Annotated in this window: 109 protein-coding genes and 1 pseudogene (1 of these 110 running past the window's edge); 26 read left to right on the top strand and 84 right to left on the bottom strand. The window is 48.6% G+C overall.

The window, feature by feature from the left end:
• Positions 1-538: the beginning of an Ig-like domain-containing protein gene (locus ACTRXF_RS07420; RefSeq protein ID WP_474278488.1), read on the bottom strand. Its footprint begins 3035 nt before the window's first position; only the first 538 of its 3573 coding nucleotides appear in the window; its start codon is at positions 536-538; its stop codon lies off the left edge, out of view.
• A 222-nt stretch (positions 539-760) separates the two neighbouring features.
• Between ACTRXF_RS07420 and ACTRXF_RS07415 the strand changes: the two genes are divergently transcribed.
• Positions 761-1051 carry a DUF3892 domain-containing protein gene (locus ACTRXF_RS07415; RefSeq protein ID WP_474261547.1) on the top strand — a complete coding sequence of 97 codons (291 nt, stop codon included), beginning with the start codon at positions 761-763 and terminating at the stop codon, positions 1049-1051.
• Between the two features lie 40 nt (positions 1052-1091).
• On the opposite strand, the gene ACTRXF_RS07410 is transcribed toward ACTRXF_RS07415, so the two are convergent.
• The 7 genes from ACTRXF_RS07410 to ACTRXF_RS07380 form a co-directional block, all read right to left on the bottom strand.
• On the bottom strand, positions 1092-1520 hold the full coding sequence (locus ACTRXF_RS07410; RefSeq protein ID WP_474261548.1) for a hypothetical protein: 429 nt from the start codon (positions 1518-1520) through the stop codon (positions 1092-1094).
• A gap of 82 nt (positions 1521-1602) precedes the next feature.
• Complete coding sequence (locus tag ACTRXF_RS07405) at positions 1603-3078, bottom strand: HAMP domain-containing sensor histidine kinase (protein ID WP_474261549.1); 1476 nt, start codon at positions 3076-3078, stop codon at positions 1603-1605.
• Positions 3062-3760, bottom strand: coding sequence for a response regulator transcription factor (locus ACTRXF_RS07400; RefSeq protein WP_474261550.1), 699 nt, complete (start codon positions 3758-3760; stop codon positions 3062-3064). Before ACTRXF_RS07400 ends, ACTRXF_RS07405 begins: the two co-directional genes overlap by 17 nt.
• A 639-nt stretch (positions 3761-4399) precedes the next feature.
• Positions 4400-5389, bottom strand: a complete 990-nt coding sequence (locus ACTRXF_RS07395; RefSeq protein ID WP_474261551.1) for an NAD(P)-dependent alcohol dehydrogenase — start codon at positions 5387-5389, stop codon at positions 4400-4402.
• Between the two features lie 69 nt (positions 5390-5458).
• Positions 5459-6289, bottom strand: coding sequence for an ABC transporter permease (locus ACTRXF_RS07390; RefSeq protein WP_474261552.1), 831 nt, complete (start codon positions 6287-6289; stop codon positions 5459-5461).
• Complete coding sequence (locus ACTRXF_RS07385) at positions 6286-7269, bottom strand: ATP-binding cassette domain-containing protein (RefSeq protein ID WP_474261553.1); 984 nt, start codon at positions 7267-7269, stop codon at positions 6286-6288. Before ACTRXF_RS07385 ends, ACTRXF_RS07390 begins: the two co-directional genes overlap by 4 nt.
• Positions 7270-7383: 114 nt before the next feature.
• Complete coding sequence (locus ACTRXF_RS07380) at positions 7384-8244, bottom strand: alpha/beta fold hydrolase (protein ID WP_474261554.1); 861 nt, start codon at positions 8242-8244, stop codon at positions 7384-7386.
• Positions 8245-8431: 187 nt separating this feature from the next.
• Between ACTRXF_RS07380 and manA the strand changes: the two genes are divergently transcribed.
• Positions 8432-9400, top strand: coding sequence for a mannose-6-phosphate isomerase, class I (gene manA / locus ACTRXF_RS07375; protein ID WP_474261555.1), 969 nt, complete (start codon positions 8432-8434; stop codon positions 9398-9400).
• A 37-nt stretch (positions 9401-9437) separates the two neighbouring features.
• Positions 9438-10079 carry a class I SAM-dependent methyltransferase gene (locus ACTRXF_RS07370; protein ID WP_474261557.1) on the top strand — a complete coding sequence of 214 codons (642 nt, stop codon included), beginning with the start codon at positions 9438-9440 and terminating at the stop codon, positions 10077-10079.
• Here ACTRXF_RS07370 and ACTRXF_RS07365 read toward each other — a convergent pair.
• Genes ACTRXF_RS07365 through ACTRXF_RS07345 form a run of 5 tightly spaced genes read right to left on the bottom strand, consistent with a single transcriptional unit; the run spans position 10071 to position 14658 of the window.
• Positions 10071-10601, bottom strand: coding sequence for a chromate transporter (locus ACTRXF_RS07365; protein WP_474261558.1), 531 nt, complete (start codon positions 10599-10601; stop codon positions 10071-10073). The two genes, ACTRXF_RS07370 and ACTRXF_RS07365, sit on opposite strands and share 9 nt — an antisense overlap.
• Complete coding sequence (locus tag ACTRXF_RS07360; protein WP_474261559.1) at positions 10598-11155, bottom strand: chromate transporter; 558 nt, start codon at positions 11153-11155, stop codon at positions 10598-10600. The genes ACTRXF_RS07365 and ACTRXF_RS07360 overlap by 4 nt, the downstream gene beginning before the upstream one ends.
• 23 nt (positions 11156-11178) lie before the next feature.
• Positions 11179-12792, bottom strand: a complete 1614-nt coding sequence (gene ggt, locus ACTRXF_RS07355) for a gamma-glutamyltransferase (protein ID WP_474261560.1) — start codon at positions 12790-12792, stop codon at positions 11179-11181.
• Between the two features lie 14 nt (positions 12793-12806).
• The gene (locus tag ACTRXF_RS07350) at positions 12807-13991 is read right to left on the bottom strand and encodes an amidase (RefSeq protein ID WP_474261561.1); all 1185 of its coding nucleotides are present in this window, start codon (positions 13989-13991) and stop codon (positions 12807-12809) included.
• Positions 13984-14658: a GntR family transcriptional regulator gene (locus tag ACTRXF_RS07345; RefSeq protein WP_474261562.1), complete on the bottom strand. Its 675-nt coding sequence runs from the start codon at positions 14656-14658 to the stop codon at positions 13984-13986. The genes ACTRXF_RS07350 and ACTRXF_RS07345 overlap by 8 nt, the downstream gene beginning before the upstream one ends.
• A 146-nt stretch (positions 14659-14804) precedes the next feature.
• Here ACTRXF_RS07345 and ACTRXF_RS07340 point away from each other — a divergent pair, with 146 nt between their 5' ends.
• The 3 genes from ACTRXF_RS07340 (at position 14805) to ACTRXF_RS07330 (ending at position 18289) form a co-directional block, all read left to right on the top strand.
• Positions 14805-15539, top strand: a complete 735-nt coding sequence (locus ACTRXF_RS07340; RefSeq protein WP_474261563.1) for an SDR family oxidoreductase — start codon at positions 14805-14807, stop codon at positions 15537-15539.
• A gap of 334 nt (positions 15540-15873) precedes the next feature.
• On the top strand, positions 15874-17007 hold the full coding sequence (locus ACTRXF_RS07335) for an ABC transporter ATP-binding protein (RefSeq protein WP_474261564.1): 1134 nt from the start codon (positions 15874-15876) through the stop codon (positions 17005-17007).
• A gap of 175 nt (positions 17008-17182) precedes the next feature.
• Positions 17183-18289 (top strand): AI-2E family transporter, encoded by a 1107-nt coding sequence (locus ACTRXF_RS07330; RefSeq protein WP_474261565.1) that lies wholly within the window; start codon positions 17183-17185, stop codon positions 18287-18289.
• 62 nt (positions 18290-18351) lie between these two features.
• On the opposite strand, the gene ACTRXF_RS07325 is transcribed toward ACTRXF_RS07330, so the two are convergent.
• Positions 18352-18780 carry a small multi-drug export protein gene (locus tag ACTRXF_RS07325; protein WP_474261566.1) on the bottom strand — a complete coding sequence of 143 codons (429 nt, stop codon included), beginning with the start codon at positions 18778-18780 and terminating at the stop codon, positions 18352-18354.
• Positions 18781-19558: 778 nt separating this feature from the next.
• On the opposite strand from ACTRXF_RS07325, the gene ACTRXF_RS07320 reads away from it, so the two are divergent.
• Positions 19559-19765 (top strand): hypothetical protein, encoded by a 207-nt coding sequence (locus ACTRXF_RS07320; RefSeq protein WP_474261567.1) that lies wholly within the window; start codon positions 19559-19561, stop codon positions 19763-19765.
• 100 nt (positions 19766-19865) lie between these two features.
• On the opposite strand, the gene ACTRXF_RS07315 is transcribed toward ACTRXF_RS07320, so the two are convergent.
• The 6 genes from ACTRXF_RS07315 to ACTRXF_RS07290 all read right to left on the bottom strand — a co-directional run bounded on the left by ACTRXF_RS07315 (position 19866) and on the right by ACTRXF_RS07290 (position 25634).
• On the bottom strand, positions 19866-20348 hold the full coding sequence (locus ACTRXF_RS07315; protein ID WP_474261671.1) for a (2Fe-2S)-binding protein: 483 nt from the start codon (positions 20346-20348) through the stop codon (positions 19866-19868).
• Positions 20345-22621, bottom strand: coding sequence for a xanthine dehydrogenase subunit D (gene pucD / locus ACTRXF_RS07310; RefSeq protein WP_474261568.1), 2277 nt, complete (start codon positions 22619-22621; stop codon positions 20345-20347). The genes ACTRXF_RS07315 and pucD overlap by 4 nt, the downstream gene beginning before the upstream one ends.
• A complete protein-coding gene (locus tag ACTRXF_RS07305; protein WP_474261569.1) occupies positions 22618-23484 on the bottom strand; it encodes an FAD binding domain-containing protein in 867 nt (288 codons plus the stop codon). The genes pucD and ACTRXF_RS07305 overlap by 4 nt, the downstream gene beginning before the upstream one ends.
• Positions 23460-24062, bottom strand: coding sequence for a nucleotidyltransferase family protein (locus tag ACTRXF_RS07300; protein ID WP_474261570.1), 603 nt, complete (start codon positions 24060-24062; stop codon positions 23460-23462). Before ACTRXF_RS07300 ends, ACTRXF_RS07305 begins: the two co-directional genes overlap by 25 nt.
• A complete protein-coding gene (locus ACTRXF_RS07295; protein ID WP_474261571.1) occupies positions 24059-25060 on the bottom strand; it encodes an XdhC family protein in 1002 nt (333 codons plus the stop codon). Before ACTRXF_RS07295 ends, ACTRXF_RS07300 begins: the two co-directional genes overlap by 4 nt.
• A gap of 211 nt (positions 25061-25271) precedes the next feature.
• Complete coding sequence (locus ACTRXF_RS07290; protein WP_474261572.1) at positions 25272-25634, bottom strand: Na-translocating system protein MpsC family protein; 363 nt, start codon at positions 25632-25634, stop codon at positions 25272-25274.
• A gap of 285 nt (positions 25635-25919) precedes the next feature.
• On the opposite strand from ACTRXF_RS07290, the gene ACTRXF_RS07285 reads away from it, so the two are divergent.
• Both ACTRXF_RS07285 and ACTRXF_RS07280 read left to right on the top strand, forming a co-directional pair.
• Entirely contained in the window at positions 25920-26288 is a 369-nt protein-coding gene (locus ACTRXF_RS07285; RefSeq protein WP_474261573.1) for a DUF485 domain-containing protein, read from the top strand.
• Positions 26285-27847: a solute symporter family protein gene (locus ACTRXF_RS07280; RefSeq protein WP_474261574.1), complete on the top strand. Its 1563-nt coding sequence runs from the start codon at positions 26285-26287 to the stop codon at positions 27845-27847. Before ACTRXF_RS07285 ends, ACTRXF_RS07280 begins: the two co-directional genes overlap by 4 nt.
• A 170-nt stretch (positions 27848-28017) precedes the next feature.
• Here ACTRXF_RS07280 and ACTRXF_RS07275 read toward each other — a convergent pair whose 3' ends face one another.
• Both ACTRXF_RS07275 and ACTRXF_RS07270 read right to left on the bottom strand, forming a co-directional pair.
• Positions 28018-28971, bottom strand: coding sequence for an AEC family transporter (locus ACTRXF_RS07275; protein WP_474261575.1), 954 nt, complete (start codon positions 28969-28971; stop codon positions 28018-28020).
• A gap of 169 nt (positions 28972-29140) precedes the next feature.
• Positions 29141-30634 carry a potassium/proton antiporter gene (locus ACTRXF_RS07270; protein ID WP_474261576.1) on the bottom strand — a complete coding sequence of 498 codons (1494 nt, stop codon included), beginning with the start codon at positions 30632-30634 and terminating at the stop codon, positions 29141-29143.
• A 272-nt stretch (positions 30635-30906) separates the two neighbouring features.
• Here ACTRXF_RS07270 and ACTRXF_RS07265 point away from each other — a divergent pair, with 272 nt between their 5' ends.
• On the top strand, positions 30907-31209 hold the full coding sequence (locus tag ACTRXF_RS07265) for a hypothetical protein (protein WP_474261577.1): 303 nt from the start codon (positions 30907-30909) through the stop codon (positions 31207-31209).
• Positions 31210-31304: 95 nt separating this feature from the next.
• On the top strand, positions 31305-32195 hold the full coding sequence (locus ACTRXF_RS07260) for an alpha/beta hydrolase (protein WP_474261578.1): 891 nt from the start codon (positions 31305-31307) through the stop codon (positions 32193-32195).
• A 29-nt stretch (positions 32196-32224) separates the two neighbouring features.
• On the opposite strand, the gene ACTRXF_RS07255 is transcribed toward ACTRXF_RS07260, so the two are convergent.
• The gene (locus tag ACTRXF_RS07255) at positions 32225-33127 is read right to left on the bottom strand and encodes a cation diffusion facilitator family transporter (RefSeq protein ID WP_474261579.1); all 903 of its coding nucleotides are present in this window, start codon (positions 33125-33127) and stop codon (positions 32225-32227) included.
• Positions 33128-33312: 185 nt separating this feature from the next.
• Here ACTRXF_RS07255 and ACTRXF_RS07250 point away from each other — a divergent pair, with 185 nt between their 5' ends.
• A complete protein-coding gene (locus ACTRXF_RS07250) occupies positions 33313-34305 on the top strand; it encodes an alpha/beta hydrolase (protein ID WP_474261580.1) in 993 nt (330 codons plus the stop codon).
• 59 nt (positions 34306-34364) lie between these two features.
• On the opposite strand, the gene ACTRXF_RS07245 is transcribed toward ACTRXF_RS07250, so the two are convergent.
• On the bottom strand, positions 34365-35456 hold the full coding sequence (locus ACTRXF_RS07245; RefSeq protein ID WP_474261581.1) for a M24 family metallopeptidase: 1092 nt from the start codon (positions 35454-35456) through the stop codon (positions 34365-34367).
• 211 nt (positions 35457-35667) lie between these two features.
• On the opposite strand from ACTRXF_RS07245, the gene ACTRXF_RS07240 reads away from it, so the two are divergent.
• Positions 35668-36228 carry a hypothetical protein gene (locus ACTRXF_RS07240; protein WP_474261582.1) on the top strand — a complete coding sequence of 187 codons (561 nt, stop codon included), beginning with the start codon at positions 35668-35670 and terminating at the stop codon, positions 36226-36228.
• A gap of 166 nt (positions 36229-36394) precedes the next feature.
• On the opposite strand, the gene ACTRXF_RS07235 is transcribed toward ACTRXF_RS07240, so the two are convergent.
• Positions 36395-37096, bottom strand: coding sequence for a peptidoglycan-binding protein (locus tag ACTRXF_RS07235; RefSeq protein WP_474261583.1), 702 nt, complete (start codon positions 37094-37096; stop codon positions 36395-36397).
• Positions 37097-37444: 348 nt separating this feature from the next.
• Between ACTRXF_RS07235 and ACTRXF_RS07230 the strand changes: the two genes are divergently transcribed.
• Positions 37445-38131: a DUF2306 domain-containing protein gene (locus ACTRXF_RS07230; RefSeq protein ID WP_474261584.1), complete on the top strand. Its 687-nt coding sequence runs from the start codon at positions 37445-37447 to the stop codon at positions 38129-38131.
• A gap of 74 nt (positions 38132-38205) precedes the next feature.
• Here ACTRXF_RS07230 and ACTRXF_RS07225 read toward each other — a convergent pair whose 3' ends face one another.
• From ACTRXF_RS07225 to ACTRXF_RS07205, 5 genes are all read right to left on the bottom strand, one after another.
• A complete protein-coding gene (locus tag ACTRXF_RS07225) occupies positions 38206-39243 on the bottom strand; it encodes an HD-GYP domain-containing protein (RefSeq protein WP_474261585.1) in 1038 nt (345 codons plus the stop codon).
• Positions 39244-39397: 154 nt separating this feature from the next.
• Positions 39398-39853 carry a universal stress protein gene (locus ACTRXF_RS07220; protein WP_474261586.1) on the bottom strand — a complete coding sequence of 152 codons (456 nt, stop codon included), beginning with the start codon at positions 39851-39853 and terminating at the stop codon, positions 39398-39400.
• A 72-nt stretch (positions 39854-39925) separates the two neighbouring features.
• Positions 39926-41482 (bottom strand): CocE/NonD family hydrolase, encoded by a 1557-nt coding sequence (locus ACTRXF_RS07215; protein WP_474261587.1) that lies wholly within the window; start codon positions 41480-41482, stop codon positions 39926-39928.
• A 1-nt stretch (position 41483) separates the two neighbouring features.
• A complete protein-coding gene (locus ACTRXF_RS07210; RefSeq protein ID WP_474261588.1) occupies positions 41484-42323 on the bottom strand; it encodes a YitT family protein in 840 nt (279 codons plus the stop codon).
• 87 nt (positions 42324-42410) lie between these two features.
• Positions 42411-43892 (bottom strand): BCCT family transporter, encoded by a 1482-nt coding sequence (locus ACTRXF_RS07205; protein ID WP_474261589.1) that lies wholly within the window; start codon positions 43890-43892, stop codon positions 42411-42413.
• Positions 43893-44165: 273 nt separating this feature from the next.
• Here ACTRXF_RS07205 and ACTRXF_RS07200 point away from each other — a divergent pair, with 273 nt between their 5' ends.
• The 5 genes from ACTRXF_RS07200 (at position 44166) to ACTRXF_RS07180 (ending at position 48083) form a co-directional block, all read left to right on the top strand.
• Positions 44166-44741 carry a GbsR/MarR family transcriptional regulator gene (locus ACTRXF_RS07200; protein WP_474261590.1) on the top strand — a complete coding sequence of 192 codons (576 nt, stop codon included), beginning with the start codon at positions 44166-44168 and terminating at the stop codon, positions 44739-44741.
• The gene (locus ACTRXF_RS07195) at positions 44741-45622 is read left to right on the top strand and encodes a beta-keto acid cleavage family enzyme (RefSeq protein WP_474261591.1); all 882 of its coding nucleotides are present in this window, start codon (positions 44741-44743) and stop codon (positions 45620-45622) included. Before ACTRXF_RS07200 ends, ACTRXF_RS07195 begins: the two co-directional genes overlap by 1 nt.
• Before the next feature lie 17 nt (positions 45623-45639).
• Positions 45640-46611, top strand: a complete 972-nt coding sequence (locus ACTRXF_RS07190) for a 3-hydroxyacyl-CoA dehydrogenase NAD-binding domain-containing protein (protein WP_474261592.1) — start codon at positions 45640-45642, stop codon at positions 46609-46611.
• Entirely contained in the window at positions 46601-47071 is a 471-nt protein-coding gene (locus ACTRXF_RS07185) for a thioesterase family protein (protein WP_474261593.1), read from the top strand. Before ACTRXF_RS07190 ends, ACTRXF_RS07185 begins: the two co-directional genes overlap by 11 nt.
• 121 nt (positions 47072-47192) lie before the next feature.
• Complete coding sequence (locus ACTRXF_RS07180) at positions 47193-48083, top strand: alpha/beta hydrolase (protein WP_474261594.1); 891 nt, start codon at positions 47193-47195, stop codon at positions 48081-48083.
• Positions 48084-48096: 13 nt separating this feature from the next.
• On the opposite strand, the gene ACTRXF_RS07175 is transcribed toward ACTRXF_RS07180, so the two are convergent.
• Together ACTRXF_RS07175 and ACTRXF_RS07170 are read right to left on the bottom strand one after the other, a co-directional pair.
• Entirely contained in the window at positions 48097-48477 is a 381-nt protein-coding gene (locus ACTRXF_RS07175) for a DUF488 domain-containing protein (RefSeq protein WP_474261595.1), read from the bottom strand.
• 287 nt (positions 48478-48764) lie between these two features.
• Entirely contained in the window at positions 48765-49553 is a 789-nt protein-coding gene (locus ACTRXF_RS07170) for a carbon-nitrogen family hydrolase (RefSeq protein WP_474261596.1), read from the bottom strand.
• A 168-nt stretch (positions 49554-49721) separates the two neighbouring features.
• Here ACTRXF_RS07170 and ACTRXF_RS07165 point away from each other — a divergent pair, with 168 nt between their 5' ends.
• Both ACTRXF_RS07165 and ACTRXF_RS07160 read left to right on the top strand, forming a co-directional pair.
• On the top strand, positions 49722-51158 hold the full coding sequence (locus ACTRXF_RS07165; protein ID WP_474261597.1) for a DUF2254 domain-containing protein: 1437 nt from the start codon (positions 49722-49724) through the stop codon (positions 51156-51158).
• An 18-nt stretch (positions 51159-51176) separates the two neighbouring features.
• Positions 51177-51662: a cupin domain-containing protein gene (locus ACTRXF_RS07160; RefSeq protein ID WP_474261598.1), complete on the top strand. Its 486-nt coding sequence runs from the start codon at positions 51177-51179 to the stop codon at positions 51660-51662.
• A gap of 50 nt (positions 51663-51712) precedes the next feature.
• Here ACTRXF_RS07160 and ACTRXF_RS07155 read toward each other — a convergent pair whose 3' ends face one another.
• Positions 51713-54175 carry a bifunctional diguanylate cyclase/phosphodiesterase gene (locus ACTRXF_RS07155; protein ID WP_474261599.1) on the bottom strand — a complete coding sequence of 821 codons (2463 nt, stop codon included), beginning with the start codon at positions 54173-54175 and terminating at the stop codon, positions 51713-51715.
• 243 nt (positions 54176-54418) lie between these two features.
• On the opposite strand from ACTRXF_RS07155, the gene ACTRXF_RS07150 reads away from it, so the two are divergent.
• Positions 54419-55504: a GGDEF domain-containing protein gene (locus tag ACTRXF_RS07150; RefSeq protein WP_474261600.1), complete on the top strand. Its 1086-nt coding sequence runs from the start codon at positions 54419-54421 to the stop codon at positions 55502-55504.
• Between the two features lie 139 nt (positions 55505-55643).
• Positions 55644-57044 (top strand): cell wall-binding repeat-containing protein, encoded by a 1401-nt coding sequence (locus ACTRXF_RS07145; RefSeq protein ID WP_474261601.1) that lies wholly within the window; start codon positions 55644-55646, stop codon positions 57042-57044.
• Between the two features lie 47 nt (positions 57045-57091).
• Here ACTRXF_RS07145 and ACTRXF_RS07140 read toward each other — a convergent pair whose 3' ends face one another.
• From ACTRXF_RS07140 to ACTRXF_RS07000, 29 genes and pseudogenes are all read right to left on the bottom strand, one after another.
• On the bottom strand, positions 57092-59452 hold the full coding sequence (locus ACTRXF_RS07140) for an FdhF/YdeP family oxidoreductase (protein WP_474261602.1): 2361 nt from the start codon (positions 59450-59452) through the stop codon (positions 57092-57094).
• A 123-nt stretch (positions 59453-59575) separates the two neighbouring features.
• A complete protein-coding gene (locus ACTRXF_RS07135) occupies positions 59576-59932 on the bottom strand; it encodes a Na-translocating system protein MpsC family protein (RefSeq protein ID WP_474261603.1) in 357 nt (118 codons plus the stop codon).
• A gap of 56 nt (positions 59933-59988) precedes the next feature.
• Positions 59989-61242 (bottom strand): L-lactate MFS transporter, encoded by a 1254-nt coding sequence (locus ACTRXF_RS07130; RefSeq protein WP_474261604.1) that lies wholly within the window; start codon positions 61240-61242, stop codon positions 59989-59991.
• A 5-nt stretch (positions 61243-61247) separates the two neighbouring features.
• Positions 61248-61388, bottom strand: a complete 141-nt coding sequence (locus ACTRXF_RS07125; protein ID WP_474261605.1) for a hypothetical protein — start codon at positions 61386-61388, stop codon at positions 61248-61250.
• Positions 61389-61495: 107 nt separating this feature from the next.
• Complete coding sequence (locus ACTRXF_RS07120; protein ID WP_474278486.1) at positions 61496-62659, bottom strand: MFS transporter; 1164 nt, start codon at positions 62657-62659, stop codon at positions 61496-61498.
• A 148-nt stretch (positions 62660-62807) separates the two neighbouring features.
• Complete coding sequence (locus tag ACTRXF_RS07115; protein ID WP_474278484.1) at positions 62808-63161, bottom strand: hypothetical protein; 354 nt, start codon at positions 63159-63161, stop codon at positions 62808-62810.
• A gap of 87 nt (positions 63162-63248) precedes the next feature.
• The gene (locus tag ACTRXF_RS07110; protein ID WP_474278482.1) at positions 63249-64448 is read right to left on the bottom strand and encodes an ROK family transcriptional regulator; all 1200 of its coding nucleotides are present in this window, start codon (positions 64446-64448) and stop codon (positions 63249-63251) included.
• A gap of 84 nt (positions 64449-64532) precedes the next feature.
• The gene (locus ACTRXF_RS07105) at positions 64533-67577 is read right to left on the bottom strand and encodes a glycoside hydrolase family 2 TIM barrel-domain containing protein (protein WP_474278480.1); all 3045 of its coding nucleotides are present in this window, start codon (positions 67575-67577) and stop codon (positions 64533-64535) included.
• Between the two features lie 11 nt (positions 67578-67588).
• A pseudogene (locus ACTRXF_RS07100) lies at positions 67589-69648 on the bottom strand (beta-galactosidase).
• A gap of 40 nt (positions 69649-69688) precedes the next feature.
• Positions 69689-70537, bottom strand: coding sequence for a carbohydrate ABC transporter permease (locus ACTRXF_RS07095; RefSeq protein ID WP_474278478.1), 849 nt, complete (start codon positions 70535-70537; stop codon positions 69689-69691).
• Entirely contained in the window at positions 70534-71454 is a 921-nt protein-coding gene (locus ACTRXF_RS07090; RefSeq protein ID WP_474278476.1) for a carbohydrate ABC transporter permease, read from the bottom strand. Before ACTRXF_RS07090 ends, ACTRXF_RS07095 begins: the two co-directional genes overlap by 4 nt.
• 50 nt (positions 71455-71504) lie before the next feature.
• Positions 71505-72839, bottom strand: a complete 1335-nt coding sequence (locus ACTRXF_RS07085) for an ABC transporter substrate-binding protein (protein ID WP_474278474.1) — start codon at positions 72837-72839, stop codon at positions 71505-71507.
• 520 nt (positions 72840-73359) lie between these two features.
• Positions 73360-74598, bottom strand: a complete 1239-nt coding sequence (locus ACTRXF_RS07080; RefSeq protein WP_474278472.1) for a lipopolysaccharide biosynthesis protein — start codon at positions 74596-74598, stop codon at positions 73360-73362.
• A 29-nt stretch (positions 74599-74627) separates the two neighbouring features.
• Entirely contained in the window at positions 74628-75323 is a 696-nt protein-coding gene (locus ACTRXF_RS07075) for an acylneuraminate cytidylyltransferase family protein (protein WP_474278470.1), read from the bottom strand.
• Positions 75316-76494: a UDP-N-acetylglucosamine 2-epimerase gene (gene neuC, locus ACTRXF_RS07070; protein ID WP_474278468.1), complete on the bottom strand. Its 1179-nt coding sequence runs from the start codon at positions 76492-76494 to the stop codon at positions 75316-75318. The genes ACTRXF_RS07075 and neuC overlap by 8 nt, the downstream gene beginning before the upstream one ends.
• Positions 76491-77483: an N-acetylneuraminate synthase gene (gene neuB / locus ACTRXF_RS07065; protein ID WP_474278466.1), complete on the bottom strand. Its 993-nt coding sequence runs from the start codon at positions 77481-77483 to the stop codon at positions 76491-76493. Before neuB ends, neuC begins: the two co-directional genes overlap by 4 nt.
• A 4-nt stretch (positions 77484-77487) precedes the next feature.
• Positions 77488-78123 carry an acetyltransferase gene (locus ACTRXF_RS07060; RefSeq protein WP_474278464.1) on the bottom strand — a complete coding sequence of 212 codons (636 nt, stop codon included), beginning with the start codon at positions 78121-78123 and terminating at the stop codon, positions 77488-77490.
• Positions 78113-79168: a sugar phosphate nucleotidyltransferase gene (locus tag ACTRXF_RS07055; RefSeq protein WP_474278462.1), complete on the bottom strand. Its 1056-nt coding sequence runs from the start codon at positions 79166-79168 to the stop codon at positions 78113-78115. The genes ACTRXF_RS07060 and ACTRXF_RS07055 overlap by 11 nt, the downstream gene beginning before the upstream one ends.
• Positions 79161-80351, bottom strand: coding sequence for a LegC family aminotransferase (locus tag ACTRXF_RS07050; protein WP_474278460.1), 1191 nt, complete (start codon positions 80349-80351; stop codon positions 79161-79163). The genes ACTRXF_RS07055 and ACTRXF_RS07050 overlap by 8 nt, the downstream gene beginning before the upstream one ends.
• Positions 80352-80361: 10 nt before the next feature.
• Entirely contained in the window at positions 80362-81342 is a 981-nt protein-coding gene (locus ACTRXF_RS07045; protein ID WP_474278458.1) for an NAD-dependent 4,6-dehydratase LegB, read from the bottom strand.
• A gap of 185 nt (positions 81343-81527) precedes the next feature.
• Positions 81528-82286 carry a YveK family protein gene (locus tag ACTRXF_RS07040; RefSeq protein ID WP_474278456.1) on the bottom strand — a complete coding sequence of 253 codons (759 nt, stop codon included), beginning with the start codon at positions 82284-82286 and terminating at the stop codon, positions 81528-81530.
• A 42-nt stretch (positions 82287-82328) separates the two neighbouring features.
• Positions 82329-83435, bottom strand: a complete 1107-nt coding sequence (locus ACTRXF_RS07035; RefSeq protein ID WP_474278454.1) for a polysialyltransferase family glycosyltransferase — start codon at positions 83433-83435, stop codon at positions 82329-82331.
• 62 nt (positions 83436-83497) lie between these two features.
• Positions 83498-84604, bottom strand: a complete 1107-nt coding sequence (locus ACTRXF_RS07030; protein WP_474278452.1) for a hypothetical protein — start codon at positions 84602-84604, stop codon at positions 83498-83500.
• Positions 84605-84608: 4 nt separating this feature from the next.
• Positions 84609-85679: a glycosyltransferase family protein gene (locus ACTRXF_RS07025; protein ID WP_474278450.1), complete on the bottom strand. Its 1071-nt coding sequence runs from the start codon at positions 85677-85679 to the stop codon at positions 84609-84611.
• Between the two features lie 70 nt (positions 85680-85749).
• Positions 85750-86661 (bottom strand): glycosyltransferase family 2 protein, encoded by a 912-nt coding sequence (locus ACTRXF_RS07020; protein ID WP_474278448.1) that lies wholly within the window; start codon positions 86659-86661, stop codon positions 85750-85752.
• Positions 86662-86738: 77 nt separating this feature from the next.
• Positions 86739-87575: a glycosyltransferase gene (locus ACTRXF_RS07015; protein WP_474278446.1), complete on the bottom strand. Its 837-nt coding sequence runs from the start codon at positions 87573-87575 to the stop codon at positions 86739-86741.
• The gene (locus tag ACTRXF_RS07010; protein WP_474278444.1) at positions 87568-88437 is read right to left on the bottom strand and encodes an NAD-dependent epimerase/dehydratase family protein; all 870 of its coding nucleotides are present in this window, start codon (positions 88435-88437) and stop codon (positions 87568-87570) included. Before ACTRXF_RS07010 ends, ACTRXF_RS07015 begins: the two co-directional genes overlap by 8 nt.
• 15 nt (positions 88438-88452) lie before the next feature.
• Positions 88453-89049: a sugar transferase gene (locus tag ACTRXF_RS07005; protein WP_474278442.1), complete on the bottom strand. Its 597-nt coding sequence runs from the start codon at positions 89047-89049 to the stop codon at positions 88453-88455.
• A gap of 42 nt (positions 89050-89091) precedes the next feature.
• A complete protein-coding gene (locus ACTRXF_RS07000; RefSeq protein WP_474278440.1) occupies positions 89092-90933 on the bottom strand; it encodes a polysaccharide biosynthesis protein in 1842 nt (613 codons plus the stop codon).
• Positions 90934-91410: 477 nt separating this feature from the next.
• Here ACTRXF_RS07000 and ACTRXF_RS06995 point away from each other — a divergent pair, with 477 nt between their 5' ends.
• Positions 91411-92457 carry an NAD-dependent epimerase gene (locus tag ACTRXF_RS06995; protein ID WP_474278438.1) on the top strand — a complete coding sequence of 349 codons (1047 nt, stop codon included), beginning with the start codon at positions 91411-91413 and terminating at the stop codon, positions 92455-92457.
• A gap of 76 nt (positions 92458-92533) precedes the next feature.
• On the opposite strand, the gene ACTRXF_RS06990 is transcribed toward ACTRXF_RS06995, so the two are convergent.
• The 16 genes from ACTRXF_RS06990 to ACTRXF_RS06915 form a co-directional block, all read right to left on the bottom strand.
• Positions 92534-92974 carry a hypothetical protein gene (locus tag ACTRXF_RS06990; RefSeq protein WP_474278436.1) on the bottom strand — a complete coding sequence of 147 codons (441 nt, stop codon included), beginning with the start codon at positions 92972-92974 and terminating at the stop codon, positions 92534-92536.
• Positions 92975-93284: 310 nt separating this feature from the next.
• Positions 93285-94052 carry a YveK family protein gene (locus ACTRXF_RS06985; RefSeq protein ID WP_474278434.1) on the bottom strand — a complete coding sequence of 256 codons (768 nt, stop codon included), beginning with the start codon at positions 94050-94052 and terminating at the stop codon, positions 93285-93287.
• Positions 94037-95203, bottom strand: coding sequence for a glycosyltransferase family 4 protein (locus ACTRXF_RS06980; protein WP_474278432.1), 1167 nt, complete (start codon positions 95201-95203; stop codon positions 94037-94039). The genes ACTRXF_RS06985 and ACTRXF_RS06980 overlap by 16 nt, the downstream gene beginning before the upstream one ends.
• Positions 95204-95233: 30 nt before the next feature.
• On the bottom strand, positions 95234-95911 hold the full coding sequence (locus ACTRXF_RS06975) for a sugar transferase (protein WP_474278430.1): 678 nt from the start codon (positions 95909-95911) through the stop codon (positions 95234-95236).
• Between the two features lie 27 nt (positions 95912-95938).
• Positions 95939-97216 carry a glycosyltransferase family 4 protein gene (locus tag ACTRXF_RS06970; protein WP_474278428.1) on the bottom strand — a complete coding sequence of 426 codons (1278 nt, stop codon included), beginning with the start codon at positions 97214-97216 and terminating at the stop codon, positions 95939-95941.
• On the bottom strand, positions 97213-98319 hold the full coding sequence (locus tag ACTRXF_RS06965) for a glycosyltransferase family 4 protein (protein WP_474278426.1): 1107 nt from the start codon (positions 98317-98319) through the stop codon (positions 97213-97215). Before ACTRXF_RS06965 ends, ACTRXF_RS06970 begins: the two co-directional genes overlap by 4 nt.
• Positions 98219-99634 (bottom strand): hypothetical protein, encoded by a 1416-nt coding sequence (locus ACTRXF_RS06960; RefSeq protein WP_474278424.1) that lies wholly within the window; start codon positions 99632-99634, stop codon positions 98219-98221. Before ACTRXF_RS06960 ends, ACTRXF_RS06965 begins: the two co-directional genes overlap by 101 nt.
• A gap of 13 nt (positions 99635-99647) precedes the next feature.
• Positions 99648-100553 carry a glycosyltransferase family 2 protein gene (locus ACTRXF_RS06955; protein ID WP_474278422.1) on the bottom strand — a complete coding sequence of 302 codons (906 nt, stop codon included), beginning with the start codon at positions 100551-100553 and terminating at the stop codon, positions 99648-99650.
• Positions 100554-101855 (bottom strand): lipopolysaccharide biosynthesis protein, encoded by a 1302-nt coding sequence (locus ACTRXF_RS06950; RefSeq protein ID WP_474278419.1) that lies wholly within the window; start codon positions 101853-101855, stop codon positions 100554-100556. It lies immediately after the preceding gene.
• Entirely contained in the window at positions 101809-102807 is a 999-nt protein-coding gene (gene gmd, locus ACTRXF_RS06945; protein ID WP_474278417.1) for a GDP-mannose 4,6-dehydratase, read from the bottom strand. The genes ACTRXF_RS06950 and gmd overlap by 47 nt, the downstream gene beginning before the upstream one ends.
• Positions 102804-103760: a GDP-L-fucose synthase family protein gene (locus ACTRXF_RS06940; RefSeq protein WP_474278415.1), complete on the bottom strand. Its 957-nt coding sequence runs from the start codon at positions 103758-103760 to the stop codon at positions 102804-102806. Before ACTRXF_RS06940 ends, gmd begins: the two co-directional genes overlap by 4 nt.
• 273 nt (positions 103761-104033) lie before the next feature.
• Positions 104034-105422 carry a sugar phosphate nucleotidyltransferase gene (locus tag ACTRXF_RS06935; RefSeq protein ID WP_474278413.1) on the bottom strand — a complete coding sequence of 463 codons (1389 nt, stop codon included), beginning with the start codon at positions 105420-105422 and terminating at the stop codon, positions 104034-104036.
• A gap of 42 nt (positions 105423-105464) precedes the next feature.
• Positions 105465-106223: a tyrosine-protein phosphatase gene (locus tag ACTRXF_RS06930; protein WP_474278411.1), complete on the bottom strand. Its 759-nt coding sequence runs from the start codon at positions 106221-106223 to the stop codon at positions 105465-105467.
• A gap of 51 nt (positions 106224-106274) precedes the next feature.
• A complete protein-coding gene (locus tag ACTRXF_RS06925; protein WP_474278409.1) occupies positions 106275-107198 on the bottom strand; it encodes an NAD-dependent epimerase/dehydratase family protein in 924 nt (307 codons plus the stop codon).
• A 15-nt stretch (positions 107199-107213) separates the two neighbouring features.
• Positions 107214-107708 (bottom strand): winged helix-turn-helix domain-containing protein, encoded by a 495-nt coding sequence (locus ACTRXF_RS06920; RefSeq protein WP_474278407.1) that lies wholly within the window; start codon positions 107706-107708, stop codon positions 107214-107216.
• Between the two features lie 26 nt (positions 107709-107734).
• Positions 107735-108475 carry a tyrosine-protein phosphatase gene (locus ACTRXF_RS06915; protein WP_474278405.1) on the bottom strand — a complete coding sequence of 247 codons (741 nt, stop codon included), beginning with the start codon at positions 108473-108475 and terminating at the stop codon, positions 107735-107737.
• A 218-nt stretch (positions 108476-108693) separates the two neighbouring features.
• Between ACTRXF_RS06915 and ACTRXF_RS06910 the strand changes: the two genes are divergently transcribed.
• Together ACTRXF_RS06910 and ACTRXF_RS06905 are read left to right on the top strand one after the other, a co-directional pair.
• Positions 108694-109866, top strand: a complete 1173-nt coding sequence (locus ACTRXF_RS06910) for a sensor histidine kinase (RefSeq protein ID WP_474278403.1) — start codon at positions 108694-108696, stop codon at positions 109864-109866.
• 62 nt (positions 109867-109928) lie between these two features.
• Positions 109929-110600, top strand: coding sequence for a response regulator (locus tag ACTRXF_RS06905; RefSeq protein WP_474261656.1), 672 nt, complete (start codon positions 109929-109931; stop codon positions 110598-110600).
• 318 nt (positions 110601-110918) lie between these two features.
• Here ACTRXF_RS06905 and ACTRXF_RS06900 read toward each other — a convergent pair whose 3' ends face one another.
• The 6 genes from ACTRXF_RS06900 to ACTRXF_RS06875 form a co-directional block, all read right to left on the bottom strand.
• Positions 110919-111824 carry a 2-hydroxy-3-oxopropionate reductase gene (locus ACTRXF_RS06900; RefSeq protein WP_474278401.1) on the bottom strand — a complete coding sequence of 302 codons (906 nt, stop codon included), beginning with the start codon at positions 111822-111824 and terminating at the stop codon, positions 110919-110921.
• A gap of 40 nt (positions 111825-111864) precedes the next feature.
• Entirely contained in the window at positions 111865-112689 is an 825-nt protein-coding gene (locus ACTRXF_RS06895; protein ID WP_474278399.1) for a sugar phosphate isomerase/epimerase family protein, read from the bottom strand.
• Between the two features lies 1 nt (position 112690).
• A complete protein-coding gene (gene dhaL / locus ACTRXF_RS06890) occupies positions 112691-113338 on the bottom strand; it encodes a dihydroxyacetone kinase subunit DhaL (RefSeq protein ID WP_474278397.1) in 648 nt (215 codons plus the stop codon).
• Positions 113339-113356: 18 nt separating this feature from the next.
• Positions 113357-114361: a dihydroxyacetone kinase subunit DhaK gene (locus ACTRXF_RS06885; protein ID WP_474278395.1), complete on the bottom strand. Its 1005-nt coding sequence runs from the start codon at positions 114359-114361 to the stop codon at positions 113357-113359.
• A 19-nt stretch (positions 114362-114380) separates the two neighbouring features.
• Complete coding sequence (gene rpiB / locus ACTRXF_RS06880) at positions 114381-114833, bottom strand: ribose 5-phosphate isomerase B (protein WP_474278393.1); 453 nt, start codon at positions 114831-114833, stop codon at positions 114381-114383.
• Between the two features lie 330 nt (positions 114834-115163).
• Positions 115164-115343, bottom strand: a 180-nt coding sequence (locus ACTRXF_RS06875) for a transketolase-like TK C-terminal-containing protein (protein ID WP_474278391.1), incomplete at its 5' end; no start/stop codon positions are given.

The raw sequence follows: 115343 nt of genomic DNA, 5'->3' as shown, positions 1-115343 counted from the left end.
ATCCTATATCCAGAAGACTTAATAATTCAGCGTTCAGCAAATCTGTATAATCTACAATGATTTTGTTTCCTTCAACGACAGCGCTTGGGGAACCCAAACTCACTTGCAATAATCCACCGTCTACAGAAAGATTGGATATATTATCTTCATTTAATTGCCCGGCTAATTCCTCCGGAAAAGCAAACGCTACTCTTCCGTTTTCCAGGAGTTCTACGTCAGCAATATTGTCTGCCGTATAATTCAAGCTTAAGCTTTGATTATCTCCAGAGAGTTCAGCGTCCAATTCATTATTTTCAAATACTCCGACATCAGCAACCGCAGCTTCCGCTGTCTGTGCCGCGAAAGGATTACTGAGCGTATTTATATACGATGATATGCCTTCCTTGGTGGAGTCAGACACGCTGCTCCCAAAGGTTGGTACTGTTGTGCCTAAGAGTAAAGCGGCCGCAGCCACCATGCTTCTTGTACGATAGTTCTTCCTTCGCCTGTTGCGGTTCATTTTCGCCGCATAGTCGATCGGCTTCCTATGTTTGCGCATATATTCACCCTCCTAGATTTAGGCCTTTTCAGCCCTTACTATTTGCAGTCTAGGAGAAATGAAAATCAGAAAATTTCAATATTTTAACATTCTTATCAACATATAAACACGTATTAAATATAAACATTTCCATCGTACTAGCTTTGAAAAAAGTTCTACCAGATTAAAAATTTATATTTCGGGAAACACGCATATTATACGAATATGTAAAGGAGGCTTTTCATGGATTATCAAATTACTGCCATTCATTTTGACGGTGGCCGTGAAAAAGAAGAGCACATTACGCATATACAGCTGGTGGACGGAACCGAGGAAACGATAGAAAAAGCGATCGCAAGCGTTGATGACGGTAAGGATTACTATTATCGCGTAGACGGCGGGGACAAAGTCCGCGTGGACACGGTTCACCCGGAAGACCCGGACACTCCTGCCTATCTCCGGACCCACCCGGATCAGTCAACAACAGACAATTTGTTAAAGCTTCCCACATTTGACCCTACCTACATGCCTTAACTCAGAAAAGCAGCGTTCTCCCGTGGGAGGACGCTGCTTTTTACAGTTCCTGTTCAAACGGATACAGCCCCCGCGCCTCGGCCTCAGCGGCATAGTCATTTAAAACTTCTTCAAGTGTATCCTCGGTATCTTTTCCTTCTGTATTAATGCCAAGCACCTGGGCCGCGTGCATAATTTCCTTCTCCCTTACGCCCGCCATCATCTGTGAAACATCTTCAGTGACTTCCACTCCGTAAACGGATGCTTTTTCCTTCCATTCCGATAAAAGTACTTCATCAATTACGGTCTGTTCATCTTTGCCTTTGACAGCTATGCCGTATTGCTCTGCTTTTTTCATTAAATCATTTTCTCGGATATCCGTACCCATCCGTTCTATTCCGGCTTCGCTTTTTTGCGCCGATACATTGGCCGGCAGGGCAACACTCGAAAGTATACAGGCGGTAATGACGGCATACATCCATTTTTTCATCTGCTCAACCTCTTTTTATATAGAGTATATTTTTATTCATCATATAGATAAATAATGTCAGGAAAAAGTCAGGAAGAGGTTATTACATCACATCCGTTTGTTTTTCACGATCGTTATTCTGATCCGGCACGTCCTGCGGCAATTCAAATACAAAGATGGTCTCTTCCGGCCGGCTCGATTGGAGGTACAGGTCGCCGCCGAGCCCCTGGGCGATTAATTTACTGAACGGCAGCCCGAGGCCGAGGCCGTGCACATTATACTTTTTATTTTCTCCCCGGTAGAAGCGCTCAAATACGAGCAGCTGCTCCTCCTCATCAATACCAATGCCGCTGTCTATCACTTCAATAGCCACCATGTGCTCGCTTTTTTCACTGCATCGTATGGTCAGCGTGCCTTCCTTCTTCATTGCCTGGTTCGCGTTATTCAAAAGATTAACCATAATTTGCTGGAAGCGCATCGGATCAGTGTAAACCGCATGCGTCTCTTCGCCGTAAAGCTTTTGAATATCCAGCCGGTCCGTGTCATTGGAAATCGACCATTGATGGATGACCTCATTCAAGAGTGACTCCAGCGTCAATGGCTGCATGTCTGTCGGCACTCCCTGGGAGGAGAAGGTGTTAAATTCAAGCAGGTCCGCAATCATGTTCCGCATCCTGCCCGTTTCCGCCAGCGTCACGCTCAAAAATTCCTTCGCCTCGTCCCCAGTTACTACATCATCTTTAACCGCCTGCACCATCCCACTGATGGAGGTAACCGGAGTTTTCAATTCATGAGTAACACCGGCCAACAGCTCGGTACGCATGCTTTCAAGCTGCCCGAGTCTCGTCGTCATGTCATTAAAGCCGGTAACCAGTTCATCGACCTCCCGCTCTTTCGCCTCGGTATCAATACGAATGGCGTACTTTTCTTCCTTTACACGCTGAAAGGCTTCGGCAATCTGCTTGATTGGCCGCAGCATTCGTTTGGAAAGAATATAAATCGTGAGCCACCCGAGCAAAGCCAGACTCACCAGCAGGATACCGACCAATTGATACTGACCGCCGACTCTTACCAGTGAATCGGCCGGCTGAACGATCACCACCCATCCTTCGAAAGAGCCGTCATCGCCCTGAATACGTGACTTGACCAGGTACTGCTCCAGACTTCCCTGTTGGACTTTCACCGTCTGCGGCCCGGAATCAAGAAATGAATCCGGGAACACGACAGGCTCCTGATACAGGGAATTTCCGAACAAAGAGTTGGATACAATATTTCCATTATTGTCCACAACATATACTAGCGGCTCCGTTTCAATATCAAACGTCTGCTGACGCTCACGCACGTATGATGCGAGATCCGCATTTAAGCCAATCGAATTATCTTCTGCCCCGGCCAAATCCTCCGAGATTTCATCCGCCAGGAAGGAAGTAACGTTCAGCCCGCGTTCGAGATTATAGGAGCGGAGCCAGAAAAATGAAATCAGGCCAATGATAATCAAGCCGATGCAGAGCGTAATAAAATAGCGCGTCGTCCAGTAGCGGAGCAGCGAAACTTTTTTATCTTTATTCCTCTTTAACACTGAGCTGATACCCCACTCCCCGGAGCGTTCGTATTTCTCCTTCTTCCACCGGCCAGTTTTTCAGTGACCGGCGTATCCGCTTGATGGCCAAATCCACCGCGCGGTCGCTCCCTTCGTAATCAATGCCCCACACGTGGGAAATTAACTGCTCCCGGTCAAAAAACTGATTCGGGTGATTGCTTAGAAAAATAAGCAGCGACAGATCCCGCGGTGTCAGATCGAGCTGCAGCCCGTTCAGCGTCACAGCGTAGGCCTTTTCATCAATGACGAGGCTTCCGAACCGTTTAAGGTACTGCTCCTCCTCCGCTGGCGAGGCTGTTTTACCGCTGCGCCGGAGTACAGCCTGGACACGGGCGACGACTTCATCACCTTCAAAAGGCTTCGGAATGTAGTCGTCCGCCCCGCCGTCAAATCCTTTTAACCGGTAGTCCACATCCCCAAGAGCGGTCAGCATAATACACGGGCAGTCGCTTGTATTCTGAATATGTTCGAGTACTGCCCATCCGTCCCGTCCCGGGAGCATGACGTCAATTAAGGCTAAATCAAAATTCCCGCGGTCGAACGTCTCCACGGCTTCGTTTCCTTCATATATTTGAGTCACTTCAAAGCCTGCCTTTTGAAGATAGGCCCGAAGCACCTGGCTGATCGATGTTTCGTCTTCAATTACAAGAATCGAGCTCATATACGCTCTCTCCCTTCTCTATGTACTTTCATTATAAATCAACGAAGCGCAGGAACAAACGGGTTCCCATGCAATCCGGTACAAAAAAAAGACCCTCGCGGGGGAACGAGGGCGTACAGCTATATGAATCTAGGGGGTAATTCCATGAAGAGTGCACTACCCGAGTGAGTGCAGCTCTTAAGCCGAGTAATAATACCCAGCTAAAACACAATTGGATTTTTTGCATAGGGCCATCGTATCCACATGACTCTTCGGCTTCTTCTGCAGTTACAGGACGATCAATCGTTGTTCTAGGGGGGTCAACATATTTAAGGTCCTGGAACCAGTAAGCTGCATATCCTCACCTTTTCTTCGTATGTGCCAGTTGTTTGATGCACTTTCCCTTTCGACAATGCAGCAAATATAGGGCGGAAGAAAATGATGATTCGATGCCGTTTACGTGGCAACTGTATCAGAAGCCGGCTTTCACTCCGCTTTCTAAGGATGTTGGTACCTGGTGCGGCGCGGAAGTGTTTTAAGCCGTGGCGGCCTCTACATTTATTACTATAAGTGGTCTGTGTGTCAGCAGAATGTCAAAAAATATCTTTTTTTAAAAAGTACTGTTTAATTTGCCTCAAGGACCTGCATTAACCGCTTCATCTATTGAGGGTTTTCGTTATGTTTTACATTGATGATGACGTTTCCCTTCTTGTGTCCATTCTCTACATACCGATGGGCTGCCACTATTTCTTCAAGTTCATAGTACCTGTCCACTGCAACCTTTAGCTTCCCCGTCGCCACAAGTTCCTTGAGAAAGCTGAGAGCTTCGGCGTTTTCCGATGAATTTTGAGCCAAAATCAATTTCCTGCTGCTTGTCAGTTTCGTCCACAGCATCCTAACGCCCGGCAGCGGTACTGTGACATTTATATAGGTGCCATTCTTCTTTAATGATTTCATACAAGCTGAAAACGAACTCTTGTTTACCGCTTCAAAAATAACGTCATAAGTCGCTCCTTCACTTGAAAAATCTTCAGTGGTGTAATCAATTACCTTATCAGCGCCGAGTGATTTTACCAATTCCAGATTCGTCGTGCTGCAAACTCCTGTAACTACGGCTCCAAGATACTTAGCAATTTGGACAGCGTAGCTCCCTACACTCCCTGAAGCACCGTAGATAAGCACCTTCTGCCCCTTCTGAATGTCTGCTTTCTCAAGATGAAACAATGCGGCACTCGCCCCTATTGGTATGGCTGCGGCTTCCCCAAAAGATAAATTACTCGGTTTAATACATACTGGGCCGTCTTCAGACAAACACTTATATTCAGCATATGCACCAGAACCCTTTAGGGAAGCGGCAAAAATCCGGTCGCCCTTCTTAAACCGGGTGACCTCTTTTCCGGCTGACTCTACTTCTCCAGCTAACTCCATACCGAGTATCTCATTTTTCGGCTTCCTTACACCCAGGGCTATTCGGGCAGGCACCCAGACCGAAAGAGGAACGGTGAAGCTCCGTGCACGAATATCTGCGGCTGTTACAGTGGTCGCTTTTACTTTCACCAGTATTTCATTTTTCTGAGGTACGGGTTTTTCTATGTCTTTGAGCTGAAGGACTTCGGGGGAGCCATACTTTTTGTACACAATGGTTTTCATTTATCCACCCCTATTTCGTTATATTCATTAATTACTTCGGAAAAAGTCTTAAACATACACAACGACCGTTTACTTTTTATAGTACAAATACATGGTCAGCGGTGCGAATACGAGGACTAATAAAAATGAAACCAACAGCACCCATCCGACCTCAGCAAAGGCCGGGTCTCCACCCATAAACCCGCGGACAGCTACAACAAGAAACGATACCGGGTTGATTTCCACAATCGGCTGAAGCCAGCTGGGCATTGTCTCGGGATCCACAAACACATTACTGATAAAAGTTAATGGAAACAAAACCATCATGCTTGCTCCCATCAGTGACTTTTCCGACCTCATCACGATGCCAAGCGTCGTCCAGATCCAGGAAAGACTGAAGGCAAACACAAGCAGTATGCCTACGCCCAGCAGTACACCCACCAGCCCGCCCTCCGGCCGGAATCCAAGGATAAAGCCAAGTGTAATCATAATCGTAGAAGCAATCGAATACCTGACAAGATCCACGAGCAGAGCCCCGACTAGAACGGAGGGCCTCCAGACTGGCAGGGTCCGGAAGCGGTCGAATATCCCCTTGGTAATATCGTTGTTTAATTCGATACCTGTGTACATCGTAATACTAACTACGGTCAATACCAGTACCCCCGGCAGCACAAACTGCAAATAGGCTTCTGTGGATCCGGCAAGGGCGCCGCCAAATAAATAAGTGAACATAAGCAAAAAGATAATTGGAAAAGCAGTAATATCAAACAGCTGCTCGGGCACATATTTGATTTTCAGAAGCATTCTGCCGCCAAAGGTAAGTGACGCCGAGACCGGGCCTGCGTTTTTCGGACGTTCGCTGGTCGATACTGCGGCACGGAGCACATCCTGCTGACTGAGAGGAGCCTGTTTTTTGTTCATGCTTCCGCCTCCACTTCTTCCTCTTCTGCTGAACGTCCAGTCAGGGTAAGAAATACTTCATCCAGGCTCGGTTTGCCTACAGAAAAGTCTGAAACAGCGATACCGGCTTTATTTAATTCATCGAGTATTTGTACCGCCAGGTTGTTCTCTGCCACCTGGGCCGTCAATCCCGAGGCATTAGAGGAATAATTCACAGCTGTCCCCAGCTTTTGCTGCAGCAGCTGGGCAGCGATCGGCCGCTGCCCAGGGTCCTGAAGACGGACATGCAGCTTGCCCACTCCTACTGATGCCTTCAATTCACCACTCGTTCCTTCTGCGATGACTTTTCCCTGGTCAATCACCGCGATCCGGTCCGCCAGCTGATCCGCCTCATCCAGATACTGAGTAGTTAACAGCACCGTGGTGCCCGTATCCACCAGCGTCCGTACAATATCCCACACCTGATTGCGGCTTCTTGGGTCAAGGCCTGTCGTCGGCTCGTCCAAAAATAACAGATCCGGTGTTACGACAATGCTTGCAGCGATATCAAGCCGGCGCTGCATCCCGCCGGAATACTGCTTCACCTGTTTTTTTGCCGCTTCTTCAAGTCCGAAAGCACGAAGCAGCTCGTACGCCCTGGCTTTTGCCTGAGCTCGTGTAAAACCCATCAGCCGCCCAATTAAATGAAGGTTTTCCAAACCGGATAAATCTTTATCCACTGAGGCAAACTGTCCTGTCATACTGATCCGCTTCCTTATGAACGCTGCCCCCTCCACTACATCATGGCCAAACACACTTGCCCGGCCTTCACTTGGCTGGAGAAGGGTCGCAAGTATGCGGAGAACTGTCGTTTTTCCAGCTCCGTTTGGACCGAGTACTCCGTACACTGTTCCTGCCGGCACCTCCAGATCAATCCCGTCCACCGCACGGATCGATTCAAACGTCTTCACCAGACCTTTGACGTCAACAGCAATTCTTTGTTCGTCCACCTCGTTGCCCATCCCTTGTACCTCCTTATACGTCGTCTCTAAACCGTCTCCTTTTTCTTTATGATAGCACTGCCAGCCCATCCGGACTTCTTTTCGATTGCTGTAAAAACGTATGTTCGTATTTTTTTACAGCCGGTTCTTTTTTAAGAAATTTAACACAGCACGGTCTCTGTACTCTGCTCCCGACCCGATCCAGATCAGATGCCCCCACGAATCCAGAATAGTTAATTCCGCCTGAGGTATTAAACGTTTAGCCTCGTACGCATGCTCTAGAGGCACCGAAGCGTCATGCTCACTGTGCACAATCAGCACCGGTGCATCAATCATCGGCTTCACCTCTTTTGCCGCATTTGTGTTCACATCAATCAGAAAACCCTTCCCAGACCTCTGTGCTGCTATCATACTGGCAAATTCCTGAAGAGCCCTGCTGTTTATTTCCTGACGAATACGTTCATACGAAAGCGTGCTGAACGAGGCAGCCATTTGTTTAAATATCATTTCCGGTCTTCTTTTGACAGCCATCCTCAGCAGAGCCCATGTTCCTTGTTCCACTATCGGCCGAAACAGCACCTTTGCTGCTTTGTAGGCAGCATCCTTTTTCGTCAGCCATTCGGTAGTGACCGCTGACTCAAGCGTCAATGTACGCACCCGTTCAGGATAAGCTGAAGCAAGCATCAACCCGCTCGGCCCTCCGGCGGAAACCGCAAGCACATGAACAGCGTCTATCTGCAGATAATCAAGCAGACCGGCGCAGGCTTCTGCGGTTCCTTCCAGAGAGGCGCCGATTTCTGCGCTTGTGGCTCCGTACCCAGGCCTCGAAGGCGTAATTAACCTGTATCCCCGCTTCACGAGTGGTGCATAGCCCATCTCCTCCATGCAATTGGAATGCCCTCCATGCATCACCAGCACCGGCTCCCCAGTCCCACAAATGGTATATTCCATCTGCGTACCGTCCTTCCGGTACCACATACCAAGTGTCCGCTTCATGTTCTGCTCCCCTTCCCATTTTCTATACTTTTACTATATCCTATAATGAAGTGGGCTGCCGGGCGCATTTCCGCTGAGAACGGAAAAAATTTACGGAAGGATTTTCATAAACATTCACGCAGGAATTGCAAAGCATTCTGCTCTTTGTCATATTAAATAAGAGACAAATTATAAACGGAGGCTGACCATGGATCAATTTATCTTTTTTCAACCAATCTTTCAGGAACGCATTTGGGGTGGAAATAAGTTACATACTCATTTTAATTACAACATCCCATCAGCATCGACCGGTGAAGCATGGGTCTTTGCCGCTCATCAAAACGGTTCAAGCATTGTAGCGAACGGCTCCTACGCGGGTAAAACGCTCCTGAACCTCTGGCAGGATAAGCGGGAATGGTTCGGTTCGTTAAAAGGCGACCGCTTTCCGCTGTTAACAAAAATTCTCGACGCGGCCAAGGATCTTTCGGTGCAGGTGCATCCGGACAATCAGTACGCCGCCGCTAATGAAAACGGCGAATACGGCAAGACTGAATGCTGGTACGTGATTGACTGCGATGAAGACGCGGAGCTCGTACTCGGGCACAACGCCGACAGCCGGTCAGAGGCCACGGAGCTCATTGCCGCCGGCGAATGGGACGCTTTTTTACGGAGAGTGCCGGTAAAGCCCGGGGATTTTGTTTACGTACCGAGCGGCACGATGCACGCTATTGGCGAAAGCGTGCTTATTCTGGAGACTCAGCAGAACTCGGACGTCACCTACCGCGTCTATGACTACGACCGGACCGATAACGAAGGAAACAAGCGGGAGCTTCATCTGCAGCAGGCCCTCGACGTGACTCATTTCCCTCATGAGGATGCTAAAGTGGATCCTTCTGTGGAATCCGACGGCGAGGCAGAAGTCACCACCTTTGTGGAGGCAGACTACTTTTCCGTCTACAAATGGGAGGTGCACGGCACAGCTTCATTCACCTGCGAAGCGCCGTTTCTGCTCTGCAGCGTCATTGAGGGCAGCGGCACTGTCGATAACCTGACGGACAGCGCCCCAATCCAAAAAGGCGATCATTTTCTCGTCCCGAATCACGTGACCGACTTCACGATCGACGGCAATGTCACCTGCATTGTGTCTCATCCGAATGCCTCCCTTCACTCCTCCTAAATACAGAAAACCACCTTCTGCCAGGCAGAGGGTGGTTTTGTTATACTATAAAAAAACAAAGATTGGCGGCGGTACGATGAACATGTTCCCTCTATTGTATACTCCGATCATGCAGCCGGTGGAAAAACAATTTCTTTATGCGCTCCGGCAAAAACACATTCCCTCTCTCTCCGGCCACGTACTCGAGATCGGCTCCGGTCCCGGAGCAAATTTTCCTTACTACCGGGCAGCTGCAAAAGTAACTGCCATCGAGCCGAATGACCGGATGCGCAAGCAGTCTATTCCGGCGCAGATGCACGCTCACATCCCGATTCGCACACTTGGTTCTTCAGCTGAGCGACTGCCCTTTGACGACAATACCTTCGACAGCCTTGTCTGTACACTCGTGCTCTGTTCTGTCGAGGACCCCATCCAGGTACTGCAGGAATTAAAACGGGTATGTAAACCGGGAGCTGCGGCCTATTTTCTCGAGCATGTCCAGATGCCCCAACAAGCGGCAGCGCGTGTCCAGCATAATATAACGCCGGTATGGAAGCACTTTTGCGACGGCTGTCACCTCGATCGCCCCACCCTTTCGCACATTGAGCAGGCCGGATGGAGCATCACTGGAACCGACAGTTATTTCCAGGGATTTTTACTATCCATGCAGGCTGTTCTTCCTCCAGACCGATCAGCCTAAAAACAAAATGCCGTAGATGATGGCAAGCACAATGACCAGCGCCGGATGCAGCTTCGTTTTTTCAAGCAGCAGATAGCTTGCCACAAGCATCCCGGCTGTCTGCCAGCCGCCTGCGCCTTCCCAGGCACTGGTGAAAAACTGCAGCGTTAATATGCCCAGCAGTACCCCGATGACCGGGCGCACGTAAGCCGTGAGCCGTTTTACCTTCGGGGAGTTCCTGTATTTGTACAAAAAGCCCATTAGGACGATCATTAAAATTAACGACGGGGCAACGGTCGCAAACAGACCGGCAGCAAGCCCCGGCCAGCCGGCGACTTCATATCCGATGTAGCCGGCCATTTTGGTGGCAATCGGTCCGGGCAGGGCGTTACTGATGGCCAGCACTTCACTGAATTCACCCACGCTCATCCATTCATACCGGTTCACCACTTCATGCTGGATGAGCGGAATGGAGGCGGGACCGCCGCCATAGCCGAGAATACCCGGGATAAAAAACGCCATAAAAACCTCTAAGTAAATCACGTGGAGGTGTCCTCCTCTCGTTTAGCAGAATCCTTCTGAACCAGTGCAGCAATCAGAAGCACTGCAATAACGATCGCCGGATGCACACCGAGCACGCCGAGTACCACAGCGGCCCCGATAATAAATGCTATCGTCTTCTTCCAGCCCAGGTCACCGCCGGATTTTTTAATAAATCCCCATGTCAGCACTCCCATCAGCACCGTCACTACGGGAAGCACTCCGTTTGCAAGTCCGCTCACCCACGAAGCGTCCCGGTATTGGGACAAAATGCTGAAAAACAAAATCATCAACAGTGCCGTGGGGGCGACGATCGCCGCCACTCCGTTCAGCGCCCCAAGAACACCGCCGCGGCTGTAGCCGATGTATCCGGCAAGCTTGGTGACGATCGGCCCCGGAAGCGTGTTGGCAATCGCTAGTGTATCGCCGAATTCCTCGTCGGTCATCCATTCATAGTGCTCCACTACTTCTTTTTGCACGAGTGGAATCGACGCCGGTCCTCCCCCGTAGCCAAAAATACCGACCCGGAAAAAGGCGAGAAAAATTTTCCACTGCATCACTTCCACCTCTTCTCTCTTTATTACCAGGCAGCTACGTTGCCGTCTGTGCGGGATTCGCTTCCCCCGCAGAGTACTCCAGTTTCCGGATCTCTCCATATAATCTGTCCACGGCCAAAGCTCGAGGATTCTGTTTCTATTTTCACCGTATGGCCTTTCCGGTTCAGCGCCTGAGCGGCTGCCGCGGAGAAGTCAGGCTCCACTGTAATCAGCTTATCCCGCTTCCACTGCCATCTCGGTGCATCCAGGGCCGCCTGCGGATGAAGACCGAAATCAATAGTATTCATGATCATCTGCATATGGCCCTGGGGCTGCATGAATTCCCCCATCACCCCGAACGGTCCCACGGGTTCACTGCCCTTAGTCAAAAAACCGGGAATAATCGTATGATACGGACGTTTTCCGGGCATCAGCCCATTTGCGTGCCTGTCATCCATGGAAAAATTGTGCGCCCGGTTGTGAAGGGCGATTCCGGTCTCCGGCACCACCATTCCTGAGCCGAAGCCCATGTAATTGCTCTGGATAAATGAAACCATATTGCCGTCCCCGTCAGCAGCTGCCAGGTACACTGTGCCTCCGCTGTGCGGATCTCCTGCTTCGGGTACCTTCGCTTCATTTCCAATTTCACCGCGCCGGGTCTCTCCATACGCATCCGAGAGCAGCTCTTCGGTGGTCCGGGTCATGGCGTCCGGATGGGCGACATATTTTTCTCCGTCCGCAAATGCAAGCTTCATCGCCTCCATTTGATGATGAAAGGTGTTGACGCTGTCGCGCTCCTGAAAATCATACCCCTTCAATATGTTCAGAGCCATTAAAGCAACAATCCCCTGGCCGTTCGGCGGAATTTCCCAGACGTCATATCCTTTGTAGTGCACCGAGATCGGCTTCACCCACTCCGGCTTGTACAGCGCCAGATCCTTGGAGCGCAGATAGCCGCCCTGCTCTTTCATGCAGGTGTCTATTTTCTTCGCCAGGTCTCCGCGGTAAAACGATTCTGCATTTGTTTCAGCAATTTCCTTTAACGTCTCCGCATGCTCTTTGGAGCTCCACAGCTCTCCCGCAGCCGGGGTGCGGCCCTCCGGAGCGAACACCCGGCTCCAGTCGGCAAACACTGTCGGATCGAGCTCTTGCTCCAGTGTTTCAAAGGCGGACGCCCACAGCGTTGCCAGCGTGGACGCTACCGGATAGCCTTCCTCAGCGTAAGCCACAGCTGGAGCGATCAATTCTGAAAATGGAAGCCTACCGAAAGCACGGGACAGCTCTGCCCACGCAGCCGGCGCTCCTGGCACCGTAATCGGTACCGGTCCCCGTTTTGGCATTTCATCGTAGCCGTCTTTATACAGCCCGTCGATCGAAAGCTCCTCCGGCGCATAGCCGCTGGCATTCAGGCCATGGAGCTCGCCGTCCATCCAGACGAGCGCAAAGGCATCACCGCCAATTCCGTTGGATGTCGGCTCGAGTACGGTCAGACTTGCTGCTACAGCAACAGCTGCATCCACAGCGTTGCCTCCTTTTTTTAAAACGTCGAGACCTACCTGGGAAGCAAGCGGCTGTGACGTAGCCACCATGCCTTTTTTACCGTACGTTGACGTGCGGTAGGATGCATATGGATGATGGTGCGGATCAAATGAAATCATGATAATCGCTCCTTTTATAAATCAGTATGCTGAAGACGGTGGACGACATGCTGGACAAATGACAGGAGCCGGCGATCATCGTTCCGATTGGCGATAATTGAAATCGAGATCGGAGCTTTTCCCGGCATTTCCACTGGAATGGTTACCTGCGGCAGCCCGCCGATACCCGCAATACAGGTCAGCTGCATCGTGCGTTTCCGCACCGCCTGGATCTCCTTTTCCCCGGCATGAATTTTCGGGGCCGGTCCGGGCACAGTCGGAATAACCATCACCGTGTCTTGTCCCAGCCTTTGCTGCACCTCCTCCTGCAATTGTTTCCGTTTTTCAAATATGTGGGGATAATCCTCCCGCCGGGTGTCTGCGGCAAACGCAAACCGGTCCCGGACACCGGGTCCAAACGACGGCTTATACTCCCTGATCCATTCCCGATGCATTTCTCCAATTTCCACTGCCTGCTGCAGCCGAAAAACTTCAGCCCATTCTGCGAGCGAGTCTTCCGCCAGCCTGTTTTCATTCAGCGTTTCGGCCTGCGCCTGCACGGCGGAAAATACTTTTCCAAGCGACTTCTTGTATTCATCGGCATATTCCTTCCACGCCTCTTCCTCCCACCAGATCGTCCGGTACGGGGTTTCTTCTTCTCCCGCCGGAAGGAGCGCTTCTCCTACCTGCTGTAAAACCCCGGGGTCTCTGCTCATCCAGCCGACAGTGTCAAAGCTCGGAGCGAGCGGTACGATGCCTTCAAGCGATACGGCCCCGTGCGTCGGGCGTATGCCGTACAGGCCGCAGTAGGAGGAGGGCACGCGCACCGAGCCGCCTGTATCCGTACCAAGGGCAAAATCGACGCTGCCTGCCGCTGCCGCTGAGGCCGATCCGCTCGAGGACCCTCCTGGTATTGCTTTCGGGTCGGCTGGATTGACCGGCATGCCGTAATGCACGTTGTCGCCGTGCAGGCTGTACATTAATTCATCGCTGATGGTCGTTCCGGTCAGCGCAGCCCCGCTCCGAAGCAGGCGTTCAATTGCCGGCGCATTAGCTGTGTTTTCCGGGTGGGTTCGAAGCCATTCCGGGTGGCCCGCAGACGTTTTTTCGCCATGAACCGCGAACACGTCTTTCACTGCAAACGTATAGCCGGAAAGATTCCCGTTCATCGTAGGCTCGAGCCGCAGCTTCTTATTCATAAACGCTTCCTGTTTATTCATTTGTCGAATCCTCCTCGGAAATGGCCTGGATAATGGCTTCGGCCGTTTTTTCCGCGTGCTCTCCGTTCAGCTGAAGCAGTTCTTCGCGCTTATTCTCCTGCAGCAGAGCAAGCATCTGCTTGTGTTCGTCCTGCGACATGTGAATCGAATGCACGTCGGAATCAATATTTGTATAGATGTTCATGTATGCTTCAATACGGCTCCATACGTATTCGAGCGATTTTATCAGTGGCTCGGAGCGGGAGGCCTCGTACCAGACCTGGTGAAACAGCCGATTTTGCTTCCGCCACTCCACCGGATCCGAAGCGTACCGGTCCATTTCGGCGATTCGTTCCTGAAGTCTGCGCAGGTTCTCTTCATTCATCTGTTCAAAGGCCCATGCCACCGCCAGTTCTTCGAGTTTATTGCGGATGGCAAACAGCTCGCGGACTTCACTGGCAGACAGACGGCTCACATAGACACTCCGTTTTTCTTCAAACAAAAAGCCTTCTGTTTTCAGCGTCGTAATCGCTTCCCGGACCGGCATTGTGCTCACCCCGAACTCCCCGGCAATCTGTCGGATGGTCACCTTCTCGCCAGGCCGCCGCTCTCCCTGAATGATCTGCTGCTTCAGCAGTTTGTACACTTCTGTACGTAACGTTGACACATGCAAAGATGGTTGATTCACAGCATTCGCTCCTTTGTGATCTGTGATCACAAACATTTTTTATTATTCTATCAGAAAAATTCTCTTCTGCAAACTAGTTTTTAGTTTACTTTATCGGCGCTTTTCCTTCATATTTAAAAGAAGAGAAGCTCAAGGAGGACGATACCATGACAACACTAGTAACCGGCGTGAGCCATGATCAGGGAATCGGTGCTGCCGTCTGCCGTCTGCTTGCCGAGCGGGGAGAAAATATTATTTTCACTACCTGGGGCTCAGACATCGACTGGGCGGCAGAATTTAAACTGCATCTCGAAAACCAGGGCATCGAAATTTATTATATCGAAGCCGATTTCTCGAATCCGGGCGCGCCGGATGAACTCCTCGATCAGCTGAACGAGCTGCCGCTGTTCCCGACCGCACTCGTCAATAACGCTGCCTATTCAGCCAACGACAGCTACGAGCGCCTGAACGGGGAATCGCTTGATGAGCATTATTACGTTAATATGCGTACCCCTTTTCTGCTTACCACGAAAATCGCCCAGCGGTGGATTGATTTTGGTATCACCGGAAAGATCGTAAACCTGACCTCCGGACAGGATCTCGGACCGATGGTAAACGAAATTGCCTACGTATCTACGAAAGCAGCGGTGCGGGCATTTACCGAATCCCTGGCTGCCGAGCTCGCACCGCATGATATCAACGTTAACGCCGTCAATCCGGGGCCGACGAACACCGGATGGATGGATCCGGCTATGGAAAAAGAGCTGTCGAAAAAATTCAGTAAAGGCCGGATTGGACAGCCGGAAGACGCAGCCAAAGCAATCGCCTTTCTGTTGTCAGACGAGTCGGACTGGATCGTCGGCCAGGTTATCCACTCCGAAGGCGGATTTTTACGCAGCTAGCCGGCATGACGCCGGTCAGTTCGATGTTGCTGCAGGATGTAGCGATTTTAGTCGAATATCCTTTAAATAAACACCCTGCGCTTTTCTTTTGTCCAGCTCCGGGTGTTACCATCCCCGTCCGTTCGTGATTTCAGAGCGTTTGTGACTTCGTCTCAATCCGTCTGAAACCGACGAGCCGTCAGGGATGGTGATCAAACACCCTGCGCCTTTCTATTCACCTTGCACAACATTTCTTTTGTTAACTTTGTTCAGGTTGTCTATATTAATCTGTAAGCGTTTTCTTTAATATAAGCAACAGATAACATAAACCTTCTTCAAAAGGAGCGAACTTATTATGGCTGGTATCCGCATGAATCACATTACAAAAACATACGATGGTGACGTTACTGCAGTAGATGATTTTAATCTTGATGTTGAGGACAAGGAATTTATCGTTTTCGTCGGCCCTTCGGGTTGCGGGAAATCCACTACTCTCCGCATGATTGCCGGACTCGAGGATATTACGGACGGCGATTTATATATCGGAGATGAGCGCGTCAACGACGTTTCTCCAAAAGACCGCGATATCGCGATGGTGTTCCAGAACTACGCCCTGTATCCGCACATGAACGTATACAACAATATGGCTTTTGGCCTGAAGCTCCGTAAGTTCAAAAAAGATGACATTGACCAGCGTGTAAAAAACGCAGCCGATATCCTCGGGCTGACAGACTACCTTGACCGTAAACCAAAAGCGCTCTCCGGTGGTCAGCGTCAGCGTGTTGCTCTTGGACGTGCCATCGTCCGCGACCCTAAAGTATTTCTGATGGACGAGCCGCTTTCCAACCTGGATGCGAAGCTTCGTGTACAGATGCGTACAGAAATCATTAAGCTTCACCGCCGCTTAAACAGTACAACGGTTTATGTAACGCACGACCAGACAGAGGCTATGACCATGGCGACCCGTATCGTTATTATGAAAGACGGCGTGGTGCAGCAGGTAGGCTCTCCTAAAGAAGTATACGATCACCCTGCTAACGTTTTTGTAGGCGGTTTCATCGGCTCACCAGCGATGAACTTCCTCGAGGGACAGATCAACGGCAATATCCTTGAACTTGGCGAACATAAGCTTGAAATCCCGGAAAACAAAATGCAGACGCTGCGGGACCGCGGATTTGCAGATGACAAAGTAACCTTCGGCATTCGTCCGGAAGACATCCACCATGTAATGGGTGGTACTACTTCCTCGAAAAATAAACTGAACCTTGATATTGAAGTAGCTGAAATGAACGGGGCAGAGTCCATGCTTTACACCAGCGTTAACGGCAAACAGGTTATTGCCCGCGTGGATGCGAACAGCAGCATTCATGCCGGAGACAAACTCGACCTTTTCTTCAATATGGACCGCTGCCACTTCTTCAGCCCGGAAACGGAAGAAGTACTGACTCCGGAATTAAAAGATCTTTCCGCCGCCTCCGCCACTCAGTAAAGCAGAATACGGCACCTGTTCTCATTCGGGACGGGTGCTTTTTTATGCTTTTTTAGAAAAATTTTGCTCCCATTAAGTACAGTTTTATGTTTCCGCCTGTATAATGAAGGGAACGTGTACAAACGTCTTGATTTTCGTTTATCCCTTATTAAGAAAAGAGTGGTGATTGTAAAACATGTACCAATACAAATGGTTTCGTGTATCGTTAGGTATACTGGTCTTTTTAGCCATTGCCTTTATGGCCCGGCAGGTAGACTATATTTTTCAGCCCTTATTCGTATTAGTAGGAACGCTCGCCGCTCCCATTATTATTTCCGGCATTTTAAGCTATTTGTTCCGGCCGTTTGTTACTATGATCTCCAAGTACATACCCCGTTCATTGTCCATCCTGCTTTTGTACGGTGTGCTTGTCGGTGTCATTGCTTTGATTATAAATTTAATCGGCCCGATTATTGCCAGCCAGTTTAATCAGCTGATCAACCAGATTCCCCGCTACTTTGAACAGGTACAGTCCTTTATCATGAACAACCAGAACCATCCGGCTATACAGCCAATAATGCAGGGGAATGACATCTCTATGGATTCTCTTGGCTCCCAGCTGCAGAATTCAGCCAGTACGATCACGGATTCGCTTGTTTCAACAATAGTTACAATAGGGAGTGCCATCGTCAGTTTCTTTGTTATCCTGTTTGTTATTCCGTTTGTGCTTTTCTATATTCTGCGCGAAGGCCATAAGCTTCCAGGCTTTATGCTGAAATTTGTGGATCGTGAACATCGCCCGGAGGTACACAAAATTTTACAGGATATGGACCGTGCGCTTGCGAACTATATTCAGGGACAGATTACCGTCAGCTTTATCGTGGGTATTCTTTCCATGATCCTTTTCTGGATTATCGGTCTCGACTACGTGCTCATTCTCGGCATCATCTGTATGCTGACGAACCTCGTTCCATTTGTCGGACCGTTTATCGGCACAATACCAGCCGTAATCGTCGGGTTATTTCAATCCCCGATTACCGCGCTGCTCGTTATTCTCGGTGTCGTTGTTATCCAGCAGTTTGAATCCAACCTAATCTCTCCGCAGGTTATGGGACGTGTGCTGAAGGTGCACCCCGTCACCGTCATTTTCGTCCTGCTGTTTGCAAGCAGCATGTTCGGACTCCTTGGCCTGATTCTCGCTATACCGGCGTACGCCCTCATAAAAGTGGTCGTTACCAACCTGTATCGGATTTGGCAGATCAACCGGCGCGGGAACAAGCACCGGCGCGAAGAAATGATTTAACCATAAAAAGGCCGGCAGCCGCATGATTTTGCGTGCTGCCGGCCTTTTTGCTGTTTTAGACCTTAAAACCAACCGAGGCCAAGCTGCATTGACCCGGCAATGGCAATACCGTAAATGAGAATACTCGTACCGGTGGAGAGAAACAATGTCCGCTTTGACATGCCGATGGCTTTGGCAATCACGGCAATGGCCCAGACGCCTGCAATCGGCGCCAGCAGCAGAATAACCCAGCCTCCGTACTGCTCTATTTTGCCCCGGAACCGGTTGCCGGCCAATTTTTTCATCCAATTGGAGAAAAAGCTGACTCTCTCCAGCTGGCGATAAAAAAGCGTCACGGTCGGCACCGCCATAAAGTTTCCTACAGCCGCCCACAAAACAGCCGATACAGGATCAAATCCTGCCCCCATCGCTGCAGGTACTGCAATGTAAATTTCAAACAGTGGAAAATAACCCATAAACCAGGCCAATGCAGCCATCAAGATATACTCCATTATTTCTCCCCCCTTCCCTACCGAAAATTTCACACAAAAATTATTTTAGCACGCGTTATTCCGGCTGGGAAGCGAAAAAACCTGTTAAGAAGTAATTAACTCCTTATATATATTAATATGTTCCAATTACTAAATATAACTATATATACATCAGTCATATGAATGTTTACTTGAAAAGCTCTGCTTCTGGAGCCGTCTTTTCAAAGCACTCTAAAGCATTAATATTTGTAAATTTTTTGCACATTTTAACCAAGGGAGCTTTTTTTCAATTAAAAGCGTGCAAAAAACTCCAAATATCGATTTTTTCGATAAAGAAAAAGGTGAAAACAGGTAAATAGTCCTTTAAAATGCATATTTAATACTTTCCTCGTACTTTTTAGTTTCTTTATCTCAAAATTACTTATATACCAGTATTTTCACATTTTACTATGCATCAGCATGCTTTTCAGGCACCTTGAAAAAAAGATAGGGCTTTATTCTTGAAAGCAGGACCTAGTTCCCGCCTGCGCTTTTTTATGATTATTGTATTCCGTTTTTACCCAAAACAGTGAAGTGTTGATACTAAAGCATTTAACGCATATATTTTAGTACAATACTATAAATGCGGCCTGCATTTGCTGCCTCTTTTATCAGACCGGGATCCCCTCAAGCACGCTATCTGTAATTAGAATTGTTACTTATTTAGCATTTCTTCCAAATTTATATCGTGGTACGGTAACTGTAACGAACTTTTCCTTTCGACAATGGTGTAAAAAGTGTTAAGAGGGGGCGAATGGCAGTGCCGGAGAAAAATGAGACGCTTTATGTGGAATTGCTTGAATCTTCTGATGATCCGCATCAGAGCTTCATGGAGTTATCCCGTACGATTCTGGATCAGGGCGTCGACTCAGAGAAGAAAGTGGAAGTAATGCGAAGGCTTTTGCAGGCGTATGATACTGTGTCCCGCAGATACAAGACCGTTATACCACTCCGGAAAGTAACGTAAATAAAGATATAACAGGGGGAAGCCGGCAAGCTTGGGAATGCCGGCTTTTTGTATGGTTTTTTAATCTATGCAGGCATGCAAAAAGCCCGGGCCTGATTTATTACTGGAGATTGGCGGCGGCTGCTTTCACCGCCCGGATGATGCCGCTGTAGCCGGTACATCTGCATATGTTTCCGGCCAGCCCTTCCCGGATCTCTTCATCGTCCGGGTCCGGCGTATGCCTGAGCAGCGACTCCGCGGCCATGATCATGCCCGGCGTGCAGTAGCCGCACTGAAAGCCTCCTTCATTCATAAATGCTTCCTGTACTATACTGCAGCGCTCCTCTGTACCCATGCCCCCGATAGTCGTCACTTCTTTTCCTTCCACCTGGTAGGCAAGCAGCAGACACGAGCTTGTGAGCCTGCCGTCCACCCAGATCGAACATGCACCGCACCGGCCGATGCCGCAGGAAATTTTCGTGCCTGTTTCATGCAGCCGGTCTCTTAAAAGGTCGACGACCCGGTCCATCGGAAAAGCATCGACACTCACTTCTTCACCGTTGACCCGGAAGGTACACGCGTATGTGCCCTGCCGGTGCTCTATCCCCCGGGAATCTTTTCTGGTTTGTTCCAAGGCAGAAGCCCCCTTTGCTGAATCTGTTGCAGTACCCACTCTCTGGAAACAGGAAGCTTTTCCGGACGGGCTCCAATGGCCTGGTAAATAGCTTCCGCAATGGCCGGCGCCACTGCAATTGTTCCTATTTCCCCGACGCCCCTTGGTCCGTGAATGTCCCCTTCCATCACTTCTTCACGCGGCTTTACCGTCACATTATCCGGCAGGTCCTTTACTCCCGGCATCAAGTACGTATCGAAGTTTTCCGTCTGATAGTGCCCTCCGTTCATCACGGCGTCCTCCATCAACGTGTACCCGAGCGCCATGATGCCGCCGCCTTCAATCTGTCCCCTGTACCCCTGCGGATACATGACCGGCCCCGCCGATACAGACTGTTTCAAATCAAGCACCCGCACGGTGCCGGTTAAAAGGTTTACCTCTACCTCTGCGCTTACACCGCCAAAGGAATACAAATAATGACCGGAGTCAACTTCATCCGGCGTCACCGGAAAATCAAACGACGTGTGCGTCTCAATATCCCCGTCCTGTACATATTCTGCCAACGCCCTGTAGCTTAAAAAGAGCGAGGGCTCTGCGCCTCTTTTATGAATGCCTCCTGTCTCCAGGTATAACTCTGCTGCAGCCGTACCGGTTACTCTCGATGCTTCACTAAGCAGCTGTCTGCGAAAGGAGGTCTTCATGTTTTCCACTGCTGTCCAGACCATACTCGTGCCGCGTGAAGCGGTCGTTGAACCTGAAACCGGCACTTTATTTGTATCACCGATTGTTATTTCAATATCCTCTTCCTTGCAGGAAAATGTGTCTTTCATCACCGTTTCAATTACGGCTGTAATGCCCTGGCCGCATTCTTCAAACCCGAAAGCAGCTTCAAGCTTTCCATCCTTTGTAAGAGCAAGCCGCCCGCCGGAAGGGTCCAGCCGTCCGTAGCCAAGACCGCCTCCGTGCATGGATACAGCACCGCCCCGGCCTTTTTTCACCCAGAGGGTTTCTCCCGCATTACTCAGCGGCAGCTGCTGCCAGGCGGTGACGTCTTCAAGTATCATTTGTCCACCGTCCGTCGGAGCAATTTCCTGGCCAAGCGGGCCGGCGTCTGAAGGCTTTCTCATATTTTTGGCCCGCAGCTTCGTCCCTTCCATTCCAAGCTTTTCTGCCAGCCGGTCCATCTGCCCCTCAAGCGCAAACGTTACCTGATTGCCGCCAAAACCGCGAAATTCCCCAGCTACGCCATTATTTGTAAACACGGAAACACCGGTGGTCGTAATGTTTGGGATGGGATACAGCCCGCTGGCATGCTCGACAGCAAAGTCCAGAATCGCCGGGCCGAGGGTGGCATAAGCCCCGGTATCCGCATAAATAGTTGTTTCATGCGCGAGTATGCGTCCGCTATCATCAGCGCCTGTCCGCATCGTAATTGTCATCGGGTGGCGCTTCAATCCTGCCCGTATCGACTCTTCCCGGGTGTTATGCACCCGCACCGGACGCCCTGTTTTCAGTGCCAGCAGGGCCCCGTACGGCTGCAGGTTCAGCTCATCCTTGCCGCCAAACGACCCTCCGATTGGACTTGAAATGATGCGTATCTTCTCTTCCGGAGCGTCCAGAATTCTCGACAGCTGAAAACGATCTTTAAACCCGTGCTGTGTAGCCATGTATACGGAAATGCCCCCATCTTTTTCCGGGACAACCACCCCGCCCTCCGTTTCCATATAGCCATGCATCTGACGGGGCAGCTGATACGTCTCTTCGACAATACAGGTACAGCCCGTAAAGCCCTCCTGCAGATCCCCGCGTGTATAGGAAGCTTCATGCAGGATGTTCCCATTTTCGTGCAGCTGTTCAGCTTCGGGAGCCAGCGCTTTTCCGATCGAATCAAGCACAGCCAGCGGCTCGTATTCCACTACTACGGCTGCCAGGGCCTGATCTGCCGTTTCTTTTGAGTCTGCTGCCACTGCGGCTATTGCATCTCCCGTATAGCGTACTCTGTCTTCACAAAATACGGGCTGGTCCGGCATAACGATGCCAAAGCGGTTTAGCCCCGGCACATCATGATGTGTCAGCACCGCATGAACGCCCGCCAGCGCTTCGGCCGCTGACGTATCGATTCTTTTAATACGGGCGTGCGGGTATTCGCTTCGCAGCACTTTTCCGATCAGCATATTTTCTTCAAAACGGTCGGTTAAATACTTCAAGGCTCCGGTTACTTTCGGTACAGCGTCCGGCCGGCGCTGATTTTCTGGCTGTTTCATGTTTTATGCACACCTCCCTTTTCTGCATTATCTTCGAGCCACAGGTGGGATAAAAATAAGTGGGCAGCCGCCTGCAGGCGGTAGTTTCCTGAAGAAAACGGTTCATCCTCCGGCTGATAATCAGCTGCAAGAGCCTCAAAGAACGCTTCCGGGGTCCATCCGGATTCGGCCACACATGCTTCTGCATAGCGAAGCCGCACCGGGGCGTCTTTTCCGCCTACTAACGCAAGCCTCGCCCTCATGCTTCCGTCTCCCTGCCTGCGGGCGCAGCCGCTTACAGCAAGGAGCGAGGCAGTGAATGCTTCCCTGCGTCCGATTTTTTCAAAAAAGTGTATGCTGTCCGGTCCTTTTTCCAGCGTTTTTGGCAGCAGCACAGCTGTTAATAGAAATATACCGTCATAGGAAGCTGCTTCTTCCACTGAAATACGGGCATACGATTCCCCGTTCCAGATTTCGAGCTCAGCCTGCAACGCAATCAGTGCCGGCAGGGTATCTCCGTGGCCGTACATAATGTTGCCGCCGATGGTGCCCCGCGTACGGACAGCCGGAGCAGCAATCCGCCGCAGCGTTTCCCCCAGTATTTCCCGGGAAATAACCGGTTCCTCTATTAATTGTTCGAGTGTCATACAGGCTCCGATCCGTACGTACTTTTCTTCTTCCTGCAGAGAAGAGAGCCCGAATATACGCTCAAGCACGATCACATTGCCGGTAAACGCCCTCCCTTTTTCCCGCTCGACCTGCCGCCACGTGCCTCCGGCAATCCATTCCGCATCAGGAAAATATTCCTGATACAGAGCAAAAGCTTCCTGTACCGTTTCCGGCATCCATACCACCGGCGTTACTGGTGTGTGTGCAGCATCCATCTGTATTCCTCCTCGGTGTCAACGTCAAGCTGCTCGAATTGCCTAAAGCCTACGTACGGGCTTCCTGTCCACGTATGCGTCCTTCGCAGAATAGAAGCAGCCCCGCGGTCACCCTCCACACTCTGCAGAGCAGCAAACATTTGTTTTTTAAACAGCATAGGCGGCTGGTAATGCCTGCCGGTCCACATCCCGGTAAAATCGCACGTCTGTATCTGTGCCTGCGCTATTAACCGGTCAATCGTCTCCGCTGTCAGACCGGGCTGATCGGCAAGTACAACGAGAACCGCCTCCGCTCCAATACGTACTGCTTCGTTCACTCCAGCCCGGAGGGAATATGCCTGCCCGTTCACTGCCAGCGGACTGGCTGCAAGACGCACCGGACGTTTATTTTGTTCGAATATTCTGTTATCTATCCATACAGACTGATTCGTCACGACGATAACTTCCTCTGCGCTGCTCTTTAGCACCTGCTGCAGCGCACTGCTCCCGAGCGTCGTATTTCTCCACGGTTTTTCGAGTTTGTTGTGGCCCATGCGGGAGCTTTTCCCTGCTGCTAAATAAATTACCGCCGTTTTCATGCCATCACCTCTCCAGTTTTTGCGGCGTTTTGAAGAGCAATCAGCTCTCCGATCACGCTTACCGCAATTTCTTCAGGGCCTTCTGCTCCGATCGACAAACCGATAGGGGTTGTAACAATCTCCGGCAGTACCTCTGTCTGCAGCAGGCGTTTCGTTCTCGCCTTTGAACCGAGTACACCAATATATGCCATTGGCTGCTGCAAAAGATGCGTCAGCGCCTCTCTGTCTCTTTCAAAATGATGAGTCATAATCACCGCCATATCTCCGCGGCGAAACACCGTCTCCGACCACCATTCATGGGGAAACCCGCGCACCCTTCCGGCCTCCGGAACCTCATTTCTGACTGTTTTCAGGGCAGCCAGGCGCCAGTCGAGAACCGTTACCTCGTACCGGCACCGCGCCGCCATTTGTACAAGCGGAAGTGCATCCGGGCCGGCACCGAAAATAAACAGTCTCGGCCTTGGCAGGATCTTCTGGACAAATATTTTTTCGCCCCGGCTGTCTGAAACAGAAGAACGGCCGCTCCCACGCTTCATCACAGCCGCCTGCTCGGCTAACTGTTCTGCCTTTTCGTCCGGTTCCCCGCCGCAGACGAACCATCCGCTCTCTGTAGTCGTGGCCCACCTCAGCACTGCTTCTCCCTGTTTCACGAAAGCGTGCATGCTGCGCATAGAGGCTTCCAGCTCGTCCGTTACCGGTTCAAGCAGCACTTCAATCACTCCGTTGCACCCCGTGCCTTCTCCCCAGGAAAGCTCTTCGTAGCCCCGCATGTCATACGAAACCACTTGTGCTCCCTCTGCATGCACGTCCTCAATCCGGCAATGCAGATCCCCTTCAAGGCAGCCCGAACTCAGCATACCCACAGAGCTTCCGTCTGCCTTTAACAGCATGGACGTACCTTCCTTACGGTACGCCGACCCCTCCACATTCGTAATCGTCGCCAGTATTTGTTTTTCGCCTGCAGAAAGCTGCGGAATAATATCATGCAGATGGTCCATGCATCTCGCTCCTTTTATAAAAAAAAGCCGGAGAAAGGCACAGGTATCTGCTCCTGCGTTTCTCCGGCCTCTTCATTCCCGTTTAACAGGAATCAAGCTTCCGTCTGGATGGAAAGAGAAGAACTGCCGGTCTACAGCAGGTCTTCTTCTTAACTATTTGTATTTATTTTACTTCTATCCAGGCAGCCTGTAAGGAAGGATGTCATATAATCTAACGCGATTTTTCTTCCAGGTAAATAACGGTCGCCGCAGCCCCTGATACAGGATCAAAATCCTTCAATACAGTTCTTACCGGCAAATTCAGCTCCTGGACCAGCAGATGATGCAGCCGCTTCTTGAATTCGTCCACCAGTGCCGCATCCACCTGGCTGGTCAGAGCCTCATTGCGCTGTTCGAGCGCCCGCAGCGCGGGCACTCTTTTATGCTCTCCAAAAATAATACACTTGTGCTGTAACAGCTCGACCTTTAACGTTTTCACCCCAACATCGTACATCTCCTGGTTCACACTGTTGTACAACTGAGCAATTTGCTGCTTGATCCATTTTTCACTTTCAAACTGTTTTTCCCACACCATTACCCCGTCCTTTCGTTCATGACTTATTATAACGAATAACGCGGTCTTAGCCTATTTTCATGAAAGATTTTTGTCGCCGGAATTATTAACTAGGAGTTTCGAACTAATTTATGTTTCTAACCTACTGTTATGCAACAATTTTGGATTTTTTCTGACATTTTCGATTGACGGAAGCGCTTTCATATTATAAGTTTAATTTGTCTCCTTCCTTTCTGCTGCATGTCGTTTCTGTCGATACTCTTACCTTACGCTAATTGAACTTTATTTGAAAAAGGAGGAAAAAATATGCCTGTCGAAAAAGAGTCTGATGCAACCAACGAAACCTTTACCTCTGGCGGCGGAGTAAAATATTCCGAAGCTGTGGAAAACCCTAAGTTTAAAAACCTCATGTCGAAAAAAAGAAAATTTATTGCGCCCTTAACGGTGTTCTTCCTGCTATTTTACCTGGCTCTTCCGGTTTTAATTCTTACCTCGGACGTGCTGAACAATTCGGCAATCGGACCAATCACCTGGGCCTGGATTCTCGCTTTTGCGCAGTTTGCCATGACCTGGACACTCTGTATTCTTTACGTACGTAAATCCGCCAAATTCGATAAAGACGCCGAAGCTATCATCGAAGAAGAAGAACGCAAAGCTAAGGGGGATCATTCATGAATGCAACAGTCATAATCCTATTTCTTGCAATAGTCAGCCTCACCCTCGTCATTACGTACTTTTCAGCGAAAAAAACCAGCTCGGCCAGTGACTTCTATACAGCCGGCGGCGGACTGACCGGCTGGCAGAACGGCCTTGCGATTTCAGGGGACTACTTATCAGCTGCTTCCTTTCTCGGGATTGCCGGTGCCATCGCCCTATACGGCTTTGACGGTTTTCTTTTCAGCATCGGTTACTTAGTTGCTTACCTTGTCGTTATGTTTGTGGTCGCTGAACCGCTTCGTAACCTTGGCCAGTTTACGCTTGCTGACATGCTGAATGCGCGTTTCGATGCGAAAAAAATCCGCGGGGCAGCGGCATTTAGTACAATCACCATTGTCATTTTCTACATGATTGCCCAGCTCGTAGGGGCAGGAGCTTTAATTCAACTGCTGTTTGGCATCCCTTACATTTGGGCCGTTATTCTCGTAGGTGTCATGATGACCACATACGTGCTGTTTGGCGGCATGACTGCCACCAGCTGGGTACAGATCACAAAAGCTGTACTACTTATGATTGGTACACTGATTATTTCCATCATGGTTCTTTGGCAGTTTAACTTTAACGTCATTGCTATGTTCCGGGAAGCAGGACAGGCTACACCTGCCGGAACCAATTTCCTGAATCCGGGACAGCAGGATAACCTGCCGCTTGATTCACTGTCTCTCATGATTGCACTCGTACTTGGTACAGCCGGTCTTCCACACATTCTCATGCGCTTTTTCACTGTTAAAGATGCGAAAACAGCGCGGAGCTCGGTTGTTACAGCTACTTGGATTGTTGGTATCTTTTATCTCTTAACCGTCTGCTTAGGCTTTGGCGCAGCGATTTTTGTCGGTCGAACAGAAATCATTGATGCCAACCCGGCCGGTAACATGGCTGCACCGCTTCTTGCCCAGGCGCTCGGCGGCGATCTGCTGTTCTCCTTCGTCTGTGCCGTAGCATTTGCGACTATTCTCGCCGTGGTAGCAGGCCTCGTGCTTTCCGGAGCCAGTGCCTTCGCCCACGACCTGTACGGACAGATCATTAAAAAAGGGAAAGTATCCGAACGCGAGCAGGTAGTCGCAGCCCGTACTGCTTCACTGACAGTGGCTATTCTCTCCATTGCGCTTGCGATCTTTGCGCAGAACTTAAACGTAGCCTTTCTTGTGGCACTCGCCTTCTGTGTAGCCGCCAGTGCGAACCTCCCGGTTATTGTGTACACAATTTACTGGAGACGTTTCAATACGAACGGCGCTATTACAGCGATTGCAGTCGGTCTTATCAGCGCAGTCGGCCTGGTTGCCATCAGCCCGAACGTTATGAACCCTGACGGCAGCGCATTTATTGCCGCCGAGGCGATCTTCCCGCTCACCAACCCGGCGATCGTATCCGTACCGCTCGGCTTTCTCGGCGGCTGGATCGGCACGCTTGTTTCCAAAGAGTCGAGATCCGGACGCTACGACAAAGTGCTTTTCAAAGCCAACACCGGCTACCGCGAATACGACCTGCAGGGTCGCGCCATCAAAAAAGACGAATAGCACGAATACAAAAAAGCACCGGAGCAGCCGCTCCGGTGCTTTTTTACGCTCAATATTTCTCATTCTTTTGAAATAAGCTGGCTTTCAGTTTACAAATTTAAAAATATGTTAACTAAAACTTTAACCAGTTCTCCTCTATAAAAAAACCGAAGCACCCAGGATGCTTCGGCTTATCCGGCGATATGCTGCGCGATAAACACGGTGACCGGTAAAAGAAGCAGGCTGATGACCGTTGTGGCAATCAGTGCCACGATACCAAGCTGCTTGGAGCCGCCGTGAATGTAGCGCTCAAATAATACAGTTGCCAGTGTAAAGGTGGGCATCGACGCCTGCACGATAATAATTTTACCGAGAAGCGCCGGAATCGGCAGCAGCCATACCAGAAGACAGGCCGCAGCCGGCACGGCGAATACCTTCACGAGTACGGCTGTACCCATAAACCGCTTGTACCCGGTCTTCACCATTTTCCAGTTCGCAGACGTAATCGTCGGAATCAAAAGCCCGATCAGAATCATCGCAAGCGGCGCGGCCAGCCCCGAAATGGTGTTTACCGTTTCGAGAAAAATCATCGGAAGCATAATACCGGCGGAGGCAAGCAGCACCGAACTGACAAGCGTCAAAAATGGCGTATTTAAAATGGCTGTCAGCTGCCGGAACGAAAAGCGTCCCGGCTTCAGCAGCAGAATACCAATAGTGAACACACTCGTCATGGTCCCGGCATCATACACCGCCGCGTACGACCCGGCTTCTGTTCCAAACAAAATTGTAATGAGCGGAATGCCGATAAACCCGGTATTGCCGCACCCTGACACGATCGCAAGCTGGCGGGCTTCCATGTCAGTATAATGAAACGAGCGCCCAATCGAATAGCCAAGAGCCATCCCGGTCCACGTAAGCCCGAGCGCGCAAGCATAAACCATAGCAAATGACGCCCAGGTGGAGCTGTTGAATTCGAGCTGAAAAATGCTGTATACGACTACAGCCGGAAGTGCGAAATTAATAGCCACAAAGGAGATAAAACGGCGCGTTTCCACCGATACATCGATCATTTTAGAGGTAACAAGACCGATCACCACCATCACGGCCATCATAAACACCGGCGTAATTATATCAATAATAGACATCCGTCTCGCCTCGGTTCTTTCATTATTTTCCTGAAGCTGCACGTGTTCTATCTTAATACAAATCAGTAGGATTGAAAACGAATGAAAGCTTGCTGTATCAATAAATTATATGCAAACGCTTCCCCTATACCAAAAAAAGCTGCCCTCCAGGCTGGAAGGCAGCGGTCCGTTACGGGGAGGTCTTAGGTTCAGGGTGCTTCTTGCGGTTGAGCAGCCGACGCAGATCGTCCTTTTGCTGTCTGGAAACGAGAATGTACAGAAAATCTCCTTCCTGGATCTCAGTATTACCGCCCGGGGTGACGAGTTCATTATTTCGCACCATCGCGCTTACGGTCGCATCATTTGGAAAATTGATTTCATACAGCTGTTTCCCTACAATCGCCGATTCCTCACTCGCTTCAAACTGCACCATTTCCGCATTCGCCGAGCCCATGCTGACGAGCTCGATGGAATGGTACGGTATTTCTTTTTTCGGCCCGACCAGATGGAGAAGCTTCGCCACATAGGAGATGCTTGAGCCCTGGATAAGCGCGGACGTCAACACGATAAAAAATACGAGGTTAAAAATCAGCTGGGCATTATCGAGACCGGCGACCACGGGAAACGTTGCAAGTACGATCGGCACCGCTCCGCGCAGGCCCGCCCAGGAGAGAAACGTTCGCTCCTTCATCGTATAGCCGAGAAATGCCGTAGATATAAAAACGGCAAGCGGCCGTGCGATAAACATTAGAACAAAGGAGAGCGCAATGCCGGCAAGCATCACGTCTGCCGTAAATACCTGACCCGGAAAAGCAAGCAGACCAAGAATAATAAACATCAGAATCTGGCTCATCCAGGCGAACCCTTCATTAAATTGAAAGATCGAGTAACGGAACGTCAGCTCAGAGTTGCCGATGACAAGCGCAGCTATGTATACTGCCAGAAACCCGCTCGCTCCAACAGCCGCTGTCACGCTGTAGGCCAGAAGCGCAAAGGCCACCGAAAAGATCGGATACAGACCACTGGATTCAAGACCGATATGATTGATCGAAAACGAAGCGAAGCGGCCAAACAGCAGTCCTAAAACAATGCCTGCCCCGATCTGCCAGAAAAATGACGGAATGAGCATCCAGATGTTGGCATCCATGTTTGTGAGCAGTTCAATAAAAGATATCGTTAAAAAAACAGCCATCGGGTCGTTCGTTCCCGACTCGGCTTCAAGCGTAGCTCCGAGCTTGGCTTTAATATTTCGTTCCTTCAGGGCAGCGAAAACGGCCGCCGCATCGGTCGAGCCGACAATCGAGCCGAGAAGAAGCGCTTCATACCAGGTAAAGTCGAGCAGCAGATATGCCATGCCTCCTACGCATAAGGAGGTAATCACCACGCCCGCGGTAGCAAGCGAAATCGAAGGCACCGCCACCCGGCGCACAGTCGCCCATTTTGTCTGCAGGCCACCCTCAAACAGAATAATCACAAGGGCAAATATACCGACCAGCTGGGCTACTTCAGCATTATCAAAATAAATAATTTCCAGGCCGTCGCTTCCGATCAGCATGCCGATCAGAATAAACAGCACGAGGGCAGGCAGACCGAGCCGGTTCGAAAATTTAGCAACAATAACTCCGGCCACCAGCAGTAAACCGACAAGCAGAACGGCCCCATCGTTTGCTTCCAAAAAGTCCAATATGTTTCGTTCCTTTCATGACACATACCCTGCATGCGTTATGTTTTATAGTTTTACGGTGAATTAATAGGAGAGCATTCAAGCCGACTGTGGAGAAGAAGGCCGCTGAATAAAACGAGGAAAATGGTACATAATAATATACTCTTTTTATCTTAACATTGATTTTTTATTCTCCATAGCGATCAGCCCTTTTGCGTTTTCATGCGTAACGAAACCTTTTACAGGGAAAAGACGTATAGTGGTAAACGCACATCAAAAGGAGGCAACCATTCATGGAAGTATCCCGAATACTCAAATGGGTCACTGGCGGGATCGAACTGTTTCTCGGTATCCCAATTATAGGCGGGCTCATTATTATCAGTACAGGCTATGTGCCGCTGAATATTATGCTTGTTGTCCATATTATCGCTCTTATCGCGTCCATTTATGACAAACAAAAGAAAACAGGCAACATACTCGGCATTATTACGTCCGTCGTCGCCTATATCCCGGTTGTCGGTATGTTTATGCACATTCTCACCGGCATCTGGCTGCTTGTTGAAGCCTTTGGACCTCAGCGCGAGAAAGAAATTTAAAGCGGGGCACGCCTTAAACGGGCGTGTCCTGTTTATTTCTGCCTGAAAACAGGAATATGATTGTTAATACTTTTCAGGAAAGGAAGCAGTTACTTATGACCAAATGGAAAACGTCTACGCAGGCAGCCATGCTGCGCTCTTTTCAAAAACGCGTCAGTCAGCAGTCCCAGTCGTATATTACCCCGCCGCCGGCTGATTCGGTCAGCACCTCCTCGTATCTGGTCGAAACGACACCTGGAGCCACACCGGTACATATTTATTATCCGATTGCGGACGTTTCCAAAAAACTTCCGGTATATATCAACCTGCACGGAGGCGGCTTTGTGATGGGCAGTGCCAGCGAAGACGCGGGCTGGTGCAAATATATTGCCGCTGAAGTGCCGTGTGTGGTGGTAAACATTGACTACCATTTGGCGCCGAAGACCCGCTTCCCGGCCCCGGTGCTTGAAGTATTTGAAATTGTCGAATGGCTGACAGCCCATGCCGGGCGCCTGTCGCTGCAGATGGATAACTACGTGCTCGGCGGCCACAGCGCCGGAGGCAACCTTGCCGCCACAGCGAGCATGATGCTGCGTGATACCGGCCACAGGCTCCCGAAGCTGCAGATTCTTGATTATCCGGTTCTGGACCTGCAGACGGATCCTTATGAGAAGCCGGCTTATTCGACCGCCATTCCGCCGTACATTGCGCAGATTTTCAACGACAGCTACCTGCAGACACCGCAGGATGCCCGTCACCCCTACGTCTCGCCATTATATGCTGAACAACTCGAAGGCCTGCCTCCGGCGCTTGTTATCACTGCTGAATATGATTCGCTCGCCCGGGAGGCGACGCAATATGTAAGTCGCCTGGAAAAAGCAGGCGTCGCTGTGCAGCATTATCCTTTTTCTACGACCAGCCACGGATTTACCCATATGGGAAATGAAGAAACCGCACTTGAGGCGTGGGCGACAATCATTCACGCACTCAAACGTGCCTTCAAATAAAATAAACCGCCCTTCACGGGGCGGCTTTTTTAGTTACATATCGTGTCTTCGCAGATTTCGCGGTTTTCCATGTCGATCTGGATGGTCGTATGGTGGATGCCGTGCTCCCTGTGCAGCAGCTCGTTGGCATTTTTCAGCGTTTCCTGCTGGCTCGTGCCCTCTTCAACGACCAGATGGCAGCTGAGCGCCGGGAAGTCTGACGTAATCGACCAGACATGCAGATCGTGCAGATCCTTGACGTGCTCGACAGTGAGCAGATGTTCCTTTATCTGCTTCGTGTCGATTCCCTCCGGCGTGCCTTCCATGAGCACGTGCACCGAATCCCGCAGCACCCGGAGACCGCTGATGAAAACAAGCACCGCAACGACCATGCTTGCGATCGGGTCCGCAAGGCTCCAGCCAAACAGCATGATTAAAATCGCAGCTGTAATGGCACCGACCGAGCCGAGCAGGTCTCCCATAACGTGGAGAAACGCACTCCGGACATTTAAATTTTCGTGATTATCCCCGCTGTGAAGAATGCGGGCCACAACAATATTAACGATCAGGCCGACAGTGGCCACGATCAGCATCCCTGTGCTCACCACGGACGGCGGATCCATTAAACGATGAATGCCTTCATACGTAATATATACAGCAATCACCATCAGCGCGAGACCGTTGATAAACGCAGCCAGCACTTCAAACCGCCGGTAGCCGTAAGTTTTCGAAGAGGTCGCGCTCCGGCTGCCGTACCATATTGCTGCAAAGCTGAGGCCGAGCGCTGCTGAATCACTCAGCATATGCCCTGCGTCAGAAAGCAGTGCCAGACTATTCGTCCACAGGCCTCCAATCACCTCAACGACCATGAAAACAGTAATTAAAATAAATGACCATTTCAGGGCCGTCTGGTTTGTCGTTCCGTGATCATGGCTGTGCCCTTCATGTGCCATAATGTCTCCTCCCTGTTTCTTTACCTTTTATATTCAAATCATCTTTTGATTATATTATACCACTTCCACTCTTTTATTCAAACATTCTTTTGAATAATAAAATGTATAAATTTTTCTTTAAAAGGGAATACAGTACCGTACGTAGAAGTTAACGTTTACAAAACCCACACAAGGAGAAGATGTTTATGCACAAACTCGTCAAACAGGCAGGCCTTGGCGCCTGCGGACTAATCGCTGCAGCAGCTGCCTATGCATTCTTTTCACCGCGGCCGGCTGCGTGGTATGTAAAGCAGGCCTTCAAGGGCGGCCTCGAAACCGAAGCGCCCGACTTTGCCGAAGCAGCCGAAAAAACGGTACAGTATAAGGATATTGACTACGAATCCCAATACCGTAACGGACGGCTTGATATTATTTTGACGACGAAAAAAGAAGAAAAAACGCCGGTTATTTTTTGGATGCACGGCGGCGCCTACGTCGCAGGCGACAAGCAGGATGCTTCCAAATACGTGACCTATCTGGCTGCCTCCGGCTATAATGTGATCAACATTAATTACGCACTCGCACCGGCCGCCGCTTACCCGGCGCCATTAATCCAGCTCGATGAAGCGTACCGCTATATTAAACGGCACGCCGATGAGTATGGGATCGATCTGACCAATATTTTTTTCGCCGGCGATTCTGCCGGGGCACAGATCGTCTCCCAGTATGCGGCCATCCAGCTGAACGAGGGGTACTCCCCTTGGGTGCCGGTAAGGCGGCATATTGATCCGCTTTATATTAAAGGGGTACTGCTGTTCTGCGGCCCGTACGACCTTCGCCAGATCGCCGGCGCACCGCTCGGCTGGTTCAACCGCTTCCTGTTCAAGCGCATCGGCTGGGCATACATCGGCACTTACAACTGGGAGGAAGCTCCCGCGCTTACGGAAATATCGATGCTCCAGCGTCCACCGGAAAAATTCGCGCCTACGTTTATTACAGACGGCAATAAAAACTCCTTCGACACCCAGGGGCGCCGGCTTGCTGCCCTGTTAAGCCGCCGCGTGCCTGTTCGGGATATCTTTTACGATAAGGATGAAACGCCGGTCGAACACGAATATCAATTTATCATGGATAAGCCTGCCGCCCGGCAGACGTTCCGTTCCCTGACTGCTTTTATTGATACGTACAGCCGTACGTAAACGACGAAAAGGGCCTGCTGCGCATACATGCGCTTCAGGCCCTTTTTCTGCGCCGGCTGTTACACGTCCAGCAGCGTCCCGAGACGATTCATAATTTCCCCGCCTTGTTCGCCGACAATCACGTCGTCCTCGAGACGAATGCCGCCCCATCCTTCAATATACATACCCGGCTCAATGGTGAGTACCATCCCGGCTTTAAGAAGCTCGTCGTTTTCGCTATGAATCGATGGCGCCTCGTGCACGTCCATACCGAGACCGTGACCGACGCGGGTGATGAAATAATCGCCATACCCGGCTTCTGTAAGTACGTCCCGCGCGGCTTTATCCACGTCCCCGATTCGTCCGCCGTCCCGGCACGCCTCTATCGCTGCTGTTTTCGCCTCCGACACAATCTCAAGACGCTCCCGGGTAATTTCATCGGCTCCGCCAAACACCCAGGTGCGAGTCATGTCGGAGCAGAAGCGTCCGTAGCGGGCACCGAGATCCACCAGAATCAGGTCTCCCTTTTGCAGCCGGACTTCTGACGGAACGCCGTGCGGAGAGGCGCTTTTTTCTCCGAACAGGACGATCGTATCAAAAGCCGCACCGTCCGCTCCCTGCTTTTTCATTACCTCTTCAAGCTGATGAACGACCTCCCGTTCAGTCACTCCTTCCCAAAGCCCTTCCGCAACGGTTTCAAGCGCCCGTTCAGTAATATCCACTGCGTGCTGAATCTGCTTCAGCTCCTCCGATGATTTCACCTGGCGGCTCTGCATAATCACCTGCTCAAAATCTGTATAGCGGACTCCCGGATAAATCTGCTGCAGCTTTTCGAACCGGGCCACAGATAAATGATTTTTCTCCACTGCGATCCGGACAGGATTCGGCATTTGTTTATGAAGTGCTTTTTTCACGCTTTCCCACGGGTCCTCGCTGTCTGTGTAGGTAACAATGCTTCCATCCCATCCGCTTTTTTCCACCAGCGCCTTTTCCATTCCCGGGCAGACAATCAGAGGCTCTCCCTGCTGAAAAAGGAGAAGCATTAAAAGCCGTTCATGCGGGTCTGTGTAAAAGCCGCTTGCATAGTAAATATCAGCCGGATTCGTGATAACGGCTGCGTCCTCCTCGCGTTCTATTAACGATCTCGTCCATGCTTCAATTACCGCATTCATTTTTTGGCCTCCTTTTTCTTTAGTATCGCACAATTTTTTAGATACTTTCCAGCCGTTCCTTGTTTTGTCCAAGGTTTGCCTGGAGGCAAAGACGGGAAATAATGACAACGATAAGTGAAACAATGCCCTTTTTGAATGCGTAGACATACATAGATAAACAGCGTGGTGGTTTCGCGCATACCGCGCAAACCATGAAGGGGGGACAGCATCTATGCAGAACCAGGAATGGATCTTTAACGATATACTTTTCTTTTCCTCCCACAATTCAGTTCCAGTCTACAACCACGGAGGGGAAACGGTCGGCCTTCTTGAACGGGCCGACGCCACATCCATCGACGTTAACACCGATCATATGCGTACCGGGGACGCTTACCGGTTTAAAGATACGCACGGCCGAACGCGGATGGCCATGGGTGTAAAAAAAGGCAAGATGCACCGGCGCCTCCGCTATCATTATATGTTTCAGCCATGCAGCGAAAAAGAAGAAATTGAGCTGCGTGATCAAATATTTTTCCCTTACTTTCGTTTTCATGTAAAGGGACGCGTGAATGATGAACAGCTCGAAATCTACCAGACCCGCCACGAACAACTAATTGTACGGTGCGAAAAAGTAACTGTCGCTACGATCACCTTTAAAAATTCCGGATGGAAGGTCTCGGCCTCCGTTAATAAAATCCAGGATTCCTGCGTAACAACTCCGGAATTTCTCACCCTCGCCTACTGCATGTTCCGCTTGAACGACTTTGAATCCTCCGATATTAAAACGCTGTAAGCAAAGCCCACAACAGAGAATTTTCTTCATTAATATAAGATTGACGCACGTCCCTATACGAAGGCTGTTTAACAGGAGCACTGAACGGTGCTCTTTTTTATAGCTTCAGACATATTAAAAAACCCGCCTTCCATTGTTGGGAAGACGGGTTCTGTTCGTTTATTGATTAGTCTACTACTGTTACTTCTACGTCCTGACGCCCGAATTCATAAGCGTCCGATTTTGTTGGTACGTGAATGTCGATGCGGTCGTTATTGATGGCACCGCCGGTATCGGCTGCTTCATACGTGCCCATGCCTTCAACCTTCACGGTGGAGCCAAGCGGGATCACGTCCGGGTCTACGGCAATAACATTAGCGTCGCGGTCGTTGTTCAGGTTTTTGCCTGTAGCGGTAATACCACTGCAGCCGGCACATTCAGCCGTGTAAGCGGTAGCTTCCATCGTCATGGTGTCGCCGCCTGTGCTGGCGTCACTGCTTGTCGATTCTTCCGAAGAGCTGCTGCTTTCGCTTTCTGAGGAGCTGCCTTCAGAAGATTCGGATGTGGAAGCTCCTTCCACTGCTTCGCCGCCGTCCACGTCATCAAGTGCCGCGCGGGTGTTCGGCCCGATAATGCCATCCACGGTCAAGCCCTGATCACGCTGGAAGCTGCGTACGGCGCTGTCCGTGATCGGGCCGTAGATGCCGTCGACGGCGTAGTCGTAATAGCCTTCATCCTCGAGGACGGACTGTGCTTCGGATACATCGTCCCCGCGGTCCCCTTTATTTAATAGGTCTGCTGCGTCCGACACGGCCGGTGCTGCTGCAAGAAGTCCCGTTCCGAGTGCGAAACCACCGGCCCACTTCATCGATTGACGTACAGAAAACATATATGAATACCCCCAACTGTTTGAATTTCTCTCACAGCAAGAACTATAACGGACCACCATGGGGGTCTTCAAGCTTATTAGTTAATTGTAATTACATTGTAATTTCTATGTAATTATTACTAATGCATGATAAATTCCCGTAACAAAGCCTCTGTTTTTTCGGATATTCATGAATTTCCCGGGCAGAACGGCTTAGAGACATTCTTCTCTTTGCTATTCGTTCCGGGTGGTGCCGTTACCATATTACAAAAGCTTTTTAAGTCTGTTACAGGAATTCTGCTTTTTTTCACGAAAGTAGTAAATAAACGGCACGGGGATTCTCAAACTAAACCGAAGGGGTGCTTCGGCATGTTTACTGGCAGCCTGATTGTCCATATCACTGCAGGGTTTCTGGCTCTCGGCGTGTTTTGGATACCGTTGGTTACGAAAAAAGGAGGGCGCACGCACAGGCGCGCAGGATGGATATTCGTTTTTGCTATGATGACTGTCGCTTTTACCGCCTTTCATCTTTCCTTTTACCCTTTGTTTGTCTCTAGCGGCCGCACACCCGGCGAAGATGCCTTTTCCTACTTTCTCTTATTTATCGCTGTATTGAGCATTGCCACTGCCTGGCACGGCATGAGAGTGCTTCGTTTCAAAAAACGAAAAGCGATTCATCGTCACCCTGTCGATATCGGCATTTCCTTCCTTCTTCTCGGTTCCGGACTGGCAGCCTGCCTATACGGCTTCGTGCAGGGCATTGCTCTCATTACCTACTTTCCCCTCATCGGTATCGCTCTTGGCAGTCTGCAGCTGTACTACTGGCTTCGTCCCCCGGCCGAACGAATGCACTGGCTTTACGAACATTTAGGCAGTATGATCGGCTGCTCCATTGCCACGATTACGGCTTTCACGGTGTTCGGGGCACCGCAGCTGTTAAACATCGAGGAAGTATCGTTATTCATCTGGCTGCTCCCGACATTTTTACTGGTGCCGTTAATTATCGGCTTCACCAGGTACTACCAGCGGAAATACAGCCCTCCCGTCAGCAAATGACTGCTTGTACCTCTGCCGGCAGAAACGCCGGGGTGCTATTCCCAAATAAAAAAGCTGATCCTGTAAAGAATCAGCTACTGCTCTGTTTGTTGTCTGATCAGCATGCGCCTGATGCGAAGCGTGCGGTTTGTCGGCACGTAAAATACCTTAGCCGAGCCCTCTTCCTTCAAAAGAGGAAAGGTCGGAAGCTTATCATCAATCTTAATAATGGTAGCAGTGCGTCTGTCTGTGAGCTCCACCGTAGCTCCCAGCGGAAAAATTTCCAGGGTTTCACACAGCCTGGCCACATATTTCACGTCCACGCTCTCCTCCTGCAGAATAATCCGAATGGCTTTATGGGGACAAACTGCATTTCTGTACGGCCGGTCGAGCGACAGCGCGGAATATATATCCAATACGCCAATCAGGCGTGCCTGCTGCGATATCTCATTTCCCGCAATACCATAGGGATATCCCCTGCCGTTTAAACGCTCATGATGATCACGAGCCATCACCGCAATATTTTCCGAAAATTTAAACTCTTTAAGCAATTCGTATCCGGCCGACGGATGGGTCTGAACCATCGCCATTTCAGAGCCGTTCAGGGCACCTTTCTTCCATAGTATCTCCTGTGGCATCTTCAGCTTCCCCGCATCATGAAGAAGACAGCCGACTGCAAATTCACGCACATTTGGAAAACCAGATTCGCGGGCCAGCAGGGCCCCTAAAATAAATACATCAAACGAATGCTGGTACGTGTATGGATCCCAGTCCTGCAGCTTATCCATCAGCGCCTTCACCTTCGGTTCCTTTATAATGGTACAAAATAAATTTTCCAGCCATTCATAGTGCTCCAGGTCATTCAGTGCAAAACCGAACCGGTATTCGTTGCCGAGGCCGATCACGTTTTCCAAAAACAGGCGTTTTAACTCCTGTTCACTCATCTGCGCTCCTGTTTCCACTGGTTCGTTACCGTGTTGAATTTCCACTGCTTCAATGCCCCACCTGTGCAGCCTGTCGATCCATTCCTTCGTTAATACCTTTCCTTTTTTTAACGCCAGGGTGCTTCCTTTGTATACATCCTCTCCCAACACGTCTTCAGGTCGTAAGTCTTTGATCAGCCTCTCCGTCATGATCTCCACCGCCCGTCCTCGTATTTATTTGTCATTTAGTATTCAGCTGCATATTAGGTATATATTCACACTACTTTAGTTTGTTATTAAAATCAATATATAATATGCAAATTATTCCATAAAAAAACTGGAAGCTCCCGGCTTCCAGTACATACTACTTTTCTTCTTTACTGTCCACGATCAATATATCGCAGCTGGCCGAACGGACGACGGCTTCCGAGAAGCTGCCCATCAGCGTGCGGTCCATTTTATTCTTGCTCGTCTGCGGAAGCAGCACCAAATCAATCTGATAGTCCGGCACTACCTTCTGCAGCAGCGTCTGCGTCGGAGCCCCGTGCTCCACAATCAGCTTCGCATCGAGCTTCCCGTGCCCGTGAGACTCTGCTTTCTGCTTCACGGTGTGAAGCGTTTCCTCTGCTTCTTTTTCCGCCTTTTTTAAAACATCTGATCCGTATTGGGCAAACGGGCCATAGCCTTTTTCCTCAACCATAGATGCCAGATAAAGCTTTGCTCCGTGAAGTTCGGCCAGTTGGCAGCCTTTTTGTACGACATGCTCCGGCACGCCTGCCGTCGGATGCACGCCGATTAAGATGTTTTTGTATAGTTCCATATTTATACGCCTCCTTATTAAGTATATGGAATGCGTAATATGACTATTCCCATCTACCTGAAAATGTATGCATCAATTCGGAAAAACGGGAGGCCCTCCAGCCGTTATACGCAGCTGCGAATCTCCATTAACCTCCACCCAGATACTGTCACGCCAGCTTTCAATACGGGGAAAACTGCTCAAATATATTTCCATACGCAGGCGGTTCCCCGCCGAAAGCCGGTATGCGGTTCTGCCGATATCAATGACCCGCTTTCCTGCCGCTTCCGGCTGCGCCTCCACGGTATCCACGACGTTCCATGCACTTCCGTCCGGCTGAACTTCGCTTATCCGCAGGCCAATCGGAATGTCCGGTCGGCTCGCATTCATCGAAAGACGCGCCTGCACGGTGCCAAGTATTTCCCAGTCTTCCTGCAGTGGTTCGCTCGTATAAACCAACACGTCGCTCCGCGCCTGTATCACCTGCTGATCAAAGCTTCCTGCCGGAAATCCGCTCATTAAAATATTCCCGCCGCTCGTCGGTACCGGGTGATCCGGATCATGCTCCACCCGGATATTGGATGCCTGCCCCGGAGATTTTCCGGAAAGCAGGCCGGCAGCGTTCAGGTAAAATGTCTTCTCCGGCTGCCCCTCCGGTATTTCCGTTCCGTTTCTCCATTCGCCGGCGTGCATGACGTAATAATGCACCGGGTCTCCGGATGGTGTTTTTTCATCCTTCAGCCAGCGGTCAAACCACTGCAGAAACAACGCGGTACGATCCACCTGCGCATCAGGAAAAAACACGTTTCCCGCCTGGCCGCTCTGATCTTCATGCGTCCATGGCCCGATCCAGAGCTCCGAGGGACCAGCCGTTCTCTCATATAAATCAATGGTTTCCTCAAGAAAGCAGTCATACCACCCGGCAAGAAACAACGCCGGCGCTTTAATGCTGTCCGGGGCTGCCTGCATGCGCTGCCTGGTGTCTTCAGAAGCCTTTCCGAGCAGAAAGTCGTTATAGTACACCGGCAGGCCGGCCACTGTAACCGGGGGCCACATGAGCGGTTCCCCTTTCCCGAGCCAGGCCGGCAGTTCTTCAAGATATCCGCTGATACGAGCCGGTCCTTCAGGACCCTCCAGCCGCTCCAGGTGATCCGGAAGCATCGATTCAGCGACCCATGTCTGCCATTTGCCGATTTCAAACACGCCCCGGTCTCCACGCATCGCGCTCCAGCCGTCCGCAAATGCCATCACCGGTGCTATTGCCTCAAGCGACGGCGGCTGAACGGCCGCCGCTGCCACCTGGGTAAAGCCGTGATACGACATGCCGATCATGCCGACACGCCCGTTCACCTCCGGGAGGCGCGCTGCCCATTCCACCGAATCATATCCATCTTCGGCTTCATATATAAACGGATAGAATTCTCCCTCCGAGGCAAACCGGCCGCGTACGTCCTGAATAACGACCACGTATCCGGATGCTGTCAGTCGTTCCACATCCACAAATGTGTCCCGGTAATGACGGGTCGTTTTGTCATACGGAAGCCGGAGCAGAAGCGCCGGCCAGCTTCCGGTCCCGTCTGGGCGGTACACGTCTGCGCGCAGCACGGTGCCGTCGCGCATCCGGCCCTCCACCTGCTTTTCGATACGCATGCTACGAGCGCACTTCCTCATGGCCGATCGAAAACGTTCCGCCCGATACGTCCTTGACGTTATGGACGACGATGAACGCATTCGGATCCACTTCTTTAATAACCCGTTTCAAACGAAGCAGACGGTGCGAATGGATAACAATATACAGCACCCGGCGCTGCTCCTTCATATATTCTCCCCGGCCGTCAAAAACGGTCGCACTCGAGGCAAGCTCCTTCGTAATACGCTCCGAAATCTGTTCGGAATACGGCGATACCACATTGAGCGCTTTTTTCGAATCAAAGCCGCCGAGCACAAAGTCAGTGACGACCTTTCCAATATAAAGCGTAATCAGAGTATACATCGTAGATACCGGCCCGATAATGAAAATCCCTGCAATTACGACGAGCGCGTCCAGGACGAGCGTCATGCCGGTCAGGTCCCAGCCAAGCTGCTGGTTAAAGGCACGGGCGATAATGGACGTGCCGCCAACAGAGCTTCCGGCCTGATAAATAAAACCAAAGCCGACACCGGTAATCGCCCCGGCGAAAATCGCAGCAAGCAGCGGATCCTCCATTGGCTGGGCATACATGCCTTCAAAAATCCAGATGAACACTGAAAACAGTGCCACGTTAAAAATCGTTTTATACACCATGTGGCGCGGCAGATAACGAACTCCGACCCCAAGCAGAAGAATAAAAATAATCGGTGTTGAAATACTCGGCGAAATGTCGAGTCCGTAATAAATTAACAGGGACATCCCGACGATGCCGCCCTCGGCAATGGAGTTTGGCATCGCAAGCTGCGTCACCGCGAGCGCAAACAGCAGCGTGCCGATAATAATGTACATTATATTTTTCATACGTTCTTCCCCCCATACATATTTTCAGACAAAACTATATTATAACGTAAAAAAGAGCAGGAACGCAGCCTGCGTTCCTGCCCGCGCTTATTTGCCGCGTTTTTGGTCGAGATTTAAGGTCTTGACAATGCCCACGCACATTAAAATAACAATAACTGAAAGCGGCAGCGCACTGACCACGATGGCAGTCTGGAAGGCGCTCAAGCCGCCAACCACTAATAGAATTGCGGTGACGGAGACGAAGAATACGCCCCACATAATTTTTATCGATACCGGCGGGTTCAGGCTGCCCCCGGTTGTCTGCATCCCGAGCACAAACGTCGCAGAGTCGGCCGTGGTTACGAAAAAGATCGTCACCACGATGATGGCAAACACGGACATAATGCCTCCGAGCGGATACGTCTCAAGCACGTAGAACAGCGCTGTTTCGAGCGACTGCGATGATACCTCACGTCCTTCAAACAGCTCGAGGAAAATCGCGCTTCCGCCAAGCGTGCTGAACCAGAAGAACGAAACAATCGACGGCACGAGCAGCACCCCGGCCATAAATTCACGAATTGTCCGTCCCCTTGAGATCCGGGCAACGAACATACCGACAAACGGTGTCCACGAAATCCACCAGGCCCAGTAGAAGACGGTCCAGTTTTGGGTCCATGCTGCTTCCTGCTCATCAATTGGATCCATGCGCAGCCCCCATCCGAGGAAGTTCTGGACGTAATCCGACAGACCGGAAGCAAACATGTTAATTAAAAAGAGCGTCGGTCCGGCGATCAGCATAAACAGCAGCAGGATGCCGGTCAGGCTCAGGTTGATGTTACTTAAATATTTAATGCCGCGCTGGATCCCCGTGCTTGCTGACGTCACGAAGATAATCGTCACAATCGTCATGATGATGAACTGCACGCCGAGATTGTACGGCACGCCGAAAATAAACTGAAGGCCGGCGTTAATCTGCTGGGAGCCTAGTCCAAGCGAGGCAGCAACTCCGAACAGTGTAGCAAAAACAGCAATGATATCGACAACGTTCGCGACCGGTCCGTACGCATATTTTCCGAGCACCGGCCGGAGCGTCGTGCTCATCAGCCCCGGAGCCTGATAGCGGAACTGCTGCAGAGCGAGCGCCAGCGCCACCAGCGCATAGATCGCCCAGGCATGCAGTCCCCAGTGAAGCCACGTCGAGGAAACGCCCCGGATGGCATCACTTTCCGCGCCGCCCTCGCCGTTTGGCGGGCTCGAGAAGTGCCCGATCGGCTCGGACACACCGTAAAACAGCAGCCCGATTCCGATACCGGCAGAAAACAGCATCGTAAACCAGGTGAGCCGGTTAAACTCCGGCTTTTCGTCCGGCTTTCCGAGCCGCACCTTTCCGTATTTACTGAAGCCCAGATAAACGGCGAAAATTAACAGAAGCGTCACTAAAATCTGAAAATACCAGCCAAAATGCACAAATACAAACGCCTGGGCAGCAGTCATTGCTGCTTCAAGCTGCGCTGTAAAAAATACGCCGAATGCTAAGAATAGTAGGATAAGAACGATCGACACTTTTAACACAGTCGTCATTTTTCTCATTATGTATGTACCTCCTCCATAGTCTTTCCGCTGCAGTCGTTCACAACGTCCTTTATTATAGAGAAAGCCCTCTGAAAAGAAAAAACGCGTAAGCCGTCAAAAACCCGTGTAAAATCTATGCAATTTTTATTGCACAGAGTTTATGATTCATTATCTTATATTTCCTTCCTTTCTCGCCCTCAGTGACCCCAACCTGCATTTTTGTCTTTTTTTTGAAACGTGATACAGTTAGACGCGTGGAAAACAGAGAAAGCTTTATAAAGGGGGAGCGCCATGAGTGCCTCAGGGGATAAAAACCAGCTGCTTGAACAATTGAATGAAACCGAACGGCAGATTGCCGACCGCATTTCCGACAATATGAATACGTTCGGCGTATCATCGACGATCGGCCGGCTGCTCGGCATTATTTACATGAACCGCGAGCCGATGACGCTCGATGACCTGGCCGAAGCAACCGGAATGAGCAAGACCCGGATGAGCCAGGTGATGCGCCAGATGATTTCGTTAAACATTGCCGAAAAAGAGCACGTAAAAGGCAGCCGCAAGGAGCATTATAATGTGGAAAACGATTATGTGCAGACGTTTGTGTCCCTGTTTACGACAAACTGGCGGGAAGTGATCAGCAAAAACCGGCAGTTTGCCAACAAGCTGCAGCGCGAAATCGATGAGGTCGCTGCTGCAAGCGATGGTTCAGCGGAGGTAGACCAAAAAATTGCCGAGCTCCGCAAAGAGCTCGACGAATGGGTCGCGTATTATAACTGGATCAGCCGTCTCGTTGAATTTTTCGAAAGCGGAGATATTTTCGACGCTGTTCCAATAGAGAGAAACGATAAAGGAGAAGATAAATAATGGGTCAAAAAACAATCATTACAAGCGCCGTCACCGGCGCCGGAGAAACGACAAACAAAAGCAAGCATGTGCCGGTCACGCCGGAAGCTATCGCCCGTGACGCCATCGAAGCAGCCAAAGCAGGAGCCGCGGTCGCACACATTCACGTCCGCGATCCGAAAACAGGGGCCTACAGCTTTGACCCCGCCCTCTTCCAGGAGGTCGTGGAACGCGTCCGCGAAAGCGAAACCGACGTGGTGTTAAACCTCACAGCCGGGGGCGGCGGCGATTTTGTGCCCGATCAGAAGCACCCGGCCACCGGCGGTGACGGCACGTTTGTGCAGACCCCGGAGGAGCGCCATCTCCCCGTGGGGAAATTCCTCCCCGAGATTTGCACCCTTGACTGCGGCAGCCTGAACTTCGGCGACCAGGTGTATCTCGGTCCGGCCGGCTGGCTCCGTGAGCAGGCATCGCTGATCCAGCAAAGCGGCGTGAAGGCGGAAATGGAGTGCTTTGATACCGGTCACGTCCGCTTTGCCAACCAGCTCGTTCGCGAAGGCCTCGTAGACGGCGACCCGCTCTATCAGTTCTGCCTCGGCATTCCGTGGGGCGCGGAAGCAGACGCGGAAACGATGCTTCACATGAAGCATCACCTGCCGGAAGGCGCCAACTGGTCGGCGTTTGGCATCGGCCGCATGCAGATCCCGATGGTCGCCCAGGCAGCCCTTCTTGGCGGGAATGTCCGCGTCGGCCTCGAGGACAATCTTTATCTCGAAAAAGGCGTGCTCGGCACGAATGCCCAGCTCGTCGACAAAGCTGTGCAGCTGCTGCAGACGCTGAACGTAGAACCAATGACCCCGCAGGAAGCGCGCGATACGCTCGGCCTGACGAAACAATCTTAAATTTTTAGGAGGACCTCATGAATCCCACAACAACTACTATTGCCGTCGTCGGAACCGGCGTGATCGGCAACGGCTGGATCGCCCGTTTCCTCGCGCACGGCTTTCACGTTATTGCCTGCGACCCGGCGGACGGCGCCGAAGAAAAAACCCGCAGCACTGTTACATCGCTTTGGCCGAAGCTGAAGGAAAACGGCATGCACGACGATGCCTCCATCGATAAGCTTACATTTACGACTGACATTTCAGACGCTGTGTCAGACGCTGCCCTTATTCAGGAAAATGTGCCTGAACGCGAAGACATTAAACGAAGCGTGCTCGCCCAGATTGATGCACACGCGCCAGCCGAAAGCATAATCGCTTCAAGCACGTCCGGCTACAAGCCGACGACGCTTCAGACCGACTGTACCCGCCATCCGGAGCGCGTCATCGTCGCCCACCCGTTTCACCCCGTCTACCTGCTTCCGCTTGTGGAGCTTTCCGGCGGCGAGCAGACGACAGGTACCGAAATGACACGCGCCCAGGAAATATATGAGCTTGCCGGCATGAAGCCGCTTGTCATGAAGGGCGAAGTGGACGGCCATATCGCCGACCGGCTGATGGAAGCCCTCTGGCGGGAAGCCCTTCATATTGTGAACGACGGCCATGCCACCACCGAAGAAGTCGACAAAGCGATTGTCTACGGCGCCGGTCTCCGCTGGGCACTCATGGGACCGTTTTTGACCTTCCATCTGGCCGGCGGTGACAAAGGCATGACCCACATGCTCGAACAGTTCGGTCCGGCCCTGAAAGCACCGTGGACCAGTCTCGAAGCCCCGGAGCTCACTCCTGAATTGAGCGAAAAAGTGATCGAGGGCACAAAGGAACAGTCCGGGGATAAAAGCGTCGCCGAGCTTGAAGAGCGCCGCGATGAATTTCTTTTAAAGCTCATGAACCTGCTGCACGATGGCAGCTACTGGCCGGCAGAAAAGGTGCACAGCCATGACAAATAACCATACAGTCTGGAACGGCCGCGTAGAAAAGGAATGGGTGGACTATAACGGACACATGAATGACGCCGCTTACGCTTTAGTTTTCAGCCGGGCCCTCGACGCGCTGCTTGAAGACGCAGGCCTGACTGCCCGCTTTATCGAACAGGAGCAGTACACCGTATTTACCCTCGAAACGCACCTGATGTATCTGGCGGAGGCCCATCAGGATCAGCCGCTCGCCGTATCAGCGGCGGTCCTTGATCAGGACGCCAAGCGGCTGCATCTGTGGTTTGAGATGCTTGACGCTAAAAATGAAACAATCGCTACGAGCGAACAAATGGTGATGGGAATGGATCAGTCCGCCGGACGGCCCGCCTCGTTTCCCGAAACGCTTCAGCAGGGGTTTGCCGGCGTTCCGGTCCTCCCTCCGGATAACTGGCCGGCTAAAGCCGGACGCTCCATTGGAATTAAACGAAAATAATGCAGCATCAGCTGGTACTCTCTTAACGAGTGCCGGCTGATTTTTTATGCTGGACAATTTTCAGCTTAACAAAAGGCTGCGGCAGGAATAGGTACGTAGAGAGAAGAAAGGAGTGGCACCGATGCCCGTATGGAGAACCTACCTGTTGACCGCGCTTCTGCGCGCATTTCAAATACGACTACGCCGTTATTCGCCGACCCATATTACCCCGCCTGCGACAGAGGCGGTCCGCACTGATTCCTACATTGTTGAAACGGCTGCCGGGGCAACGCCCGTCCACATTTATTATCCCGAAAAAGCTGAAGGTACGGCTCTTCCGGTGTTTGTGAATCTGCACGGCGGCGGCTTTTTCATGGGAAGCTACGCCGACGATGAAGGCTGGGGCCGCTATGTCGCCGAGCTGACCCCCTGTGTGGTCGTAAATATTGATTACCACCTGGCCCCGCGCAGCCGGTTTCCGTTTTCCCTGTTTGAAATCCGGGACGTGATCGCATGGCTGCATGCCCATGAGGATTGGCTCGGCCTGAATATGGAACGCTTCGCCCTCGGCGGACACAGTGCCGGCGGAAACATTGCAGCATCAACGCTGCTGCTTTTGCGCGACACCGGGGCGCCGATGCCCGCAGTTCAAATTCTGGACTCGCCGATTCTCGACCTTGCGACTGATCCCCGCGAAAAAGCATTCTTCCCCGGAGCGATTCCCATTTTTGTGGCGGATCTGTTCACGGCAAGCTACCTGGAAACGGGCCAGAGCGCTGCGCACCCGTATATTTCCCCGCTCCGTGCGGAATCACTCGAAGGGCTGCCGCCGACGCTTGTGTTCACCCCGGAATACGATTCCCTCGCCCGGGAGGCATTCCGGTACGCAGAGCGCTTGAAGCAGGAAGGCGTGCCGGTGGAGTATCAGATGTTTCCAAAAACCATTCACGCGTTCACCCATGTCGGACGAAAAAGCACCGCAAAAAAAGCGTGGGGACTCGTCGTCTCCACGCTTCAGGCCCGACTTCTGTAGGCGGGCCTTCGTATTACTCGTCCGGATGCGCCGGCTGCTGATCGAGAATTTCCTTCAGCACCCAAGCGTGATTTCGTTTTACGTCCTCTGACGAAAAGACGAGCGTCACGTCCTTGTCCTGCATCCGCACAATTTCTTTCAGGCGCTGCAATTCTTCGCGTTTGAGCTCATCCTGCTCAAGCTCTGCCTTATACGCCTCCTTGAAGCTTTCGAACTTTTTCGGTTCGTCCTCAAGCGCCTTCTGGAGCTCCTTAGACGGGGCAACACCGTCCACCCATTCATGAATATCGGCACGCACCTCTTCGACTTCGTTCGGCCATTCCTTTTCAACAAAAATCCGGTAGCCGTCGTCCGTATCTGCTTTCTTATGGAGCCGTTTGCAGTATATTGGCATAGTAATCATCCTTCATCTGTGTAATTTTAAATCTCTCTTCTCCGCTCTTTCCTTTCCCGGAAAGCGGGCAAACGAAAAAAGCAGAGTCCATTTTAAAACAAAAAAATAAACCACCTTTGAGTTAGAGCGCTCCAGTGGTTTATTTTTCCCTGAGCCGACCCCTTTGAAGGGTCAGTACTGCTGTTGGCGGTCCGTGTTCGCGCACGGGCCGTTTTTTGTTAAATGAATTATACCACAGGCGGGCGAAGCTATTCAAGCTCGTCCGGCTTTAAGGCTTAGAGTTAAGTTTATTCATACAATTCCGGCATCCGGCTGTCAAAAACCGGTACGTTTTTGCGGACATCTGCCACATTGGAGAGATCCAGGGTTTCCCGGAGCGTTTCCTCGCCGTCCACGCTTCCCTTCTGCAGCACGTTGCCCCACGGATCGATAAAGGCCGAGGATCCGGCGAATGTAATACCATCGTACGAGCCCGGACGGTTGCACGTCACGACATACATCTGATTTTCCACCGCCCGCGCCACACTCAGCACGTCCCAGTGACTCCGGCGGCTGTCCGGCCATTCCGCCGGGATAAACAGCAGCTCACACCCCTGAAGAGCGAGGCTCCGGATAATTTCCGGAAAACGAAGGTCATAGCAGATTACGACCCCCATTTTGATTCCGTCAATCTCAAACACCTTCACCGGCTCGCGCCCGCCGCTTAAATGTGCCGGCTCGTTCAGCATCGGCACGAGATGGATTTTGTCATAATCATATACAAGCTCCCCTGTGTTATCTATCACAAAGGCCCGGTTATACACCTTCCCGTTTTCTTTTACCGCGATCGATCCTCCCATGATATGAACATCATAGTGTTTCGCCGCCTCCTGCAAAAAACGGATCGTTTCGCTGTCCGAAGGATCCTCCGCAATATCCTGAAGCTCCGGCAGCGTATACGCGGTCGTCCACATTTCCGGAAGCATGACCATATCCACGCTGCCAGGCTCCTGCTCCCTGAGCCACCGGCTTACCTTTTCCCGGTTCGCTTCCGGGTCTCCCGCCACAATGTCCATCTGATAAACGGCAATATTCATCGTTTTCCTCCTCCTGTATATGTATCCTATTACGATTCAATATACCACCCGGCGCTGACGGAGAAACAGGGCCTATTTTCCGGTACTTATTTCATTTCCCGTCCGGAACCTTTATGCTTAACTGTAGCGGAAATTATACAAATTCTAAAAAAGAAAGCGGGTGAAACCATGCTTCATATGCTGTTTCGCATGATGCCGGCACCGGTAAAACGGCTGCTCAGCATGTCCTCCCGTCAGCGCTGGCACGAAACGCGCGCCAGCCTGTGGGTGCTGCCGGCTATTTATATTATTATCGCTTCTCTTTTATCGATTCTCTCGTTTTGGATCGAATTCAGCCTCCGGCCGGGATGGACGCTTTTGTCAGCATTCACGACAGAGTACTCGCTCACCCAGACGATGTACAGCACCATGCTGTCCGGGGTGCTGACGCTCAACGCGTTCACCTTTAACTCAATGCTGATGGTGCTCACGAACATGTCGAACCAGTTCACGCCGCGGGTGCTGCTCAACTTTATTTCCAACCGCCGCACCCAGCACGCAATCGGGATCTTTAACCTCTGTTTCTTCTATCTGCTAATCGTATTTTTCTTTTTGGATTCGTCCATCAGCCAGTACACGGTTTTTCCAATTGCGGGCGTGCTCATGACGGCCTTTTCGGTGCTGAACTTTATTTTGTTTATTAATCACGCCACCAAATGGATGCAGCCGCCAAGCATTACCACAGACATGAAAAAACAGTCCGAGGAGCGGATTTTAAACACGCTTTACTACGACCTTGAAAAATACCGGGCCGACAACCCGGACCACCTCAGCCTTTCCTATTTGCCGCAGGAGAAACAGGACCAGGCAACAAAGGTGGCGTGCGAGACGTCCGGCTACCTGCAGATTATCGATTTTGGCAAGCTGATCCAGGAAGCCCAAAAGGACGGCCTCGTAATTCAGCTGCACTGCAATATCGGTGATTTCCTGCTGCCCGATTTGACACTCTTTTCCTACTGGACGACCGAGGGCACCACCGTGGACGAAGTGGATGAGCAGAAATACCGGCGCATGCTGTTTCTCGGTGACCGGCAGAACGAAATTCAGGATCTCGGATTCGGGGTCCAGAAGCTGAAGGATATCGCTGTGAAGGCGGTAGCCAACGATGAACCGGGGACACTTAAAGACACGCTATATCAGCTGATTGACCTGCTGCTTTCCATCGCCAAAGTCACCTCGTTCACACCGTATCTGTCCGACGGGGAAAACGCGCTCCGCGTCGTCATGAAGCAGGAGTATTTTGACGATTACCTGTATACGGCCTTTGGACACATCAGTGTTTATGTGAAAAACGACCCCGTTCTTACCAATATGCTGCTTGAAACGCTCGTGCTGTTAGCCCGCTCGCTGCCGGAGGATAAAAAACAAATCTGCTGGAGCTACGGCCAGGTGGTCGCCCAGTCATTCGCGGAAAAATTCGCCTATGAATTTGAAAAGCGCTCCTTTTACAGCCACCTGCGGACGCTTTCGATCGAAGCCCGTGACCCGAAGACCTTTCAACAGCTGGTGCAGGAATTTATCGAAAAAGGTACGCTGCCCGCAACGTATAAAGAAAATTACAGATAATAAGAGGGAGGCTTCTCTATGACTAAAGCTGACGAATGGATCCGAGAACTGCAGCTTGAACCGCACCCGGAGGGCGGCTTTTTCCGGCAGACGATGAAGTCGGAGGAGACAGTCACTACGCCTGATGGCAGAACCCGCGCCCAGTACACGAGTATTCATTTTCTCGTCCGCTCCGGGGAGCCTTCCCGTCTCCATCAGCTGCAGTCTGACGAAATGTGGTACTACCATACCGGCGCTCCGCTCGATGTGCATATGATTCATCCGGAGAGCGGGCACCATGAAATTATGACGCTTGGGCCGAATCCAGCCAATGGCGAAGTCCTTCAGGGCATCGTGCCGAAGGGAACTGTTTTCGGTGCCGAAGTCCGCGAACCAGAGCAGTTCGCACTTGTCAGCTGCGTCGTTGTTCCCGGCTTTGACTTTGCCGACTTCGAGCTGCTCGCGCGTGACGAACTTACCGCTGAATATCCCAAACACCGGGAATTAATTGAACGGCTGACGTGATCAAGCGCAAAAAAAGCCCGTACAGACTCATCTGCGCGGGCTTTCCAAATTCAAGACGTATATTTTTCATCCCGGCGCCCTGCGTATTCGTTTATCGCTTCAGCCGGGAGCGGCGGGCTGTAGTAATAGCCCTGGTATTCCTGGCACGCTTTTTCCGAGAGGAGGCTCAACTGCGAGCTTTTTTCGATTCCCTCTGCGATCACGTTAAAGCCAAGACGCTGGGCCATATGGATAATGCTTTCCACGATCGCTTCCTCGCGCTGCCCGTCCTCGATGTTGTCCATAAACGATTTATCAATCTTAAGTGTATTCAAAGGAAAGTCCTTCAGATAGCTGAGCGATGAGTAGCCGGTGCCGAAATCATCAAGAGAGATGCGGATACCCCTGGCCCGGATGCTTTCCATCAAAGGCACCGACCGTTCCGGATCCTGCACAATGCTTTCCGTCAGCTCAAGCTCCAGGTATTCCGGGGGAAGGCCGGTATTTTCAAGAATTTCCATAACCATATTCAAAAAGTCCGGCTGCTGGAACTGCAGGGTGGAAATGTTCACTGACATTCTGGTTACCGGGCTTCCGGCTTTTTTCCATTCTGCCATCTGCCGGCACGCCTCCTGAAGAATCCAGCGCCCGAGCGGGATGATGAGTCCGGTTTCTTCAGCAAGCGGAATAAATTCTCCCGGCGGCACCATTCCGAGCTCCGGGTGTCTCCAGCGCACAAGTGCTTCATAGCCCTTTATTTCTCCGCTGACAACGTCCACCTGCGGCTGATAGTACAACAAAAATTCTTCGGTGATGATGCCCTTCCTAAGTCCGGACTCAAGCAGCATTTTTTTGGATACCTCTTCATTCATATCGGCCGTGAAGAAGAAATACTGATTTGCGCCGCTGCTTTTCGCTTTGTACATCGCCGTATCGGCATGCTTTAGCAGGTCCTCCGCTGTTTCCCCGTCCTCCGGATACACACTGATGCCAATCGAGGCGGAAATAAACAATTCATTTTTCTCTATCGTGACCGGTTCATTCAATACCTGTACCAGCGAATGAGCCGTGTTTCCTGCCCCGTAACCGGTAGACTCCGGCAAAATAACCACAAATTCATCCCCGCTCTGCCTGGCCAGAAAATCCGTTTCCCGCAGGCGCTTTTTCATCCGTTCAGCGGCAATGATTAAAAGCTCATCACCAATACGGTGTCCGTAGACGTCGTTTACATTTTTAAACCGGTCCAGATCAACAAAAAGCACGGCTAGATTCGCCTGAGACAGCTGCTCAAGCATATGGGTGAGATGTTCGTTCAGCATGCGCCGGTTCGGCAGCCGGGTTAAATCATCCCGGTAAATCAGCTCCTGGATACGTTCATTCTGTCTGATACGCTCCGAAATATCGCGCACAATTCCGGTATATACTTTTTGGTCCCCGCTCCCCTGCCGGGAAAAGGAAAGCTCGAGCGGAAACGTCCGGCCATTGCAGTGCAGCCCTTCCAGCTCAACGAGTGAGGCACTTTCCACATCTTCGCCGGTTTGATGAAAATACTCCACCCTTCTTTGATACGCACTTGGAATAATCGTTGAAAGCGGCTCGCCGATAATATCTGCCTGCCGATGTCCGAAAATACGCTCCGCCGCGTCATTCCAGGATACAATTTTCATATCCATATTGGACGTAATAATTGCATCGTTCGCCGTATGAATAATGCCCCGGTACAAATCATCGATGTAATCCAGCTCGTCTTTCTTAAATTCGATCTGACGGTCAAAAACGGCCACAATGGTCGTAATAACTAAAATCATCATAATTCCAATACCGATAAAAATGGACAAAAGCTCCGTTTGAATAGCAGTGCCATCCATTGCCATTCCGGCGCTTCCGTGTTCAAATGACGCTCCGGCCATACCTGTATAATGCATGCCTGAAATAGCCGCTCCCATCAAAAGCGAACTTCCGATAAAGCCGATCTCCTTCCAGAGGCGTTTTTGAATGGACGGCACGACCGAAAGCAGCCGGAGAGCGGTAAACGATGCCAGATAGGCAATCACGACGGATATTGTCACAAGTACCGGGCTGTACTGTATCTCTGCATTCATTTGCATCGCTGCCATGCCGATATAGTGCATCGACACAATGCCGCTTCCGATAAAAACAGCGCCAAGCAGGTGCCACCGGAGACCCGGTTTGAAAAATTGCAGAATCAGAAAAGCCAGCCAGCTGGCCCCCACCGCCATCACAATGCTCAGCACAAGCAGCCCCGGGTCATATGTAACCGGCATGCCCACATCAAGTGCGAGCATAGCAATAAAATGCATCGACCAGATACCACCGCCGAGACACAAACCGCCGCTCATGGCCCAGACGGCTTTATGCTTCGATCCGGCCGCTTTTAGTCGGCCGGCGGCGTGAAAGGCTGTATAGGAGGCAAATGCCGCAATCAAAACAGACAGCACCACTAGTCCAGGACTGTACGATTCATAAGTAAGCTCCACCACGTTCACCCCGAATTCATAGCATTTTCCAAGCATAGAATATTACACATCTATGTCTTTTATCGGCAGAACCATGAATATAGTTGAGCTCCAGTCAAGCAAGTACGGTGTTAGTGCTTTATGACTAATGCCCGGGCTTTTCAACGTATCGTTCGTTATTACTTATTTTCATCTTTTCGTTCCTGTTCCTTTTTTTGGATCAAAGAGGTGCTATCATTGGGATAAAACTCTTGTTTGAATCTAAAGTTCAGCTTGGGCCAAGCAGCGACGGGGGATGCTATGCTGTCAGGATTTTTTATTAATATAACTATTCTTATATCGTTTATCTATTTGTTTCACCGCCTGCTTTATAAAACACCTTTAAGCACGGCTTCACCAGTAAAACAAAAAATAGCTGCCGGTGCCGCCAGTGGGATGCTGGGGCTTGTCCTGCTTGCCTATACCATTCCGCTGAACGAGACGACTATCATCGACCTCCGGCTCGTGCCGGTTACGTTGATGGCTGTCTTTGGAGGCTGGGTGCCGACTATTATCACCGGAATGATTATCGCAGCCGGACGGCTGCTCATCGACTTCAGCCCTTCTTCCCTCCCTGCCCTGCTCCTCATTGCTCTAAGCGTAGTCTCAGGCGGGATCGTCCATACTGCCGTGAAAAATATCTGGCGGCGGGCGGCCTGGATGATTGGACTCACCACTCTTTATATGGCAGTGATGCTTTCCATACTGATGCCGTTAACGGTCTCGCTTCCTGTTTCGGCGTTTTATTTCCTCGCCTCCCTTACAGGTACAGGTGTTTCTGTTTACATGTTTGTTCATTTAAATAAAGTGAACCAGATGTTTAACCGCTACCAGTACCAGGCGTACCGGGACAATTTAACGGCGCTGTACAACCAGCGCGCCTTCCAGGAACTGCTCGGGCAGGCCGCAGAGGAATATCCCGCAAGCAGCCGCTCCCTGTCGCTTTTAGTGCTTGATATCGACTATTTTAAGCAAATCAATGATACGCACGGACACCTCGAGGGCGATATGGTTTTAAAGCAGCTCAGCCATGTAATCGTTGCTTCAATCCGCCCGGGTGATGTTGCCTTCCGCATCGGCGGCGAAGAGTTCGGCGTGATTCTTTACGACTGCGATGAAACGCACGCATTAACCATTGCCGAGCGCATCCGTGCCGATGTTGCCCGAACCCCGTTTATCGTTGCCGGGCGCCCCGCTCCCGTGTTCATCACCATTTCGATTGGAGTCGGGGCCTACCCGGCCTCCGGAAAAAACGTTCATGCTTTGTATGACCTGGCGGACCAAGCGCTGTACCAGGCAAAACGGCAGGGGCGTAACTGTATTTGTACTACTGATGAAGTTGGTTAACAAACATGAATAGCATCTGCATGAAACAATAAATAAGACCTAATACCTAAAGTGGTACTATTAAATTTAACTTTATGCCTTTATGCTTAGAATACATTATGTTTTGAAAAATATGTATTCTAACTATAAGGAGCGTTTTATGCATACACATATTAAAGCTATGTTCGCCATAACTGTTGTCGTGGCATTTTTTTTGAGTCTTTCCATCAGCGTTAAAGCAGAAGCAGCTGAACGAATTTCAGGAGATGACCGGATCGGCACCGCTATCGAAATTTCTCAGTATGGTTGGGAAAACAGTGATTCAGTGGTCCTTGCCAGATCTGACCACCCTGCAGACGCTCTAGCTTCGGCGGGGATTGTGGAAATGGCTGATGCACCCATCCTGCTTTCCAGAACTAATTCTTTAGATCCGCGTATCATGGAGGAGGTTCTTCGACTTGATGCTAAAACTGTTTACCTGCTCGGCGGAGAGGCAGCTCTTTCTTCCAGCGTAGAACAGGAGTTTCTAAGTGCAGGGATCAATGTGGAACGCGTATCCGGAGCAACCAGATATGAAACAGCGGAAGAAGTGAATGACACTGCCGGCTATTCTAGTGCTTCTTCGGCCATTCTGGTCAGCGGGGAAGTAGCTGCCGACGCTTTAAGTGCGTCCGGCATGGCTGTAGATGACAGCCTCCCTATTTATTTAACGAAAAAAGACAGCCTTTCTACTGACCTTCCTTCTTCAGTCAATTATGTCACTATTTTTGGCGGCACTAATGCCGTCAGTTCCCAGGTTGTCGAGGAATTGGAAGCTGAAGGAATTAAAGTAAGAAGAATTAAAGGTGACACTCGTTACGAAACAAGTGTCAAAGCGGCTGCGTCTTATTCACCCGGCAATTACAATCTGCTGGTTCGCGGTACTTCCGTAAAAAGCGATGAAGAAGATTATCCTGATGCCGTAGCTGCTGCCGGCCTCGCGAATAAAATCGGAGCGTCTATTGTGCTTTCTCACCCTTCACAGGCACAGGCCTCCACCACCAATTATTTAAACAGCTCGTATAATACCAACATTATTTTAGGCGGAACGGCTGCTATATCCGAGCAGGTAAAGGTTTCCTATGAAGAAGCTGCTCCCGGAGATGCACCCGACAGTGTCGAATTAGTGGAAGGCATATCCACCTATACGATCGATAATATTATTGAGTCCGGTGAAAAATATATCGGCACGCCTTACCAATTCGGGGCCCCGCCCTATACCACGTCCACATTTGACTGTTCCTCCTTTCTTCAGCTTATATTTGCAGAAAATGGTATTACACTGCCCAGAACTTCCCGGCAGCAGTACCAGGAGGGTGTAGAGGTGCCGGAAGACCAACTCGAAAAGGGCGACCTCGTCTTTTTTGACACCACTAATGATGATTCCATTAACCATGTCTCGATGTACATCGATGAAGAAACGCTATTTCATGCCACCCTCAGCAGAGGAGTCGACTATACTGGATACACAGATTACTGGAAAAGTCATTTAGTCGGTGCTAAACGTATTACAGAAGAATAAAAAGAACCCAGGACTGCTCAGGTTAAGAGCTCATCCTGGGTTCTTTTTTACGCCCCTGGCGTATCCTCAAGATCATCCACCCGTTTTTCCAAATACTCGGTATCCTTGCGGGCGTTGAATTTTTCGGCTTTTTCCACCTTTACGCCGATATTGTAATCCGGTATTTTCGCAAACTGCTCGTAGCGACCCTTTGGCAGCAGGAAGTTACCCTCCGGAAAATGCACGCCCAGATTGCCCTTCGCCATGTCGGCAATCCGCGCCCGGCCCTGGAACACGCCGTACTGGTTGTACAGCACGACCGCCTCGCCGTCGGCGATCCGGTTTTCCTTCGCATCCGCTTCGTTCATGAGCACGTCATCACGCTCCGCCCCGTTGATCGGATCGGTTTTTTTGTACACCATCGAGTTAAACTGCTTGCCACGCCGGGTCGTCAGGTAAAAGTCCCCCGGCTGCCGGTTCAGGTCCGGAATTTCGACCGGAATCAAATTGCCGCGTCCATCCGTTGTCGGGCAGACTCCGCCTTCGCACAGCCAGGCGCCGCCCCACTGAAACACGTCGCCCTGCTTTTTCAAATGCTGGACGCCGTCGTAGTTCGGGTTCGCCTTGGCCATTTCCTCGCGCACCTCGTAGCCGTCCTTAAAATCAACCAGATGTGCCGTTTCCGGCTTCACGCGCCTGGCGAGGTCAATATAGATTTTCCATTCCGCCCGTGCTTCCTCAATCTTGTTTTTGTTGCCTTCGATTTCCGGGGAAAAATAGACCATCCGCTCGGTCGAGGTCGACGTGCCGCCGTCCTCCTGCTCGTAGCGGGTTTTCGCCGGCAGCACAATCACCGCCTCCTTCGCGTCCACGAGCGTCGACGTGTTTAGGATGATGTCCTGGTGCACACGGACGTCGAGCTCCGAGAGCGCCTGTTCCACAAAATCCGGATCCGGCATCGTTTCCAGGAAGTTGCCGCCGGACAGGTAGTACATTTTGATTTTGCGCTCGTGATCCTCAGGCAGCATGATGTTTTCAAGCGTCACGCCGACGACGTCCCCCTGCCATTTCGGAATGTCAAAGCCCCAGAGCTTTTCGATCCGTTCGATGTTGTCGCCTTTAAAGTCGCCGCCCGGAAGCACAAACGGATCGGCGCCCATTTCTCCGCTTCCCTGCACGCTCGAATGGCCGCGAAACGGCATCAGGCCGCTGTACTGACGGCCGAGAAAGCCGCGCAGCAGCGCGAGGTTTGCCACCTGCGAAATGTTGTCGGTTGCAAACGAATGCATCGTAAGCCCAAGCGCCCAGGCGAATACGGCGTTTTTGCTGCGGGCAAGCAGGTCGGAAAGCTCGATGATCCGCTCGCGGGTCACGCCGGAGGATTCTGTAATTTCTTCCCACGACTGCGCCATTACCTGCTGCTTCAGCTCTTCGTAGCCGTTCACGTGCTCGTCGACGAAGTCATGGTTGATCGCAGATCCCGGCACCTCTTCCTCCATGTCGAACCAGTGCTTCATGATGCCGTGCATGAACGCAATGTCGCCGCCGATATTAATCTGGTAAAAGTCGTCCGCAACCTTGGTGCCAAACAGCGCCGATTCCGGATTTGACGGAATCCAATACTCGTCCATCGACGGCTCGCGGTACGGGTTGATGACAATAATTTTCGTGCCCTTTTTCTTCGCCTCGAGCATGTATTTCGTAGAGACCGGCGAGCTGTTGGACGCCACGCTCCCCCAGAACATCAGCACGTCGGTGCCGATCCAGTCCTGATAGTTAGCTGTCGATGCCCCGACTCCGACCGATCGCTTCATCGCGGTCTTACTCGGCGAGTGGCAGATTCTCGACGCGTTGTCGATATGGTTTGCCCCGAGAAACCGGGACACCTTGGCGGCCACGTAGTACGATTCGTTCGTAATGCCGCGCGACGTTAAGTAGAACGCATACTGCTTCGGGTCGAGCTCCTTCATTTTATCCGCAATCGTATCCATCGCGTCGTCCCAGCTGAGCCGGGAAAATTTGCGCTCGCCCTTGCGGCGGATCATCGGATACGGCACCCGGCCGAGCTCCCGCAGCTCGGTGCTAGAGTATTCGCGCAGCTCATCAATATCCTTGTTTAAAATCTCATCGTCCACCGCTGGCATCGTGTTCAGCCGCAGCACATTCAGCCGCGTTGTACAGATGTGCGGGCCGCTGAGCGTCTGGTCATACAGCCCGGACACCCCGAGCGCACAGCCGTCACAGACGCCCTTCGTAATAATGTTTTTCGCGTAGCCGAGGTTGTCCTTGTTGTCCCAGGCGATTTTCATCGAATCCCGGATATGCTTCGGCTTCACCTTGCCGAGGCCGAACGGAATCGGACTCACCCAGTGCTCCGGTGCCGGCATTTTGACTTTTTTCATTGGTCCCTGGTGCTTGGTTTCTCCCATAATCAATAACTCCTCTATGTGTAATAATAAAAAAACCACCTCACGCCCCGGAGCCTGTATCGCCCGGAGCGCAAAGCGGTTGAGTCTTTTGCAGGGTCGCTGCGAAGTGCCTAACCTGTGTATTTAAGAAAATTTCTCCTGAATATTGTCACTGAACACGAAGATCGACATGCCGAAATCCTTTTCGATATCAATATCCACATACAAATCGACGAACGTGCTGCCGAGGAATTCTTCCATTTCTACCGGATGGTTCTTTTTGTACATATCCTTCACCATCTCGGTCCGGGCCGCCCGAAGCATCTGTTCACCGTTGTCGGCGGCAGCGATAAACTTTTCCACCGGCGACAGGTTGCCCTCCATCTCGCAGATGGCCCAGTGCTTGCAGAACGTGGTGTTGATTTTGCCCGGCCCTTTGCCCATATGCCGTTTTCGGAACGCCTTGACCAGATTACTGAACTCAGCTTCGTATTTGTTCATTTTTTTCACCTTTACTATTTATGCTCTCTAAATTTTATGTGCCGCGGCCGCAAAAATCAACTCGAAAGTCTCTCTGCCTTAGCCGGCTCGGCGGTCGCCTGCTTCAGCTGGCGGATATCGATACGGATTAAGAGCGATACGAGAAGCGCGACGATAAACATGCTGCCAAAAATCGAAAGCGTGAGCGCGTAGCTCTCGGTGACCCCGCGGATCCAGGAGGCAAGCAGCGGGCCTACCAGGCCGGCTGCCGCCCAGGCAGTCAGCACGTAGCCGTGAATGGCGCCAAGCTGCTTCGTTCCGAAAATGTCGCCAATGTAGGCCGGAATGGAGGCAAAGCCGCCGCCATAGCAGGTCATGATTAAGAATAATGCCAGCTGGAACAACAGCGCTACGGCCAGGTTCGGCAGCGCAAAGAAGGTCACGATTTGAATCAGGAAAAAGGCTGTGTACACGTTCGGGCGTCCGAGATAGTCGGAAATGCTCGCCCAGGCAATGCGGCCGGCGCCGTTGAAAAAGCCCATCAGGCCGACCGTGGTGGCCGCAGCGGCTGCCGACAGCCCGGCGATTTCCTGCGCCATCGGGGAAGCAACCGATAAAATCGCGATCCCGCACGTGACGTTAATAAACAGCATGACCCACAGGTACCAGAAGCGGCGCGTCTTGACTGCTTCGTTCGCCGTCAGCTGCGCAAGGTCCGGCTTCTGCTTTCCAGCAGCCGTGTATTCCTTCATGTAGCCCTCCGGCGGACGCTCGAGGTACAGCGCCGAGCTCATCATCACGATAAAATATACTGCCCCTAGGATGAAAAACGTTAACGGAATGCCGGCGCCTTCAATGAGTGAGGCCATTACCGGGCTTGCGATCATTGCCGCAAAGCCAAACCCCATAATCGCAAGGCCCGTAGCGAGACCCCGGCGGTCCGGAAACCATTTCACGAGTGTCGATACCGGTGTGATGTAGCCGATGCCAAGACCGATGCCGCCAAGCATGCCGTACGTTATGTATAACAGCCATAGCGACTCCATCATCGTCGCTGCCCCGGAGCCGATCATGCCAAAGCCGAAAAAGCTTGCGGCAACCATCCCCGACACCCTGGGGCCATGCTTTTCAACGAAGTGTCCCATAAATGCAGCCGACAGCCCCAGAAACAGGATCGCAATGCTGAACGTGAGCGACACGGCGCTTAAATTCCACCCGTAGGCGTCAATGAGCGGATTGGTGAACACGCTCCACGCGTAGACCGACCCGATCGAAATGTGAATCCCGACAGCCGCGAGCGCAATCAGCCAGCGGTTTTTTGTTTTGTTCATTCCTCTCACTCCCCAATATGTAATAATAAAAAAAGCGCCGCCTGCTCCGCCGGGATAAAAATCCCCAGCAGAAACAGAACGACGCTTAGCTTCAGGCAGGACCTCTGCCGAAATACCAATGTAATCGTTTCCATAATTATACTCATTTAAAACCGCCTGCAGGAGCGCTGCCGCGATGTTTAAATGTTACAGCTTTCTGAACACCTTTATCATAGCTGTTTTCGGGCTGAATTTCAATTGTTTTTTCAGCAGGTCAGGTTTTAGCTTCACTTCCCCGCACTCGCGGCGCCCGGTACGCCATGAGCGCAATTACCATCGCCACAACGACGAGCGCGCTTCCGGCCCAGGAGGTGGCGGCAACGACGGACTGCTCCACGACGATGCCGCCGAGAATTGAGCCGATCGCAATGCCGACCTGGAGCGCCGACGTGTTGACGCTCTGCTGGATATCCGAGGTTTCCGGGGCGACCGCAATCAGATAGCTCTGCTGCGCCGGAGCAATCGACCAGCTGAGAATACCCCAGATAATCACGGCGATGATAAAGAGCGCCATCGAGTTGGTCGCAAACGGCAGAATGAATAGAATGACCGCAAACGAAGCAATGAACGTGAGCGACATTTTTTTGGAGCCGAACTGGTCGGTTAGCCAGCCGCCGACGCCACCGCCGGAAACGGCAGCGGCCCCGAAAATAAAGAACATGGCGCTGATCCAGAATGAATTCAGTCCCATCGTCTCCTGCATGAACGGATTAAAGTAGCCGTACAGCGTATAATGGCCCGCAAGCACCAGAAGCGTCACGCTGTGGATGCCGACGATTTTCATATCTTTAAGCGAGCGGATCTGCTGGCCGACAGTAACCACCTGCTCCGGCTGCATGCGCGGCAGAAAGCGGATCATGACGGCGCCAATCAGTACCGTCAGCATAGCGATCATCACGAAGATGATCCGCCAGCCGAACGCCTCCCCGATCAGCACGCCGAGCGGCACGCCGAGGACGAGCGCCGAACTGACGCCCATCGTCACGAGGCCGATGCTGCGGGAGCGGTATTTCGCTTCCACGAGCTTTGGCGCCATCGTAAGCGCGAGCACGATAATGAGCGCCGCGCTTGCCGCTGTCACAAACCTGGCGGCCATGAGTACGGTAAACGTTGGTGCCAGGCTTGCGCCGATATTGGCAATCGCAAATACCGCAAGCGCCCATATGTATACGGTTTTCCTTTCCACATTGGACGTAAATGACAGCAGTAGCGGGCCCGCCACCGCAAATACGAGGGCAAAAATGGTAATCAGCTGGCCAGCGATAGCAATCGATACCCCTAAATCCTCTGAAATGAGCGGAAGAATCCCGCTGATAATCAGCTCGACCATGCCGACGATAAACGCCGACACCGCCAGTAAGTAAACACGTGAATTCATAGCACAGTGACCTTCGAAAGACGTCTCCGCCTTTCGTTCCTTTCTATCCTAAAATCTTCTATCTCATTCTAACACGAACCTCCCACCGGAAACGATCATCTGCCTGCATAAAAAAGCAGCGCCCCTAACGGGCCCTGCTTTCTTTCATTTATATCAGCTGCACATTTTGTGTCGGTTTTTCGTGATTCTGGTACTGTTTGGCCATAATGCCTTCCGGGGTAATCTCCCAATCGGTGATCGAAAGAACCAATTCGTGCCGAAAACCGGTCAGGCGGCAGGAGGCAAGCTCCTCTATGTGTACCGGGCGTCCCTGCAGTTCTTCGAGCAGTTCATACGTTTCCGGCTTCCACATCATATATTCGTCATAAAAGAAGGGAATGAGCAGTCCTTCTTTCCGTTTCTTCGCCTGTTCGTAGTTCACAATTGCACTATCACGAAAAAGAGAGCCGATGTCTTCCCAGCGATCCGAGCGGACCTGGGCAGCAATGAATGTGTTTCTCATCTGTGACAACTCCTTTCCCCTCTCTATTCCCAGAAGAAAGGAAAGTTAGTCATGAATGGTGAATGTTTTCATAGGAAGCGCACACATTCATTGCGGCTGAAACAGTTCCACCAGCAGCAGTGCCACTGCGCCGAGCATGGTTGCTTTGCTGCCAAACTCGGTAATAACGACTTCTGTCTGCTTGGCCTGTTTGGTGAGACCACGCTCCTGAATCGTGCGCCGGACCGGATCGAGCACGTACTTCCCGGACTCCGACACCCCGCCGCCGAGAATGATTTTGGTCGGGTTGATAATATGGATCAGATTGGTGAGCCCGATGCCGAGATATTCCCCGGTCTGCCGGAGAATGTCGATGGCGAGCGGATCGCCTGCTTCAGCAGCTTTTAAAACTATTTCTCCGCTCACCTGCTCCGTGTCACCCTCAATCAACTCCCATATCCGGCTCTCCGGATGATTTTTCAGGCTTTCCACGGTCCGTTCGGCAACGGCCGGTCCCGAAGCGACGGTCTGCAGGCAGCCGTTGCTTCCGCACGCACACCGACGACCGTGCACGTCAATCGCCATATGGCCGAGCTCCCCGGCGATGTCATACTCGCCGTGATAAAGCTCTCCGTTGATGATAATACCGGAGCCGATGCCGCGTCCGACGTTGACCGCGACCATGCTTTTGACATTTTCGCCGCTGCCAAACCAGGCTTCGCCAAGCGCCATGGCACGGGCATCGTTTTCCACCTTCACGAGAAAACCAAATTCCTTCTCCAGTTCGTCTTTAATCGGAATATCCCGGAGATGCAGATTCGGCGCAAACAGCGACGTTCCTGTCGCTACATCGACGACCCCGTGCATGGCCACCCCGATCCCGACGACTTTGTCCCGCATGAGCGGAATTTCATTTAATAAATCATGAATGCCCTGTTTCACTACATCCAGAAATCCTGATTCCTCTGTCAGGTTAATACTTTCCCTCAAATGATGAATCACGGTGCCGGATAGATCCGCAAGGCCAAACTCCACCTCGGTCGGACCGGCGTCGAGACCGATAATATAAAAATCCCCGCTGTTGATCACAAGCATCGTCGGCTTCCGGCCGCCCTGCGAATCGCCGAGGCGGCTTTCTTTGACGATCCCCTGCTCGATCAGCTCACGCACATTCGCGCTCACCGTCGGCGGGGTCAGGTTTGTTTCTTTCGCAATCTGGGCACGTGATATCGGGCCCTCGCTACGGATTTTATTTAAGACAATTGATTTGTTAATGGACTTCATCCATTGAAAACTGCCGGTTTGCATAACTGATCCCCCGTTTCGCGGCCCCTGGTTCTTCTTCCACGTGCCCTGATGCTATAAATAAAACCTGCACGGCTTTTCTATCTGTTATTCCCCGCGCAGACGAAGCTGAAAATGGAAAGGTTCCGTGTGCAGCCTGTACTGCTCCAGCACATCCGGCCCGCAGCTGGCCGAACCGAGGCCGTGCTGCTGATGATCGATTTTCACCGTAACATATTCCTCTTTTTTCAGATCGTAACGGTGCCTGGCCTCTTCCATGTTTTTCTGGCTGTACTCCTGGATGGTAAAGTCAAAGCGCTCCCCGCGTGCTTCGGCCGTTAACGCTACAGCTCCGCCTTTCAGTGTTACTTCGCGTACGTCGTGGCGGTTGCCGTTTTCCTGCGGGAAAATGTACGGCGTCATGAGCTCCGGAACCGGCGACGACCACTGGCCGCGCCGCACGGACTGCCGACTGTCGCGGTAGGCCTCTCCCGGCCCGAGCCCGAGCCAGTCCACCTGCTGCATCGTTTTCGGTACTGTCCATTCAATGCCTACCCGCGGCAGGGTTTCCGGATAGTGGCCATGCGGAACGACAGAAACATCTATATCCACCGTTCCCGAAGGTGCAACCACATACGTCCACTCGACATCCATACCCCATGCAAGTCCCGGAGGTGCCACGCTTTCCTGAACGGTCACATGCACCGCTTCGCCGTGTTCAGCTACTTCGACTTTTTTCGTCCGGGCAAGCAGGTAATGGAGTCCGAAGGATTTCCATGTTTCTTCCGATGGTACTGGTTTCCATTCCTTCTGCCCCCAACGGTCATTATCAATCGGCGCCCGCCACAGATTCAGCTTCGGCCCGTGCTCGATCAGCGGTTCGCCGTTGTGGGTCCACGCGTTCATCCTGCCGGTCTGTCTGCAAAAAGCCAGGTGCGTTGTTTCCCCGGAAATAATCCACTCGGCCGGCGTTTCTGTCACTGTAAGCGAAGGTTCGCTGCCGTTTTCATTCGCTGCATCTCCCGGAAGCACCGCCTCCTGCAGCACATGCTCGCTCCAGGCCACTTCGTGACCGGCCGGCGCCCAAAGCGCATCTTCTCTCAATGAGCATTCCACGGAGAGAACCACTTCTTCGTTAGCTTCAGCTTCCACTGTTTCATACGGAATGCTGAGCGGCTGCGTTGAACGTGCCGGCACCTCGATACCGCGAAGCTCGCCTGCCTGAACGGTCGTACCGTCGATTTTCACCTGCCAGTGCACCGCCAGATGTTCCGTGCCGAGAAAATCATACTCGTTCACTATCCGGTACTCACCGTCACTGCCCGCTTCCACCCAGATCGGCTGAATGATTTTTTTGTATTCCCGAAGCGCCGGGGACGGTGTCCGGTCCGGCATCAGCAGTCCATCAATGACGAAGTTGCCGTCGTGCGGATACTCCCCGAAGTCGCCGCCGTAAGCGAAGTATTTCTTACCATCATCGGTGATGCTTAAAATGCCCTGGTCGATCCATTCCCATACGAACCCGCCCTGCAGGCGGTCGTGGCGACGGATCGTTTCCCAGTATTCCTTCAGTCCGCCCGGGCCGTTACCCATGGCGTGTGCGTATTCGCACAGAATATGCGGCTTTTCATACTCCGTCCGTGCTCCGAGCTGGTCCATTACTTCAACGCTTGTGTACATAGTCGTAAACACGTCGGAGGCGGCCGGATCACGATCGGGCTGATTCCGCACGGCCGCTTCGTTCATCAGCTGACGCGTTTCGCCTTCATAGTGCACGAGACGACCCGGATCGCGCTCCTTCGCCCAGTCCGCCATCGCCTGGTGATTCGGGCCGAAGCCGGACTCGTTGCCGAGCGACCACATAATGATCGACGGATGATTTTTGTCGCGTTCCACCATCCGTACCATCCGGTCCAGATACGCCTCTTTCCAGTCTTCACTCCGGCTGAGCTGACTCCAGTCGTTTATCACGTCAAAGCCGTGGCACTCCAGGTCTGCTTCGTCGATTACATACAGCCCGTAGCGGTTGCACAGGTCGTAAAAGGCCGGCGCATTCGGATAATGGGCGGTGCGCACCGCGTTAATATTGTTCTGCTTCATCAAAAGCACGTCTTCCTCCATGCGTGCTCTGCTGACTGCCCGTCCGGTTTCCGGATCATGGTCGTGACGATTCACGCCTTTCAGCGTAATCGGTACGCCGTTGACGAGAAACACCCCTCCCTTCAGTTCGACAGACCGGAAGCCAACGTCGTGAACAACCCGGTCCACCTCTTGCCCGCTGTCGTTTCGCACCACAAGCACCAGCTGATACAGGTACGGCGATTCCGCCGACCACTTTTCCGGATTCGCTACGTGCATGTCCACGCTCGCTCCTGAGCTATCCGCTGGCAGCTGACCGGTGCCAATCTCTTCCGCTCCGTCATACAGATAGGCGTCCACCGTGTAAACCCCGTGTCCGCGGTTCGTCTGCACGTCCACGCGGCAGACCGCATCCCGGTAATCGTCATCGAGCAGCGTCTGCACAAAAAAGTCATTCACATAAACCGGCGGTTTGACCTGTATGGACACGTCGCGGAAAATACCGCTCATCCACCACATGTCCTGGTCTTCAATGTAGCTGCCGTCAGACCACTGGTAGACCCGCACGGCGATATGATTGGTCCCCGCCGTCACAAGCCCGGTAACGTCAAATTCCCCCGGTACCCGGCTGCCCTGGCTGTAGCCTGCATCCCGGCCGTTGATCCAGACGTGAAACGCGCTGTCGACGCCTTCAAAGGCGAGCAGCACTGTGTGTTCCTCCGGCACCTCCTCCAGTTCAAAGGTACGGCGGTAGCTGCCGGTCGGGTTCTCCGATGGAATGTTCGGTGGATCCACCGGAAACGGATAAATCACGTTCGTGTAATGCGGACGGCCGTAGCCATGCAGCTGCCAGTGCGACGGCACCGCGAGCGTTTCCCAGGAGGCGTCCGAAAAATCCGGTTCATGAAACCCTTCCGGCGCTTCCTCCGGCGACGGGGCGTAATGGAATTTCCAGTCGCCGTTTAGCAGCGTGACGCCTTTGTCGCCTCCCGTGCTCTCCCGTGATACGAACGATGCCCGGGCCGCCCGGCGGTTCCGCTGCAGCGTAGTTAAGTCTTCCCAATCTTTTTGCATAGCAATGCCTCCTAGTTGGACTGTTTGATAATGGTGATACCGCGCGGCGAGAGCGTGAGGGTATCTTTGATCGTTTCCCCGCTAACTAGATTCGTTCCGTTTATTTTCTTAGAAGTAAGGCTCTGCTCCCGTTCACTGAAGTTAGATACAAACAGGTAGTTATTCGTTTTATTTTCGCGTTTCTGCACTGTCACACCATGTGGGAGCGGCACATCCACGAGAGGCTCCACTCCGCTTTCGCGCAAAATGGAAGCGTAAAAGTCATCGTAAAACGATTCTTCGGCGCGGGCAGCCACATAATACGCCTGCCCATGGCCGTAACGTTTACGGGTGAGTGCCGGGCGGCCTGCGTAAAAATCGTCCCGATACGAAGCAAGCACCTCTGCCCCTTCGGTATGGATCAGGTCGCACAGCTCGGTGAGCGTGTAGCCGCTGCCAAGCTCCGGCACGTTCGCCCGCTTCATCATATGATTTTCTTCACCGTCACCCAGGCTGTCGAATTCCTCCGACCAGATGCCGAGCACCTCACGCAGCGGTCCCGGAAACCCGCCCAGAAAGCACAGGTCATGTTCATCGACAATGCCCGACCAGTACGTGGTCACGAGCGTTCCGCCGTTTTGAACAAAAGCGGCGATTTTTTTGCCCACACCCTCGCGGATCATGTACAGCATCGGTGCGACAAGCACCTTGTACGGCGACAGGTCTTTGTCCATATCATCACATCCACGGGTACGCCCTGCTTCCAGAACGCCTTGTAGTGGTCTTTTACCGTCGCTTCATAATGGATGCCGCTGTTTCTCGGGCCCTGGGCATCGTTGACCGCCCAGCGGTTTTCGGTATCAAAAATGACCGCCACCTCCGGCTTCACCGTCGTGCCTGCGAGCTCGCCGGCTGCTTCAAGCGCCTGCCCAAGCTCAGCTACTTCCCGGAACACCCTCGTGTTTTCGTGGCCGGCGTGATCCACCACGGCTCCGTGAAACTTTTCGCTCGACCCGCGGCTTTTCCTCCACTGAAAGTACTGCACTGAGTCGGAGCCATGTGCCACCGCCTGCAGGGATGAGAGCATATGAACCCCCGGCTTTTTCAGCTTGCTGAGCGGCTGCCAGTTGGTGGTGCTCGGCGTGCTTTCCATTAAAAAGAACGGCTGCCCATCCTTCATGGCGCGGAACCAGTCATGGTTCATACCGACCCACGCAGCCAGATCGGTATCATCATTCGAATAGTGCCACGTCGGGTACGAATCCCAGGAAATAAAATCGACGATTTTGGCGAACTTGGCATAGTCCAGCTCGTCAAATGCTTCCATGAAGTTGGCCGTCGCTGGCAGCTTCGAATTCGCTTCGCGGAACGGACGCAGCTCATGCTCGTAGAAGTCAATCGTCTGATCGGTCACGAACCGTTTCCAGTCCAGGTTCAGCCCGTGCACCATTGTTTCGCCGTGCGGCGCCGGGGATTCAATCTGCTCCCAGGACGAATACGTATGGCTCCAGAACGTCGTCCACCAGTCGTGGTTCAGCTGTTTGAGCGTGCCGTATTTGTTCTGCAGCCACTGGCGGAATGCTGCCTGGCAGAGCGGACAGTGACATTCGCCGCCGTACTCGTTGGAGATATGTAGCCCGATCACCGCCGGGTGATTGGCGTAGCGTTCAGCCAGTCGGGTGTTCATCTGTTCCACCTTTTCCCGGTAAACCGGCGACGTATAGCAGTGGTTGTGGCGCAGCCCGTGCAGGTTACGCTGCCGGTGCTCGTTCACCCGCAGCACTTCCGGGTACTTTTCCGACATCCATGCTGGCCGCGCACCGCTCGGCGATGCAAGGAAGGCATAGATCCCGTTTGCCTGGAACTGCTCGAGAATACGGTCGAGCCAGTCGAACGTAAACGTCCCTTCCTCCGGCTCCAGGCTGGACCAGGAAAAGATACCGACCGACATAACATTGCAACGGGCTTCCTTCATCAGCCGGATATCTTCCTCCAGTTTATCTGGATAATCGAGCCACTGCTCCGGATTGTAGTCGGCTCCGTGCAGAAGTGTTCCCGGCACGGGAAAAATGGATTGATAGTCGCGTTCCAAGGTTTCTCATCCTTTCATTACTGTACTCTGTTACAGATCGTTATCCTTTCACCGAACCGCCCAGAATCCCGGCAATAAACTGCTTCTGCAGGATTAGGAAGAAGACCATAATCGGTACAACGGAAATGGCAGCCCCGAGCGTGATTTGTCCGTAGTCAATGTCCGACAGCCCGATAAGGCTCGACAGCGCCACCGGCAGCGTGTACATTTCCCCGGAGTTTAAGACGACGAGCGGCCAGATGAAGTTGTTCCACTGGAACATAAACAGGAAGATGGCCACTGCCGCAAGCGCCGGACGCATCGTCGGCAGCACAATTTTGAAAAAGATCCGGAATTCCCCGGCGCCGTCCACCCGCGCTGCTTCAAGCAGCGTCGACGGAATCGCCTGCATGTTCTGGCGCATCAGAAAAATCGCAAACGGATACGCAAGCTGCGGCAGAATGACCGCCTGGTACGTGTTGAGCCAGTTGAGCTCCACAAAAATCCGGAACAACGGAATCAGCGTCACGTGATACGGAATCATCATCGACAGCAGCAGCACGAAGAAGATAACGTCGCGGCCTTTAAATGTAAACTTTGCAAACGCGTAGCCAGCCGCGCTGCATATGAGCAGGCTGAGCACGGTAAACGACAGGGCAATAAAGAGCGAATTGAACACGACGCGCAAAATGCCGATCGATTCATTTAAGTTAATAAAGTTCTCGATCAGATAGGTGCCGGGAATCAGCGAAGGAGGAATGCTGAAGATCTCCCCCGACGGATTAGTCGCCCCGATGATCATCCAGTAGAACGGAAAAATGGAGATAATGACGCCGACGGCAAGCAGGCTGTACAGCGCGATTTTTTTCGGCAGGTGTTTTCTCTGCGGATTAGCTGTTGAAGTACTCAATCCCGATCACTCCCAAGTCTCAGCTGTATCCAGGACAATACAGCGATAATAATTACAAGCACGTACGCAATCGCCGAGGCGTAGCCGAAGTCAAAGTAGCGGAAGCCCTGGTCGTACAGGTACATAATAACTGTAAGGGTGCTGTTGTTCGGTCCGCCGTTTGTTAAAATGTACGGCTCGTCAAACAGCTGAAGGGTACCAATGGTGGAAAGCACGACCGTAAACAAGATGACCGGCTTCAGCTGCGGAAGGGTAATGTGAAAAAACTGGCGCAGTTTGCCGGCGCCGTCGATGCTTGCGGATTCGTACAGCTCCTGGGAGACGTTCTGCAGACCGGCAAGCAGAATGACCATGTTGTAGCCGGTCCAGCGCCAGGTGACCACAAGCATAATTGAGACTTTCGCCCAGAACGGATCGTTCAGCCACGAAACTTTTTCAAGGCCGATGCTCGAAAGCATATAGTTGACAATGCCGTAGTTACTGTCCAACAGAATGATAAAAATGATGGAGGCCGTAACAAGGGCTGTCACGGATGGGAGAAAAAATGCTATCCGGAAAAAACCGTTAAAGCGGACAAGCGCGGAATTGAGCGTGACCGCAAGCAGGATCGCAAGCGTGATCATAACCGGCACCTGAATAATCAGCAGGGTGAATGTATTAATAAGCGACTGGTAAAACAGGCCGTCATTAAAGAGCCGTATGTAGTTCTGGAAGCCGATAAAGCTCATTTCGCCCCCTTCACTGGCCTGGAAGCTTAATATAAAGGACGAAATAACCGGGTAAACCGTAAAGACGGCAAACAGAAACACGGCCGGAAAAACGAGAATGTAGGGAAAGGTTTTCGGCGTGATCCATTTCTTTTTTGTTTTCGTCTTTTCCCCGACGTGGTCCTGGTTGACGTTATCCAAGTTCGACATGTTGTACCTCCTTATAAAAATGGGAGAGCAGGCGCTCTCCCCTTCATTCGTTATTGTGATGTTTCCCGGCCGGTCTCACTGGCCAGCCGTTCGACGGCATTGTTCATGACATTGCTTGGATCGTTGCCCTCGAGAATGACTGAGGACTGCGCATCCATGATCACGTCTTCCGCCCGCGGGATGTCACTGTTAAATATCGGAGATTCAATATTTTCAGTCGTATCGGCAAGCAGACCGTAGGCCGGCTCGTCGTTAAAGTATTCCACTGGCTCTTCGAAGATTGGATCTTCGTACGTGCTCGTAAGGGACGGGAACAATCCGTACTCTTCGAAGGACTGGATTTGTACGTCTTCACTGGTCGTAAAGTATTCTGCGAACGCATATGCTGCATCCTGGTTTTCCGAGGATTCGAGCACCGCCAGGTCCGAGCCTCCCGAGTTGGCTGCCTGCGGCGTGCCTTCTTCAAATGTCGGCAGCTCCATTACGCCCCACTGCCCGCTCATGTCGGGAGCCTGATCCATGATGGTGCCGCTGTACCAGGCGCCTGTCGGCACCGAAGCCACATCGCCGTTAACGGTCGCCCCAACCATCGCATCCCAGGTGTTGGCGTTATAGATTAATTCCTTCTCGCTCATTTCTGCCATCAGATCCATCGCCGCCTGGGCTTCATCCGTGTCGAGCTGGATTTCGCCGTCTTCGTTAAAGTAGTTAACGCCCTGCTGGTTCAAAAATACGCGGTACGGAGAGTCATCCGAAGTCACCTGCACCGGCAGCATGAACGCATCTGTTTCTTCTACGACCTTTTCACCGGCGGCTACGTAATCATCCCACGTTTCAATATCGTCCGCATTTACGCCAGCTTCTTCAAACAGGTCCACCCGGTAAAATACCCCGGCCGGGCCGATGTCCCAAGGCATCGAAACAAAGTCGCCGTTTTCATCCTGGGCGGCATCCACTTTAAATTCGGTGAATTTATCCGCATGCTCGTCAAAGCCGTTTTCCGACAGGTTCATGAAGCCATCCGGAAATTGAGATTTGTAGTTTTCCAGCTGGGACGACTCGAGCGAGACAACGTCCGGAAGACCGGAACCGCCGGAGCCGAGACCGACCGTCAGCCGCTCGTATACGTCATCGGTCGAGCTGTCCTGAACCGTGATTTCCACGTCCGGGTGCTCTTCCATAAACTGCTCGGCTGCCTGCTCCAGTGACGCTGCCGCCACGTTCCACGACCACACTTCCACTTCGCCGCTCAGCTCGCCGTTATCACTTCCGCCGCCGTCGCCTCCACTGTCACCGCTTCCGCCCCCGCTGTTGCCGCTACAGGCCGTTAACAGACCAACTGACGCCGCCCCTGCTACTGCCAATTTCCAATATGATGTTTTCATGAACCCATCCCCCTCAAGTGTATTACCAGCTTTTGAAAGTCGTGTATGTAGAATGTATTAAAGCGTTTTCAAAAGTTAGTAAAATAAATTAATTAACTTAGTATTTATTAAACAGTATTTTGTAAGCGGTGTCAATTTATTTTTTGAAAAGTTGTGAAACTTAAGTGCACTTAAAATAAGAACAAAAAGTCTCACTGACATAGTTATTCACAAAAGCATTAATAATTATGTAACCCTTTATTGTGTAAAAAATTAACCCCTAGCGAGGGGTTTTCGGATCTTGAACAATATAACTTTGCCTTTCACCTTTTAAGTTTAAAATTCTTGAAGTTATCGACCATAAAAAAGTTAATATGACAGATGGATCTTTTAGACAACGACACTTACCCATTATTTCTAATTTCTATATTTTAACATATAAGGATAAAGCTTTTGAATTAAAAAAACAGAAGGAAGACCAGTATCCTTCTGGGGATTTTATTCCTTCTTTTTTTGAAAAGGTCAACTGGCCTTGCCATTACTATTTGATTACGCTGGCTTTATAGATTAATAACATTCTAACTAATTCGGCTCCTATAGTTGAGATAATCGCACCATAAACACCAATTATTGGTATAAACATAAAATTGATACCTACATTTACTAAAGCTGCTATTGAACTGCTTGAAGCAATAGATTTGGTTTTTTTACTATAAAAAAGCTTAGTAACTGGAATGAAATAAAAACCCTTCAACATTTGAGCTCCGATTAAAAAAGGAATTAACCATATAGCCTCATTGTATTCTTCATTTGAAAGTAGTCTTGCTCCTCCCATAGCAATTGGAATAGAAATAATTCCAAAAGAAATAACAACATAAAAGAAAACCTTAAGTAAACGCTCAGCTTTTATATCTTGATTTTCTTTTTTTAATTTCACATATCTAGGCGCTAAAGCATTGTTAACACCTTCATAAAATAAGGCTAATACAGTAGAGACTTGTACTGCCAACGCGTAAATGCCTATTTCTTCAAGAGCAACGAACTTTTCTAATATAATTCTATCTGACGATTTTATAATCCAACCACTAGCTACGTGAGGTAATAATGGCAGGCTAAATAGTAAACTAGCTTTTATGTAATTGATGTTAAATGATATTTTTATATATTTTTTTTGTTTACTTATTAAAAATATAACAATTAATGCTGTAATAATTAATTGAGCTAGCAATGCACTTTCAGCGCCTAAACCTAAATAAACGATGAAATAAGTACTAACTAAGACTGTAAAAGCAGCTTTTATTATATTTATTATTACGAAAAAACCAGCTCTTTCTTGTGCGCGCAAAAGTGCCATAGGTAAAGCAAGAATTGCACTTAACCACGAAATACCAATCATATAAAAATAGTACGGAGTTATAGGAATAGAAGTAAATAAAAAACCACCAATTTGAGAGGACAATATTAATAATAAGCTTCCTAGAATTGTCGAAAACAAACAAACGAATAAAAATATAGAACCTAAATATTCCATTTGTTTATTAGTATCATTTAGATAATCATAGTAAAACCTTGTAACGGCTCCATGAAGTGATAACAATAAAAATAATTGAAACATTCCAACTAGAGTTTGAATTGTAGTCATTATCCCGTATTCGTTTGGAGCTAGGTAATTAGTGTAAATTGGAAGCATTATAAATCCAATTAAAGGGGTCATCATTGAACCTAAAGTATATAAAATGGAATTTTTCAAAAAAATATTGTTTTTAAGTTTTGAAAGCATACTAGTAATGCCCCTTCGAATAGCTATCATCAATGTCTTTCTTTTAAAATAACTTCCGCAATTTTAAAATCTAAGCTATTATCAATATCTACAGAATTTTCTTTTTCCATGATGTAAGCAAAGCTTTTTTTATCATATATAAAACTACTATCATTTAAAAACTTGGTAGCCACTATGTAAATTGCACCATTGATCCTATAATAACTAGGCATTTCTTGTCTTCTTTGTGTATAATAATTTGAATTCGACGCAAAAAAACTTTCAAGCGAATGATCATTGGGCAGAGTATTGGTTAGAAGTGGAGAATGTTCAGCTTCACAAACTGCAATAACACTTTTTGCCTCTTTTTCTTTCATAGTTTCAAAAGCTTTAATAATATCTTTAGACGTTCTTAACGGAGAAGTGGGTTGGAGTAAGGTAATTGTATCATATTCCTTCCCCATCTCTTTATACTTTTGAAGAACATTGTTAACCATGTCCCATGGAGAAGAATTATCAGCTGAAAGCTCTTTTTCCCTTAAAAAAGGCACTTGAGCGCCCCAATTCTTGGAAATATCAGCGTACAATTCTGAATCAGTCGAAACCATAATTTCATCAAATTGTTCAGACTTAATAGCCGCTTCGATCGTATAGGCGATAAGAGGTTTCCCATTTAAAAGTTTAATATTTTTATCTTTTAACCCTTTAGAACCGCTTCTTGCCGGTATAATAGCTAAATTACTCAATTTTTCCCTCTCCAAAATCGTAAAAAGTTTTTTTGAGTTCAACCTGTTCTTGCTCAAATATGTCCTTTATTGTATTAATAATTTTTAAAGAACTTTTCCCATCTCCATATGGGTTAACCACGCGTCTTGCTTTCTCTCTAAAGCTTCTACTTAAGGCTAATTGAAATGCTTCCTGAATACTTTCTTTTTTAGGTTCGCAATCAATAACACTTTCTGCCTGAATTCTTCCTTTTTGCCTATCTCCAATGTTAATCGTAGGGATACCAAAGCTCGGTGTTTCTAAAAGCCCACTCGACGAGTTCCCAATTACGCACGTAGCTCCGTGAAGGGCGCTTAAATAACGTTGCATCCCTAAAGAAGTGAAAGCTACAGCATGATCGTTTTCCTGTACATAATGATCAATCATCTTGTTTATAATTCGACCATTCGCATCAGCATTTGCTTTCGTGAAAATAAACTTTATATTTGGGTACATGCTACAAACGTCAAGTAAAGCTCGAAATTGGCTTTCGACATAATCATCTTCAAGTGTAACAGGATGAAAAGTTACCATTGCGTATTCCCCATCGAGTTTAAAATTAATAGATTCAGACAGTTCGTCTTTAGATAGGAAGCTTTGATTAATTATGTTTTCAACACCTAGACCACCGACCTGGTACACCCTATCAGGATGTTCTCCTAACTGTATCACTCGTTTTCGATAAAGTTCTGTGCTGGTAAAGTGTAAATAACTTAATTTCGTCACAGCATGGCGAACTGCTTCATCAATAGCCCCCTCAGTCGTTTCCCCTCCGTATAGATGAGCAATAGGAATTCGTTCGTTCATTGCAGCAATACAGACTGACAATGTTTCATAACGGTCTCCCAGTACAAGGAGCATATCTAAATTGTTCTTTGCAAAATAGTCTGCAAAACTGATTATAGCAAGGCCTGATGATTTTGATATAGAAGATGGCGTATCCGCACTAAGGAGTATCTCGATTTTGTCATCAATATTGAATCCATCTCTTTCAATATCCTGATACGTTAAACCAAATTCAGGAGACAAATGCGCTCCTGTTACTATAATTCGTAAATCAAAGAAAGCATCATCTCTTAAGCGTTCTAATAAAGGTTTTAATAAACCATATTCCGCTCTGGTAGCTGTAACTACCCCGATTTTTTTTTTCATTGTTCTATCAACTCATCTTCTTCAAAGTCACGGCTAGCTTCTTTTCCAATCACATCATACCATTTCATTGGGCTGATGCCAGTTCCAGGACGTTTTACAGTTAGGTTTTCTTGAGTAAACTTTTGCCCTTTTTGAATTGGCTCATTAGCTACAATACTTTTTCTCGCTACACCTATATTTTTCTTTTCAGACTCTGAAGGAGTTTTTTCGCCTGTACCCATTGCTACTTCCACATGGCGAATAGAATCGACCATTGTTTTTAACTGAGCAGGCTCTAGACTGGAACTGTGATCAGGGCCTTCCATTGTACTGTCTAATGTAAAATGTTTTTCAATGACTTCAGCACCTAGTGCTACAGCAGCAACTGGAATCTCCACGCCTTTAGTGTGGTCTGAATAGCCTATCGGACAGCGAAACTTGTTGTATAACGTATCCATTGCTCTTAAATTGACTTCTTCAAAGGGAGCCGGATATTCAGTAGTACAATGCAGTATGCTAATATCTTTCCCACCATGTTCATATAATACATTAACCGCCGCCTCAATGTCTTCGATCGTTCCCATTCCCGTAGAAAGTATTATTGGTTTATTTAAAGACGCTATCTTTGCTAAGTAAGGCAAATTAGTTAATTCTCCAGAAGGTACTTTCCATTTCTCCATACCTAAACTATCCAAAAATTCAATGCTTTCAAAATCAAAGCCAGTAGAAAGAAACATTATATTTTTTTCATTACAATAATGATAGATTTCTTCAAATTCTTCGAATGTAAGCTCTAAATTTTTAAGCATTTCTAATTGGCTTTCATTTTCTCCCGCCTTCGATTGGTAGGAAGCTTTTTTTGCGCTTTTAGAAGCCAGATTTTTTGAAATGAACGTCTGAAACTTAATACAATCAGCACCCGCTTCTTTAGCTTCATCTACAAGCTTTTTGGCTAATTTCAGGCTTCCATTATGATTTACGCCAGCTTCTGCAATAATAAATACACTCATTAAATCATGCCTCCTTACAAGGGCTTCCATAAGCTACTATATTAGACGGTATATCCCGTAATACATTGCTTCCCATCCCTATAGTTGTATTACTACCTACCGTAACTTGCTGTTTGATGACGCTATGAGCCCCTATGTAAGTTTCTCTTCCAATTTTCACTCCGCCACATAAAATACTCCCTGGGGCAATTTGAGAAAAAGCTTCTATAAAACAATCATGCTCAATTGTCGAAGAAGAATTTATTATAGCTCCTTCTTCAATATAAGCTCCGGCGTTAATTACTGCTTTTTTCCCTACGAAAATACCGTTAGTCAGTTTACTATAGGAACTCACCACAGACGAGGGGTCAATTATGTTAGGAAAATCAAACCCAATTTTTTTTGCTTGGGCTGTTAATTTCACTCTAACTTCAGGATCCCCTATTCCACCTACAGTTATAAATACTTTTTTGTATCCGGACTCAAATAACAACTCTAGATCTTGATCGGTTCCTACAACAGGAGTATCCAAAACTGTCTCTCCTACTTTACTGTTTGCATCGATTATGCCAATATCTTCATATTCATTCACCTGATACAAGCTATCTAAAACAGACTTACAATGGCCGCCTCCACCAATTAAAAGTAGTTTATGACCCATTTTTTTCTAATCTTTCACGCATTTTTTCCATTTCATCAACTTGTCCCATATCCATCCACGCATTTTCGCTAATTGGAAAAACGCCGATCTTTTCCCCGTTTTGTTGATACTTTTCTATAATATCTGGGAACCCTATACTTTGATTAGTTTCCAGTTCATCAATTACTTCCGGTTCCACAATATACATTCCCGTATTAGTGAAAAAAGAGAACTCAGGCTTTTCTTTCATTTCTTCAATTTCTCCTTGCTCACCAATTTCAATAACACCATAAGGGATTTTTATATTTTTTAAAGAACAAACCATAGTTATAAGATTCTTCTCCTGCTTGTGATAATTGTAGATTTTCTCATAATCTTCCTCGATTAATATGTCGCAGTTAGTTAACACAAAAGTCGAGTGTATCTTACCCTTTAAAAGGCTTAATCCTCCTCCAGTACCAAGGGGTTCATCCTCATCTGCATAAAAGACTTTGTATCCTCGTTCAAATTCATTAAAATAGGCTTTAATCATATTTTTTTTATGATTAACGATTAGATGGAATTCTTCGCTGCCCATATCAAAAAAACGATTAATAATATGCTCTGCTATTGGTACATCTCCAATAGGGATAAGTGGCTTGGGCAAAATCCGGGTATAAGGGTATAATCGCGTACCAAATCCTCCCGCCATCATAACTACAGGGATATTTAATTTGGATTTTTTCCTTACCTCATCATTCCATAGCACTACAGAGATTAAATCGTTATTCTCTGATAAAACTGGCAGAGCTTCGACGGATAATTCTTTCATTTTTTCCCTGGCGATTGCTTTATCCTTTTCGTAAATAAACTTCGGCTCATAGTTTGCTATATCCTGCACTTTAGCATCGAGGTTACCTTTTTGGAGAATCCAACGCCGGATATCCCCGTCTGTAATTGCAGCTACAAATTGGCCTTCACGTTCAACAAAAAGTATTTTCTTTGCAACTTCATCCAGCAAGGCCATTGCCTCTAACATCGTAGCTTGTTCATTAATCAAGAATTCTTTTACGTTAATATCAATCACTTCCTATTTCCATAGTCTTATTTAATTTGGCCAAACAAACATTCACGCGTTCCACGTCTTGGCTGGATAAATCTGAACTACAAGGAAGATTAACGATCAAATTTAAATAAGTCAGCGCTTTTTCAATTTGGTAAGCTTGAGCATTTTTATAAGGCTGTTGGTTATGGATTAAATCCCATATTGGTCTCGCTTGTATTTTCTCGTGTTCCAGTGAATCAATTAGTTCCCTTCTAGTCAATCCGTATTCAGAGTGCACTTTAATTGCGTAGAACCAATAATTAGGCCTAATACCTGGACGGAAAGTAAATAATTCGAGACCCGGTATTTTTTTTATTTCTTTTTGGTAGTGACTGTAATTGATAGATTTTGTTTTAATGAAGCTTTCCAGCTGCTCTAATTGTGCAAGACCTAAAGCAGCCTGCAAATTAGTCATTCTATAATTATAACCCACCTGATCATGAGTGTAATAAAGAGGATCACTTTTTGCCTGTGTGATTAAATGACGAGCTTGAGCGAGCAATTCACTATCATTAGATACAATCATACCTCCTCCACCAGTGGTCATTATTTTATTTCCATTAAATGAAAACACCCCGAATGTTCCCATTGTTCCAGCATATCGGCCTTGATATTTTCCCTTTTCATAGTAAGTTCCTATAGCTTCAGTGGCGTCTTCAATTACAGGAACATTGTATTTCTTTGCCACATCCAAAATACTTTCCATATCTGCCATATTTCCAAACACATGAACTACTACAATTGCTTTTATTTGTTTTTTAGTAGATTTGTTTTTTAATATCCCACCGGAATACTCACATTCTTCTTCAAAAAATTTTTCTAATTTATTCGGATCTAAACATAAAGAATCGTCACAATCCATAAAAACCGGTTCAGCTCCACAGTACTTTACTGGATTTACAGCTGCAATGAAGGTAAGAGTAGGAACAACCACTTCGTCGTCTCTTCCGGTTCCTATAACTTCAAGCGCAACATGTAATCCTGAAGTTCCGTTTTGGACTGCCACCGCTCCAGTGGAATTAACATATTCAGCCGTATTTTCTTCAAAGCTCTGAATGAAGGGGCCTGCAGTAGAGACCCATTCTGTTTCAATAGCTTCAGTTACGTATTTTAATTCGTTTCCCTGCAAGCTTGGTTTGGATAATGGAATAAAATTCTCACTCATCAGCTCACTCCTATATATTATATATGTCCGTTTTGTATTTATCTAAATTAGCTCTAAAGAATTCTATTGTTTCAGCTAATCCTTGTTCAAAGGTATACTCCGGCTGCCAGTCGGTTAGACTCTTAATTTTTTCGTTAGAGCCGAGCAAGCGATTAACTTCACTGTTTTCAGGACGGAGACGCTGTTCATCACATATAATTTTTGCATCAGGGTTAATTTGCGAGACTAATTCCTCTGCCAATCTACCTATAGATATTTCTTCTTGAGTAGCAATATTTATCTCTTCTCCAATTGTTTTTGGAGATTTGGCAATTTCAATAAACCCATTTGCTGTATCTTTCACAAAGTTAAAATCGCGAGTTGGAGTTAAAGAGCCTAGCTCTATTTCTTTTTTTCCTGCAAGTAACTGGGTAATAATAGTTGGAATAACGGCTCTAGCTGATTGACGGGGACCGTACGTATTAAATGGCCTTACAATTGAAATCGGCATTTCAAAGCTTCGATAAAAGGATTCTGCTAAACGGTCACCACCAATTTTTGTAGCAGAATAAGGGGACTGACCCTGGAAAGCATGATTCTCATCGATCGGTACGTATTGGGCTGTTCCGTATACTTCTGAAGTAGAAGTAATTAACAAACGAGAGGTATTAAGCTCTCGACCAGCCTGCAAAACGTTTAGAGTGCCCTTTATATTCGTATCTACATATGTATCAGGAGAATGATAGCTGAATGGGATAGCTATAAGTGCGGCTAAATGATAAACTTCATCTATATTTTTCATCGCTTCCTTTACCCCATTGGGATCACGAATGTCGCCAGCGAAGACTTCGACTTCTTCCATTACTTCTTTGGGCAATGTGTCAAGCCATCCCCAAGAGTTAAAAGAGTTGTAATAAACAAAGGCCTTCACTTTTTTGCCTTCCTTTACTAAACGTTCAGTTAAATGACTTCCAATAAAACCATCTGCTCCAGTAATAAGTATATTTGACACGAAAACACTCCTAATAATGTATTTTGAATTAAATCAGAAATTAAAAATGTAGCATTAAAGATAGCATCTATTTTTACATAATTTCATTTAGAAACTTTGTTAATTACATTTATAGCTTATAAATAATAGAAAAGATAAATAATTATTCCATTTATATTTTTTAGAAAACTAATTTCACTCAAATTTCAAGAAGATTTCCTCCCTGCTTCACGAGCACTTGACCTTAAATTAACGTTCTCTTTTTTATTAGATTCGCTATTAGAATTTTGATTTGACATAAAAGGTACTACGCCTAAAATTGGTAGAGCCAATTCTTTTTCTACATCTTGTTCAGTTTTTATAGATTTATCTAAATACTCAAGTAAGAAAGCCAATCCCAATCCAATAAGTAAACCAATAAAAGCTGCAATAATTAAATTTAAGTTTGGTTGGGGTGATATAGGTTCATTACTATTGTCGAATTGGGCTTGTGATAAAATACTCACATTATCGACATCCATTATTCCTGGGATTTCTTGCTCAAAAACCTCTGTTAAAGTATTTACTAAATTCACGGCTTGTTCTGAGCTTGAATCTTCAATAGTAATATTAGCTACTTGGGAATCCTCTTCAGCAGAAACATTAATCTTTTCTCTTAACTCACCTACAGAGATATTAGTACCTATTTCTTCAATTACTGGTTCAAGAATAGCAGGGCTATTTATTATTACTCTATACGTATTAATAAATTCCCTGTTTGATTCTAATTCTTGTGTGGTAATAGCTCCCTCGTTATTTTCTGTTTGATTAACTAATACTTGTGTGGAAGCTTCGTATTGTGGGGTCACTATAAAAAAAGTGTATATTGCACTTAGGCTCAGAGCTATAAGAATTGACACTATAATTATCATAAATCTCTTTTTAATAACCTGAATAATTTGTTGAATATTGATTATCTCTTCCATATTTTCCTCCAGAATTTGTATTGGACATTAATTGATTTAAAGCTAGACATTATTTTTGTTTTGATAATTAAAATAATTTTTTATTTCTGATAGATCATCTAATATCTTCATATTATATAATTCCATCATTTGATAACTTAAACTTTCATTGGGATTTGTATTAAAAAATTGCTTATATAGGGATACACTCTCGACACCATACCATTTATTTATATAATAACATGCAGAAGAATATCCGGTTACAACCAGATCTACTCTTTTTTTAGAAGGAATTAATTCTGCTGGTATGTGATCATCTTCGAATAAAGTTATGATTTCATTATCTACATGGCTTACATATTTTTCTTTTTTTTCACTTGGATGCGGTTTTATAATTAATTCCACGTTTTCATATTCAAGCATTTTATTAAAAAACTTCTTTAGCACGAACTCCTCTTTTTTTTCTGATAAAATTTCAAACTCTGAAAAAGGCTGTCCTATATATAAAATCCTAACATAACCTGGCCGATTTCTTTCATTTACTATCGAAGAATTTAAATTGAAATAATCATAAAGTTCTTTCATATTTTTTATTTTAATATCGCTAAAATCCATTAATTTTATAGTTTTGTTTTGCTTTTTTTCCTCAGGCAAATAATTAGGAAAACTAGCTATGATTTCATCAATTTGAGGATTCATTCCCTGATATTTATACATATAAGAAGGATACATGAAAAGTTTTCGTTTTATTAAACTTTGCTTTCTATAGAGTTTATTTTGATTATTAATAGCGTATAACCCCATACCTTCTTCAATTAATGTAATTTTTATGTTTTTTACACTAGCAACATTTATTAAAGTCTGGTTAATTATGTCATTATCTTTAAATACAATTAAATCAGTCATTCTAGTACTTTTTAAAAAATTGTTAATTGCACTAATATTTTTTTTGTTTTTTATAGCTAAATTAAATTTATTTTTAAATTTTTCTTTTCTATTTATAATTAAATTTCTATTAAGCGATTCGTCTTGTTCTATTATTTTAGGTAACGAAGAGTTTATTGAGTAGCAAACGATTACAGCATTTTCAATTTTATGATTTTTGATATATAGTTTACTAATCATTAAGTGAAAAATCGTACTAATAGAAAAGACTACCGTTCTATCCATGTTAAAAAACCTCTCTTTCTCAAACTACAGATAGTAAATAGTTTTCACCTTATTTATAATAATTATAACTTTGTGATTTTATTTTCATTAGTAAAAAATACATAACTATATAAAATAATCGATAAATATATATAATCAAATCTTCCAGTAAATACAACAGTATCCGTCATTCCACGTAACAAGAAAATTAATAATAATAGTACCGGAAAAGCTTGTTTATGTATGAGTAACTTTACAACACTTAACAATAATAATGCATATACCAACAACATAAACAAACCTAAATGAAAATGTCCTTCCAAGAAGCCGTTATGTAAATTTTCGAATCCAAAAAATAAATGTTGTTCATTCGAATTAAAGCCTAAAAATAAAGAGTTAAAGTCTAAAGTGTTAAAAAAATCTCGCCAAATTTCTAAACGAACATTTTCGAAAAAACTTTCCCTAGTTCCTCCTCTAGTAGCTATTTCAGTAACTACATTTCCTAAATTTCTGAATAGATTTTCACTATACACCAATAAAACAAAAGCTAAGCCTGTTATGATTAAATACTTTTGTTTTAAGTTAAATTTATATAAAACAATTACAATTAAAAATAATATAGAAACTATAATTCCTGCTCTACCAGAGCTCCAAATGCTAACAATTAAAGTTATCGCAGCTGGATGTATTATTACTTTTTTCCCTCTCAAATATCTAGCTAAATAAACTGAAGTTACAAGAGCCAATATAATAAAATTGACTACATTTTCACTCCAAACAATCACTTGAGCAGCTTCAACGCCTGATAAATATTGTAGAAATAAGTAACTATTTGCTATATAAAAGATTATTAGTAATAAATTATCGCTGAATTTTCCTTTCAGCAAGTAAAAAGCAAATCCCAATTGCGAAAACATTAACAGTGTGATTCTAATTAATTCAACCGAAATTTCACTAAAATATAATGTTTTTACAGAAGTAAATATCAATAAGAACAAACAAAAAAATAAAACAAATATACTTTTATTGTAGTTTACAATCAAATATCTTAATAATATTACAAGGCCCAGCATAATAGAACCAACAATGTATATGTCTTCTTCACTTAGATAATAGATTAATATCAACAATATCGATATGAAAAATAAAGGTATATTTATGAAATCATAAAAATTTAGTGTTTTTTTCATCTTATCAACTACTTTTATTTAATGATTTTAGATGTTTTTTCAATCTTTTAGCTGAAATTTCCCAATTGTTATATTCCAAAAAATTAAATGCGTGCCTTTGATCCCAATTCACTAATTTGTTCAAGTTTTCATTAAGATTAGTTTCATCTAAAACGACACCTAATTTATACTTTTCTACCATTTCTCCTAAGAAACCAATATCTTTAGTTAAAATTGGCTTTCCTAAAGTAGCAGCATTATAAGAAGTAAATGGTACGGACTGATCGTTATAAACTCGCCAATAAAAATCAATATATTCGCTTAAATCTTTTTCATTCACACGAGTTCTTTCGTTAATAAATAGTACTTTGGGGTTCTTTTGTAATAATTCATATACTTTTTGATCTTTGTCTTTCATGTCTTCGCTAACTTCACCTACAAATATTAGGAATATTTCATAATGTTTTAAATTAGGATTGTCCAATAGGTTAATAGCTTCTTCATAAGAAATATTTTTAGTATTTGCCGAAGATATACATAAACCAATTAATTGTTTTTTTTCTTTATTCTCTCTAACTTGTTTTGTAAAGTTTTTAATTTTTGCAGTGATTATTTCTTCTTCTTTTGTAACGAGTGGTAAATAGGAGCCAAAAGTAATAAAATCTAAGTTATTAGTTTTTGTATTTAGGTATTTCTCTGCTTCTTTTATCAACAGTTTGTCAGTCACTAAAACTTTTTTTGAGAATTTAACAAATAATTTTCTTCTTAATTTTGTTAAAAACGGATAGTATTCTTTTGACTCCTTGTCAACATTATGACAAATCCAAATTAAATCTATCATCAAGAACTTACATATCAAAATCGAAAGAATTTCTGCTATCATTCTTAAGACAGTCTTAAATAACGAAGAATAATCATTTAAATATCTATATATTAATGTCTCAGGTCTACCTTTAGTAGTTATATTTTTCAATAGCATTAATGGAGTTACTATTGGAGAATTGCTTATTGTTTGAAGACAATAACCTAACTTTTTCATTTCCTCAGATAATTTTAATGATTTAATATCTTCAAACTGAATTAAGCTATACTTCATTTTGATCACCTTCTTTCGAGAATTCTTGATTAGCATCGATATAACATTTTGAAATAAAGTGAGCATATAATTAAGATTTGATTAAACTTCTAGCTTTTAAGATTTTTTTATAATCAAAGAAAGTAAATAGTATGTAAATTGCGCTTTTAGGAGTAATTCTATATTTTATAGCTTTTTTACAATAATTTCTAGCCAATTTATTGTTATTATTTCTTAAAGCTGACGTAGCAATCTGCAAGCAAAAATCACTTTTTCTTATTTTAGTTTCTTTTTTCGACAAAGTATTAAATAAATTTATATATTTTTTTTCTATATAGTTCATTGCTCGAATATACTTTTCAGTTTGTGCTGATATTTGATTGTTGCCAATATCGTTATAGTAATATACACAAGCGTCAAGAACTACTCCTATTTTTGTTTTTTGACATATCCTTATCCATAAATCGTAATCTTGTTTAGCTTCTAATCCTGTATCGAAAAACCCACACTCATTTAGCAACTTTTTTTCTACCACTACTGAAGACGTCGTTCCGATAAAATTTTTAAAAAGTATTTTTTTTGATAAATCACCCTTTTCTTTAGGGTAAGAAAAATAAAATAACTTTTCTTTTTGATAAATTAATTTGCTTCCTGTGTAAACTAAACCCAATTCTTTGTCATTTTCAATTAATTCCATTTGTTGTTCTAGTTTATTTGAAGTCCATTCATCATCATCGTCTAGAAAAGCAATATATTCAAATTCTGCCATTTCTATGCCGAGGTTTCTAGCATGGTTTCCTCCTTTAGGTACCTCATAAGAAATAAATTTCACTTTGTTTTCTTCTTTTTCAATTTTCTTCATTTCATATTCTGTTTCATCAGTTGAACCATCAGAAATCACAATTATTTCAAAATTTTTAAAAGTTTGCTTTAAAACACTATTTACTGCCCTAACAACAGAATTAGCCCTGTTATGAGTTGGAATCACTACGCTAACTTCCATTAAAAAACCTTCTTTCATTTAGTACATAGTTGTATTTTTTAACAGGGGAACATTTAATTTTCGCAAAGACAATCATCTTATTTCACTGAATTTTTCCTTAAGAATGAATTAGATAGCCATTTTAAAAACCACATGGGAGAGATAAACATAACTAGTTGGGCAACGGTGACAATCGCTAAGTCTTTTATAGAGCAATGACCTCTTCTCCATATTATATACTCAACTTTTATATAACTTTTACAGTTATCCCAACTTTTTCTTCTCTGGAAGCTGTCGGAATTTGAGCGAAATAATAAAAGAGATTCATTAATATTTGCAGCTTCACAACCTCTATTTATCATTCTGGAAAACAAATCAAGATCCTGCTTTCTTCGCAACTCTCCATATCCTCCGCATCTCAACACTTCTGATTTTTTAAACATTACCGTAGGGTGGTTAAATGGACTTCGTCTTCTAATAAATTTTGTGATTCCTTTGTGAGTGGAGGGAACTATTCTTGAAGAAACAGTATTAGCTGGATCCTCGTAGAATTCATCGATATTGGTTCCTACTATACAAAGGTCAGGATTTTCTTTAAATTCACTAATTTGTTTTTCACAACGCTCTGGTAAAGAAATATCATCTGAATCCATTCTAGCCACTAACTCATTGTTGCATTTTTCCAAGCCAATATCTAACGCTTTTCCTAAACCAATATTAGTTTCTAATTCAATTATGTTAAATAGATTTGGGTATCTTCTTCCATACTGATCTATTGTTGAATCTAACTCTACATTAAGTTTTCCGTCTTTTATAATTACAATTTCGCTTGGTTGCAGTGTTTGCTCTAACATACTGTTAATACTGGCTTTTAGAAAGTCTACTTTCTCTTTATAATAAACTGACATCAACACACTATAATTATGTTTATTCATTAATTTTATTCTCCGATTTTATTATTGATTCTTTAAAAGTGTTAACTCTGTAATTCATTTTATATTCACTCATGTTTTTAGAATATGCTAAGTCACCAAAAAGTTTATAAAAAATATTAACCTTTTTACTTAGTAATTTTATAAATGGATTAAAGATTTTTGTCAGTACGATATTTTTGCCATTCACTTCAGCAATTAATCTAACTAATTCGCTGGTCTTAATGTATTCTTTATTTTGGGGAAAGAACATGCCATTTTCTTGATGTTCTATTATTAACCTTACAAATTCGCAAAGATTATCAATATAAATTACACTGCGTTTATTTTCAACATCAGGAAATATAGGCGTTTTCTTAGCTAAGCTAGCCAACTTAGGATAGTTCCCTTTAGAATTTTCGCCATAAACCATGGGTGGACGAATAATAGCCACCTTAAATTTTTCACTTTCTAATGAAACAATACCTTGCTCGGCCTGGAGCTTACTATCGCCATAAAAGTCTTTGGGGTGTGGGATCGTACTACTAGTAATCATACCGTTATTTAAAGCACTGTCCCCATAAACTATAATGCTGCTCATAAAAATAAACTGCCTCACACCATCCTGCCTGGCTTTTTCAGCAGCTTCTATAGTTAAGTCACGATTCACTTTATAATAAAGTTCTTTTTGTTTTTCATCTGAAGATACATGAGCGATGCCGGCTAGGTGCAAAATTGCATCGTAATTGGAGAAATTTGCTTTTTTCCAGGACTCATCCCGTAAGCTAATTGTTTCTACTATGTAGTCGTTCGAATAATGTTTTAACCATTTTTTTAAGCTACTTCCTATATAACCATTGCCACCCGTAATTAAGAGCCTTTTCATTCACACAAACTCCTTTTATGAATCAGCTTTTCCTTCTTTAACGCCGTCACTTTTGATAACCCCTAAAAATGTTTTAACCAGTATTTTAAAATCAAAAATTAAACTTCTTTTATTTACGTATTCGCCGTCCAGTTGAGCTTTAATGTCTATTGGCAGTTCATCTCTTCCATTTACTTGAGCCCATCCTGTTAGGCCAGGCTCTACATAATTTGCTTCATATTTATCCCGTTCTTCAATTAAATCATATTGATTCCAAAGCGCTGGCCTTGGACCAACTAGGCTCATATCGCCTTTTAAAATATTAAACAATTGAGGGAGCTCATCCAGACTGGTTTTTCTTAAAAACGAGCCCATATTAGTGATATAGCTTTCCGGATTTTCCAGCAAATGCGTTGGTGTATCTTTTGGCGTATCAATTTTCATCGTTCTAAACTTTAAAATATAAAATGGAACTTTGTCTTTGCCAATACGCTTTTGCTTAAATAAAATCGGTCCTTTAGAATCCAGCTTAATCATCAGAGAAAGCAACACGATTAAGGGCATTAATATACTTGTTGCTATTAAGGTTAGATCAAAGTCTATTATCCTTTTTAATATTGAATATTTTTTCATGGTAACACCCTTTACTATTTTTCGTGGAGCACTTTAAATTATTTAGTTATTCGCGTTAGCCTTTTTATTAACTGCTGAAAGGTGTTTTCGCTCTTCACTTTCTCCTCTCGCAATTTCAAGCACCCGTTTCGTTATATCATTTTTCTCAAGCGTTTCACATTTTTTAGTGAAATTAATAACTTCATTGATATTTATCTCACTCGATTTCCCAACGTAAATTTTTGGATAGACCTGCTCTTCATGAACCTCATCCTTACTAAGAAGCTCTTCATACATTTTTTCCCCTGGGCGGATTCCGCTGAAGTTAATACCAATTTCGTCCACCGTATAACCAGAAAGCTTGATCAAATTTTTCGCAAGATCGACAATTTTTACCGGCTCCCCCATATCAAGCACAAAAATTTCTCCCCCCTTCGCCAGAGCCCCGGCCTGGATAACCAATCTCGATGCTTCAGGTATTGTCATGAAGTAGCGGATCATCTCAGGGTCTGTGACCGTTACTGGTCCGCCATTTTGGATTTGCTTCTTAAACAACGGAATCACGCTGCCTCGGCTTCCCAGCACATTGCCAAAACGAACGGCAACAAACTTTGTATTGCTGATCGTATCCATATGCTGCACAATCATTTCAGCTAAGCGTTTTGTCGCGCCCATCACACTTGTTGGGTTCACCGCTTTGTCGGAAGAAACCATTACGAATGTATTAACTCCGGCTTTATCAGATGCTTCTGCCGTATTTTTTGTGCCCAACGCGTTATTTTTCACGGCTTCCTCCGGATTACGCTCCATGAGCGGCACATGTTTGTGGGCAGCTGCGTGAAACACTACGTGTGGTTGCCGGTTTTTAAAAATCTGCAACATTTTATCTTTGTCCTGAATGTCAGCAATTTCCGTTGAAACATTTAATTCGGGCAGGCTGTTTCTAAGCTCCATTTCAATGGTGTAAATGCTGTTTTCTCCGTGGCCGAGAAGTACAATTTCTTCCGGTGAAAAACGTGCAATCTGCCGGCATATTTCTGAACCGATGGAACCTCCGGCTCCGGTCACCAGTACTCGCTTATTGGAAATTGAATCGGCTATACCTTCTACATCTAATTCAACAGGCTCGCGCCCCAGTAAATCTTCTACATCCACATCTTTAAACTGGGTAACTTCCACTTTGCCAAGCATAATGTCTTCCATACGAGGCAGTGTCTGTGTCCTTACCTTAGTATCCGCACACACATTAACGATCTGGTTTAATTCTTCACTTTCCAGTGAAGGCACTGCAATAATAATATGTTCAATTGAAAATTCTTCTACTGCTTTTTTTACACCTTTTATCTCACCGTAAACTGGAAGATCCATGATCTCAAGACCCTGTTTCGAAGGATTATCATCCAGAAAGGCAACAGGAAGCAATCCTGAACTTGCTTCCTGTTTTAACTGTCTGGCCACCATTGTTCCTGCTGACCCGGCGCCCACGATCAATGTCCTTTTTCCGTCTTTGTTATTGGTAATATACGCATCTCGGAACAAGCGCCAGGCCATTCTGGATCCGCCTATTAAGATAACATGTGCCATCCACGTCATAATTAGCGTGCGCACATAAAATTCCTGGAATACAGCTACCTGCATTAATCCTGTGGCAACTACAGAAATAGTGACCGCGTAAACAATCGATTTAATTTCAGTCGCACTCGCATATTCCCATGCTTTTTTGTAAAGCTTGAAATAGTAAGCACAAATATGATGCACGATTAATAAAAAGATCGAGCTCGCAACTAAAACATTGTCTACAGGACGTATATCAGCTGCCAGTATAAAGTTACATACAAATATGGAAAAAATGACAATAGCTGAATCCAGACAAACTAAAGTCAGCAACCTTTGCTTTAACCCCATGGTGTTCTCTACTCCTTCGTATAAGTAATAAGTAAATCTTAATACCAACTAATTCCTTCTTTAGAACAATCAATGCGCGTTTTTTATGTATTGGATGAATAATATTCATTTACAGACTTGATCTTGTCGGGTTAATACAATAAAGTATTATACATCAATTCTTTCATTATGTAATTCGGGTACATATTTTATAAAATCAAAACTATAATTAATATTTTAATACAAAGCTATTTTCCTCTTAATTGGCAATAATTTCAACCGTAGAATCCAATTTTTTAGGAAAAAACTCCTAAACTATAACTTTGTAACGCTTCTTTCAGCTCGTGCGAACCTCATGATGCGTAACATAATTTTCCTTCATTCATTTCACAATAGGATTCATTTGTTATATGATGAATATGTTTTCTTAACTCGTAAAATATTAAAATGATAAAGTGCTAATTAAAAGTCAGCAGATAATAACGGAGGTATCTATAAATGATATTGGTAACAGGAAGTAATGGCTTTGTAGGGATGCATACAGTGGAACGCCTGCTAGAAGAAGGCTATGAAGTCGTCGGGGTGGATAACAATAACGATTACTATGACGTGAACTTAAAGTATAGCAGACAGGAGCGCCTGGAAAAACACGACGAATTTCACTTTCATGAAATAGACCTGGCTGATGCTGCTGCACTTCAGGATATTTTTCATACATATACGATTACGGCGGTTATTAATCTGGCCGCGCAGGCGGGCGTGCGTTACAGCCTGGAGCGTCCGGATAAATACATTCAGTCCAATATCGTCGGCTTTTCGAACATTCTGGAGATGTGCCGCCACCATCAGGTAGAGCATTTGATTTACGCTTCTTCAAGTTCGGTATACGGCGCAAACAAAAAGATGCCTTTCTCTCCGGAGGACGGAGTGAATCACCCGGTCAGCCTGTACGCGGCGACGAAGAAATCGAACGAGCTGCTCGCGCATACGTACAGTCACCTTTACGATTTGCCAACTACCGGCCTGCGGTTCTTCACAGTTTACGGAACCTTCGGACGCCCGGATATGGCGTATTTCAAATTTGCCAATAAAATCGTGAATGACGAACCGATCCAGGTGTACAACAATGGTGACATGATGAGAGACTTCACCTATATTGATGATATCGTGGAGGGCATTGTGCGTCTGGTTCCGGCAGCTCCGAGCGGAGATCCCGAGTGGGACGCCAAGGATCCTGATCCGTCGACGAGCTACGCTCCCTACCGTGTACACAACATCGGCAATAACCAGCCGGTTGCCCTCATGGAGTTTATCGAAACCCTCGAAAAGCACCTGGGCATGGAAGCCCGCAAGGAGTACCTGCCGATGCAGCCGGGAGACGTGCAGGCCACCTACGCGAACATTGACAGCCTGCAGAAGGCTGTCGGATTCAAGCCGGTCACCTCGCTCGACGAAGGCATTGGAAAATTCGTGGAATGGTATAAAAACTATTATCCGGAGTATTTCTCTGTGCAGTCGGCTTCTAAAAACCAGTCCAATCATTAAACACAAGAAACCAGCCTGCCGACGATTGTCAGCAGGCTGGTTTTCATATTCTATGTATTTCTTTAAGCGGAAAAACTTATGAAGGCTGTGGCTTAATGTTAGCTTTCCTGAGACCAAAACGGTGGACCATAATCAGTGTCTGCTCCATCGTATGTATCGTATCAGAAGTCACGAAGGTAGCTTTCATATTCTCCCCAAGCAGCACCTGCTTACCTACGTCCAATGACTCTTCTTTCACTTCGACGATATATTCCAGCCCTTGCGGCGGCTGCTCTTCCGAGGCCATATATACGTTCTGCCATTCGGTTTCTTCGAGTAGCTCCTGCATTTGATTCCATTGCACGTAATTGCGGATCAGCCGGTTCATGTCTTCGTACATGTAATGGTCTTTATTCACCTGGTAATAGCGCCGGTTCTGCACCGGACGGCCGGTGATCAGTTCCATCTCGCTCAGCCGCTTCAGTTCCACGCGTATTGCGTTGGCCGAATCGTTGAACTCGCGGACAATTCTTCGCAAATACGTTTCCTCCTCGTATAAAAAAAACTTCACGAGTAACCGTAATCTTGTTTTGGATGTGACTAATTGATGCAGCAACGATTTTCCTCCTCCGGCGGCGATAATTTCAGCATATCTATTTTTATTTCTATTCATTAAGCCTACACACGATTTTGTTCCTATTTAATCCATCGGCTTTTTTCACAGGATTCTGAAGGTCATTTGCAAAGTAATTTCAAAAATCCTTTTTGTTATGTTCTTTTCTGCATGCAGAAAAAAGCGTTGCGTGGTCGCACTACGCAACGCTTTTTTCCCTTGTAGAACTATTTCTTTATGAAGTCTTTTGTTTGGAAACCGTCATACCTTTGCCTTCTGGTTGCGTGATTTCTTCTAATTCAATCACTTCTTCGGACCTGTCTTGTTTTTGATCGGCAATAAAAGTGATAATACCTAGAACCGGGAGGCCCAGTTCGTTTTCAATATCCTTTTCCTCTTTAATCGACCGGTCAAAGTATTCGCGTACAAACGCAAATCCGATACCGATCATCGCGCCAATCAAAAGAGCAAGCGCTATATTAAAAAGCGGCTGCGGGGACACCGGCTCTTCCGCCTCCGATGCCTTCGCCGGTGCGAGCACGCTCACATTGTCCACACTCATAATCTGTGGCACTTCGCGCTCAAACACCCGGGCGGTCGTATTTGCGATCGCAACCGCCGTTTTCGCATCCGTGTCCTCTACCGTAATCGAGGCCACCTGCGATTCATTCTCTCCCGCTACGGTAATCTGTGACTGCAGCTCTTCCACGGTTTGATTCAGGCCGGCCTCCTGGATTACCTGCTCGAGAATCGGTGCGCTCATGATAATGACGTTGTACGTGTTTATATACGCCAGGTTCGCTTCCAGCCCGGTACCGGGTGCTGCGTTCTCCTCCGGCTCCTGATTCACAAGAATTTGCGCCCGGGCTTCGTACACCGGCGTCATGAACAGATACGTGTACGCTGCTCCAACCGCGCCCCCGATGATAGCGAAGGCTGCGATTGCCAGAGCGTATTTTTTCAGGACGCTCAATATCTTTGCTGCGCTCATGGTTTTTTCCATACGACCCTCCTGGGCGTTTGACTTGGAGTGAGATGCGTTTTACGTACGTATTCAAGCAGCTCTGTGAAGGATGCCCGTGACCCAGTAAAGCTCCACTGCTCCGTCAGTCGCCGGGCTTCTTCGGCAGCTCTTTTGCGTTCCAGCTCCGTGAAAGTCTTTTCTATTGCCCTGGCTATTTGCCTGCTGTCATCGGGATGGACGGTGTAGCCGTTCACGCCCTCCTTCACGAGATCGGGCGCGCATCCGCAGTTTTCTGACACTATAACCGGCAGACCCGCAGCCAGCGCTTCGTTAACGACCAGCCCCCACGGCTCTATGAGGGAGGGAAGGATAAACGTATCCCCAAGCATATAATGCTGGAATACCTCCTCCTGCCGGGTTAGGAACCCGGTAATGATCAGCTTCACTCCTTTTTCCTTTGCCCAGGCCTGTAGCTCTTCTTCAAGCTCGCCGCCGCCAATAACAAATATCGTTACGGGCGTTTCCATTATGCTTAATGCTTCGATCACCTTTGACATATTTTTAATCGCGATCAGCCGGCCGGAATACACGAGCACCTGCTCCTCCGGCGTAAGACCGTATTTGTTTCGCAGCTTTTCCCGGTAATACTCGCGGTGCCGGGCGAGTTCCTGAATGGCACGGCCATCCACCGACAGATACTGGTTGTAGATGCGTGCTTCCGGATAGCCGAACACACGGGCAAAGTAGCGCCGGCTCACTTCCCCGTTCCCAAAAATGGCAGCGGAATGCTCGACCACGAGTGCTTTCAGCTTATGCTTGTAGCCGCCGGGCTCCTCCTGCAGCCTTGGGAGGCTGATCCCGTCATACAAAAGCACGTACGGCTTCCGGTACATCCGGCATAGGAGACTGAGTGCAATATAAGTTGGCTTTTCATATCCACCGATCACTATCAGATCATGGGTGCTCACAATATGGTGCAGTCCGGCGTTCATCCGTCCCGCTTTGCCGAGCTGAACGCCGGGAAGATCAATTTCGTTATACCCTTCAGCCGCAGTCATCTTCCAGGCCCGGTTTTTACTTGGACGGTCAGTGTAATACACCGTGATTTCGGTATCCGGAATACGGGCAAATTCGTTCCACTGCAGCGTCCGGTACGGGGCCCGCAAGTTAGTAACAAAAGCAATTTTCATCTGGCTGCTCCTTTCTATCCATTTCCCGCTTCAGCTTGCGTTTCTTTTTAATACCATATTCAGGCACGTCCAGACGATAATTTTCATATCAAGCAGTGTGCTGCGCGTTTGAATATACAGAAGATCGAGCTGCACCATCTCTTCAAATCCGACGCTGTTGCGGACGGTCGCCTGCCAGAGGCCGCTGCATCCCGGCTTCACGTTCAGGCGCTGCATGTGGTACTCACTGTAGTATTTGACCTCACGCGGAAGCGGCGGACGCGGGCCGACCAGACTCATGTCGCCCTTTACCACGTTCCACAGCTGAGGCAGCTCGTCGATGCTCGTTTTTCGGATCCACCCGCCGACTTTGGTAACGCGAGGGTCCTCGGCCATCTTAAACATCAGGCCGCTTACTTCGTTTTGATCCTGCAGCGCTTCCCACCGTGCTTCGGCGTCTGTCGCCATCGAGCGGAACTTATACATCGTAAACGGCGTGCCGTCTTTTCCGCAGCGAGTCTGTTTAAAAAATACCGGGCCTTTCGGATCTTCGAACTTAATCAGCAGCGCAGTTAACGTAAACAGCCAGCCAAGCAGGATGATTCCGGCAGCGGCCAATACAAGATCGGCCAGGCGCTTCGTTGCCCCGTAATACCGCTTCGTCTGTACGGCCTCCAGAGACGGGTGGGCTTCCTTCACAATGCCATCGGCCTGTCTTTTTGTTTCCATCAGCATGTTCCCCTTCCGGTTGGATTTTTATGAAGGCTTTGCCTTTGTCCCCGGCATCACAGCTGCCTGCTTTTCGCGCGTCAGATCCTCAAACAGCGTGCGGTACTTTCCGATCGATACTTCTCTCGTTAAATGCTGGTCCAGATAAGCCCGTCCGGCCCGACCCATTGCTCTCCGGTCTTCGGCATCCATGTGATACATGGCTGCGATCGCTTCTTCCACTGCTTCGTAATCATTCGGCTCTGCCACCAAACCGGAATTGCTCATCCGCAGCAGCTTTTCCGCTTCGCTGCCCGCTTCGAGCACACCGATCGCAGGCTTCCCGGCGGCCATGACGCCGTAGATTTTGCTTGGCACCGACACCCCCTTAATCCCTTTCTGATTCACGATTAAATGCACGTCCGCTGCGTTTAACGAATATTTGATGAATTCGAACGGCTGATATGGCAGAAAAATTACATTGGTGAGATGATGCTTGTTTACAAATTCCTGCATTTCCGCTTTTTTCGCCCCTTCGCCGATAAAAACGAACCTCATATCCGGGTAGCGATAAAATTTTTCGGTCAGCCGGATCAGGTTTTCCAGATCATAATACAGGCCGAGGTTGCCGGAATACATGACGATAAATTTGTTCTCCAGGCCGTGTGTGTGCAGAAACTTCTGGACCGCCGGGTGCGTTTTGTCGAGTGGGACAATTTCTTTTTCGTTCGTCCAGTTGTTGATTACGCTGTGCATCGGAGGCTTTCGTTTACCAAAACGGCGGCGGAGCGTTGCGCGCATGTCTTCACCAACAACGACCACATGATCAGCAAAGGCACAGTTAACGGTATCGACAGCCTTCGCCAGCCGGAGCACCGTCTGGTTTTTCACGTAGCCGGCCGCTTCAGCCTGCTCCGGATTAAAATCCTGAATATTGTATACGTGCTTCGCCCGCTTGATGACTTTGCCGATCGTGCCGAGCAGGCCGCCGAGCACCGGCGGCTGCGAGATCGTGTACACAAGATCTACATCTTTTTCCCGCTGCAGCGCTCGCAGAGCACGCAGGAAGTAGAGCGCCACGTATTTGGCCCGGCTCGCCTTCGAATTTTTATTAACCCGGGGGAGCGGCACGCGAACCACTTTAATCGGACCGTGATAATCGACCCCTGAAGGCCCCTGCGCAGAGGCTCCTGCGTATCCGGGCTGCGCAGCGATAACGGTAATCGTAAAGTCTTCAGCCAGCTCCTCGCACAGTTCGGTCATCAGCTGGCCGGTGGAAGCAAGGTCGGGGTAAAAGTAGTTGATCACAAACACCAGTTTTTTCATCCAAGCTTCTCCTTTGCTGAAGATTCGGCTGCTTCCGGCGGCGCTGCTTCCGGGACGGCCCTCTGAAATATCTTGTGAATCCGATCGGTATAGTCTGTTTCTTTAAACGAGTGCATGGCATACGTCCGGTTGACCCGGGCTGTTTTCTGAAGATCACGGATGCTGATATCCTGGAGCAGCCGGGCGATGGCGTGCGGCGCCTGCTTGGGGACAAAATAGCCGTTCTCTTCTTTAACAATATCCGGAATGCCGGCATGCTTTGTCGTAACGACCGAGAGCCCGTTCGCCATCGCTTCGATGACCGAAATCGGCTGGCCTTCGTTCGGGTAGTAGGTGGGAAGAATAAATACGTTGCACTTGCGCAGCAGTTCTTTTTTCGCTTCGCCGCCAACTACGCCGTGAAACACGACGTTGGTTAACTCGTGCTCTTCAACCATCGCCTTGAACCGCTTTTCTTCCTTCGGGTCAAAAAAAGCACCCGCAAAATGAAAGGTCATTTCCGGGTGGTCCTTTGAAAGACTCGCCGCCTTCAGTACGTCCAGGTAGCCCTTGGATGCAATAAAGTTACTTAAAAACAGCACTTGCTTGCCGTTCATCGTCTCTATTTTTGTCTCCAGCTCCTCCTCGGTGAGCAGTGCTTCCTTTTCCACAAAGTTTTCGCAAATGACAAGCTTTTCATTTGGGATAATCGGCTGAAAGAGCGCTTTTAAGCTCTCGCTTAGCACGACCACGCAGCTCGCTTTGGGAAGCAGCTGTTCGTTCAGCTTTCGCTGCAGCGGATTTATCTCGCCGAGCAGCTGTTTAAAGTAGCCGCCGTGATAATGAATAATCACCGGGCGCCTTTTCCCCAGCATGATCGCAAGCAGCAGCAGGTCCCGGGCATTGCCGCCTTTCGAATGGGAAATCGTGAAGTAAAAAAAATCGCAGTTGGAAGTGGCAAGCTTTCGTATCGTCGAAAAAATACGCCTGTTATTAGTAAGATTGATTGTCTGCATATCGTAATCAGCCTGAAGCTCTTTTGCGTCGGCTATCTTGAAGAGAGCCTTTGACAAACCGTGTACCGGCGGGGGAAACTGGCCGACGAGTGCCGCTTTCGTGCGCATATGCTCTCACCTCCTTGGGGTTTACCAGAAACGGCCGCTTTCGGAGCGGCTTTTCAGCCATAAGCTCGTGAACGAAGAAATACAGGACGGCGGTAATGATCATATAAAACGACATTTTAAACATCGTAATCGGGTCATACGCGAGCCAGCGGGGGAATGTGGTGAGAATGATGATGCCGACGAAAATAAACAACGGGTGGCGGACATTCGCCAGTCTGTTCAGGATCACTGCGATCACTGCCGCAATCGCGACGATCCCGCCAAAGCCGAAAAAGTAAAAAAAGTAGCTGGCGATAAATCCGCCGCCCCCGGCCGGCGATATTTCCGACAGGTAATTGCTCAGCTCTGCCTGTTCAAACGGAATGCGGCTCGTCGGAAGAAAGATCCGCATCACAAACGCTGCAGTTGCAGCCATCCGGTCACCGGCACCAAGCAGGCCGTCCTGCAGCAGCCCCGAAAACAGAGTGGAGTTGTACAGTACTTCGCCGGCATTGCTCGGCATGTAGCTGCCCTCCGAGTAGCTGCTGAGGCCGAAGTTAATGCTTCCCGGGTTCTGCAGATAAAACGAAATATTCGCCCGGATGCGGCCGAACACCATAAACACGTAATAGATGAGACCGCCGCCGGCAAGCATCATCACGGGCGAAAGCCGTTTTTCCCAGAATAGAATAAACAGCAGCATCCCGACCTGGAGCGCTTCGATCCGGCCGCCAAACAGAATCATTTTTGCGATATACAAAAACGAAAGCCCGAGCAGCAGGACATTCGCGTAAGGAATGTTTTTCGAGTAGTAGTAGCCGAGTATTATAAACAGCACTACGTACTCCGAAATCGCGAGACTCCCGAAGGTTGCCTGTGAATTCATCCCGTACCCGCCGGACTCCAGAATGTTTTCACCCGATTTCCCGAGCACAATTATGACCGTAATCGCGGCAAGGCTCACAAGGTACAGGGCCCAGTTGGACTTCCGCTCCAGCCGGTCAGCGATATAGACCGGAGCCGCCGGCTTCCGGGTAAACAAATAAAGCACGAGCAGAAACAGCGACATGATCAGAAGCGTTTTATCGTAATACATCGGATAAAAGTAATCGTCGTAGTACGTCGTTTTGTACCCGCCGTAGTACACGTAGGCGAAGTTCGTATAGTACGTGCTCATAAATACCACTAAGAGCATGACGGCCTTAAACCTTCGCAGGTGGTAAATAAAATGAACGATGATCAGCAGATTGGACGCCACCGCGAGAGCGGGGCTGCCGTTAATGAGCAGCAGAAGCGCGATAATCTGCACACATACGAGAACGTATTTCGTAAACATCGGCGTACCTCACTTATCTGCCATGGGTTTTCTGGTACTCTAAATACTTGACTCCGAGCAGGCCGGCCAGGTTGCCGGCACCCATATACACGTACTGCAGGGCCTTGACCCGCTCGTGCTCCCAGCGGAAAACTGCCGGTACGTACAGGAGAAGCCCCTGGATGATTCGGCCGCTCCCGACGATGGCCCGGCTAGCTTTTGCCCTTCGTGCATTCGCTTTTGCCCCGGTGCAGAGGGCGAGCGTGTTGCCGGAGCGGTAGGCCCGCTGCAGCACCCACTGTCTGGTTGTGCGTGTAGCTGGAATCCGGTCAAAAACGATGGCTTCCTCCGCGCAGATCATCGTATACGACTCCTGCTCCAGCTCGGTGAATAAAAACGTGTCGGATCCGCCCGTAAGCGCGAGCGCTTCGTTAAACCGGTAGCGGTCAAAAATACTCTTTCGCATCAGCAGGTTGTTGGTTGCCGCCCGCCGGATCGGATCCCCGGTACGCCGCTCCTGGCCGCTAAAAAAGCCGCCACGGATCACCCAATCGGGTGCCTGCTGTTCAAACACGCTCACGACCTTGCCTTCCACCACGTCTGCGTCGTACACGTGACGGGCGACAAGCAGCTGTTCGAGCCAGTCGGACGCCGGGGTTTCATCATCATCAATAAATACGACAAAATCTGTGTCTCCGGCCAGACGGACCGACGTATTCCGCGCTGCCGGTATGCCCCTTTTCGGCTCCACACCGTAAATGAGCGGATACGGGTAGTTGAGTGGAAGCGTTGCAGCTGCGCTGCCTTCGGCGTCGTTATCAACAACGACGACTTTTAATTCGGGGTGGTGATGGTCCCATGTCTGTTCCGCAATGCCCTGAAGCAACGACTGTAATCCTTCCGGACGTTGATACGTAATAATACATACCGCAAGCTTCATTTATTCCTCCCTCTTTTCTACGACGGGAATGTCTGCTTTCATTTTCAGCACCAGAATAATGCTGAACAACAGCTCACTAAGCATAAGCCCGACGAGCGCTCCCGCTTCCCCGAACGCCTGCACGGTCACAGCGGTCATGCCCACCGTAATGACAGCAACAGCCATGCCTGATTTGGCAAGCATTTTAAAAAGCAGTGCCGACTGAAAATAATTGGAGTAGTTGACGCGGATGAGCTGAAACAAAAACACGAGCATCCATAAAAGCACATACTCCTGAATGCCCTGGTACGCTTCCGGAAACGCTCCGGAAGGCACGATCGAAAGGACGGCCAGCAGGACGAGCGTATACACGAGCAGAATAGCGACCGAAGCTCCCATCCCCTGATACATTAGCGTCTCAGCCCGCCCCGGACGTTCGTGCACCATTGTCTTGCTGAGGAGCGGTCTCATTACGTTGCTCCAGCTCGAGATAATGAGCACAATCGGCGTCATAAGCAGCTTGGCCGCCGCAATATAGGCGACTTCGGTAACACCGAGCATCAGAAAGAGCAGCAGCAGGTAGGCGTTTCCCTGCAGCCAGCTGCTCGTTGCCCCGAACAGGCTCCACTGCGACAGCTTCCACGTGTCATGGAATTTCTTCCGGATTACCTGCTTCGGCGGTAGATGCACTGTGAACTGGTACATTTTTTTAACTGAAACGAGCAGCGACGTCACACCGGTGATTAAAAACATAAGCGATACGTATACAATATCGGTGTACACAGCTGCGCCGATCGCTATGAGGGCGGCCACAGCGTACACGCTATCCCGTTTGAGCGCTTTCTGGGGAAGCAGCTGTGCGTACTCTTCGGTGCGGAAATATTCCCGAAGAAGCAGCAGACAGATCGCGAGTGGCAGCACCCAGAGGGATGCTCTGTCGATACCTGTGACTCCGCTGAAAAAGGTGATCACCATCATCGAAAGAAATACGACAACTAAAAACAGCAGCAGCACCGCAAACAGGCTGCGCCGGAGCAGCACGGCATCCTCCTCTTCAAGCTTCGGAGAAAGCACAATCATCGGTGTATTAATCAGCGCGTTTTGTACGCTTAGAAATAAAAAAAACACGCCCATAAACATCGTATAAAATCCGTAATTTTCCGGAGAGCTGAAATACACAAAGGCGAGACCGATCGTAAAGTTCACGCCGCTCAGCGCCGCCTGGTCCAGAACGGTATAGAAGGCTTTGCCGGAAATGTTTCCGGCAAGCACTTTCTTAAGAAGTTTCACGATAGATTGGCCGTACGTTTTGGTGATTTCCATAATGGTTCAAATCGCTCTCCACCATCATTTCCACCAGCTCCCGGAATCCGACCTCAAGCTCCCAGCCGAGCTTTTCCTTCGCCTTCGTGCAGTCGCCGAGCAGAAGGTCCACCTCCGCCGGCCGTACAAATTTCGGGTCGGTCACGACGTAGTCGCGCCAGTCGAGGCCGACGTACTCGAACGCAATCTCCACCAGCTCCTCCACCGTATGCGTTTCCCCGGTGGATATCACGTAGTCATCGGGTTCATCGCTCTGCAGCATGAGCCACATCGCTTTCACGTAGTCGCCGGCGTAGCCCCAGTCGCGTTTGGCATCGAGGTTGCCCATCCGAAGCTCACTCTGCAGCCCGAGCTTGATGCGGGCAGCGGCGTCGGTTACCTTCCGGGTGACAAATTCCATGCCGCGCCGCGGCGATTCGTGGTTGAATAAAATACCAGCGCACGCGAACATATCAAAGCTTTCCCGGTAGTTGACGGTAATCCAGTGACCGTACGTTTTGGCGACACCGTACGGGCTCCGCGGCCAGAACGGGGTCGTCTCCGTCTGCGGCGTCTCAAGCACCTTGCCGAACATTTCGGAGCTGGATGCCTGATAAAAACGGGCGTCCGGCTTAGCAATACGTACCGCTTCCAGCATGTTCACTACCCCAACGGCAGTAATCTGACTTGTCGCAATCGGCTGTGGCCAGGATGTTGCCACAAATGACTGGGCCGCCAGGTTGTACACCTCGTCCGGCTGCGCCTGCTGCACGGCGCTGATGAGAGAGGACAAATCGGTCAGGTCGCCGTCGATCCATTCAATTCTGTCTCTTACGTGTTCAATGTTTTCAAAGTTCGGTGTGCTCGTTCGGCGCCGGAGGCCGTAGACCGCGTAGCCTTTTTCCAGCAGAAATTCCGCCAGATATGAGCCGTCCTGGCCGGTGACGCCGGTAATGAGGGCAGATTTCGTCATAGAGAAGCAGCTCCTTTGTTTGGTTGTGCCGCGCGGCCGATGTACCAGTCATACGTAGTTTGAAGTCCGTCAGCAAGCGACGTTTTCGCCTGCCAGCCGAGGCTGTTCAGACGGGTGACGTCAGTGCGTTTCCGTAAGGTGCCGTCAGGCTTCGTTGTGTTAAACGTAAAATCTCCCTCGAAGCCGGTGACACGTTTGAGCGTCTCGGCGAGTTCCCGGATGGAGAGGTCCTGGCCGGTGCCGATATTCACCACGTCGGTGCCGTCATACTCGTTCATCAGAAAGACGCACGCATCGGCCAAGTCGTCCGCATATAAAAACTCCCGGCGCGGCTCGCCCGTCCCCCATATTTCCACCGTGGGGTCCCCATTGATTTTCGCTTCGTGGCATTTTCGCATCAGCGCCGGGAGCACGTGCGACGTTTCCAGGTCGAAATTGTCGTTTTTCCCATACAGGTTCGTCGGCATCGCGGCGACAAAGCGGGTACCGTACTGGCGGTTGTAGGACTCGCACATTTTCAGGCCGGCAATTTTGGCGATAGCGTACGGTTCATTCGTTGGCTCAAGCGCGCCGGTCAGGAGAGCGTCCTCTTTAATCGGCTGCTGGGCATGTTTTGGATAAATGCACGTACTGCCTAAAAACAACAGCTTTTTCACGTTGTACTGATAGGCTGCATCGATAACATTTGTCTGAATATATAAGTTATCGCGGATAAAATCCGCCGGATACTCATTATTCGCGGTAATGCCGCCAACCTTCGCGGCTGCTAAAAACACGTAATCTATCGAAGAGGACTGAAAAAAAGCGTCTACATCATTTCGGTTTCGTAAGTCGAGCTCGCTGCTCGTCCGGTACACCAGGTTGGTATATCCTTCCTTCTGCAGCTTCCGCACAATTGCAGAGCCTGCCAGCCCCCGGTGCCCGGCTACATATATACACGCATGTTTTTCCACTGGTGATCCTCTTTTCCTGTAAGATTTTGGCGTTTTGTAATACCTGCATCTATTCAAAACAGATGACTGAAGTCGGAATGCCAATGGTTTGTCTTTTCATCTGCAGCAGCGTTGTATACGCAGCTGCCGCAGTTAATCTGGAGGCATTGAACCTCTCCTCACGCAGCGCTGTTGACGATCAACGTCTAAGGCTTTCAAAAAAGCCCTTAGCACTGCCGAGTGCCTCCATGTGATACCGGTGCAGGAGACATGACCGAATATTTTTGAAAAAAGTTATTTAATGAATTTGGCAGCGGATCCGTTGTGGGCGCGGAGCACATCCTCCCATGTGTCATGAATCCGGACCGTGTCTTCATCGCTGATGTCAATGCCGGTCTGCACCTCTACAATCTCCAGATCAATGGTGGCCCGGAGCGCGTGCTTTGTGCCAGCCGGCAGGTGCACGACATCCCCCGCTTTGATACGGTACATATGATTGTCGACCGCAATCTCTCCTTCTCCGCGCACCACCGTCCATACTTCATCGCGGTTGTGATGGTAGTGAAGCGTCGAATTTTTTCCTCTTTCCAACAGAATCCGTTTTGTAATCATCATCTGGCCGTCCGGGTACTTGGCGTAGTCGAGCACCCGCGACCAGCCCCACAGCCGCTCCTCGTACATCTGCGGGTAGCGGAAGTCCTTGATAAGCTCTTTAATCTGCGAGCTCGACTCTTTGTTGGCGACGATGATGCCGTCGGGACTCGACACAATCACCATGTTGCTCGCATCGATAACCGCGACCGGAATATCGAGCTCGTTGAAGAGGTGTGTGTTAACCGAGCTTTTGGAAATAATGCCTTTCCCGGTCTGGTTGGAGGCCATTTCTTCAGTAAGTGTGTTCCAGGTGCCAAGGTCTTTCCAGTCGCCTTCGTATTTTAGAACGGTGATCTTTTCCGCCTTCTCCACGACCCGGTAGTCAAAGCTGATCTCAGGGATCGTGTGGTACTGGCTTTTAAGCAGCTCGTACTCAAACGGCAGCTTTTCCTCCTCCAGAATCCGGAGCAGGTATCCCATCGTAAAGCCGAATACGCCGCAGTTCCACAGCGCCTGACTTTCAATGAGCTGCTCCGCCGTCGCTTCGTCTGGCTTTTCCGTGAAGGCTTTGACGGTAAAGGCTTTGGTGTCTTCGTTCCACCCGTCCGGAACGATATAGCCGTATTTGGTGGACGGATAGATGGGCTGGACTCCCATCAGGGCCATATCGCTCGAGCCTTCATGAATTAACTGCTCCAAAAGTTCAAAATTTTCAAAAAAAGTAGTGTCTACGAATGCGTCTACCGGAAGCATTACAATCACTTCCTCCGGAAACGCTTTTTCCACAGAAAACAGGTAGCTCGCTGCAAGCGCCACAGCGGCGAATGTATCCCGGCGCTCCGGCTCCATGACGAGCGGAACGTTTTCCCCAATTTGGCGTTTAATCAGGTCCTTCTGTGATTCTGAAGTGGCAATCACCGCCGAGGAAGCCAGGCCGCATGCTTCCAGCTGTCTCCACACCCGCTGGACCATCGACTCCTTTTCGCCGTCCGGCCCGTCCAGCACCTTTAAAAACTGTTTGGATCTCGTGTCGTTGGACAATGGCCACAGCCGTTTTCCCGAACCTCCGGATAACAGGACTAATCGCATCTGCATTCCTCCTTTTTTCCTGAAATTTTGGACAGAATTTCCTTACATTCGTTTAAAAAAAGCACGCTTCTTGTGCAGTGGCCTGGGCGGGTCGACAAACGCCGGTGAACCGACGAGAAGACGCTTCGTATTTTCCTGCAGCTCCCGGGCCTTTTTCAGGCCGAGAACTGCTGCTGTCTGTTCGTAGGCAGGCTTCAGGCGAAAAGGCACACTGTCTGCCTGCGAGGCGATGAAATGAGCCAGGTTTTTCCGCAGGAGCTTCAGGGCGAACCTTTGTCTTTTCCACCCCTGTCTCCCAGCCACCGCCTCAGCGCTTACCTGCGCGAGCGCCCCGTGGGATACAAAATAATAAAGCGGTTCATCCGTTTCTTCGCTGCTCTGCAGCCGCTCCGGATGTGTCATGATCGGAATATAGCCCTCGAGCTGCATCGAGTGAAAGAGCGCTTTGATTTGCATGAAGGTGTCGCTAGTCTGCATTTCCACGAGGACGTAGTTGGTATCTTCGAGCGGCAGCAGCTGCCCGGATAAAAGGTCATCTACCATCTCCTTATACAGCGTAATTTCGTGGCCGCTTTTTACGTGCAGTGGAATACTTTCGGCCCGGAGCTGCATATTAAAATCAAGCACGGCTTCTTTAACCGCCAGGCCGTCGTTGTCATAGACACCCGGCCGGTAATGCGGAGTCGCAAAGACCGTCTGAATATTGTTGGCGGCTGCTTCTTTGGCAATGGCGATGCTTTCACTTACCGCCTCTGGCCCGTGGTCAAGGCCAGGCAGTATGTGCGTGTGTATGTCGATCATACGGCGTTCCCCCAGGTATTTGTTTCGATTCGTTACTTGCGGGGATCGCCTTTACGCCCGGCCGGCGCGGTCCCTCTCCGTTTCCCATTGATACAGAGCCTGCAGCCCTTTGGCAATCGATACCTCCGGGTACCAGCCGTACCGGTTGATTTTTGACGTATCGAGCGTTTTTCTCCGTAATCCCCCGGAGCCAGAGCCTGTGAAAAACACGGCGCCCCTGTAGCCGGTAATCCGCTTGATCAGCATAACGAGCTCCTTCGCGCTCACTTCGCGCTCCGTGCCGATATTGACCGGTCCCTTTTCGTTGTAATGGTTCATCACAAACACACAGCCGGACGCCAGATCTTCGCCATAGATAAGCTCCTGGAAGGCGGGTTCTTTTTCCGGAATCTCCACCTTCGCCTGCCACTGGTCCCGGGCCTGGATGCACCGCTGCATGGCATCGGCCACCATGCCGGACCGCCTGTTCATATCCTCCACCGCGTACATCCGCGGAGCCACCGCAATGTGAAAATTCGTGTTGGACGCCCGGTTGTAGGCCCGGCAGAGAGCGATGCCTTCCCTGGTTACCTGCGTCTGTTCAGCGTATACCTCGTCAATGATGCCCCGCTGCAGAAACGTTTCCTTCAGCGGCTGCGGGGTGTATTTCGGGTACACGTGAATATCACCGACGTACAGCAGCTTTTTCACGTTGTAGCGGGCGGAGGCTTCAAGAACGTTCGCCTGCTGCCAGCGCCTCGCCTGCAGTCCCACTTTTGTATTTGATTCCGCGTATTCATAGCCGTCGGTCATGAACACATATTCAATATTTTCCTCGGCAAAAAACGTATTGACGGCCCGGATACTCTCCATGCCCGTATCGACCCCGCTGCGCACGACCACGTTTTCGTACCCCTGCTTTAATAGGTAGTGATAAATGGCGCTGCCTGCCCGCTCCTGATGATTGGTTACGTAAATCTTCGCCTGTTTATCCAACCCGGCTTCCTCCTTTTATGATACTTTTTCTTTTTGTCTGCCTACGCTGATCAGCACCTGCTCGATATGATTCAGCATTGAAGTCGTCGCGAATGTCACCGTCGTTCCCTCCCCGAGGTAGAACTGCTTGCCCCAGTGCGGAGAGTTTTCCTCCACTTCAATCACATATTCCACCGGCGAGCTTCGCTTTGGATCGGGCGTAATATAGATCGTTTTCCAGTCGATGCCCTTCAGCCGCTCGTGCAGCTCGTCCCAGTATAAGTACTGTTTAATGAGGGACTCCATCTCCCTGTGCAAATAGTAATCTTTATTGATTTTGTAGTAGCGCCGGTTTTTGACCCAGCGGTCGGTAATTAAATTCATGTCATACAGCCTCCGCAGTTCGAGGCGAATAGCATTTGTTGACTCCTTGCATTCGCGCACGAGCTCACGCAGGTACGTTTCTTCCTCTGTCAGATAAAATTTCATTACGAGACGCAGTCTTGTTTTGGATGTTACTAATTGGTGCAAAATTATCTCCCCCTCCATTCCTTCATCTATATCAATGATTGCTTTGCCGGCGGTGTGATCCTCCCCCCGTTCAGCAGCAGGTGCGTATTTTTCTGCATTCGCTCCCATTCCCCCAGCCGCTGCATTCGGACAAACTGCCAGTATGCCTGATCCAGGCAGAACGGCTGGTCATAAGCACTGCACGCGTTCGAGGCCACAAAGTGCACGAGCCGCTTTTTTAAAAAATATTTTGCCCAGCGCCTGTCGCTTCTTCCGTTGCGGCCGAGCAGCGCTCCGGCACTGATCTGCACGGCTGCTCCTTCATTCACGAGCGTCTCAAGGCCCCCATGCCTTTTCTGAAACATCTGCAGCCGCTCCGGCGATGAAAGAATAGGAATGAACCCGTGATTGTACAGTTTTTTGAGCATCTGCCGGACGTACAAAAAGCTGTGTGTTTCATTCATATGAACGAGTACATAATTGGTATGCTCCAGCGGCAGAATCCTTTTTCTTTCCAAATCGGTTTCCATTCCACCGTACAGGGTGACCTCCTGACCTGAGCGGACGCGAACCGGAATCCGGGCTTTCAGGAGCTGAAAATTCAGAAATTTTACCGCCTCCGTTACGAAAACGGCCCCGAAATCGTACGACGGATACCGGTATCTCGGCGTTGCGTAAATAATGCTTACACCGGCCGCTGCTGCCTGCCTGGCCATTTCCAGGCTTTCCTTCATCGTGTTTGGTCCGTGGTCAAAGCCGGGAAGAATATGGGCATGCATCTCAATCATGTACTCACCTCTTTCCTCTCGAGTAAGGCAAACGTCCTATTTGATATTTTTTAGAATATTTTGCCTGTTGCCGTTTCTTTTATATTAATAGTCCAGTATAATTATTAATAGTAATTACCTAGTCATTAATAATCACACAAATGTTAATAGTCATATGACCTTTTCTAGGAATATGGAACCCCGCGCGGGATTGGCACGCTGAAAGGGAGTGGACCTGAATGAACCGCCGCCAGCGAATCTTCATGTATACGATCCAATTCATAGCCATCATCGCAGCCGGACTGTTCGTATACATGGAGTCGCCGGACGAGCGGTGGCTTGCCGCAGTCCTCTGCTGGGTATTTGGTATTATCCAGGTGACCCGGCTCGTGCTTTTATCCATACCACTTGCCCGCTTTTCCTCGGTAACGGTCATCAGCCTCCAGTTCGTCATTGCCTGGGCAGTCCAGGCAATTGCCGGAGGATTTGTGCCCCAGACGCTCTTTTTCGTCCTGATTGCCGAGCTCGGGTACCGGGCGCCGAGGCGCTTCAGCTTTCCGTTTATGCTGTTCTGCTACGCGGGGTTTGTTAGTGCTACAGCCTTTCACGAAGAATTTCCGGCGACTGCCGGTATTGCCTTTGTGCTTCCCCGTTTTATCGAATACGTGCTGTTCTGGGGATTCAGCTATCTGGCCAAGCGTTCCACCGAACAGCGCAATGAGCTGCAGCGGGCTTACGACCGGCTGCGCCTGTATCACCGGGAGATGGAGGACAAGTCCATCATGCAGGAGCGGCTGAAGCTCTCCCGGGACATTCATGACAGCGCCGGCCATTATTTAACCACCTCCATGATGGCGCTTGAAACAGCCAGACGGCTGCTCGAAAAAGGCGAAGTCGAAAAAGCCCGCACCCAGCTGCAGACATCCAAGCACCAGGTGCAGGAAACGATGAAGGAAATCCGGAAAACGGCGCATTCCATGGCACATACCGACGGCTTCATCGATCTTTCGGCTGCGCTTGAAGGACTTCTCGTTTCCACACGCGATACGTCGGATGTACGGATTGAGTGGCAGTTTGATGAGCCGCTGCCCCTACTCCGGGCGGAGCAGGAAATGCTTTTGTACCGGATGCTCCAGGAGGGGCTCACCAACGGCCTCCGTCACGGCGGATGCACATTCTTTTCGTATACACTGTCCACGAAGGTCCCCGGCCAGCTGATTGCCCGGCTCGAAGACAACGGACGCACTGTCACGAAAAACGTGAGCTACGGCTTCGGCCTGCGCGGGCTTTCCGCCCGGGCTGAAGAACTCGGCGGCCTTCTGCGCTTCGAAGCCATTGCGGAAGACAGAAACGGCATGGCGCTCGAGCTGCGCCTGCCGGTCAAGGACCGGAGCCCTTATACACTGTCATAATACGAAACTGATTGACCTGTAAGCTTAGGCACGAGTATATGTATCAGAAGGAGGATCTGCAGATGGAAACCGTTCGGATAGGGATTGTCGATGATCATGCCATTGTCCGGGACGGACTGGCCATGATCATGGAGCTTGAAGAGGATTTGGAAGTGGTCGGTATTGCGAGAAACGGGGCGGAAGCAGAAATGATGCTTACGAACGAGCTTCCGGACGTAGTGATGCTTGATGTGTACTTAGAAGGCAATAACGGCATCGAATGGCTGCCGGATTTTCAACTGACATCGCCGCAGACGAAGTTTATTATGCTCAGCTCCTACGTGGACGCTGAAAACGTCATTCAGGCGCTTGCCAACGGGGCGAAGGGATTTCTCCTGAAGGACTGGGAAAGTGAGGAGCTCGTCCGCTGCGTGCGCCAGGTGGCCCACGGCCAGATGGTGCTTCCGACATCGGTATCGGAGACGCTGAGCGACCAGCTCGCTGCCCGCAACCGGAAGGACGGTGCCCCGCATTTTCAGGAAACCGAGCATACAACCGAATTGTCCCTGCAGGACCGGCGGATCATGGATCTGCTGCTCGCCGGCTACTCCAACCAGGAGATCGCGGATACGCTGTTTTTAACGCTTGGCACCGTCAAAAATTACCTAACCGCCATATACAGGAAAATCGGTGTCCGCAACCGCCGCGAAGCTATTGCCTATTTCCAAAAAAGACACAAACAAACCGGCTCCTGAATTTCAGAAGCCGGTTCGAGCTGGGTGGAATATGATGAAAAAGAAATTTTGGGTCATTAATATACTTATGGTTTTTCTCTTTTTACTCACAAATACTATTTTGTATTTATTTTTCGATTTATATCGTTCAGCTTCAAATATTGCCGTTTTAACTATAGTTGCCATCGCTTTAAGCATCCTCAGCCAATGGAACTACCGGAAACACTATAAACATACAACACGTCCATGATTTGTTTAAGGCCACATCCATGCGTCAATCTGCCAACTGGATAAACTAGCAGTGACCTAAGTTTTTAGAAGATCTTTATTAAACGCGGTTCAGCCACCTTTTGGAGTCTGGCAGTTCCCCATCCTCTCAAAGAAATTAATAATGTGGGAATGGTCCCTTTTCCCGTTTCCGTTCGCAATTTCAGAGTGAAAAATTTCTTTCACCAGGTTCGTAACGGGAAGCGGCACCCCAATCGCGTTCGCTGAGGACTGGATGTTCTTTAAATCTTTATAATTCGTTTCAATGCGGCCGCCCGGCTCAAAGTTTCGCTCGATGATCTGCGGCATTTTCGCTTCCATTACGGCACTGCCTGCCAGACCGCCATGAATAGCTTCAAACAGTTTATTTAAATCAATGCCTGCCTGGCTCGCATACACGCAGGCTTCGGATAAAGCGGCGAGATTTCCGCTGACAATAATTTGATTCGCAAGCTTTGCTGCAGTACCGGTTCCATTTGCCCCGCAATGAACGATGTTTTCTCCCATTGCTTCAAATACGGGCAGCACTTTATTAAATTGGCTTTCATCCCCGCCTGCCATAATGGAGAGTCTGCCTTCAACAGCCATCGGCTCTCCGCCGCTGACAGGAGCGTCGATAAAATGAATATTCATTACTTCCAACTTACTCGCAAATAGTCTCGATTCCTCCGTGGATATCGAGCTCATATCAACGATAATGGTTCCTGGCTTACTTGCTGCAGCCAGCCCTGTTTCTGCAAATAACACCTCGGACACGTGTTTTCCTTCCGGCAGCATCGTGATGATGACGTCACTGTTCTCTGCTGCCTCCTGGCCTGTTTTACACGCCTGGCCGCCTAAAGCTGCCAGTTCGTTGACCGCCTCCGTGTTTAAATCAAAAAGGTACGTCTCAAATCCTTGCTTGATAAGATGCCCGGCCATCGGTTTGCCCATAATGCCTAAGCCAATAAATCCAACCTTCATACGATACGCCTCCATGCAACAGTATTTGAATAAATTCCGGTAATGCTAAATGCTCTCAGCTTCCCTGAATGATCGGGTGGAGGTGTTTGTTGACGTAGCTGCCAAGCTCTTTAATAACTTTACCTGTATCCGGTTCTGCTGCCCCGGTTTCCTCTTCGAGCATCACCCAGCCGTCGTAGCCGCCGTCCTTCAGCACCTGCATGGACCCAACAAAATCAATGTCACCTTCGCCCATTTTCTTCCATTCATGATTTTTGGAAGCTTCTTTAAAGTGCACGTGTTTAATTAACGGCAACGCTTCCCGGAAAATGTCCACCGGATCCATATCGCCGAACATGATATGACCGGCATCCGGCGTATAGCCCATGTATCTTTCATCGAGGCCATCGAAAAGAACTTCATAATCCTCCCGGGATTTCCAGTAGGAGGTTTTATAGGAAATGGGATGAAGCGATGTTATAATGCCGTGCTCCTCCCGTGCACGCTTTCCCAGTTCATTAGCACCCCTGATAATCTCCTGCTGCCTTTGCCGTACATTGTCCCGGCTGGCCCCGACTCTGGACGGTACGTTCATCACAGCTTCCGGAAAGTGCTTTAAGTATTCAAAATAGTAATTTTCTAATTCTTTTTCCTGCTCTGAAGGTTCTCCCCCTTCAAACGCATGCGGGATTGTCAGTGCAGCCAATTGAAGTCCTCTTTTATCAAGCTCTTCCTTGAAGCGCTCCGGCTTATCCCTATATTTTCCAAGCAAAGAAATCTGCATATCCAGGCCTGTCAGCCCGCCATTTTTTACATCATCCATGATCTGGTCCATCATGTCTGCCTCTACATCATAATCCAGCACCCATGTGGAACCCTGGCACCCAAATTTCATGACCATTTTAATGCTCCCCTTCAGTAATTTTTAAATTTAAGGCTTCTGTAATAAAAGTAGAGAATAGAAGCTGCATCGAGGTCGCCCCCGGGTCCTGGTGTCCTATGGAGCGCTCGCCCAGCCGGCTCGACCTGCCTTTTTTGGAGCTCATCTCTTTGGTGGCCTCCATTCCATTTTTCGCCGCCACTGCTGCTTGTTCAAATTTTTGTTCCACCGTTCCCTCTTCACTCTCGAGGACTGCCTGAACAGGATATAAAACATCCATCATCGTTTTATCTCCCGGCTCCGCCTGGCTTCTTTCCTGCACGCCACGGATAAATTCAATCCAAAACTGACTCATATCTTCCATGGAAAGCTCAGTTTTATTTTTAATTGCCCTCGCCCCGGCCATAAAGCCCGACGCATAGAGCGGCCCTACTGATGACCCCACCGCGCTTAAAAAGGAGCGCCCTGCCATCATGGCGATTTTGCCGCAATCTGTTTCGTCCGCCAGCTTTGAATGAATGGCCTCCTGCACGGCTTTCCAGCCGATACTCATCGTGATACCGTGATCGCCGTCTCCAAGCGCCCGGTCCAGGTCACATAAATAGGTTTTGTTTTCTTCCATTACGCTGTGAGCGCTCTCAAAATAATTTTTCCAATCCCCTGTCCTCATGCCGTCATCTCCTCCTGCTTAACTCTGTGTATACATCGGGCACTCGGCCGGAGCATCAATGAATGGTTTTAATTCCTCATCCATTTTTAGAAGCGTGATGGAGCACCCTCCCATTTCCAGGGACGTACAGTAATCTCCTACGTAGGACGTATAAATATTTATTCCTTTTTCATGAAGAATGCTTTCCACCCTGTCATACATGATATAAAGCTCCATCCTGGTCGTGGAGCCGAGCCCGTTAATAAGTACAGACACTTCATCCGTGGATTCAATATCCATTTCATCAATAATATTGTTTAAAATACGCTCAGTGACAACGTTTGAAGTAGCCAGCTTGCTTTTTTCCACGCCCGGCTCCCCGTGGTGGCCAAGGCCGATTTCCATTTCATCCTCTTCGAGACTGAAGCTTGGCTGCCCGGTTTGCGGAAGTGAGCACGGAGAGAGGCCGACGCCCATGGAGCCTACATTCTGGTTCGCCTTTTCGGTTATACGGTACACCTCGTCGAGCGAAAGACCTTCCTCGGCTGCTGCTCCGGCTATCTTCGTCACAAAGAATTCCCCGGCGATCCCTCTTCGTTTTTCCGCTTCCTCCCTTGGCGCTGAAGCAATATCATCCTTTACGATGACCTGCTTTATTTCTATGTTTTCCTCCATGTCTGCAATATCCGCTGCCATTCCGAAGTTCATAATATCTCCCTGATAGTTCCCGTATAAAAGCAGGGCGCCCTGGTTGGTGTTCGTTGCTTTTATTGCCTCTACGATTGGATCCGGAGGCGGAGAAGAAAAGATATTGCCTACCGCGACGCCGTCCGCCATTCCCTTGCCTACATATCCCATGAAGGCTGGTTCATGGCCGGAGCCTCCTCCAATAATTAAACTGACCTTCTGCTTCAGGCCGGCATCCGTACGGACGATCGTTCTCGGGTGGGCCTCTACTCCTCTCACAAGATGAGAATGCGCTTTCAAATAACCGTTCAGCATTTCTTCGACGACGACGTCTGGATCATTAATTAACTTTTTCACCGTTAAGCCTCCCTATTTATCATTTTTTCATAAATTCTTTTTCTTTTTCCGAAATCTTATTAACCTTCCGCTCTGAATTGCCTCCCTGAAATTCTACGCTTAAATACGTCTCCACAATTTTTTTAGCGTGCTCTGCACCGATGACCTGGGCGCCCATCGTAATAATCTGGGCATTGTTACTTAATTGGGCCCGTTCAGCAGAATAGGCGTCATGACATTGAGCAGCTCGAATGCCCGGAACTTTGTTAGCTGAGATAGCTACGCCGATACCGGTGCCGCAGATCAAAATACCCCGGTCAGCTTTATTATCGTTAATATCCTCCGCTACTTTAAATGCAACATCCGGATAATCCACTTCTGTACAGTTATAGCACCCATAATCTATGACCTCGTGATTCAGTTCTTCCACATGTTTTTTTATCGTTTCTTTCAAGTCGTAAGCGACATGGTCACTTCCAATAGCTATTTTCACTATTTCCACTCCTCGTTTCTGTTAATAGTTGGTTAAATTTTCACACTTTTATTTTTGTTTGTCAATTTTTATTTTTATTTACTTTCGAATATAATTACTTAAACTAAAATTAATAATATATATTTTGTTAAATATAAACTGATAATTTTTAGGTTCTAATTCTATTTACCTACCTACTAGTTTCTTTTCATATTCTAGCTCTTGACTCAAAAGTCCACTGAGCCGCTAGAATATTAATCTTAAATTGGCAACATGAGATATCAAAAAACAAGCATCTCAGGGCCTTAAGCGCCGAGATGCTTGTTACATTATCTATTGATACTCTTATATTCAATTTCTTATTTTGATCAGCTGACTGGCTGCTTCAGCCACCTTGTCCGGCGTGAAGCCGTACTTTTCAACGACTTCCCCGCCCGGCGCGGATGCCCCGAAGCGGTCAATGCCGTACACGGAGCCGTGGGAGCCGACATACTTGTACCATCCGAAGGACGATCCCATTTCCACGGCCAT

Source organism: Marinococcus sp. LNHM3E3-2.2, assembly GCF_056034385.1.
The sequence above is the reverse complement of the archived record's forward strand: the minus strand, read 5'-3'. Positions and strand labels throughout refer to the sequence as shown.

What these genes read in the sequence shown, in the direction of transcription:
- ACTRXF_RS06970 (WP_474278428.1), bottom strand. Translation starts at nt 97,216, where the DNA reads ATGAAAAAACTGGTGTTTGTGATCAACTACTTTTACCCCGACCTTGCT.
- ACTRXF_RS07010 (WP_474278444.1), bottom strand. Translation starts at nt 88,437, where the DNA reads ATGAAAAGGCTCTTAATTACGGGTGGCAATGGTTATATAGGAAGTAGC.
- ACTRXF_RS07260 (WP_474261578.1), top strand. Translation starts at nt 31,305, where the DNA reads ATGACCAAATGGAAAACGTCTACGCAGGCAGCCATGCTGCGCTCTTTT.
- ACTRXF_RS07000 (WP_474278440.1), bottom strand. Translation starts at nt 90,933, where the DNA reads ATGGGGTTAAAGCAAAGGTTGCTGACTTTAGTTTGTCTGGATTCAGCT.
- ACTRXF_RS07350 (WP_474261561.1), bottom strand. Translation starts at nt 13,991, where the DNA reads ATGAATAAACAGGAAGCGTTTATGAATAAGAAGCTGCGGCTCGAGCCT.
- ACTRXF_RS07360 (WP_474261559.1), bottom strand. Translation starts at nt 11,155, where the DNA reads ATGCAGTGGAAAATTTTTCTCGCCTTTTTCCGGGTCGGTATTTTTGGC.
- ACTRXF_RS07340 (WP_474261563.1), top strand. Translation starts at nt 14,805, where the DNA reads ATGACAACACTAGTAACCGGCGTGAGCCATGATCAGGGAATCGGTGCT.
- ACTRXF_RS07385 (WP_474261553.1), bottom strand. Translation starts at nt 7,269, where the DNA reads ATGGGCAACGAGGTGGACGAACAAAGAATTGCTGTTGACGTCAAAGGT.
- ACTRXF_RS06960 (WP_474278424.1), bottom strand. Translation starts at nt 99,634, where the DNA reads ATGTTTACGAAATACGTTCTCGTATGTGTGCAGATTATCGCGCTTCTG.
- ACTRXF_RS07025 (WP_474278450.1), bottom strand. Translation starts at nt 85,679, where the DNA reads ATGAAGTATAGCTTAATTCAGTTTGAAGATATTAAATCATTAAAATTA.
- ACTRXF_RS07245 (WP_474261581.1), bottom strand. Translation starts at nt 35,456, where the DNA reads ATGAATGCGGTAATTGAAGCATGGACGAGATCGTTAATAGAACGCGAG.
- ACTRXF_RS07255 (WP_474261579.1), bottom strand. Translation starts at nt 33,127, where the DNA reads ATGGCACATGAAGGGCACAGCCATGATCACGGAACGACAAACCAGACG.
- ACTRXF_RS07090 (WP_474278476.1), bottom strand. Translation starts at nt 71,454, where the DNA reads ATGTCGAACTTGGATAACGTCAACCAGGACCACGTCGGGGAAAAGACG.
- ACTRXF_RS06930 (WP_474278411.1), bottom strand. Translation starts at nt 106,223, where the DNA reads ATGATCGACATACACACGCACATACTGCCTGGCCTTGACCACGGGCCA.
- ACTRXF_RS07390 (WP_474261552.1), bottom strand. Translation starts at nt 6,289, where the DNA reads ATGAACAAAAAACAGGCTCCTCTCAGTCAGCAGGATGTGCTCCGTGCC.
- ACTRXF_RS07050 (WP_474278460.1), bottom strand. Translation starts at nt 80,351, where the DNA reads ATGAGTGAGAATTTTATTCCATTATCCAAACCAAGCTTGCAGGGAAAC.
- ACTRXF_RS07400 (WP_474261550.1), bottom strand. Translation starts at nt 3,760, where the DNA reads ATGAGCTCGATTCTTGTAATTGAAGACGAAACATCGATCAGCCAGGTG.
- ACTRXF_RS07275 (WP_474261575.1), bottom strand. Translation starts at nt 28,971, where the DNA reads ATGTCTATTATTGATATAATTACGCCGGTGTTTATGATGGCCGTGATG.
- ACTRXF_RS06910 (WP_474278403.1), top strand. Translation starts at nt 108,694, where the DNA reads ATGAACCGCCGCCAGCGAATCTTCATGTATACGATCCAATTCATAGCC.
- ACTRXF_RS07235 (WP_474261583.1), bottom strand. Translation starts at nt 37,096, where the DNA reads ATGTTTTCTGTACGTCAATCGATGAAGTGGGCCGGTGGTTTCGCACTC.
- ACTRXF_RS06950 (WP_474278419.1), bottom strand. Translation starts at nt 101,855, where the DNA reads ATGGAAATCACCAAAACGTACGGCCAATCTATCGTGAAACTTCTTAAG.
- ACTRXF_RS07415 (WP_474261547.1), top strand. Translation starts at nt 761, where the DNA reads ATGGATTATCAAATTACTGCCATTCATTTTGACGGTGGCCGTGAAAAA.
- ACTRXF_RS07110 (WP_474278482.1), bottom strand. Translation starts at nt 64,448, where the DNA reads ATGCAAACCGGCAGTTTTCAATGGATGAAGTCCATTAACAAATCAATT.
- ACTRXF_RS07325 (WP_474261566.1), bottom strand. Translation starts at nt 18,780, where the DNA reads ATGGAGTATATCTTGATGGCTGCATTGGCCTGGTTTATGGGTTATTTT.
- ACTRXF_RS07060 (WP_474278464.1), bottom strand. Translation starts at nt 78,123, where the DNA reads ATGGGTCATAAACTACTTTTAATTGGTGGAGGCGGCCATTGTAAGTCT.
- ACTRXF_RS07120 (WP_474278486.1), bottom strand. Translation starts at nt 62,659, where the DNA reads ATGAATTCACGTGTTTACTTACTGGCGGTGTCGGCGTTTATCGTCGGC.
- pucD (WP_474261568.1), bottom strand. Translation starts at nt 22,621, where the DNA reads ATGAAACAGCCAGAAAATCAGCGCCGGCCGGACGCTGTACCGAAAGTA.
- ACTRXF_RS07285 (WP_474261573.1), top strand. Translation starts at nt 25,920, where the DNA reads ATGCCTGTCGAAAAAGAGTCTGATGCAACCAACGAAACCTTTACCTCT.
- ACTRXF_RS07190 (WP_474261592.1), top strand. Translation starts at nt 45,640, where the DNA reads ATGAATCCCACAACAACTACTATTGCCGTCGTCGGAACCGGCGTGATC.
- ACTRXF_RS07290 (WP_474261572.1), bottom strand. Translation starts at nt 25,634, where the DNA reads ATGGTGTGGGAAAAACAGTTTGAAAGTGAAAAATGGATCAAGCAGCAA.
- ACTRXF_RS07300 (WP_474261570.1), bottom strand. Translation starts at nt 24,062, where the DNA reads ATGAAAACGGCGGTAATTTATTTAGCAGCAGGGAAAAGCTCCCGCATG.
- ACTRXF_RS06915 (WP_474278405.1), bottom strand. Translation starts at nt 108,475, where the DNA reads ATGATTGAGATGCATGCCCATATTCTTCCCGGCTTTGACCACGGACCA.
- ACTRXF_RS07140 (WP_474261602.1), bottom strand. Translation starts at nt 59,452, where the DNA reads ATGGGAGAAACCAAGCACCAGGGACCAATGAAAAAAGTCAAAATGCCG.
- ACTRXF_RS07220 (WP_474261586.1), bottom strand. Translation starts at nt 39,853, where the DNA reads ATGGAACTATACAAAAACATCTTAATCGGCGTGCATCCGACGGCAGGC.
- ACTRXF_RS07240 (WP_474261582.1), top strand. Translation starts at nt 35,668, where the DNA reads ATGCAGAACCAGGAATGGATCTTTAACGATATACTTTTCTTTTCCTCC.
- ACTRXF_RS07410 (WP_474261548.1), bottom strand. Translation starts at nt 1,520, where the DNA reads ATGAAAAAATGGATGTATGCCGTCATTACCGCCTGTATACTTTCGAGT.
- neuC (WP_474278468.1), bottom strand. Translation starts at nt 76,494, where the DNA reads ATGAAAAAAAAAATCGGGGTAGTTACAGCTACCAGAGCGGAATATGGT.
- ACTRXF_RS07200 (WP_474261590.1), top strand. Translation starts at nt 44,166, where the DNA reads ATGAGTGCCTCAGGGGATAAAAACCAGCTGCTTGAACAATTGAATGAA.
- ACTRXF_RS07165 (WP_474261597.1), top strand. Translation starts at nt 49,722, where the DNA reads ATGCTTCATATGCTGTTTCGCATGATGCCGGCACCGGTAAAACGGCTG.
- ACTRXF_RS06975 (WP_474278430.1), bottom strand. Translation starts at nt 95,911, where the DNA reads ATGGAAACAAAAAGACAGGCCGATGGCATTGTGAAGGAAGCCCACCCG.
- ACTRXF_RS06895 (WP_474278399.1), bottom strand. Translation starts at nt 112,689, where the DNA reads ATGGTCATGAAATTTGGGTGCCAGGGTTCCACATGGGTGCTGGATTAT.
- ACTRXF_RS07330 (WP_474261565.1), top strand. Translation starts at nt 17,183, where the DNA reads ATGTACCAATACAAATGGTTTCGTGTATCGTTAGGTATACTGGTCTTT.
- ACTRXF_RS07115 (WP_474278484.1), bottom strand. Translation starts at nt 63,161, where the DNA reads ATGAGAAACACATTCATTGCTGCCCAGGTCCGCTCGGATCGCTGGGAA.
- ACTRXF_RS07020 (WP_474278448.1), bottom strand. Translation starts at nt 86,661, where the DNA reads ATGGAAGTTAGCGTAGTGATTCCAACTCATAACAGGGCTAATTCTGTT.
- ACTRXF_RS07170 (WP_474261596.1), bottom strand. Translation starts at nt 49,553, where the DNA reads ATGAATATTGCCGTTTATCAGATGGACATTGTGGCGGGAGACCCGGAA.
- ACTRXF_RS07130 (WP_474261604.1), bottom strand. Translation starts at nt 61,242, where the DNA reads ATGAACAAAACAAAAAACCGCTGGCTGATTGCGCTCGCGGCTGTCGGG.
- ACTRXF_RS06985 (WP_474278434.1), bottom strand. Translation starts at nt 94,052, where the DNA reads ATGGAAAAAACCATGAGCGCAGCAAAGATATTGAGCGTCCTGAAAAAA.
- ACTRXF_RS07085 (WP_474278474.1), bottom strand. Translation starts at nt 72,839, where the DNA reads ATGAAAACATCATATTGGAAATTGGCAGTAGCAGGGGCGGCGTCAGTT.
- ACTRXF_RS07125 (WP_474261605.1), bottom strand. Translation starts at nt 61,388, where the DNA reads ATGAGTATAATTATGGAAACGATTACATTGGTATTTCGGCAGAGGTCC.
- ACTRXF_RS07150 (WP_474261600.1), top strand. Translation starts at nt 54,419, where the DNA reads ATGCTGTCAGGATTTTTTATTAATATAACTATTCTTATATCGTTTATC.
- ACTRXF_RS07145 (WP_474261601.1), top strand. Translation starts at nt 55,644, where the DNA reads ATGCATACACATATTAAAGCTATGTTCGCCATAACTGTTGTCGTGGCA.
- ACTRXF_RS07015 (WP_474278446.1), bottom strand. Translation starts at nt 87,575, where the DNA reads ATGAATAAACATAATTATAGTGTGTTGATGTCAGTTTATTATAAAGAG.
- ACTRXF_RS07160 (WP_474261598.1), top strand. Translation starts at nt 51,177, where the DNA reads ATGACTAAAGCTGACGAATGGATCCGAGAACTGCAGCTTGAACCGCAC.
- ACTRXF_RS07175 (WP_474261595.1), bottom strand. Translation starts at nt 48,477, where the DNA reads ATGCCAATATACTGCAAACGGCTCCATAAGAAAGCAGATACGGACGAC.
- ACTRXF_RS06905 (WP_474261656.1), top strand. Translation starts at nt 109,929, where the DNA reads ATGGAAACCGTTCGGATAGGGATTGTCGATGATCATGCCATTGTCCGG.
- neuB (WP_474278466.1), bottom strand. Translation starts at nt 77,483, where the DNA reads ATGAGTGTATTTATTATTGCAGAAGCTGGCGTAAATCATAATGGAAGC.
- ACTRXF_RS07005 (WP_474278442.1), bottom strand. Translation starts at nt 89,049, where the DNA reads ATGAAAAAATATTCAATATTAAAAAGGATAATAGACTTTGATCTAACC.
- ACTRXF_RS07335 (WP_474261564.1), top strand. Translation starts at nt 15,874, where the DNA reads ATGGCTGGTATCCGCATGAATCACATTACAAAAACATACGATGGTGAC.
- ACTRXF_RS07180 (WP_474261594.1), top strand. Translation starts at nt 47,193, where the DNA reads ATGCCCGTATGGAGAACCTACCTGTTGACCGCGCTTCTGCGCGCATTT.
- ACTRXF_RS07040 (WP_474278456.1), bottom strand. Translation starts at nt 82,286, where the DNA reads ATGGAAGAGATAATCAATATTCAACAAATTATTCAGGTTATTAAAAAG.
- ACTRXF_RS07295 (WP_474261571.1), bottom strand. Translation starts at nt 25,060, where the DNA reads ATGGACCATCTGCATGATATTATTCCGCAGCTTTCTGCAGGCGAAAAA.
- ACTRXF_RS06980 (WP_474278432.1), bottom strand. Translation starts at nt 95,203, where the DNA reads ATGAAAATTGCTTTTGTTACTAACTTGCGGGCCCCGTACCGGACGCTG.
- ACTRXF_RS07265 (WP_474261577.1), top strand. Translation starts at nt 30,907, where the DNA reads ATGGAAGTATCCCGAATACTCAAATGGGTCACTGGCGGGATCGAACTG.
- ACTRXF_RS06995 (WP_474278438.1), top strand. Translation starts at nt 91,411, where the DNA reads ATGATATTGGTAACAGGAAGTAATGGCTTTGTAGGGATGCATACAGTG.
- manA (WP_474261555.1), top strand. Translation starts at nt 8,432, where the DNA reads ATGGATCAATTTATCTTTTTTCAACCAATCTTTCAGGAACGCATTTGG.
- ACTRXF_RS06965 (WP_474278426.1), bottom strand. Translation starts at nt 98,319, where the DNA reads ATGCGCACGAAAGCGGCACTCGTCGGCCAGTTTCCCCCGCCGGTACAC.
- ACTRXF_RS06935 (WP_474278413.1), bottom strand. Translation starts at nt 105,422, where the DNA reads ATGCGATTAGTCCTGTTATCCGGAGGTTCGGGAAAACGGCTGTGGCCA.
- ACTRXF_RS06900 (WP_474278401.1), bottom strand. Translation starts at nt 111,824, where the DNA reads ATGGAGGCGTATCGTATGAAGGTTGGATTTATTGGCTTAGGCATTATG.
- ACTRXF_RS06955 (WP_474278422.1), bottom strand. Translation starts at nt 100,553, where the DNA reads ATGAAGCTTGCGGTATGTATTATTACGTATCAACGTCCGGAAGGATTA.
- ACTRXF_RS07105 (WP_474278480.1), bottom strand. Translation starts at nt 67,577, where the DNA reads ATGCAAAAAGATTGGGAAGACTTAACTACGCTGCAGCGGAACCGCCGG.
- ACTRXF_RS07080 (WP_474278472.1), bottom strand. Translation starts at nt 74,598, where the DNA reads ATGCTTTCAAAACTTAAAAACAATATTTTTTTGAAAAATTCCATTTTA.
- ACTRXF_RS07030 (WP_474278452.1), bottom strand. Translation starts at nt 84,604, where the DNA reads ATGAAAAAAACACTAAATTTTTATGATTTCATAAATATACCTTTATTT.
- ACTRXF_RS07230 (WP_474261584.1), top strand. Translation starts at nt 37,445, where the DNA reads ATGTTTACTGGCAGCCTGATTGTCCATATCACTGCAGGGTTTCTGGCT.
- ACTRXF_RS07035 (WP_474278454.1), bottom strand. Translation starts at nt 83,435, where the DNA reads ATGGATAGAACGGTAGTCTTTTCTATTAGTACGATTTTTCACTTAATG.
- ACTRXF_RS07185 (WP_474261593.1), top strand. Translation starts at nt 46,601, where the DNA reads ATGACAAATAACCATACAGTCTGGAACGGCCGCGTAGAAAAGGAATGG.
- dhaL (WP_474278397.1), bottom strand. Translation starts at nt 113,338, where the DNA reads ATGAGGACAGGGGATTGGAAAAATTATTTTGAGAGCGCTCACAGCGTA.
- ACTRXF_RS07195 (WP_474261591.1), top strand. Translation starts at nt 44,741, where the DNA reads ATGGGTCAAAAAACAATCATTACAAGCGCCGTCACCGGCGCCGGAGAA.
- ACTRXF_RS07225 (WP_474261585.1), bottom strand. Translation starts at nt 39,243, where the DNA reads ATGACGGAGAGGCTGATCAAAGACTTACGACCTGAAGACGTGTTGGGA.
- ACTRXF_RS07395 (WP_474261551.1), bottom strand. Translation starts at nt 5,389, where the DNA reads ATGAAAACCATTGTGTACAAAAAGTATGGCTCCCCCGAAGTCCTTCAG.
- ACTRXF_RS07280 (WP_474261574.1), top strand. Translation starts at nt 26,285, where the DNA reads ATGAATGCAACAGTCATAATCCTATTTCTTGCAATAGTCAGCCTCACC.
- ACTRXF_RS07250 (WP_474261580.1), top strand. Translation starts at nt 33,313, where the DNA reads ATGCACAAACTCGTCAAACAGGCAGGCCTTGGCGCCTGCGGACTAATC.
- gmd (WP_474278417.1), bottom strand. Translation starts at nt 102,807, where the DNA reads ATGACGAAATCTGCCCTCATTACCGGCGTCACCGGCCAGGACGGCTCA.
- ACTRXF_RS07135 (WP_474261603.1), bottom strand. Translation starts at nt 59,932, where the DNA reads ATGAACAAATACGAAGCTGAGTTCAGTAATCTGGTCAAGGCGTTCCGA.
- ACTRXF_RS07380 (WP_474261554.1), bottom strand. Translation starts at nt 8,244, where the DNA reads ATGAAGCGGACACTTGGTATGTGGTACCGGAAGGACGGTACGCAGATG.
- ggt (WP_474261560.1), bottom strand. Translation starts at nt 12,792, where the DNA reads ATGATTTCATTTGATCCGCACCATCATCCATATGCATCCTACCGCACG.
- ACTRXF_RS07305 (WP_474261569.1), bottom strand. Translation starts at nt 23,484, where the DNA reads ATGGATGCTGCACACACACCAGTAACGCCGGTGGTATGGATGCCGGAA.
- ACTRXF_RS07205 (WP_474261589.1), bottom strand. Translation starts at nt 43,892, where the DNA reads ATGAGAAAAATGACGACTGTGTTAAAAGTGTCGATCGTTCTTATCCTA.
- ACTRXF_RS07155 (WP_474261599.1), bottom strand. Translation starts at nt 54,175, where the DNA reads ATGCTTGGAAAATGCTATGAATTCGGGGTGAACGTGGTGGAGCTTACT.
- ACTRXF_RS07215 (WP_474261587.1), bottom strand. Translation starts at nt 41,482, where the DNA reads ATGCGTATCGAAAAGCAGGTGGAGGGCCGGATGCGCGACGGCACCGTG.
- ACTRXF_RS07210 (WP_474261588.1), bottom strand. Translation starts at nt 42,323, where the DNA reads ATGAAAAATATAATGTACATTATTATCGGCACGCTGCTGTTTGCGCTC.